General features: G+C 54.5%; 95 protein-coding genes, 6 tRNA genes and 2 pseudogenes (1 of these 103 running past the window's edge). 66 read left to right on the forward strand and 37 right to left on the reverse strand.

From position 1 onward, the window contains the following. From cdd to L1P05_RS05730, 7 genes and pseudogenes are all read right to left on the reverse strand, one after another. A protein-coding gene (gene cdd / locus L1P05_RS05700; protein WP_012848025.1) for a cytidine deaminase crosses the window boundary here: on the reverse strand, positions 1–465 show its 5' portion. Its footprint begins 423 nt before the window's first position; the window shows 465 of its 888 coding nt (coding positions 1–465); it begins with the start codon at positions 463–465; its stop codon lies off the left edge, out of view. Between the two features lie 194 nt (positions 466–659). After that, on the reverse strand, positions 660–1,349 hold the full coding sequence (locus tag L1P05_RS05705; protein WP_015461209.1) for a CidB/LrgB family autolysis modulator: 690 nt from the start codon (positions 1,347–1,349) through the stop codon (positions 660–662). An 8-nt stretch (positions 1,350–1,357) separates the two neighbouring features. Then, the gene (locus L1P05_RS05710; protein ID WP_034165001.1) at positions 1,358–1,774 is read right to left on the reverse strand and encodes a CidA/LrgA family protein; all 417 of its coding nucleotides are present in this window, start codon (positions 1,772–1,774) and stop codon (positions 1,358–1,360) included. A 173-nt stretch (positions 1,775–1,947) separates the two neighbouring features. Next, a complete protein-coding gene (gene rarD / locus L1P05_RS05715) occupies positions 1,948–2,892 on the reverse strand; it encodes an EamA family transporter RarD (RefSeq protein ID WP_012848028.1) in 945 nt (314 codons plus the stop codon). A gap of 138 nt (positions 2,893–3,030) precedes the next feature. Continuing rightward, entirely contained in the window at positions 3,031–4,458 is a 1,428-nt protein-coding gene (gene sbcB / locus L1P05_RS05720; protein WP_015683292.1) for an exodeoxyribonuclease I, read from the reverse strand. A gap of 875 nt (positions 4,459–5,333) precedes the next feature. Then, positions 5,334–6,482, reverse strand: coding sequence for an acyltransferase family protein (locus tag L1P05_RS05725; RefSeq protein ID WP_226079128.1), 1,149 nt, complete (start codon positions 6,480–6,482; stop codon positions 5,334–5,336). Between the two features lie 528 nt (positions 6,483–7,010). Next, positions 7,011–8,048, reverse strand: a pseudogene (locus L1P05_RS05730) (IS3 family transposase); the annotation flags it as partial. A gap of 98 nt (positions 8,049–8,146) precedes the next feature. On the opposite strand from L1P05_RS05730, the pseudogene L1P05_RS05735 reads away from it, so the two are divergent. From L1P05_RS05735 to L1P05_RS05755, 5 genes and pseudogenes are all read left to right on the forward strand, one after another. Beyond that, a pseudogene (locus tag L1P05_RS05735) lies at positions 8,147–9,162 on the forward strand (IS110 family RNA-guided transposase). A 513-nt stretch (positions 9,163–9,675) separates the two neighbouring features. Beyond that, the gene (locus L1P05_RS05740; RefSeq protein WP_012848035.1) at positions 9,676–10,734 is read left to right on the forward strand and encodes an FUSC family protein; all 1,059 of its coding nucleotides are present in this window, start codon (positions 9,676–9,678) and stop codon (positions 10,732–10,734) included. An 89-nt stretch (positions 10,735–10,823) separates the two neighbouring features. Beyond that, positions 10,824–12,989 (forward strand): ATP-dependent DNA helicase DinG, encoded by a 2,166-nt coding sequence (dinG, locus tag L1P05_RS05745; protein WP_012848036.1) that lies wholly within the window; start codon positions 10,824–10,826, stop codon positions 12,987–12,989. A 310-nt stretch (positions 12,990–13,299) separates the two neighbouring features. Next, positions 13,300–14,346: an LPS O-antigen length regulator Wzz(fepE) gene (gene wzz(fepE) / locus L1P05_RS05750; protein WP_012848037.1), complete on the forward strand. Its 1,047-nt coding sequence runs from the start codon at positions 13,300–13,302 to the stop codon at positions 14,344–14,346. A gap of 220 nt (positions 14,347–14,566) precedes the next feature. Further along, on the forward strand, positions 14,567–15,499 hold the full coding sequence (locus tag L1P05_RS05755) for a glycosyltransferase family 2 protein (RefSeq protein WP_012848038.1): 933 nt from the start codon (positions 14,567–14,569) through the stop codon (positions 15,497–15,499). Positions 15,500–16,157: 658 nt separating this feature from the next. Here the strand turns inward: L1P05_RS05755 and nfo are convergent. The 3 genes from nfo to L1P05_RS05770 form a co-directional block, all read right to left on the reverse strand. Further along, entirely contained in the window at positions 16,158–17,006 is an 849-nt protein-coding gene (gene nfo / locus L1P05_RS05760) for a deoxyribonuclease IV (protein ID WP_012848041.1), read from the reverse strand. A gap of 119 nt (positions 17,007–17,125) precedes the next feature. Continuing rightward, positions 17,126–18,190, reverse strand: a complete 1,065-nt coding sequence (locus L1P05_RS05765) for a YeiH family putative sulfate export transporter (RefSeq protein ID WP_012848042.1) — start codon at positions 18,188–18,190, stop codon at positions 17,126–17,128. Positions 18,191–18,325: 135 nt separating this feature from the next. Further along, complete coding sequence (locus L1P05_RS05770; RefSeq protein WP_012848043.1) at positions 18,326–18,583, reverse strand: DUF2545 family protein; 258 nt, start codon at positions 18,581–18,583, stop codon at positions 18,326–18,328. A 317-nt stretch (positions 18,584–18,900) separates the two neighbouring features. Between L1P05_RS05770 and L1P05_RS05775 the strand changes: the two genes are divergently transcribed. The 3 genes from L1P05_RS05775 to L1P05_RS05785 all read left to right on the forward strand — a co-directional run bounded on the left by L1P05_RS05775 (position 18,901) and on the right by L1P05_RS05785 (position 22,096). Then, positions 18,901–19,341: a universal stress protein gene (locus L1P05_RS05775; protein ID WP_012848044.1), complete on the forward strand. Its 441-nt coding sequence runs from the start codon at positions 18,901–18,903 to the stop codon at positions 19,339–19,341. Between the two features lie 196 nt (positions 19,342–19,537). Beyond that, the gene (gene yieE, locus L1P05_RS05780; RefSeq protein WP_012848045.1) at positions 19,538–20,404 is read left to right on the forward strand and encodes a DNA-binding transcriptional regulator YeiE; all 867 of its coding nucleotides are present in this window, start codon (positions 19,538–19,540) and stop codon (positions 20,402–20,404) included. 210 nt (positions 20,405–20,614) lie between these two features. Continuing rightward, entirely contained in the window at positions 20,615–22,096 is a 1,482-nt protein-coding gene (locus L1P05_RS05785) for an amino acid permease (protein ID WP_034168009.1), read from the forward strand. A 143-nt stretch (positions 22,097–22,239) separates the two neighbouring features. Here L1P05_RS05785 and metG read toward each other — a convergent pair whose 3' ends face one another. Continuing rightward, positions 22,240–24,288, reverse strand: a complete 2,049-nt coding sequence (metG, locus tag L1P05_RS05790; RefSeq protein ID WP_012848047.1) for a methionine--tRNA ligase — start codon at positions 24,286–24,288, stop codon at positions 22,240–22,242. A 217-nt stretch (positions 24,289–24,505) separates the two neighbouring features. Between metG and apbC the strand changes: the two genes are divergently transcribed. Both apbC and udk read left to right on the forward strand, forming a co-directional pair. Further along, positions 24,506–25,618: an iron-sulfur cluster carrier protein ApbC gene (gene apbC / locus L1P05_RS05795; RefSeq protein ID WP_012848048.1), complete on the forward strand. Its 1,113-nt coding sequence runs from the start codon at positions 24,506–24,508 to the stop codon at positions 25,616–25,618. A gap of 189 nt (positions 25,619–25,807) precedes the next feature. Next, entirely contained in the window at positions 25,808–26,449 is a 642-nt protein-coding gene (gene udk, locus L1P05_RS05800) for a uridine kinase (RefSeq protein ID WP_012848049.1), read from the forward strand. Between the two features lie 36 nt (positions 26,450–26,485). On the opposite strand, the gene L1P05_RS05805 is transcribed toward udk, so the two are convergent. Then, positions 26,486–27,418, reverse strand: a complete 933-nt coding sequence (locus L1P05_RS05805; RefSeq protein WP_012848050.1) for an EamA family transporter — start codon at positions 27,416–27,418, stop codon at positions 26,486–26,488. Between the two features lie 207 nt (positions 27,419–27,625). On the opposite strand from L1P05_RS05805, the gene dcd reads away from it, so the two are divergent. From dcd to L1P05_RS05925, 24 genes are all read left to right on the forward strand, one after another. Next, positions 27,626–28,207 (forward strand): dCTP deaminase, encoded by a 582-nt coding sequence (gene dcd, locus L1P05_RS05810; protein ID WP_012848051.1) that lies wholly within the window; start codon positions 27,626–27,628, stop codon positions 28,205–28,207. Between the two features lie 38 nt (positions 28,208–28,245). Continuing rightward, positions 28,246–30,054, forward strand: a complete 1,809-nt coding sequence (gene asmA / locus L1P05_RS05815) for an outer membrane assembly protein AsmA (protein WP_034168008.1) — start codon at positions 28,246–28,248, stop codon at positions 30,052–30,054. A 259-nt stretch (positions 30,055–30,313) separates the two neighbouring features. Next, a complete protein-coding gene (dcuC, locus tag L1P05_RS05820; protein ID WP_012848053.1) occupies positions 30,314–31,672 on the forward strand; it encodes an anaerobic C4-dicarboxylate transporter DcuC in 1,359 nt (452 codons plus the stop codon). A gap of 531 nt (positions 31,673–32,203) precedes the next feature. Continuing rightward, the gene (locus L1P05_RS05825) at positions 32,204–33,451 is read left to right on the forward strand and encodes an oligosaccharide flippase family protein (RefSeq protein ID WP_071818508.1); all 1,248 of its coding nucleotides are present in this window, start codon (positions 32,204–32,206) and stop codon (positions 33,449–33,451) included. Further along, positions 33,448–34,419, forward strand: coding sequence for a glycosyltransferase family 2 protein (locus L1P05_RS05830; protein WP_012848055.1), 972 nt, complete (start codon positions 33,448–33,450; stop codon positions 34,417–34,419). The genes L1P05_RS05825 and L1P05_RS05830 overlap by 4 nt, the downstream gene beginning before the upstream one ends. Positions 34,420–34,434: 15 nt before the next feature. Then, positions 34,435–35,796, forward strand: a complete 1,362-nt coding sequence (gene wzy, locus L1P05_RS05835) for an O-antigen polysaccharide polymerase Wzy (protein WP_012848056.1) — start codon at positions 34,435–34,437, stop codon at positions 35,794–35,796. After that, positions 35,780–36,625, forward strand: a complete 846-nt coding sequence (locus L1P05_RS05840) for a glycosyltransferase family A protein (RefSeq protein ID WP_226079130.1) — start codon at positions 35,780–35,782, stop codon at positions 36,623–36,625. The genes wzy and L1P05_RS05840 overlap by 17 nt, the downstream gene beginning before the upstream one ends. Beyond that, positions 36,622–37,704, forward strand: a complete 1,083-nt coding sequence (locus L1P05_RS05845) for a glycosyltransferase family 4 protein (RefSeq protein WP_071818509.1) — start codon at positions 36,622–36,624, stop codon at positions 37,702–37,704. The genes L1P05_RS05840 and L1P05_RS05845 overlap by 4 nt, the downstream gene beginning before the upstream one ends. Next, the gene (locus tag L1P05_RS05850; protein ID WP_012848059.1) at positions 37,697–38,818 is read left to right on the forward strand and encodes a glycosyltransferase; all 1,122 of its coding nucleotides are present in this window, start codon (positions 37,697–37,699) and stop codon (positions 38,816–38,818) included. The genes L1P05_RS05845 and L1P05_RS05850 overlap by 8 nt, the downstream gene beginning before the upstream one ends. Positions 38,819–38,861: 43 nt before the next feature. Beyond that, the gene (locus L1P05_RS05855) at positions 38,862–39,980 is read left to right on the forward strand and encodes a glycosyltransferase family 4 protein (RefSeq protein ID WP_012848060.1); all 1,119 of its coding nucleotides are present in this window, start codon (positions 38,862–38,864) and stop codon (positions 39,978–39,980) included. An 11-nt stretch (positions 39,981–39,991) separates the two neighbouring features. Continuing rightward, positions 39,992–40,894, forward strand: a complete 903-nt coding sequence (locus tag L1P05_RS05860) for a sugar phosphate nucleotidyltransferase (RefSeq protein ID WP_012848061.1) — start codon at positions 39,992–39,994, stop codon at positions 40,892–40,894. Between the two features lie 15 nt (positions 40,895–40,909). Then, positions 40,910–41,926 carry a UDP-glucose 4-epimerase GalE gene (galE, locus tag L1P05_RS05865; protein WP_012848062.1) on the forward strand — a complete coding sequence of 339 codons (1,017 nt, stop codon included), beginning with the start codon at positions 40,910–40,912 and terminating at the stop codon, positions 41,924–41,926. A 23-nt stretch (positions 41,927–41,949) separates the two neighbouring features. Continuing rightward, complete coding sequence (ugd, locus tag L1P05_RS05870) at positions 41,950–43,116, forward strand: UDP-glucose 6-dehydrogenase (protein WP_012848063.1); 1,167 nt, start codon at positions 41,950–41,952, stop codon at positions 43,114–43,116. Between the two features lie 147 nt (positions 43,117–43,263). Next, a complete protein-coding gene (locus tag L1P05_RS05875; RefSeq protein ID WP_012848064.1) occupies positions 43,264–44,271 on the forward strand; it encodes an NAD-dependent epimerase in 1,008 nt (335 codons plus the stop codon). 109 nt (positions 44,272–44,380) lie between these two features. Continuing rightward, complete coding sequence (locus tag L1P05_RS05880) at positions 44,381–45,316, forward strand: glycosyltransferase family 52 (protein ID WP_034168007.1); 936 nt, start codon at positions 44,381–44,383, stop codon at positions 45,314–45,316. A 21-nt stretch (positions 45,317–45,337) separates the two neighbouring features. After that, positions 45,338–45,964: an acetyltransferase gene (locus tag L1P05_RS05885; protein WP_012848067.1), complete on the forward strand. Its 627-nt coding sequence runs from the start codon at positions 45,338–45,340 to the stop codon at positions 45,962–45,964. Beyond that, positions 45,957–46,997 carry an N-acetylneuraminate synthase gene (neuB, locus tag L1P05_RS05890; RefSeq protein WP_015461234.1) on the forward strand — a complete coding sequence of 347 codons (1,041 nt, stop codon included), beginning with the start codon at positions 45,957–45,959 and terminating at the stop codon, positions 46,995–46,997. Before L1P05_RS05885 ends, neuB begins: the two co-directional genes overlap by 8 nt. Positions 46,998–47,002: 5 nt before the next feature. Continuing rightward, positions 47,003–48,253 (forward strand): cytidylyltransferase domain-containing protein, encoded by a 1,251-nt coding sequence (locus L1P05_RS05895; RefSeq protein ID WP_012848069.1) that lies wholly within the window; start codon positions 47,003–47,005, stop codon positions 48,251–48,253. Then, on the forward strand, positions 48,250–49,416 hold the full coding sequence (neuC, locus tag L1P05_RS05900; RefSeq protein WP_012848070.1) for a UDP-N-acetylglucosamine 2-epimerase: 1,167 nt from the start codon (positions 48,250–48,252) through the stop codon (positions 49,414–49,416). The genes L1P05_RS05895 and neuC overlap by 4 nt, the downstream gene beginning before the upstream one ends. A gap of 32 nt (positions 49,417–49,448) precedes the next feature. After that, positions 49,449–50,714: a lipopolysaccharide biosynthesis protein gene (locus L1P05_RS05905; RefSeq protein ID WP_012848071.1), complete on the forward strand. Its 1,266-nt coding sequence runs from the start codon at positions 49,449–49,451 to the stop codon at positions 50,712–50,714. Further along, positions 50,698–51,636, forward strand: a complete 939-nt coding sequence (locus L1P05_RS05910) for a hypothetical protein (protein ID WP_236888278.1) — start codon at positions 50,698–50,700, stop codon at positions 51,634–51,636. Before L1P05_RS05905 ends, L1P05_RS05910 begins: the two co-directional genes overlap by 17 nt. Positions 51,637–51,664: 28 nt before the next feature. Continuing rightward, positions 51,665–52,362, forward strand: a protein-coding gene (locus tag L1P05_RS05915; protein WP_095033700.1) for an IS1-like element IS1B family transposase whose coding sequence is annotated in 2 segments (ribosomal slippage) — positions 51,665–51,914 and positions 51,914–52,362 — 699 coding nt in all. Because the reading frame shifts where the segments join, the coding sequence is not laid out codon by codon here. A gap of 243 nt (positions 52,363–52,605) precedes the next feature. Beyond that, positions 52,606–54,021: an NADP-dependent phosphogluconate dehydrogenase gene (gene gndA, locus L1P05_RS05920; RefSeq protein WP_012848073.1), complete on the forward strand. Its 1,416-nt coding sequence runs from the start codon at positions 52,606–52,608 to the stop codon at positions 54,019–54,021. Positions 54,022–54,262: 241 nt separating this feature from the next. After that, positions 54,263–54,595: a DUF496 family protein gene (locus L1P05_RS05925; protein WP_015461239.1), complete on the forward strand. Its 333-nt coding sequence runs from the start codon at positions 54,263–54,265 to the stop codon at positions 54,593–54,595. A gap of 127 nt (positions 54,596–54,722) precedes the next feature. Here the strand turns inward: L1P05_RS05925 and L1P05_RS05930 are convergent. The 4 genes from L1P05_RS05930 to L1P05_RS05945 form a co-directional block, all read right to left on the reverse strand. Then, positions 54,723–54,798: transfer RNA gene (locus L1P05_RS05930), tRNA-Asn, on the reverse strand. Between the two features lie 190 nt (positions 54,799–54,988). After that, positions 54,989–55,064: transfer RNA gene (locus L1P05_RS05935), tRNA-Asn, on the reverse strand. A gap of 190 nt (positions 55,065–55,254) precedes the next feature. After that, positions 55,255–55,330 (reverse strand) — tRNA-Asn (locus tag L1P05_RS05940). Between the two features lie 190 nt (positions 55,331–55,520). After that, a tRNA-Asn gene (locus L1P05_RS05945) sits at positions 55,521–55,596 on the reverse strand. Positions 55,597–56,504: 908 nt separating this feature from the next. On the opposite strand from L1P05_RS05945, the gene L1P05_RS05950 reads away from it, so the two are divergent. Next, positions 56,505–57,701 (forward strand): DUF2235 domain-containing protein, encoded by a 1,197-nt coding sequence (locus L1P05_RS05950; protein ID WP_012848075.1) that lies wholly within the window; start codon positions 56,505–56,507, stop codon positions 57,699–57,701. A gap of 523 nt (positions 57,702–58,224) precedes the next feature. On the opposite strand, the gene istB is transcribed toward L1P05_RS05950, so the two are convergent. The 6 genes from istB to L1P05_RS05980 form a co-directional block, all read right to left on the reverse strand. Further along, positions 58,225–59,007: an IS21-like element ISSen3 family helper ATPase IstB gene (istB, locus tag L1P05_RS05955; RefSeq protein ID WP_012846920.1), complete on the reverse strand. Its 783-nt coding sequence runs from the start codon at positions 59,005–59,007 to the stop codon at positions 58,225–58,227. Beyond that, complete coding sequence (istA, locus tag L1P05_RS05960) at positions 59,004–60,026, reverse strand: IS21 family transposase (RefSeq protein ID WP_012846921.1); 1,023 nt, start codon at positions 60,024–60,026, stop codon at positions 59,004–59,006. Before istA ends, istB begins: the two co-directional genes overlap by 4 nt. A 296-nt stretch (positions 60,027–60,322) precedes the next feature. Then, positions 60,323–60,398: transfer RNA gene (locus L1P05_RS05965), tRNA-Asn, on the reverse strand. A gap of 167 nt (positions 60,399–60,565) precedes the next feature. Further along, a tRNA-Asn gene (locus L1P05_RS05970) sits at positions 60,566–60,641 on the reverse strand. 101 nt (positions 60,642–60,742) lie between these two features. Then, positions 60,743–61,519: a DgsA anti-repressor MtfA gene (mtfA, locus tag L1P05_RS05975; protein WP_012848076.1), complete on the reverse strand. Its 777-nt coding sequence runs from the start codon at positions 61,517–61,519 to the stop codon at positions 60,743–60,745. Between the two features lie 230 nt (positions 61,520–61,749). Continuing rightward, positions 61,750–63,375, reverse strand: coding sequence for a phosphoethanolamine transferase (locus L1P05_RS05980; RefSeq protein WP_012848077.1), 1,626 nt, complete (start codon positions 63,373–63,375; stop codon positions 61,750–61,752). Between the two features lie 245 nt (positions 63,376–63,620). On the opposite strand from L1P05_RS05980, the gene flhB reads away from it, so the two are divergent. The 3 genes from flhB to L1P05_RS05995 are packed head-to-tail and all read left to right on the forward strand — an operon-like array spanning position 63,621 to position 67,278. Then, a complete protein-coding gene (gene flhB, locus L1P05_RS05985) occupies positions 63,621–64,787 on the forward strand; it encodes a flagellar biosynthesis protein FlhB (protein WP_015461243.1) in 1,167 nt (388 codons plus the stop codon). Beyond that, complete coding sequence (flhA, locus tag L1P05_RS05990; protein ID WP_012848079.1) at positions 64,780–66,861, forward strand: flagellar biosynthesis protein FlhA; 2,082 nt, start codon at positions 64,780–64,782, stop codon at positions 66,859–66,861. The genes flhB and flhA overlap by 8 nt, the downstream gene beginning before the upstream one ends. Before the next feature lie 12 nt (positions 66,862–66,873). Beyond that, positions 66,874–67,278, forward strand: a complete 405-nt coding sequence (locus L1P05_RS05995) for a flagellar protein FlhE (protein ID WP_012848080.1) — start codon at positions 66,874–66,876, stop codon at positions 67,276–67,278. Positions 67,279–67,370: 92 nt separating this feature from the next. On the opposite strand, the gene L1P05_RS06000 is transcribed toward L1P05_RS05995, so the two are convergent. From L1P05_RS06000 to flgA, 3 genes are all read right to left on the reverse strand, one after another. After that, the gene (locus L1P05_RS06000) at positions 67,371–67,793 is read right to left on the reverse strand and encodes a flagella synthesis protein FlgN (protein ID WP_012848081.1); all 423 of its coding nucleotides are present in this window, start codon (positions 67,791–67,793) and stop codon (positions 67,371–67,373) included. A gap of 5 nt (positions 67,794–67,798) precedes the next feature. Continuing rightward, entirely contained in the window at positions 67,799–68,095 is a 297-nt protein-coding gene (gene flgM / locus L1P05_RS06005; protein WP_012848082.1) for a flagellar biosynthesis anti-sigma factor FlgM, read from the reverse strand. A gap of 166 nt (positions 68,096–68,261) precedes the next feature. Then, positions 68,262–68,936 carry a flagellar basal body P-ring formation chaperone FlgA gene (gene flgA / locus L1P05_RS06010; protein ID WP_015683295.1) on the reverse strand — a complete coding sequence of 225 codons (675 nt, stop codon included), beginning with the start codon at positions 68,934–68,936 and terminating at the stop codon, positions 68,262–68,264. Between the two features lie 287 nt (positions 68,937–69,223). Between flgA and flgB the strand changes: the two genes are divergently transcribed. The 13 genes from flgB (at position 69,224) to L1P05_RS06075 (ending at position 81,425) form a co-directional block, all read left to right on the forward strand. Further along, positions 69,224–69,637: a flagellar basal body rod protein FlgB gene (gene flgB, locus L1P05_RS06015; RefSeq protein WP_012848084.1), complete on the forward strand. Its 414-nt coding sequence runs from the start codon at positions 69,224–69,226 to the stop codon at positions 69,635–69,637. A gap of 3 nt (positions 69,638–69,640) precedes the next feature. Further along, positions 69,641–70,045, forward strand: coding sequence for a flagellar basal body rod protein FlgC (flgC, locus tag L1P05_RS06020; protein ID WP_012848085.1), 405 nt, complete (start codon positions 69,641–69,643; stop codon positions 70,043–70,045). A 14-nt stretch (positions 70,046–70,059) separates the two neighbouring features. Beyond that, complete coding sequence (gene flgD / locus L1P05_RS06025) at positions 70,060–70,758, forward strand: flagellar hook assembly protein FlgD (protein ID WP_012848086.1); 699 nt, start codon at positions 70,060–70,062, stop codon at positions 70,756–70,758. A 51-nt stretch (positions 70,759–70,809) separates the two neighbouring features. Continuing rightward, positions 70,810–72,042: a flagellar hook protein FlgE gene (gene flgE / locus L1P05_RS06030; RefSeq protein WP_012848087.1), complete on the forward strand. Its 1,233-nt coding sequence runs from the start codon at positions 70,810–70,812 to the stop codon at positions 72,040–72,042. A 50-nt stretch (positions 72,043–72,092) separates the two neighbouring features. After that, on the forward strand, positions 72,093–72,848 hold the full coding sequence (locus L1P05_RS06035; protein WP_012848088.1) for a flagellar basal body rod protein FlgF: 756 nt from the start codon (positions 72,093–72,095) through the stop codon (positions 72,846–72,848). A 16-nt stretch (positions 72,849–72,864) separates the two neighbouring features. Then, positions 72,865–73,647, forward strand: a complete 783-nt coding sequence (flgG, locus tag L1P05_RS06040) for a flagellar basal-body rod protein FlgG (RefSeq protein WP_012848089.1) — start codon at positions 72,865–72,867, stop codon at positions 73,645–73,647. A 100-nt stretch (positions 73,648–73,747) separates the two neighbouring features. Then, positions 73,748–74,434, forward strand: coding sequence for a flagellar basal body L-ring protein FlgH (gene flgH, locus L1P05_RS06045; protein ID WP_012848090.1), 687 nt, complete (start codon positions 73,748–73,750; stop codon positions 74,432–74,434). A 70-nt stretch (positions 74,435–74,504) separates the two neighbouring features. Next, entirely contained in the window at positions 74,505–75,587 is a 1,083-nt protein-coding gene (locus tag L1P05_RS06050; protein WP_034168043.1) for a flagellar basal body P-ring protein FlgI, read from the forward strand. Next, on the forward strand, positions 75,587–76,549 hold the full coding sequence (gene flgJ, locus L1P05_RS06055) for a flagellar assembly peptidoglycan hydrolase FlgJ (RefSeq protein ID WP_012848092.1): 963 nt from the start codon (positions 75,587–75,589) through the stop codon (positions 76,547–76,549). Before L1P05_RS06050 ends, flgJ begins: the two co-directional genes overlap by 1 nt. Before the next feature lie 127 nt (positions 76,550–76,676). Continuing rightward, positions 76,677–78,317 (forward strand): flagellar hook-associated protein FlgK, encoded by a 1,641-nt coding sequence (flgK, locus tag L1P05_RS06060; protein ID WP_012848093.1) that lies wholly within the window; start codon positions 76,677–76,679, stop codon positions 78,315–78,317. Positions 78,318–78,331: 14 nt separating this feature from the next. Next, positions 78,332–79,267, forward strand: a complete 936-nt coding sequence (gene flgL / locus L1P05_RS06065; RefSeq protein ID WP_012848094.1) for a flagellar hook-associated protein FlgL — start codon at positions 78,332–78,334, stop codon at positions 79,265–79,267. Between the two features lie 672 nt (positions 79,268–79,939). Next, positions 79,940–80,527: a reactive chlorine resistance membrane protein RclC gene (gene rclC, locus L1P05_RS06070; protein WP_012848095.1), complete on the forward strand. Its 588-nt coding sequence runs from the start codon at positions 79,940–79,942 to the stop codon at positions 80,525–80,527. 49 nt (positions 80,528–80,576) lie between these two features. Then, on the forward strand, positions 80,577–81,425 hold the full coding sequence (locus L1P05_RS06075; RefSeq protein WP_012848096.1) for a cysteine hydrolase family protein: 849 nt from the start codon (positions 80,577–80,579) through the stop codon (positions 81,423–81,425). A gap of 90 nt (positions 81,426–81,515) precedes the next feature. Here the strand turns inward: L1P05_RS06075 and L1P05_RS06080 are convergent, their stop codons facing one another. The 4 genes from L1P05_RS06080 to pncB all read right to left on the reverse strand — a co-directional run bounded on the left by L1P05_RS06080 (position 81,516) and on the right by pncB (position 87,217). Then, a complete protein-coding gene (locus tag L1P05_RS06080) occupies positions 81,516–82,709 on the reverse strand; it encodes an amino acid aminotransferase (RefSeq protein WP_012848097.1) in 1,194 nt (397 codons plus the stop codon). 247 nt (positions 82,710–82,956) lie between these two features. Further along, positions 82,957–84,063, reverse strand: coding sequence for a porin OmpC (gene ompC / locus L1P05_RS06085; protein ID WP_012848098.1), 1,107 nt, complete (start codon positions 84,061–84,063; stop codon positions 82,957–82,959). 323 nt (positions 84,064–84,386) lie between these two features. Then, a complete protein-coding gene (asnS, locus tag L1P05_RS06090; RefSeq protein WP_012848099.1) occupies positions 84,387–85,787 on the reverse strand; it encodes an asparagine--tRNA ligase in 1,401 nt (466 codons plus the stop codon). Positions 85,788–86,011: 224 nt separating this feature from the next. After that, positions 86,012–87,217, reverse strand: coding sequence for a nicotinate phosphoribosyltransferase (pncB, locus tag L1P05_RS06095; protein WP_012848100.1), 1,206 nt, complete (start codon positions 87,215–87,217; stop codon positions 86,012–86,014). 352 nt (positions 87,218–87,569) lie between these two features. On the opposite strand from pncB, the gene pepN reads away from it, so the two are divergent. From pepN to L1P05_RS06135, 8 genes are all read left to right on the forward strand, one after another. Further along, entirely contained in the window at positions 87,570–90,191 is a 2,622-nt protein-coding gene (gene pepN, locus L1P05_RS06100; RefSeq protein WP_012848101.1) for an aminopeptidase N, read from the forward strand. A 339-nt stretch (positions 90,192–90,530) separates the two neighbouring features. After that, positions 90,531–90,908, forward strand: a complete 378-nt coding sequence (locus L1P05_RS06105) for a VOC family protein (RefSeq protein WP_012848103.1) — start codon at positions 90,531–90,533, stop codon at positions 90,906–90,908. Positions 90,909–91,701: 793 nt separating this feature from the next. Then, entirely contained in the window at positions 91,702–93,828 is a 2,127-nt protein-coding gene (locus L1P05_RS06110; protein WP_226079131.1) for an exo-alpha-sialidase, read from the forward strand. A 370-nt stretch (positions 93,829–94,198) separates the two neighbouring features. Beyond that, entirely contained in the window at positions 94,199–94,498 is a 300-nt protein-coding gene (locus L1P05_RS06115) for a hypothetical protein (protein WP_109729014.1), read from the forward strand. A gap of 317 nt (positions 94,499–94,815) precedes the next feature. Beyond that, positions 94,816–95,826, forward strand: a complete 1,011-nt coding sequence (pyrD, locus tag L1P05_RS06120; protein ID WP_012848107.1) for a quinone-dependent dihydroorotate dehydrogenase — start codon at positions 94,816–94,818, stop codon at positions 95,824–95,826. Between the two features lie 173 nt (positions 95,827–95,999). Further along, on the forward strand, positions 96,000–96,554 hold the full coding sequence (locus L1P05_RS06125; protein ID WP_012848108.1) for a cell division protein ZapC: 555 nt from the start codon (positions 96,000–96,002) through the stop codon (positions 96,552–96,554). 237 nt (positions 96,555–96,791) lie between these two features. Next, positions 96,792–97,136 carry a glycine zipper family protein gene (locus tag L1P05_RS06130; protein ID WP_015461257.1) on the forward strand — a complete coding sequence of 115 codons (345 nt, stop codon included), beginning with the start codon at positions 96,792–96,794 and terminating at the stop codon, positions 97,134–97,136. Positions 97,137–97,153: 17 nt separating this feature from the next. Further along, entirely contained in the window at positions 97,154–97,480 is a 327-nt protein-coding gene (locus L1P05_RS06135) for a YmgD family protein (protein ID WP_012848110.1), read from the forward strand. 194 nt (positions 97,481–97,674) lie between these two features. Here the strand turns inward: L1P05_RS06135 and L1P05_RS06140 are convergent, their stop codons facing one another. From L1P05_RS06140 to L1P05_RS06165, 6 genes are all read right to left on the reverse strand, one after another. Further along, positions 97,675–98,229 carry a hypothetical protein gene (locus L1P05_RS06140; protein WP_012848111.1) on the reverse strand — a complete coding sequence of 185 codons (555 nt, stop codon included), beginning with the start codon at positions 98,227–98,229 and terminating at the stop codon, positions 97,675–97,677. Between the two features lie 100 nt (positions 98,230–98,329). Further along, a complete protein-coding gene (locus L1P05_RS06145; protein ID WP_012848112.1) occupies positions 98,330–100,786 on the reverse strand; it encodes a fimbria/pilus outer membrane usher protein in 2,457 nt (818 codons plus the stop codon). 66 nt (positions 100,787–100,852) lie between these two features. Then, on the reverse strand, positions 100,853–101,590 hold the full coding sequence (locus tag L1P05_RS06150; protein WP_012848113.1) for a fimbrial biogenesis chaperone: 738 nt from the start codon (positions 101,588–101,590) through the stop codon (positions 100,853–100,855). A 158-nt stretch (positions 101,591–101,748) separates the two neighbouring features. Continuing rightward, positions 101,749–102,048, reverse strand: coding sequence for a PapB/FocB family fimbrial expression transcriptional regulator (locus L1P05_RS06155; protein ID WP_012848114.1), 300 nt, complete (start codon positions 102,046–102,048; stop codon positions 101,749–101,751). Positions 102,049–102,692: 644 nt separating this feature from the next. After that, a complete protein-coding gene (locus tag L1P05_RS06160) occupies positions 102,693–103,502 on the reverse strand; it encodes a potassium channel family protein (RefSeq protein ID WP_012848115.1) in 810 nt (269 codons plus the stop codon). 57 nt (positions 103,503–103,559) lie between these two features. Beyond that, positions 103,560–103,844 carry a hypothetical protein gene (locus L1P05_RS06165; protein ID WP_015461260.1) on the reverse strand — a complete coding sequence of 95 codons (285 nt, stop codon included), beginning with the start codon at positions 103,842–103,844 and terminating at the stop codon, positions 103,560–103,562. Between the two features lie 26 nt (positions 103,845–103,870). Here L1P05_RS06165 and rlmKL point away from each other — a divergent pair, with 26 nt between their 5' ends. The 6 genes from rlmKL (at position 103,871) to rmf (ending at position 111,888) form a co-directional block, all read left to right on the forward strand. Next, complete coding sequence (gene rlmKL, locus L1P05_RS06170; protein ID WP_012848118.1) at positions 103,871–105,988, forward strand: bifunctional 23S rRNA (guanine(2069)-N(7))-methyltransferase RlmK/23S rRNA (guanine(2445)-N(2))-methyltransferase RlmL; 2,118 nt, start codon at positions 103,871–103,873, stop codon at positions 105,986–105,988. 4 nt (positions 105,989–105,992) lie between these two features. Next, on the forward strand, positions 105,993–107,906 hold the full coding sequence (locus tag L1P05_RS06175; protein WP_012848119.1) for an ABC transporter ATP-binding protein: 1,914 nt from the start codon (positions 105,993–105,995) through the stop codon (positions 107,904–107,906). Positions 107,907–107,991: 85 nt separating this feature from the next. Further along, entirely contained in the window at positions 107,992–109,245 is a 1,254-nt protein-coding gene (pqiA, locus tag L1P05_RS06180) for a membrane integrity-associated transporter subunit PqiA (protein ID WP_012848120.1), read from the forward strand. Between the two features lie 6 nt (positions 109,246–109,251). Continuing rightward, positions 109,252–110,895 (forward strand): intermembrane transport protein PqiB, encoded by a 1,644-nt coding sequence (pqiB, locus tag L1P05_RS06185; protein WP_012848121.1) that lies wholly within the window; start codon positions 109,252–109,254, stop codon positions 110,893–110,895. Further along, positions 110,892–111,458 (forward strand): membrane integrity-associated transporter subunit PqiC, encoded by a 567-nt coding sequence (gene pqiC, locus L1P05_RS06190; protein ID WP_012848122.1) that lies wholly within the window; start codon positions 110,892–110,894, stop codon positions 111,456–111,458. The genes pqiB and pqiC overlap by 4 nt, the downstream gene beginning before the upstream one ends. A gap of 256 nt (positions 111,459–111,714) precedes the next feature. Further along, positions 111,715–111,888, forward strand: coding sequence for a ribosome modulation factor (rmf, locus tag L1P05_RS06195; protein ID WP_015461265.1), 174 nt, complete (start codon positions 111,715–111,717; stop codon positions 111,886–111,888). 130 nt (positions 111,889–112,018) lie between these two features. On the opposite strand, the gene fabA is transcribed toward rmf, so the two are convergent. Then, complete coding sequence (gene fabA, locus L1P05_RS06200) at positions 112,019–112,537, reverse strand: bifunctional 3-hydroxydecanoyl-ACP dehydratase/trans-2-decenoyl-ACP isomerase (protein ID WP_012848123.1); 519 nt, start codon at positions 112,535–112,537, stop codon at positions 112,019–112,021. 68 nt (positions 112,538–112,605) lie between these two features. After that, entirely contained in the window at positions 112,606–114,354 is a 1,749-nt protein-coding gene (locus tag L1P05_RS06205; protein ID WP_172454880.1) for an AAA family ATPase, read from the reverse strand. A gap of 204 nt (positions 114,355–114,558) precedes the next feature. Here L1P05_RS06205 and matP point away from each other — a divergent pair, with 204 nt between their 5' ends. Next, positions 114,559–115,017: a macrodomain Ter protein MatP gene (gene matP / locus L1P05_RS06210; RefSeq protein ID WP_012848125.1), complete on the forward strand. Its 459-nt coding sequence runs from the start codon at positions 114,559–114,561 to the stop codon at positions 115,015–115,017. The last annotated feature ends 326 nt before the right edge of the window (positions 115,018–115,343 follow it).

Raw genomic sequence — 115,343 nt, forward strand, 5'->3', positions numbered from 1 at the left:
GGCGGCGCGGCGGCCCGGCAGATGGATCGGCAGCGCGGTACCGCTGTTCAGTTCATTCATAAACTGGCGGCAGTGACCGCAGGGCGTGCAGTTAACGGTGATCGACGCCAGCGCCGTTTCGCCCCGTAGCCAGGCGTGGGTGATCGCGCACTGCTCCGCATGGATGGTCTGCTGCAGCGGTGCGCCGGAAAACTCCATATTGGCGCCGAAGTAGAGGTTACCGCTGGCGCCGTGGACGATCGCGCCGACCTGAAAATGCGAGATCGGCGTCAGGGCGCAGGCGGCGGCCAGCGGCAGCAGGGCAAAACTCAGGGCCTGGCGATCCAGGTGACAGGCATGACCAATAGCATCCACCTGGGCTGCGGTGATCACGGCGTTGAAGGTGTCAGACGCCATCACTGGCGTAAGCGCCGCCTGGAGTTCGGCAGGCAGCTGGCTGAATGCAGCGGCAAAGCGTGCGTGCATGGGAAAGCCTCTTATGAGTTACGGGAGGCTATTGTAAGGAAGCGAATAGGTGACATTTGTGATAATAATCACTTTTTTGATGCAATAACTGTAATTTTGGTCTCGAATTAGAGATTTATTTCAACTTTTTTAACGTAAAAACGGTTGGCGAAGGCGGAGAGCGCCGATCGGCGCTCTCCGCTGTGACAATGTTATCAGAAGATATGCAGCAGTATCGGGAACAGAAACGGCGCCAGCAGGGAGGTAATGATCCCGCAGATAACCAGCGCCAGAGAGCTAAAGGCGCCCTCCTGGTAGTCGACCTCTGCGCAGCGGGCGGTCCCCAAGGCGTGGGATGCCGTCCCCATGGCCAGCCCTCGCGACGCCTTGGTGCGGATATTCATGGCGTTTAGCAGGGTGTGACCAAATACGGCGCCTAAGATCCCGACAAAGATCACGCAGACGGCGCTGATGGCCGGGATCCCGTGGATGGACTGGGCGACGGCCATCGCGATCGGCGTGGTGACCGATTTCGGCATCACCGAGGCGGCGATCTCCGGCGTCGCACCGAGCCACAGGGCGATGGCGGTACCGGTGATCATCGCGGTAGCGCTGCCGATAAAGCAGATGGTGATGATGGACTTCCAGCGGGCGCGGATCTGGTGCAACTGCTCATACAGCGGGAAGGCCAGCGCCACCACCGCCGGCTGCAGCAGGCTGTTGAGCGCCGAGCTGCCGGCAAAGTAGTTTTTGTAGGGGATATGCAGCAGCAGCAGCAGCGGAATGATCACCGCCATGGAGACCAGCAGCGGGTTGAGCAGCGGCATATTCAGGCGCTGGGCGAGACGCCGGGCGCCAAAGAAGACCACCAGCGTCAGCGGCAGTGACCACCAGATATTCAGCATGACGGTCATCATTGTTTACTCTCCTGTGGATGGCTCAGGGGCTGCTCGCCGTCGTCGGGCCGTTCGCGATGCACCAGGTGTGAGCAGTAGGCTACCACCACCATAATGATCAGGGTGCTGACCACGCAGGAGACCACGATGGGGCCAAACTGGCGGCACAGCACGTCGTAATACTGCATGACGCCCACGCCGATCGGCACGAACAGCAGCGCCATATAGCGAATAAACAGGCTGCATCCCGGCTTGACCCAGGTGGCCGGCATAATCTGCGAAGCCAGCAGGGCAAACAGGATCAGCATACCGATGATGCTGCCCGGGATCTTGATTGGTAACAGGGTGGCGAGCGCATTACCGGCAAACAGACACAGGTAAATCAGCACGAAGGCGCGTGCGTATTGCCAGCAAAGAGAAAGTGGATTTGACATCATAGTGTACCCAAAAACGAAAACACAATCATCATACAATTAATCGATAAAATGTGCTACTGATCACATCATGAATTCGCTCTATGGCAGCCATGCCAATTCGATGGGGTATTGACGCCGTCGTAGACGAGGATCGCGCCGGGTCGCCCGGCGCGAAGGAAGGCGCGAACGGGTTAGGGTTTCTCTGCGCTGCGCAGGGGGGGCGCTCCGGTCTCCGTCGCCGCGCCGTCCCGCGTTAGCGCGCTGTGCCGACGCGGGCGACGAAACAGCTCATAGATACACAGCGCTAGCCCCAGCCAGATTAGCGAGAAGCTGATCATCTTGGGCAGGTTGATCGGTTCGCCGAAGGCCAGCACCGCCAGCAGAAACTGCAGAGAGGGTTCGACATACTGCGCCAGCCCCACCACCGTCAGGGAGGTGCGCTTGATGGCGGCGGCAAACAGCAGCAGCGGCGCATAGGTCACCGGCGCCGTCAGAATATACAGCGAATACTCCGACAGGCTAAGGCCGCCCAGATCGCTGCCGCCGTTGATCTGCAGCCAGAGGGTGATCCCCAGCGCCAGCGGTAGCATCCAGACGGTCTCCAGCGTCAGGGAGGTCATAATGTCGTAGCGGATATACTTACGCACCAGGCCGTAGAAGGCAAAGGTGATGCCCATGACCAGCGCCAGCACCGGCACCCGCCCCAGCAGGATTATCTGGTAGGTCAGGCCGATAATGGCCAGCAGCACCGCAATGCGCTGAAAGCGCGTTAGCCGGTCGTGCAGAAAGATGACGCCCAGCGCGATGGCGAACAGCGGATTGGTGAAGTAACCCAGGCTGGCGTCCAGCACCAGGTGGTGAGTCAGGGCATAGATGAAGGTGGTCCAGGAGACGCTCATGATGGCGCCGCCCAGCAGGCAGCAGTACAGCGAGCGTTTATCCTGCCAGGCAGCGCGCCAGGAGGTGCGTTGCTTGAACAGCAGACGCAGCGCCAGCAGCAGGGGAACAGACCAGAACAGACGCTGGGCCAGCAGTTCGAAGGCGTTGGCATCGTTCAGCAGCTTGTAGTATAGCGGCGTGATCCCCCACAGAATAAACGACAGCACCGCCAGCAGCGGTCCATTGCGCAGCCACATAGTTCAGCCTTGATTGTCTGCTCCGTCGCGGAGCCGGGTTATCGGCCACTCCGCCATGGGCAGAGTGGAAAGAGTGCGCAGGATGCCACAGTAAACGCCATGCAGGTGACGACGGCCGCATCCTTTCGGCGCAGATTATTATCCTACTAATTCACGGGCATAATCAAACAGCGCCCGCAGCAGCGTCAGCTTCTGCGGCTGATCCTCATAGCGGTTGTACAGCATTTCCAGCGTCTGTAGATAATCCTGTACGCGCTGCGGCGTCAGCATGGCCTGGCGATGCTGCTGCCAGCGGCGCCTCTCGTTCTCATCCAGCGTCGCCGGGTAGTTACGGGCGCGGTAGCGAAACAGCAGCGGCGTGATGCGCGGATCGCTGAAGCGCAGATCCAGCGCCGGCAGGTTCTGCGGCTGGGTGGCGCGAATAATTTGCATCGCCTGGCGATCGGCGTCGCTGAAGAAGCCGTCGTACAGCTGGCTGTCCACGTCGTCCGACGGTGGGAAGGGCGGCGCATCGGCAAACAGGGATACCACCTTGTCACGGATCTCGCTGTGCTGCTGTAGCAGGGCTAAATTATCCCGGCAGCGCTGGCGATCGAGCCCCAGGCGGGCGGCGTTGTCCACGAGCAGGGTTTTCTCCGGCGCCAGCACCGGACATTTATTGATGTGGACCAGCTTGATAGGCACCGGCGCGGCGTCGCCCAGCTCGCTGCGCGGCGTGTAGAGCCGTTCGCGCAGGGCGGTGGCGTCCAGGGTCAGCAGCGGGGTGATATCGCTGTCCAGATCGCAGACGATCACCGCGTTTTTGTTCTCGGGATGCCAGGCCAGCGGTGCGATCAGGCTGGTGTTGCCGCGCAGGGCGCCGAACATGCCGGAGACATGCACCAGGGGAGTCATCGCAGCGATGTCGATAAGCTGCGCTACCCGGTTTTTGTTGCGCAGCTGGAACAGATAGTCGAATAGCCGCGGCTGGGCCTGTTTGACTCGCTTGGCCAGCGCGATGGTGGCGTAGACATCGGCCATGGCGTCGTGGGCGTTGCTGTGCTCAATGCCGTTGGCCTGGGACAGGTGCTCCAGCTTGAAGCTGGGTAGCCCCTGTTCGTTTTCTGGCCAGACGATCCCCTCGTGGCGCAGGGCGTAGCAGGTGCGCACCACATCCAGCAGATCCCAGCGCGAGTTGCCGTTTTGCCAGCTGTAGGCGTAGGGGTCAAAGAAGTTGCGATAGAACAGGTTGCGGCTTACCTCATCGTCGAAGCGGATGTTGTTATAGCCTACGACGCAGGTGCCCGGCACGCTGAACATCTGGTGGATACGCTCGGCGAATTCGGCTTCACAACCCCCCTGCGCCAGCGCCGTCTGCGGGGTGATCCCGGTGATCATCACCGCGTCGGGCTGGGGCAGGTAATCATCGGCCAGACGGCAGTAAAACACCTGGGGCTCTTCGATGATGTTGAAGTCGGCGTCGGTGCGCACGCCGGCGAACTGTGCGGGACGATCCCGCGCCGGATGCTGACCGAAGGTTTCATAGTCGTGAAAGAGGAATGTATTTTGTATGCTTCTGTTTTTCACTGTCACCTTCGTATGCGCCTTATATTGTATATGGTTGATTTATTGTGATAATTTATTATGCCAGTCTTTGCTATCTGTTGTACATTGCTTGATGCATATCTGTGATGCATTGTACATGCGGATAGGAAATACATATTGAGTGCATAAATCATAACTTCATTGAGTTTAGAAAACTAATATAGCGTTCGATGATGCAATGCTTCTCTTCACGGTCAATGTTTATGCTAAAGAACTGCCTGTTTTGTGAACTTTAGATGTACAACCCTAGGAACGTTAAGGCCGCTCACCGATAGTGGACATACAGATAAATGAGTTGACTCTTGCTAGGAATAATTTACATAACAGGTCCTATATATGGCCAATCGAGTTCCATAGCCTATCAAATTTTGCAGGGGTAGGATAACCTGTGAAGTTATATAAATCTAACAGGCTATTTTTATTATACTATCTATATAGAACTCATTTTTCACTCACTGAAGATGGAGAGCATCCTCAGAAAGTGCTTTGCCAGTTGAGGAATGATGTGGATAGTTATATTTAATTATAATGATGAGTTTGCCATACCACTGTATCCATGATGGGGTTAGGTTTGAAAATTTTGGAAAAAAATTAGCTTAAATCTATGTCATCATTTTTAATAAAGGGCCAATCTTTTTTGTCATAAAATGATGGCATCAGGCCCTTCCATCTTTCTGCTAAAACTCTCCAATTATATGCTATCTATCGTCTTCTTTGTTGAGTCTATCCATTATTCGCAATGTGATGATGATGTTTCATATCAGGTAAAACTATCTCACTTTAGTGAAATATACGTCGAAACTTCTATTCTATCATTGATAGTGAGCGATTTAAAATCCACTATGCTATATTTTATATTAATTTGTTTTTCTTGATTTTGCTCTTTTTGATAGATTATATATTGGATATTCTATGGTGTATGATATAAAAATAGAAGTTAGTATTATCGCAATAAATACGAATGGTGATAAGAGCATTATATTTTCTCCCGATAGGATGGTTTTAAATCCGATGTACCAAAAAATACCATGAATTAAGTACAAGCTGTAGCTTGTTACACCCAACCTCTTAAGTCCTTTTATATTTAATACTCCAAAAAATGTAGCCCCATGACAAGTCATTATAAATAATAAAGCTGCAAAAAGTGGAGAGATTGCAGTGGATAATTTACCAGTAAAAGGGATTATAAACAATAAAATAATAACTATGCTTTGGATTGCAATATTAGACTTTAGCCTGTTTAATAATTGCACATGAAAATGCTTGCAGAAAAAACCAACTGAAAAGAAAAAAATGGCAAGATATCCCCCCGAGTTTAGCTCTGGATGGGCTATTTTAGTATATATGAAAAATATAAAAGCTAGTATGGCAGAACTTATTCCTATAATTGCTCTTTTGTTTAATGGGATTAGTAATGAAATTAATGGCAGTGTGAAATATAAGCGCCACTCCCATGCTAATGACCATGTTACTCCAGCATTAATAATATTACTATTGGACATGCCAAATAAAGGATTTCTTTCATTGAATATTCCACCATCAAACCATGGCATTATATTTAGCAAATGTTCATTGCTTTGGGTTCCATATATGTATGATATTAAAATACATCCCAATGATGATAGTATGGTTACTGGAACTATTCTTAAAAAACGTTTCTTGTAAAATGAGAACCACCAAGAAATTCGATTTATAGAGATGTTTGAGAAAAGGTATCCTGACAGAATGAAAAAAATGCCAACAGCAAATTTTCCTATAAATGAAAAAAAATAGTTCCCATTAATTACCCACACTCCTGTTTTTGAGTAAAAATAATTAAAAAAGAAGTGATGAAATACTACCATTATAGCTAAAATAGCCCTCAATCCATCGAGGTGATTCAACGGTCGTTTATCCATTTTATCCATAAACGAAAAAAACGATAAATTCATCATTATAATCGCTGCAACAACAATGCCGCCTGCCCAGATGATCATTACTATATCATTGTACATGTATGCTTCCACATTTTATAACCTCTGTCGAATTTTATAATTGATTCATCATTTAGTCAATCTTATTAGATTGACTCGTTGTTTTTAATGGAAATGATTACCAAAACTCATTGTTTGAGAGACTAGCAAAAGAGAAATTTGATGAGTATGATTCTTGCCTTGAGGTCATTTCGTTCAGAATCACATGCGACCAGGATCTCTACAAGAAGAAAATTGTTTAGAAGAAACAGTATTTATAAATAATAGGACAAAATTGAATCCAAACATCATGCTATCGTTATTTTTACAGGTATATTCCAACTTATTATAATTTGTTGCAGTCATATGGATAATTACTGGTCGATAACGGTTATGCTGGTTCGGTGTCTACTAAGATGTCAAGGCGTTTGTTGCCAGCAACGTTAGGTGAAAACCATACAGGGAGAACGCAAGATAGGGCACATAGGCTACTGCAATATTGGTGGTGCGATCGAAACTCAGAATAGGGTCAGTCCAGTGTGGCTAGCGTGGATAGAGTAACGCGGCAGGTGTGCAGAACTGTTAGGACGGTTGACCTGTCACCTGGATTAGATACAACGCTAAGTTAGTGATGTCGGATCCTTTACTTTCAAAATTCCCCTTTCTCTAGGCGCCGCAAATTCAGGCAACGTCGGATAATTCAGCGTGGAGTGCGGGCGACACTCGCTATAATCCTGATGCTATTCGCTGATGATTTTCCTGGCATGACTGACGTCACTGAACCAGTGCTCATTCAGGCATTCGCCGCGCAAGCGCCCATAAAAACTTTCAATAAATCTGTTCTGTGTCGGCTTGCCGGACTGGATAAGCCGCAGGTCCATGCCATGCTCAAAGGCCCATTATTTGAGTGCGCTGCAGGTAAATTCCGGGCCCAGATCGTTCTTATCGCAGCCAGATAGCCACGAAATGGCGCAATGCTGTCCAGAATACGCATGACCTACACGCCACGCCTGAAATTCCTAAGGCAACAGTTACCGTCAAGCACGCCTTCGTGAAGTAATCCACGCAGATCAGGTACTTGATCCTACGACCGGTGGTCAGCGCGTCCATGACGAAATCCATTGTTCAGGCCAGATTGGGGGCCGCCGGGCGGAGCAGTGGCAGGCGTTTTGTTGCCCGCCCTTTACGACATTGTCTGTGTTTTACCCTTAGGCCACTGAGATGATAAAGCCAGTAAATGCGCTTGTGATTAACATGAAGCCCTTTGCGGTGCAGTAACTGCCAGATGCGGCTGTAGCCAAAACGCCTGTGCTCCAGTGCTAGTTCGATGATGCGTCCAGATAAATGCGCATCCGACATCGGATGCTGCGCTTCGTAGCTGCCGGTCGGGTCTGTCAGACTACGGGCACGACGTTGCGACAAACCAGTCGCATCACACATTAACACCACTGCTTCCTGTTTCTGGCTTCTGGTCTGTCGTCAATACTTTAGTCCAAGAGCCACCTGAAGAGCCTCCTTATCCAGCATGGTTTCTGCAAGGTACTTCTTGAGTCGGGCGTTCTATTCCTCAAGCGACTTTAGACGCTTAATCTCGGGCACCGCCATATCGCCATATCGCCATATCGCCATACCGCCATACTCTTGCTCCAGGTAATGGGATGGACTACCTCCTCCCGCTGCGGTTAACTGTACGAAATGTGCTCACCAGGAGAATCACCATGAATATCGTATTTCTGGGTATTGATCTGGCTAAAAATGTTTTTCAGCTCTGCGGGTTAAACCAGGCCGGCAAACCGGTTTATACGAAACGAACTGGCCGAAAAGAATTGCTCCAGACGCTGGCAAATATTCCTGCATGTCTGATTGGGATCGAAGCGTCCACCGGGGCATTTTACTGGCAGCGTGAGTTTGATAAACTGGGGCACAAAGTAAAGGTCATCAGTCCTCAGTATGTAAAACCCTTTGTCCGCGGGCAAAAAATGATGGTAATGATGCACAGGCCATCGCAGTGGCTCTGATGCAACCGACAATGCAGTTCGTGCCGCCAAAAAGCCCCGAACAGCAGGATATCCAGGCTTTACACCGGGCAAGGCAGCGTATTGTAAATCACCGCACTGCTACAGTCTGTCAAATAAGAGGGCTGTTACTTGACCGGGGGATCCCCATTGGCAGTGCTGTCTCCAGAGCTCGCCGGGCTATTCCTCTTATCCTTGAAGATGCAGAAAACAGTCTAGGTTCCCGTATGCGCAGAACAATTGCCGAGCTCTATGATCTCTTTAACGATCTCGAGCGTCGGATCCATTTTTTTGATAAGGAAATTGAAACAGTATTCAGACAATCAGAAGCCTGTCAGCGTATCGCCAGAGTTAAAGGCATCGGCCCTAAAACGGCCACGGCCGTTGTTGCTGCTATTGGCAAAGGAACTGAATTTAAGAATGGCCGCCACTTTGCTGCATGGCTGGGTCTGGTTCCACGCCAGCATTCGAGTGGCGACAGGCAGGAGCTGATGAATATGACGAAAAAAGGCGACAAGCATCTGCGGACACTTTTTATTCATGGTGCCCGCGCTGTCGTCAGGGTTGCCACGAATAACAATGATGGCCATATGAATCAGTGGGTTAACCAGTTAAAGGAGCGGCGCGGATTTAATAAAACGACCGTGGCGGTCGCTAACAAAAACGCGCGAATAATCTGGTCGATGCTGAAAAATGAGACCGAGTATCAGGTAGTGTGAAATTAATCCCCTGCCAGAAAAAGTTGCAGCGTACTGAGAAATGGTGACAGGTTGCACCTGCACAATCGGAACCTGATTTTTATACTGGCCTCAGAGGCCGTCCAGTTGTTGAGGCGATTGTGTGCGAATTACCCATTTGGGCACAGATTTTCCTGATGCCGGATAGATGTAAGCAACAGCCCAAAACCAGATTCAGTACTTGCAAAACGGAGGTAGTCCATAGATGTAGTAGGTGGCATCGGAAATAGCGTGTTTGCGGCAGCATGATCAGGCGAATACGCTGGCTTCAAGCTCGCGGAAAATACTGATGTTCTGTGCGTCGGAAAAACGCTTCTTTATGGTGATGTCCTCATGTGGCTTATGAAGACATTACTAGCATCGCGGTGTGTTAATCAACGGAGGGTAGGTCAGTTCCAGGGGTGATGATAAGGGTGCTGGGCATTTCTTTATGCCGCAGATTTCCGTTACACTAAAGGTTCATCTCTGTTGAGAGCCTGATCCAAGGTCGTTTCCGTGCGTTTAAATAAAAGTATCACCCCGTTTGACTCCTTCATCTATGGGCACTACCGCGCTGTGCACGGTGTGCGCATGGCGATCTCTTTCGTATTAACCTTCCTTCTGATCCGATTGCTGGCGGTGCCTGAGGGGGCCTGGGCGCTGATCACCATGGTGGTGGTGATCGGGCCGATCTCCTTCTGGGGCAACGTGACCGTCCGGGCGCTGCAGCGCTGTATGGGGACGGTGTTCGGCGCCGCATCGGGGCTGGTGGCGCTTTATCTTGAGCTCTATTCGATGAGCCTGATGCTGGCGTGGTGCGCCGTCGTGATGTTTGTCTGCGGCATTGCGGCCCTGGGCAAGCGCCCCTATATGGGGCTGCTGATCGGCATCACGCTGGGCGTGGTGTGCGCCGCCGGACCCGGCGATATCCAGACGGCGCTGCTGCGCAGCGTCAACGTGATCATCGGTTCGCTGCTGGCGCTGCTGTTTGCCAGCATTTATCCGCAGCGGGCCTTCACCCACTGGCGCTTAAAGATGAACCATGGCCTGACCTGCATGAGTAACATTTATAGCGCCTATGTTTCACCCAATATGGTTGAGCGCCCGCAGCTGACCGAACGCCAGCAGCGCATCCTCTCCGATCTGGGCACCGTACGCGGCCTGCTGGCGCCCAGCGCCCGGGAGACCAAGGTGGATAAGGCGGTGTTCGACGCCATTCAGGTGATCACCCGTAACCTGGTGGCCACGCTGGAGATGATGACCGATGCCTATTGGGCCAGCCGTGAAAGCCACTTTATTATGCTGAATGCCACCCGGCTGCGGACGTTTCAGAAGCTGACCATCAACGCCCTGCACGGGCTGTCGGAGATGCTGCTCAGCGGACGGGTGGAGGAGACGCTGGAGCGCCTGCCGGAGATGGAGCCGATGGTGGCGGAGCTGAAGACGCTGATCGCGCAGGCGCAGGCGCACAGCGACGAAGAGGCGCCGATCTATGGCTACCTGTGGCTGAATATGCAGCTGGCGATGCAGTTGGATGAGCTGCGCGATCTGCTGAGCAACGTACTGCGCCGCTGATCGGCGCAGAGGGCGCAGCGGCGCGGGCGGCTGATTTTGTCCGCCCGCTGTGCGACAATAGCGCGCCATGTTTCCCGCAGCGAGTATCAATGACCCTTTCCAGCGCACTCAAAACCCAGATCTCCCAGTGGTATAAGGCCCTGGCGCAGCAAATTCCCGATTTTGTCACCCGCCCGCAGCAGCGGCAGATGATCGCTGAGGTCGCGCGGGCGCTGAGCGGCGTCGACGCCCGTCATTTGGTGATCGAAGCGCCGACCGGCGTCGGTAAAACCCTCTCTTATCTGTTACCCGGCATCGCCATCAGTCGGGCGCAGCAGAAGCCGCTGGTGGTGAGCACCGCCAACGTGGCGCTGCAGGATCAGATTTATACCCAGGATCTGCCGCTGCTGCGGCGAATTATTCCCGATCTGACCTTTACCGCCGCCTTTGGCCGCGGCCGCTACGTGTGTCCGCGTAATTTGGCGGCGCTCTCCGATCATCAGGATGGGCAGGGGTCTCTACTGCTGTTTATCGATGATGCGCTGCAGCCGAGCAGCGAGGAGGAGCGGGCGCAGTGCCGGCGTCTGCAGGGAGAGCTGGAGAGCCGCCGCTGGGATGGGCTGCGCGATCATCTGCATGACAATCTGGAGGAGGGGCTATGGGCCAAGATGAGCACCGATCGGGCCAGCTGCCTGAACCGCAGCTGTTCCCACTTTCGCGACTGCCCGTTTTTTCTGGCGCGGCGTGAAATTGAAAGCGCCGATGTGGTGGTGGCCAACCATGCACTGGTGATGGCGGCGCTGGAGAGCGAATCGGTGCTACCGCCGCCGAAGGATCTGCTGCTGGTGCTGGATGAGGGGCACCATCTGCCCGATGTCGCCCGCGATGCGCTGGAGATGGAGGGTGAGATCACGGCCCTGTTTGTGCAGGGACAGATCGATATGATCGTACGTCATATCGAACAGTGCCAGGCGCAGTATCAGCCCAAGAATCCTCCGCGCTTGCTGAACAGCGAGCGTCTGCAGGCGCATACGGCGGAGCTGCGTCAGCTGCTGACGGATTTCGATCGCGCCGCCGCCGCGCTGCTGGCGGAGGAGGAACAGTACCGCTTTATTTTGGGCCAGCTGCCCGACGCGCTGAGCGAACTGGCCCAGCGCCTGTACAAGCTGTGCGATGGTCTGCGCGGCCTCAGCGAGTTCATGATGAACGATCTGCAGGAAAAAACCGGCAGTCACGATGTGCTGCGCCTGCAGCGCGCGCTGCTGCAGATGAGTCGGGCGTTCAGCTACTTAGAGGCGCTGAGCAAGCTGTGGCGCCTGGCGTCGCTGGCGCAGGCCTCCAATGCACCGATCTCCAAATGGCTGACGCAGGAGGTCAGCGACGGCGTGCACCACCGCTATCTGCACTGCGTCGGGATCCGGGTATGCGATCAGCTGGAGCGCTTACTGTGGCGGCGCATTCCCCACGCGGTGATCACCTCGGCGACCCTGCGCTCCCTGAACCGCTTTGACCGTATCAGCGAACTCTCCGGCCTGAATAGCCAGGCCGGCGATCGCTTTGTGGCGTTGGACTCGCCGTTTGACCATGTACACCAAGGGCGTCTGGTGATCCCGCAGATGACGCTGGAGCCTACGCTGGCGCAGGAGGGGGAGCATTTGCGTCAGATGGCTCACGTTTTCCGAACGGCCTGGCTGCGCGGTGAGCACACCGGCATGCTGGTGCTGTTTGCCAGTCAGCGGGCGATGCAGACTTTTTTAGGCTTTGTTTCGGATCTGCGCCTGGGGCTGCTGGTGCAGGGGGACCGCCCCCGCTATCGCCTGGTGGAGGAGCACTGTCGCCGGGTGCGCGCCGGGACACAGAGCGCGCTGGTCGGGCTGCAGTCGTTTGCCGAGGGGCTGGATCTGAAGGGCGAGCTGTTGACCCAGGTGCATATCCACAAGGTGGCCTTTCCTCCGGTAGACAGCCCGGTGATCCTGACGGAGGGGGAGTGGCTGAAGTCGCGTAACCGCTATCCCTTTGAGGTGCAGAGCCTGCCAGGCGCCTCTTTTACCCTGATCCAGCAGGTTGGGCGACTGATCCGCAGCCACGCCTGTCGCGGCGAGATCGTCATCTACGATCGTCGCCTGCTGAGCAAACCCTACGGTAGCCGTCTGCTGGCCGCGCTGCCAGTGTTTCCTATCCTGCAGCCGCCGCTGCCGGAGGGGGAACTGCCCGCCTGGCCGCAGCCCGCGCCGTCTAAGCGAGCCCCTCGCCGCACCGCGCGTCGGCGGCGTTAGCGTCTTGCTAAAGTGCAATCATCATACAACAGATTGCCTGATAGAAAATTCTTAGATAGAATCCATAGGAATAGGATTATTCCAATCCAATAAATAATGAAATTATATTTCATTTAGAAATAATACTTGCCAAACAGAGCATCGCCTCCTGTCGCTCGGGCCATTTCCCGGGGCGGAGCGGTGTATTCGCCGTTTCGAAAGGGAGGCTCCCCGCGCGGGAGAAATGCCGTTGTCCAACTTGTCTAATTTGTCTAACTTGTCTAATTCTGTATCTTCTTCTGGCGCTGCGCTTACGCCGCCGCGTGCACAGATGCAGAGTGAGATCGATCTGCTTTCCCTGCTGCTGGTGCTGTTCAAGGCCAAGTGGATGATTCTTGGCACCGTGCTGCTGTGCGCCCTGCTGGGATTTATTGTCAAGACACAGTTGCCGCAAAGGTGGACCAACTATGCCGAGCTGATCCCGGCCCAGGCGCGTGAGTTGTCCGCGATGAACAGCGAGCTAAACCAGCTGGCGCTGCTGGATATCAAGGTCGACGCTACGCCGGGCTGGCTAATGGCCCGCTTTGTGCAGCTATATGAATCGCAGATCGTGCGTCGCGAATATATTGCTCAGACGGATTACTATAAAACGCAGGCGGCCGCGCTGCCCGATCCGCTGGCGCGTGAGCGTTTGCTCAGTACGCTCACGCAGCAAGGCTTCACCCTGAAGAACAGCCAGCTGGATCAGGCGACCGAGAGTAAAGAGTACACCTACTACCGACTGGGGGTCAGCGCTCATAGCTCTCAGGAGGCCCATGCGCTGCTGCAGGGATACATTGACTTTGTCGCCGCGCGGGTGGTGGACGATCTGCACTATAATATTAAGAGCCAGTTGGATCAGACCCTGACGCGGGAGAAGGCGCAGTATCAGCTGACGCTGCAGCGGCTGAAGAATGCGCAGCAGGTGAAGATCCGTCGTCTGAACTATTCGCTGGCGGTGGCGCAGGCGGCGGGGATCAGCAAGCCGCTGTACGGCAACGGTGCTACGTTTAAGGATGACGATGATTTCCCGATTTCGCTGGGCACCAATGGCCTGCGTCAGAAGCTGGACATCGAGCGCAGCCAGACGGATCTGAGCGAGCTTAACGCCGGGCTGAAGAACAGCCAGATGTATATCGGGCGACTGAGTCAGGTGCACCTGAATGCGCTGACGGTGCAGCCGTTTAAGTATTTGATGCTGCCGAGTGTTCCGGTGCAGAAAGAGGCGCCGAAGGGGGCGTTGATCGTGGTGCTCTCCGCGTTGGCCGGTCTGCTGCTATCCTGCGGCGCGGCGCTGATGCGCCACGCCATCGTTAGTAGAGAAATGGAATCTCATTAATCAATAGGGCAGTATATATGGGGAGTGTGTCACCTCCCCATCTTATTAGGTCGCCTATAGATGTATTTATTTGAAATTCTTAGTTGCTAACGTTATTTTTGGTTTTTTATTTCTTATTATGGCATTTTTTTAGCTTTTTAAACTGTTATAATAAGCAAGTATTTTATATTGTAAGGATTGATGTTATCATCTGAAAAAAATATTTACATATGGTGATAATATGCCTCCTTTATCTAGGCTGAAAGGAAAAAGCTTTTCTTGGATTATTAATAAGGTAATATCAATAATTGTTGAGAATATAAAGATTTTCTATTTCCGCTGGAGACGGGTTATACATGAGAAAAATATCTATCGATGTCGAGATGAATATCACTTCGATCGCTCTTCATTAACGAAGGCGAGAGGTGCTGGAATATCGGGTATTATGCGTTTATATAATGAAGAGCGTTATTTAGAAAGCTCGATAGAAAGCTATATTGAACAATTGGATGAACTGATCATTGTGCATAACCGCTGTACAGATTCTACGCCGGAAATCTGTGAGAAAATGCGGCTAAAATACCCACATAAAATAAAGGTGTTTCATTACATCCCCTCTGTGGCTCCGCCAGGTAGTCTCGCGCATGTGGCATTAGATCCTAGGGATGAGCGAAGTTTAGTTAATTACTATAATTTTGCATTGTCAAAAACGACCAAAGAATATGTAATGAAAGTCGATGGTGATTGTATCTTGATTGCAGATGCATTTCTCAAAATAAGAGAATATATTTTATCAAAAAAACCTAGTGATGAGTATAATTATTTTTTTGGTATTAACTTAAAGTATAATGATATGGGTGAGTTGGCATTAAGGAAAAGTGCTCCTCTTACTGCGGGTTATGATCATGGTATTTTTAAAGTGTCAAAAAATACGTTTTTTAAGCATGCATATAACTATGAGGTTTTCTCTCATAAATTAAAGGAAAAAAACAATGGCATTGTTTTTTTTCATTTAAAATCTTTAAAGGAAGATCTTGCTGTTGATTCTCATGGGTTGGATACTGAATTTTATCGTGGATATTTTAACGATCGATTAAGCCAGGATGTTATTGAGTGGGATGATTTCCCTCAGATAAGGGGAATACATCGTCCAGATCATATTAAGAGTTTATAATGTATTGATTTTTCCATTCTGAAAATTGATATATTTTTTAACTATTGAAGATGTATTTATATTTGAATGGAAATGGTCAGTTTTGGCGATAATCATTCAATTATATATTTATCCCTGCAATTATCTGAGGTTGTTAGTGTGTCGTGATTGCCTTGGTTCTGCAGGGTATAGAGATAGCCGCGTGAATGAGTAGATCACTTTAGGCTAATGTAGTGTGGATTACGTGAGTTGTTCAATTGTTAAACATTTCAACTCTCCATTTAGACTGAACTATATAGACCACCGTATCTATTTTTACAGTGAACGATGTCTGGCGTAGAAGCTATCCATAAAACGTAAAAACGTAAAAACGTATGGCAAAAATCCTGTATCGTAGATGCATTGCCATGCTAATGGGATATTGGAGTACATACGTCAGCCGTCAGCGAAGTCACTAAAATGCGCTGTGATGCTCTCCGCGTTGGCCGGTCTGCTGCTCTCCTGTGGCGCGGCGCTGATGCGCCACGCCATCGCCAATCGCGCGATGACACTACCGGCGCCGGTTACGCTGCCATCTGCGTAAGGGCCGTTGCGCCATCATGTGAAAAACGCAGCCCAAGGGCTGCGTTTTTTGTCTCTGTTTCTGGCTCGCGGTGGGCCGGTGTCCGCCCGCGGGCGATTATGCTGCCGCCTGCTGCGCTTTGAGCCAGGCTATCTCATCCTGCCAGCGGTCGGGATCGGTGGTTTCTAGGATCAGCGGGATACCGTCAAAGCGCGGATCGCGCATGATCCAGCGGAACGCCGTATAGCCGATATTGCCTTCACCCAGGCTCTGGTGCCGGTCAACCCGGCTGTTGAAGGCGCTTTTCGCATCGTTGAGGTGCATGCCGCGCAGGTACGTAAAGCCAACGGTGCGGGAAAATTGGGCAAAGGTCTCCTCGCAGGCTGCCTCGTCGCGCAGATCATAGCCCGCGGCGAAGGCGTGGCAGGTATCGATGCAGACCCCGACGCGCGATTTGTCCTCGACCTGTTCAATGATGGCCGCCAGCTGCTCGAAGCGGAAGCCCAGGTTGCTGCCCTGACCGGCGGTGTTCTCGATCACCGCGCACACCCCCTGGGTCTGAGAGAGAGCGAGGTTGATCGACTCCGCGATACGGGACAGGCAGTCGCGCTCGTCGATCTGCAGTAGGTGGCTACCGGGGTGAAAGTTGAGCAGAGTCAGTCCCAGATCGGCGCAGCGCTGCATTTCATCGATAAAGGCGCCGCGCGACTTTTCCAGCGCCTCGGTGACCGGGTGGCCCAGGTTAATCAGGTAGCTGTCGTGTGGCAGGATCTGCTGCGGCTGATAGCCATAGCGCGCGCAGGCGGCCCTGAAGGCGTCAATGGCATCGTCAGTCAGCGGGGCCGCCTTCCACTGGCGCTGGTTCTTGGTGAACAGCGCAAATGCAGTGGCCTCCAGCGCATGGGCGCGGGCGGGGGCCTGATCTAGCCCTCCGGCGGCGCTGACGTGAGCTCCAATATATTTCATAGGGTTATCTCCTGTTGCGATGGCGCTATTATGGCACTGAACGCACGGGCAGCGTAGTTTTTTACCCAAAACAAAAACACCCTGCTAACCATGGGTTAACAGGGCGCGGAGGCTGTTGCTTACAGGCAGCGCTGGATCACGACGTTGATGGCGCCGCCGCCGATAATCAGCCAGGCGAACAGCAGACTGGCCAGGATGATGGGGCGGATGCCGGCCTGGCGGATGGCGCTGATGTGGGTGGTCAAGCCCAGGGCGGCCATGGCCATGGCCAGCAGGATGATATCCAGGGTAATCAGCGCGTGCACCAGCGCGCCGGGCAGCAGATTAAAGGAGTTAACGCCGGCGACCAGAATAAAGATAACCGCGAACCACGGAATGGTGATCGGGGCTTTTTTCCCGCTGGCGTTGCCAGCGCCGCGGCTGAGCGCGCTGGACAGAATCAGCAGGAACGGCGCCAGCATCATCACGCGGATCATTTTGGCGATCACCGCGGCGTTGCCGGTGTCGTCGCTGATGGCGCGTCCGGCGGCGACCACCTGGGCCACCTCATGTACCGTCGAGCCAATATAGATGCCGAAGCTTTCCTGGGTCATCGCGACCCACTGGTAGTGGGCGTTGAGCTGATAGAGCCAGGGGTACAGGAAGATGGCAATGGTGCCGAAGATAACGACGGTCGAGACGGCGACGGAAACCTTGCTGGCGTCGGCTTTGACCACCGGTTCGGTGGCCATGACCGCCGCCGCGCCGCAGATGCTGCTGCCGGCGCCGATCAGCATCACGGTCTGCTTGTCCATGCCAAAGACTTTACGCCCCAGCCACAGCGCCAGCAGGAAGGTGGAGCTGAGGGTCAGCGCATCGGTGACAATGCCGGTCAGACCGACGTCGGCTATTTGCTGAAACGTCAGGCGGAAACCATACAGGATGATCCCCAGGCGCAGGAATTTCTGTTTGGCCAGATGGACCCCGACGGAGCAGGGGATGCTCAGGGCCGGGTAGACGCTGTTGCCGATCAGAATGCCGAGAATGATGGCCAGGGTCAGGGCGCCAAAGCCGAGCTGCTCAACCCAGGGTAGGGCGCCGGCCCACATGGAGACGGCGGTGATGATGCCGGTCAGCAGCAGCCCGGGGAGCAGGCGCAGCAGGGCATGAGTCTGGTGTGAAGCGTGCGATCTGTTTTCTGTCATTGTTATGGTGAACTGTATTATTGTGAATTTAAGAGCCGTCAAGCTTAAAGAGACAATGGCTAAATTCTAAATCGATAATGGTATTATGTTTTATAGACATATTTGCTAAATGATCCCCCACCGAATGCGCGCGGCTCAGGCATCCGGCGGGGTGGCCGCATTGGTATTGATGATGATCAGCAGGACGCACAGGGGCGACAGCAGCGCCGCCAGCGCCGCAGTGACCGTGTTGCCCTGAGAGAGTAGCCAGGCGCCATAGTAAAAGCCGTAGGCCAGCGCCACCTGCAGGACAAAGGCCAGCGTACCGCCGCGCCACCCGCGCTTGGCCCAGGCAAAGGCGCAGATCGCCAGGGTAACCAGCGCACCGATCAGATAACCATACAGGGTTTCCATGGTAGCCTCCCGCCCGCCGCTGTCGTGTTCAGACTGCCTACGTTGAGTATAGTGTAATTGTGCCGAGTCAACGGGTGGCCGGGGGAGCTCAGGGCGGGGCGGCGGCGAATAAATTACCCGTTTGTGTTATAGTCAGACGGGATCCCGCGGCGGCCCGCGGGCGTGATGCCCTCCGCCGGCATTGTCCGGGGCGCCCCCTCCGACGCCGTGCGTGCCCGGACGGCGCACTGGCCACGCGCGTGACGGGTGCGCCGGAGTAACAGTAGCTGGGTTAACTATCAATCATTTACATCAATCATCAATAAAGGAGATCCATTATGGATGGCACCTATAACATGATTTTGGTACCGGTTGATTTGGAAGAACCTCAGTTGACGGAGGTCGCGCTGAAGCACGCCCTGTTTTTGGCCGAGCAGTCTCAGGCCGCGCTGCGCCTGCTGCACGTTCATCCCTCGGTTCCCACGATCTTTATGAGCGAGTATCCCCAGCAGATCGCCGAGCTGCGTGACACGGCGCTGCAGCAGGCCGAGAAACGGCTGGAGGCGCTGGCGGCATCGCTGCCGCTGTCGCCGGCGCGCACCAGCGTCAAGGTCTGCTGGGGCTCTATCTACGATGAGATCCTGAAAGAGGCCGAGGCGTGCGGTGCGGATTTGATCGTGATCGGCTCACGCCGTCCCAGCATGTCAACCTACCTACTCGGCTCTAACGCCGCCCGCGTGGTGCGCCACGCCAGCATCTCCGTGCTGGTGGTGCGCTGATCCTGCGTCGGCCTTCCTGCGCGGGGGAGGCCGGACACGCGATATTAATCGCTTTAAGTAGTAAATTCTTTCTAATTTATCTATAGTTGGCGCTGCGTAAGCGACATTTGACGCAGAGAGCGGCCCCGTCGTCGTCGGGTCACAGGGCTATCGGCGCCGGGGACGGCGCGTTGGTTGAAACGGTTTGGATCTGTCTATGCACATTACCTTGCGACAACTGGAAGTTTTTACAGAAGTACTGAAAAGCGGTTCGACCACGCAGGCATCCATGGTGCTGGCGCTTTCGCAGTCGGCGGTGAGCGCGGCGCTGTCGGATCTGGAGACCCAACTGTCGGTGCGTCTGTTCGATCGCGTAGGCAAACGGCTGGTCGTCAACGAGCATGGCCGCCTGCTGTATCCGAAGGCGATGGCGCTGCTGGAGCAGGCCAGCGAAATCGAACAGCTGTTTAAGGGCGAGAGCGGGGCGCTGCGCATTGCCGCCAGTAGCACCATCGGTAACTATATTCTGCCGCCGATGATGGCCGCCTACCGTCGCGATTTTCCCGTGACGCCGCTGGAGCTGCACGTGGGCAACAGCCATGATGTGATCAGCGCCGTGGCGGAGTTTAACGCCGATCTGGGGCTAATCGAGGGGCCGTGCCACATGCCGGAGCTGACCACCCAAAGCTGGCTAGAGGATGAGCTGGTGGTGTTTGCCGCGCCGGATCATCCGCTGCTGCGTGAGCCGGTCACCCTGGCCCGCCTGGCGGATGCACCGTGGATCCTGCGTGAGACCGGCTCCGGCACCCGCGAGGTGGTTGAACATCTGCTGCTTTCCCATTTACCCCACTTCGATCTGGTGATGGAGCTGGGAAACTCCGAGGCCATCAAGCATGCGGTGCGCTATGGCATTGGCATCAGCTGCCTGTCGCGTCGGGTGATCGAGGAGCAACTGAGCAACGGGACGCTGGTCGAGGTCGCGCTGCCGGAGATCAACCTGCATCGCTCACTGTATCTGATCCACCACCGCCAGAAGCATATCTCCAAGGCGCTGGCCCGTTTTCTGAGCTACTGTCAGGCGTAGCCTCTGCGACGGCGGCAGCAGAGGCTGCTGCCGTAGCTTATTGTGATCTTTGTGTATTTTTATTGCACACTCGATTAGCCACTCGCTAATAATCCGCCAACCATCATGAAGCTCTCTTATTATCGTTAGATTGTTACTTCCCGCCGCAGATGGATTTGTTACAATCCCGCCTGGTTTCATGATTCAACGCAAAACAACGATAGGGTTCTAATGGCTCAGACAAAAACTACCGTCCCCGACGCGGGACAAGGACCGGCGCTGCGCCGGGAGTTAAAAGCGCGGCACTTGTCGATGATCGCTATCGGCGGTTCTATTGGTACTGGGCTGTTTGTCGCATCGGGCGCTACGGTATCCCAGGCCGGCCCCGGCGGTGCGCTGTTGTCGTATATCATCATCGGGATGATGGTGTACTTCCTGATGACCAGCCTGGGTGAGCTGGCGGCGTTTATGCCGGTGTCAGGTTCGTTTTCTACCTACGGCTCACGCTACGTGGAAGAGGGCTTCGGCTTCGCGCTGGGCTGGAACTATTGGTATAACTGGGCGGTTACCATCGCCGTCGATCTGGTGGCCGCACAGCTGGTGATGGGCTACTGGTTTCCCGATATTCCCGGCTGGATCTGGAGCGCGCTGTTCCTGTGCCTGATTTTCCTGCTGAACTATATTTCGGTGAAGGGCTTTGGCGAGGCGGAGTACTGGTTCTCGCTGATCAAAGTCAGCACCGTGATCATCTTTATCGCCGTGGGGCTGATGATGATCGTCGGCATCATGAAGGGCGGCGACGGCGCCGGTTTCCATAACTGGACCGTCGGCGATGCGCCGTTTGCCGGGGGCTTTGCCTCGATGATCGGGGTGGCGATGATCGTCGGCTTCTCCTTCCAGGGCACCGAGCTTATCGGCATTGCCGCCGGGGAGTCGAAGGATCCGGGCAAAAATATTCCGATGGCGGTGCGTCAGGTCTTCTGGCGAATCCTGCTGTTCTATGTGTTTGCTATCCTGATCATCAGCCTGCTGATCCCCTATACCGACCCCAGCCTGCTGCGCAATGACGTGAAGGATATCTCCGTCAGCCCGTTCACCCTGGTGTTCAAGAATGCCGGCCTGCTGTCTGCGGCGGCGGTGATGAACGCGGTGATCCTGACGGCGGTGCTGTCGGCGGGTAACTCCGGGATGTATGCCTCGACGCGCATGCTGTACACCCTGGCGACAGAGGGTAAGGCGCCGCGCATTTTCGGTCGTCTGTCCAAGGGCGGCGTGCCGCGCAATGCGCTGTATGCCACCACGGTAGTCGCCGGCCTGTGCTTCCTGACCTCGATGTTCGGCAACCAGGAGGTCTACCTGTGGCTGCTGAACACCTCGGGGATGACCGGGTTTATCGCCTGGCTGGGGATCGCCATTAGCCACTACCGCTTCCGTCGCGGCTACGTGATGGCGGGACTCGACCTGAACGCGCTGCCGTATAAATCCGGCTTCTTCCCGCTGGGGCCGATCTTCGCCTTTGTGCTGTGCCTGATCATCACGCTGGGACAGAACTATGAGGCGTTCCTGGAGGATCGCATCGACTGGTACGGCGTGACCGCGACCTATATCGGCCTGCCGCTGTTCTTGATCATCTGGTTCGGCTATAAGCTGACGCAGGGAACCCGCTTTGTCCGCTATAGCGAGATGACCTTCCCGACGACCAAGATCGACTAAGCGACTTATCGCGAAAAAGCGCTCCGGGTGCCTGTGCCCCGGGGCGTTTTTTTTGCGGTTTTTCCCGGGGGGCGCACCGCCGACGCGGGGACAATAAAAAACCCGCCGCAGCGGGTTGGGGGCGTGGAACGGACAGCGCGGGGTTACTTCACCTGCTGGCCCGGCAGGGCGCCGCTGTCAGGGCTGAGCAGGAAGATATCCTTCCCGCCCGGGCCTGCGGCCATCACCATGCCTTCGGAGATGCCGAAGCGCATCTTACGCGGCGCCAGGTTGGCGACCATCACCGTCAGACGGCCGACCAGTGCCTGCGGATCAGGGTAGGCGCTGCGGATACCGGAGAAGACCTGGCGGGTTTCGCCGCCCAGATCCAGCTGCAGCTTCAGCAGCTTGTCGGAGCCTTCCACCCGATCGGCGCTGACGATTTGGGCGATGCGCATATCCACCTTGGCGAAGTCGTCGAAGGTGATGGTGTCCTGGATGGGATCGTCAGCCAGCGGGCCGCTGACGGCGGGTTTCGCCGCGGCAGCGGCGGCGAGTTTGCCTTCTTCAATCATGGCGTCAACTTTACTCATTTCAATGCGGTTAAACAGGGCCTTGAACGGGTTTACCCGGTGGCCGAGCAGCGGTTCGGCGATAGCGTCCCAGCGCAGCTCTGCGTTGAGGAAGGCCTCGGTGCGCGCGCTCAGCGCCGGCAGCACCGGCTTGAGGTAGGTCATCAGCACGCGGAACAGATTGAGGCCCATGGAGCAGATGGCCTGCAGATCGGCATCGCGCCCCTCTTGCTTGGCAACCACCCACGGCGCCTGCTCATCGACATAGCGGTTGGCCAGATCGGCCAGGGCCATGATCTCGCGGATCGCCTTACCCGACTCGCGCGCCTCGTAGGCTTTGGCGATCTCTGCCGCCGCATCGACAAAGGTCTGGTACAGCGCCGGATCGGCCAGGGTATCGGAGAGCTGGCCGTCGAAGCGCTTGGTAATAAAGCCAGCGTTGCGCGAGGCCAGGTTGACCACCTTGTTGACGATATCGGCGTTGACGCGCTGAACAAAGTCCTCCAGGTTCAGATCGATGTCGTCGATACGATCGGAGAGCTTGGCGGCATAGTAGTAGCGCAGGCAGTCCGGATCCAGATGATTCAGGTAGGTACGCGCCTGAATGAAGGTGCCACGCGATTTGGACATCTTGGCACCGTTGACGGTGACGTAGCCGTGTACAAAGACGTTGCTCGGCTTACGGAAGCCGCTGCCTTCCAGCATGGCCGGCCAGAACAGGCTGTGGAAGTAGACGATGTCCTTGCCGATAAAGTGGTACAGCTCGGCGTCGCTCTCTTTACCCCAGTAATCATCAAAGTTCAGGTCGCCGCGCTTGTCGCACAGATTCTTGAATGACCCCATATAGCCGATGGGCGCATCCAGCCAGACGTAAAAATATTTGCCCGGCGCATCGGGGATCTCAAAGCCAAAGTAAGGCGCATCGCGGGTGATGTCCCACTGCTGCAGGCCGGACTCAAACCACTCCTGCATTTTATTGGCCACCTGCTCCTGCAGGGCGCCGGAGCGGGTCCACGCCTGCAGCATCGCGCCGAAGGATGGCAGATCGAAGAAGAAGTGCTCCGATTCACGCAGGATAGGCGTCGCGCCGGAGACCACGGACTTCGGGTTGATAAGCTCGGTGGGGCTGTAGGTGGCGCCGCACACTTCGCAGTTGTCGCCGTACTGATCGGCGGACTGGCACTTGGGACAGGTGCCCTTAACGAAACGGTCCGGCAGGAACATCCCCTTTTCCGGATCGTAGAGCTGAGAGATGGTGCGGTTCTTAATGAAGCCGTTCTCTTTCAGACGGGTATAGATCAGGCTCGCCAGCTGACGGTTCTCTTCACTGTGGGTCGAGTGATAGTTGTCATAGCTTATCTGGAAGTCGGCAAAATCCTGCTGATGCTCTTTGCTGACCTCGGCGATCATCTGCTCCGGCGCGATCCCCATCTGCTGGGCTTTCAGCATGATCGGCGTCCCGTGCGCATCATCGGCGCAGATAAAGTGCACCTGATTGCCGCGCATTCGCTGGTAACGCACCCACACGTCCGCCTGAATATGCTCAAGCATGTGGCCGAGGTGAATGGAGCCGTTAGCGTAAGGGAGCGCACAGGTCACCAGAATTTTGCGTGATCCTGTTGTATCAGTGACTGAAGCCATAGTGGATTTTGTATCTCTCGGTTAAACAATGGAAGGTAACCTCTGATGTTACCCGATTGCGCCGTCGGTCGCTAGGCCGCACCCCGCGATTCTGGCGCCGCGGGCGGCGTTGGCGGGCGGACAGCGCCTAAAATTCGGTGGCGGATCCACTGCGCGCTCGGCCATCAGTTCTGGTAGACTGAACGGGCGGTTTATAATAACGAAAGAAGGAGTCGGGATGAGCGATAAATCCCATGAGCAGTCCATGCCTGAAACGCTGTGCGCGCAGGTCGGCGCAATCCTTGATGGTTTTACCCACCCTACGCTGAATCATCCGCTGAGCGCGCTGAAAGCGCTGCACCACTGCGCCCTGCTGGATGGCGTCCTGCATATTGAACTGATGATGCCCTTTGCCTGGCAGAGCGGCTTTGATGCTCTGCAGGCCGGCGTTACGCCTGCGCTGCTGCAGCTACCGGGGGTGCAGCGCGTCGCCTGGCGTCTGGCGCACAATATTGCCACCCTGAAGCGGGCCAATGACCAGCCGGGGGTGAAGGGCGTACGTAATATCATCGCCGTCAGCTCGGGTAAGGGCGGGGTCGGCAAGTCCAGCACCGCGGTTAACCTGGCGCTGGCGCTGGCCGCCGAGGGCGCCCGGGTCGGTATTCTGGACGCCGATGTGTATGGCCCGTCGATTCCGACCATGCTGGGCACCGCCCATGAGCGTCCGACGTCGCCGGACGGACAGCATATGGCGCCGATCATGGCCCATGGCCTGGCCAGTAACTCTATCGGCTATCTGGTTACGGATGACAACGCCATGGTGTGGCGCGGTCCGATGGCCAGCAAGGCGCTGCTGCAGCTGCTGCAGGATACCCTGTGGCCGGATCTGGACTACCTGGTGCTGGATATGCCGCCGGGGACCGGTGACATTCAGCTGACGCTGGCGCAGAGCATCCCGGTAACCGGGGCGGTGGTGGTGACAACGCCGCAGGATATCGCGCTGCTGGATGCGATGAAGGGCATCGTGATGTTCGAGAAGGTGCACGTGCCGGTGCTGGGCGTCGTGGAGAACATGAGCATGCACATCTGTAGCCAGTGCGGCTTCCATGAGCCGATCTTCGGCACCGGCGGCGCGCAGAAGCTGGCGGAGAAGTACCATACCCGCCTGCTGGGGCAGCTGCCGCTGCATATTTCGCTGCGTGAGGATCTGGATCGCGGCGAGCCGACGGTCAGCAGTCGTCCTGACAGCGAATTCAGCGCCATCTACCGCCGACTGGCCGCCGACGTGGCCGCTCAGCTGTACTGGGGCGGCGAATCGATTCCGACCGAAATCGCCTTCCGCGCCGTATAAGCGTCGGGATTCAGCGTGTCATAACGGGCGCCGCTGCGGACGCCCGTTTTTTTTTACCGCCGCTGCGGCGCCGATTGGACTGGCGTCCGCCGGGCAGACTCCCTATAATTGCCGCGTCTCAGGCACCGGTCATCCCGATCCTTTCGTGCCTTGCCCCGTCGAACACTTATACATACCAGGTCTTAACACATGACTGACAACACCCACCAGTGCGTCATTATTGGCATCACAGGCGCATCCGCCTCAGGCAAAAGCCTGATTGCCAGTACCCTCTACCGCGAACTGCGCGAGCAGGTCGGTGAGGCGCATATCGGTGTCATCCCGGAAGATAGCTACTATAAAGACCAGAGTCACCTGACCATGGAGGAGCGCGTCAAGACCAACTATGACCATCCGAGCGCCATGGATCACAACCTGCTGTTTCAGCACCTGCAGATGCTGAAACAGGGGAACGCCATCGAGCTGCCGCAGTACAGCTACGTTGAGCACACCCGTATTCAGGAGACCATTCACCTTGAGCCGAAGAAGGTGATCATCCTGGAAGGGATCCTGCTGCTGACCGATGCCCGTCTGCGCAACGAGCTGAACTTCTCCATCTTTGTCGATACGCCGCTGGATATCTGCCTGATGCGCCGCATGAAGCGTGACGTGAATGAGCGCGGGCGCTCCATGGAGTCGGTGATGGCCCAGTACCAGAAGACCGTACGCCCGATGTTCCTGCAGTTTATCGAGCCCTCCAAGCAGTACGCCGATATCATCGTGCCGCGCGGCGGTAAAAACCGCATCGCCATCGATATCCTCAAGGCGAAGATCAGCCAGTTCTTCGAATAAGCCCGCCGATGGCGCACTCGCCGCGGCTTTTGGCCGTCAGCGTGCGCCGTCCTGCGGCGCCAGCGATTCCAACGTTCCCTCCCGCGCGCGCGCATCGCGCGAGATCAGCACCACCGACGCGATGATCAGCAGCGTCCCCAGCCAGTCCAGCGCGCCAAAGGTGATCCCCAGCAGCAGCAGCGACAGCAGCGCGCTGCACAGCGGCTCGGCGCAGCTGAGAATACCGGCCTTGGCGCCGCCGATGATTTGTGTCCCCTTCAGATACAGGCTAAAGGTCAGCGCCGTACCGATGATGATCAGGTAGAAGGCGGCCAGCAGGGTGGCGTTGTCCATCCGTACCTGCGCGGTTTCGCCGGCGAAGAAGGGCATCAGCATCAGGCCGCCCAGCAGCATGCTCCAGCCGACGATCGGTAGGGTGCCAAAGCGGGCGATAAGCCCGGAGGGATAGGTGGTGTAGAAGGCGGAGGCAAAGGCGGAGGCGATCCCCCAGAACAGCGCGGCGCGTGAGATGGAGAGCGAGGTCGGATCGCCGTGGGTCACCAGTAAAAAGGTGCCTCCCAGCGAGGTGCCGATGGCCAGCATCACCAGCAGCCCCGGGCGCTGGCGTCTGACCGCGGCAAACCAGGCTACGATAATGGTCGGCGACAGAAACTGCAGAATGGTGGCGGTAGCGGCGTTGGCGCGCTCGATGGTCATCAGAAAGGTCAGCTGCACCATGATGGCGCCCAGCAGCGTGAACCAGAGCAGGCTGACAATGTCCTGACGCCGACGCAGCGGTGCGAACACCCGGTCACCGTTCAGCAAAGAGACCACCAGCAGGATCACCCCGGAAAAGGTCAGGCGAAACATGGTCAGCCATTGGGCGGAGAGCCCGGTTTTTTGCAAAATATACTGTGCGCAGACGCCGGAGCTGCCCCACAGCGCGGCGGCGACCAACACATATCCCATTCCCTGACGCAGACTTCCCATCGCACGCTCCCTGTACGCGTTGCCATATCCGCCATGATGTTAATGGTTTATCCCACGACGGCAAAGCCCATCGCCCGATTTTTTACGGTGCATCCCTGGGCGCCAAGGGGGCAATGTCTCTGAATCATTTCGGAAAAAGAGGGGGATCGGGTAAGATATTCTCATCTGCAGCCGTGCTGCGTGGCGATGAGACGGAGAAGAACTATCATGAGACTGTGTGACCGCGATATAGAGGCATGGCTGGATGACGGCAGGCTGAGCATTACCCCGCGTCCGCCTCAGGAACGCATTAGCGGCGCCACCGTGGACGTGCGTCTGGGGAACCGGTTTCGCGTCTTTCAGGGACATACGGCGGCCTATATCGATCTGAGCGGCCCCAAGCAAGAGGTCGCCGAGGCCCTGGAGCGGGTGATGAGCGATGAGATCCAGCTGGGGGAGGATGAGGCCTTTTTCCTGCACCCGGGTGAGCTGGCGCTGGCTGTCACCTATGAATCCGTCACGCTGCCGGACGATCTGGTCGGCTGGCTGGACGGACGCTCCTCGCTGGCGCGCCTGGGGCTGATGGTCCACGTTACGGCCCATCGCATCGATCCCGGCTGGCAGGGCTGCATCGTGCTGGAATTTTTTAACTCCGGTAAGCTGCCGCTGGCGCTGCGCCCGGGGATGCTGATCGGTGCGCTGAGCTTTGAACCGCTTTCCGCCCCGGCGGCGCGTCCCTATAATCGCCGAGAGGATGCCAAGTACAAAGGGCAGCAGGGCGCGGTAGCCAGCCGAATCGATAAAGACTGAGCCGCCGACCGTAACGGACGACCAAGACTGAGGATGGCATGAGACGACTTCTCACCACATTAATGATCCTGCTGGTGGTGGTGACGGCGGGCATCAGCGCGCTGCTGCTGTTGATCAATCCCAATGACTTCCGGGCCTACATGATCAAGCAGGTGCAGCAGCGTACCGGCTATGTACTGACGCTGGACGGCGATCTGCGCTGGCGCGTCTGGCCGCAGCTGAGCATCCTCTCCGATCGTATGTCGCTGCGTGCAGACGGCGCCGCCCAGCCGGTGATCGCGGCCGATAACATGCGCCTTGACGTGCGTCTGTGGCCGCTGCTCTCGCATCAGCTGGAGGTGCGCCGGGTGATGCTGAAGGGGGCGGTGATCCGCCTGACGCCGGACAGCGAGCCGACGCCGCTGCCGAATGCGCCGCGTTCGCCGGCGGTGCGCAGCGAACCCATCAGCGATATGGCATGGCGTTTGAACATTCATCAGGTGAAGGTTGAGGACAGCCTGGTGATCTGGCAGGCCCCCGACGGAGAGCCCATCAACCTGCGCGATATTGAGCTGAATATCCAGCAGGATGCGACCCGCCATGCCAGCGTCGACTTTTCCAGCCGTATCAACCGCGATCAGCGCGATCTGCAGCTTAGCCTACAGGCGGACGTCGATCTGAGCCGCTATCCCCAGCAGTACCGGGCGCGGGTCGATCACCTGGAGTACCGCTACAGCGGCGCCGGGCTGCCGTCGGCGGGAATTGCCGGGCAGGGCAGCATGACCCTGAGCTATAGCGCGGCGCCGGCCGCCGTGACGCTGAGCGATCTGACGCTGAGCGCCAATGACAGCCAGCTGCGCGGTGAGATCCAGGGGACGCTGGCCGCCATTCCTGAATATCGGGTAACGCTGCAGGCGGATAACCTGAACTGGGACGGCCTGAGCGGCTGGCAGGCGCAAAGCGCGGATACCGCCAACGCCGATGCCGGCAATACGCCGCCGCCGCCGCCGGTGGTGTCGCAGGTGGCGGCACCGGAGAGCAGCGACGAGATGGCGTTCCTGCGTGATTTTAGCGCCTGGCTGAATATTCAGGCTAAGCGAGCGACCTACCACGGCATGACCATAGAGGGATTCTCCCTGCAGGCCAACAACCGTCGGGGGACGGGAACGCTGGAGAGCCTGAGCGGTCGCCTGGGGGCGGGGGACTTCGCCATCAGCGGCACGCTGCAAAGTCGGCCGGGCCAGGCGGTACAGGTTACGCTTGACCCCCGACTGCGCCAGATCAGCCTGGCGCCGCTGCTCAAGGCGCTGGCGCTGCCGGCGTTTATCGACGGCTCACTGTCGCTCAGCGGCCATCTGCAGGGTGAGGGGCTTTCCATTGTCAGCCTGCAGCGGCGCTGGCAGGGCGCGCTCTCCCTGGCGATAGATAATGCCCGGCTGGAGGGAATGAACATCGCCCAGCTGATCCAGCAGGCCGTGGTGCGCGATCGGCGCGATATACAGGCAGGGGAGAGCGTGGACACCTTTACCACCTTCCAGAGCCTGAAGGCGGAGGCGGCGCTGCGCAGCGGTCTTCTCACCCTGAACTCGCTGAATGGGCGGTCACCGCTGCTGGATCTCGGCGGCAGCGGCAGCGTCGATCTGGCGGCCCAGCGCTGTGATATCAATCTGGGCGTCCGGGTCTTGCAGGGCTGGCGCGGTCACGGCACCCTGATCGATTCGCTGCAGAAGGCGTCAATTCCACTGCATATCTACGGCGACTGGCAGCAGCTTAACTATCAGATGGATGTCGATAAAGCGCTGCGCGGCTCGCTGGAGCAGCAGGCGCGCGATGCGCTGAAGCAGTGGCTGCAGAAGCGCCGCGAATAACGCTCTCCTCTCGCCGAACCTCCGCGTAGCCCGACGACGCGGAGGTTCGGCGGGATAAAAATATACCTGCATCACACTCTCCCCGTACGCCGCGTCGTCACATCGGAAAAACTTGACCAATATCAGTAAAATAATCTTATCATTTGGGCACAGTGCGGTAGTTTTGACCGTGTTAAAAGGAATTGACAATTAATAAAGGCAGAAACAATGCCTGTCTGGGGTGTGGCTAAGCCCGCCTGTCTATCTGTTGAGGAAGAATATGCTTGAGCTACTGATTGGGGTCGTGGTCGCCGTTGGCGTCGGGCGTTACATTATTAAAGGATACTCCCCCACCGGGGTACTGATGACCGGCGGCCTGCTGCTGCTGATCATCAGCGCGCTGATGGGGCACGATGTCCTGCCCGCCAGCGCAAAGTCGACCGGCTGGCGCGCGACCGATATCGTTGAGTATGTCAAAGTTCTGCTGATGAGCCGCGGCGGCGACCTCGGCATGATGATCATGATGCTGTGCGGCTTTGCCGCCTATATGACCCATATCGGCGCTAACGATATGGTGGTCAAGCTGGCCTCACGCCCGCTGCGCTACATCAACTCGCCTTATATTTTGATGATTGCGGCCTACTTTGTCGCCTGCCTGATGTCGCTGGCCGTTTCGTCAGCCACCGGGCTGGGGGTACTGCTGATGGCGACTCTGTTCCCGGTGATGGTCAACGTGGGGATCAGCCGCGGTGCGGCGGCCGCTATCTGTGCCTCGCCGGCGGCGATCATCCTGGCGCCGACCTCCGGCGACGTGGTGCTGGCCGCGAAGGCGTCTGAAATGCCGCTGATCGACTTTGCCTTTAAAACAACCCTGCCCATCTCTATCACCGCCATCGTCTGCATGGCGATTGCCCACTATTTCTGGCAGCGTTACCTGGATAACAAGGAGCAGGCGCAGCACGAGATGCTGGATGTCAGCGAGATCACCACTACGGCGCCGTCGTTTTACGCCATTCTGCCCTTTACGCCGATCATCGGCGTGCTGGTGTTCGACGGCAAGTGGGGGCCGCATCTGCATATCATCAGCGTCTTGGTTATCTGCATGCTGCTGGCATCGGTGATTGAGTTTCTGCGCAGCTTCGACGCTAAAAAGGTCTATAGCGGGCTGGAGGTGGCCTACCGCGGGATGGCGGATGCCTTTGCCAGCGTGGTGATGCTGTTGGTGGCGGCCGGGGTCTTTGCCCAGGGGCTGAGCACCGTCGGCTTTATCAGCAGCCTGATCGAGCTGGCGCAGTCCTTCGGCACCGGCGGCATCATCATGATGCTGGTGCTGGTGGTGATCACCATGCTGGCGGCGATGACCACTGGCTCCGGCAACGCGCCGTTCTACGCCTTTGTCGAACTGATCCCCAAGCTGTCTGGCCAGATGGGCATCAACCCAGCCTACCTGACCATTCCGATGCTGCAGGCTTCCAACCTGGGCCGCACCCTGTCACCGGTCTCCGGCGTGGTGGTCGCCGTCTCCGGGATGGCCAAGATCTCCCCCTTTGAGGTGGTGAAACGCACCTCTGTACCGGTACTGGTCGGCCTGGTGGTGGTGATCGTCGCCACCGAGTTTATGGTGCCGCTACACCGCTAAGGGCATACCAGACGTGAGAGGGCAGGCCGAGTGGCCTGCCTTTTTTGTCTCTAGAACTCCTTGATAGTGTAGGAGATCGTGCTTGGTACACATCAAGGATGTGAAGGGTGGGCGGTTCAAAAGTCATGCCGATACAATCCCGCGGTACAGCGGTGGTGTGCGATTGGTATCGTAGAAATAATTGTGTGATAAAACATCAAACGGCCTTAAAAATAGAAATACGATATGTTTTGACTTGTCTCGGTTGCTGTTACGTATAAAAATTGGTACGGCACTTCACCGTTGGTGAGGTGCCATGGCAGAGAAGAGAGACTGCACAGATGTTGTAAATGAGTGTTTTCTTGTAACTTGTTGTTTTGTAATTAATTGCTGCAGTAAGGTATGAGTGTAAACGCAACAGGAACGTCGTTACAGAGTAGTCAGTGCATTGGTAGCTGTAGAGCCAAGGGCGGTAGCGTAGATATGTGTTTATTTCTTTAGTAATTAAAATTACTTTTCTATAACAAAACATCCAGTTTAAGCGATTAAATTATGTCCCTTTTAAGGAAAAATATAATATATCTACTTATTTTACAAGGAAGTAGTTATGTAGTCCCGTTGCTCACAATTCCATACTTGACGAGAACGTTAGGGCTATATGAGTTCGGTATATATGGCCTAGTATTGAATATTTCACAGTACTGTGTTTTGTTTGTCGATTTTGGTTTTAACTTTACATCAACAAAAAAAATAGCGCAAAACCAAGGTGATGCTAATTATATTTCTCATGTTTTTTGGACTACAATATATACAAAATTGATGCTTTGTGTATTGATTAGTTCGGTCATACTATTTCTCGTTTACTTTCAGTCTAATGGAATATTTAAGCCTCAGTTGGTTTATATTTTAATCATGCTTGTTGGCACCGTTATCATGCCAGTGTGGTACTTTCAAGGAATTGAGGAGTTATCCTCAGTGACGAAGGTAACTTTGTTCGCGAGATTAATTACGTTACCCTTGTTTTTTATATTCGTTCAGGGGGCAGAGGATGTCTCTGCAGCCGTTATTATTCAATCGGCAACCGGTTTTATCGGTGGAGCTATAGCATGCCTGATTATCTATAAATCAAAAAAAATAAAGTTCGTCTCTGTAAGTCTTAATGATATTATTCTAACCATAAAAGATAGCTATAGTGTTTTTGTAGCTATGATATCAATAAATCTTTATACAATAAGCAGTGGTATTATCATCGCCGCAGTTAGTACTATCGATCAAGTGAGTATATATACTGCAGCAGATAGAATTAAAGGGGCTGTATTAGGTGTTTTCCTTATATTGGGGAATGCATTCTATCCTAGATTGAGTAATTTATTTATTACGAGCAGACGTGATGCTTTCTTGTTAGTCAAGAGGATCTTAGTTTTTCAGGGAGGATCCGCATTATTTATTGGTGTTGTAATGGCTATTTTTTCTGGGCCACTCTCAACATTAATTTATGGCGATAAATATGAAATGGTGTCAACATTATTTGTAATATATTCTCCGATATATTTGTTGGTTTTAACAGCAACGGTTTTTGGTAATTATATTTTATTACCCTGTGGGTATAAAAAAGAATATACGATCATGCCAATTGTTTGTGTGATTATCCATTTGCCATTATGTTATTTCCTGGCTAAAACATATGGAGCAATAGGTGCCTCGCTATCGGTTGTTTTTGTTGAAATCATTGCTTTGTTTTTACTCTCTTTTGTTTTGTATAAAAAGGGATTGATGAGAGAGATAATCGGTAAAGTATGAAATTACTGTCTATAATTATTCCTGTGTATAATACAAGTATGTATTTGCATGCTTGCCTTGATTCAGTATTCAATCAATATGATGAGTCTCTTGAGGTGATTATTGTTAATGATGGCTCTACAGATAAATCTATTGATATTATAAATGAGTATGAAGAAAAATATCGGTTTGTAAATATCAATAAGGCTAATGGAGGGTTGTCTAGTGCAAGAAATAGTGGTTTATCAGTCGCTAGCGGTAAATATATTGCATTTTTAGATTCAGATGATATGTGGACTGATGGTATTTACGATGTCATCAAAGGGAAGCTATTAAGGCATAATCCAGATTGCTTATCATTTTCGTATATATCGGTTGATGCCGATGGCGATCCTATTTCAGCTCAGGAGGGAATAGGTAACATCTCAGCACAAGAAGACGATTTTATTTTAAATAATCCTATTAGTGTTTTTAAAAAGTCAGACTGGTTCGCCTGGCGTTTTATTTATAAAAAAACATTATTTTCCCATGTTTGCTTTGATGAAGGCCGTCGGTTTGAAGATCAACTGATTATCCCAATATTAATAGCGCGGTCAAAAAAAATAATTGATACTCGGGTGCCGATAATTAAATATAGGAAAAATAGTTCAGGGATAACCTCTAATTTAAGGTTGAGTGATCTAAATGATAGCGAGTTTGGTATCCTAAGATATATTCGGATATATTATCTTGCTAAGAGTAAGAAACAATGGGCAATATTATTATCGAACTTATATATTTCACATGTATCTAAATGTGCAAGGCTATATCATGAAGATGCTATTTTAGCTAAAGAGTCTTGCTTTTATATTAGTAGGATCATTCCATCGAGAGTTTTTGCTGCTGGAGAAATAAAACCTCTCTTATATTATGCTTTCAGGAAAACTCTCTTTGCCAGATTAACTAAGGCTGTAGAAAAAGAAGTTTTCAAAATAAATAAAACCAGTTAATGGGATAACTTGCTAATGGTCAACAACAACAATAAGAGATTTGTTTTTTTTCAGCTTATTATTTATGTATTAATGATTCCAGTTTTGTTTTTTCTGTTTTTTCAACACGATGGTAGTGAATTAAGGCTATTGGAGCTTGCTTTACCATTATTTATTATTTGTATATTTATATCGAACTTTGTTTGTAAGATATATATCAACTCAACTTATTGTTTGTTTTTGATTGCATTCTCATTGTTTATCTGTGGCAGGTTTTTTATTGCTTTCATTGGCGGCGATGTCAATGTATTTAGCATGAACTTCTTTGTTAATTATACGCTAAATGATTATGATGCAGTAACATTAACTTTATATATTTTTGTTTTTTTATGCTCTATGGATTTTGGCTACAAAATAGCGTTTTTTAGTAATTTATCGTTTAAACCTATCGCATTAGATGATCAATGGATGCGGCGCCTTTGCAATGTTGCACTCTTATTAAGCCCGTTATTTCTCATCGAACTCATGTCGACAGTTTTAGATGCTATTAGAGGTGGGTATTTAGCATCTAAACTCTGGCAGGATAAGGCATATAGTCTTCCATTAAGTAGTCTGGCCCAAACTATTTTTGCTATTGGATTTTCCTATGCGATAGTTGTTGGATATAGGAAAAAATGGTTTGTTGGGATATATATAACAACTATTATTTGCTCTACCGTTATTGGTGCCCGAGGGCCATTGTTAGTTAGCCTTCTTCTTTTGGTCTGGTTGATTGGGCGAAATGGTGCTAAAAATTTAGGCGTGCTTAGGTTTTTAACCATTTCATTAATCAGTGTAATTTTACTATCTGCCTTTATACAAATAATGTCATATCGAGGCAGTGGAAGTTTCTCTGATTTTTCATTAGTGAAATTTTTATCTACCTTCCTTTTTAATCAGGGTGTATCACTAATGGTGTTTGACCTATCAACTAAGGTTAGTAATTACCCAATATTAAGCTATTTTCAGACTATTTTCCCAGGGGCTAGTGCTATAACTTCTATCTTTATACCTGTTGAATATTATATGACAGGTTTTCAACACTATATGGCTAAGACGCTAGATGAAAGTCTGTTTGCTAGAGGGTTTGGATTAGATTGGACATTGATGAGTGATTTCTATGTTTTTGGTGGTAGAAATATTTTAGGTTTTTCACTCTTGGCTTTTAGCTTTGGACTTTTGCTTTCTACTTTACAAAATGCTTCTAAGAATCTATTTTGGCTTGTTTTATTGACTGCGATCTTTACGCGCCTAGTATTTTTACCAAGATCCTCGCTGGTTATAATATCGCCGTTCTGTTTTTATTTTTTATTTTTTGTTTTTTTAATGCCAAAGATTAAGCTTGGCATTAAAAAATAATCAGATGGAACTTTTTACTCTTATGCTTACAGTATTCACTCCAACATTTAATCGAGCAAAAACCCTACGTCGTTGCTATGAAAGTATTCTTCATCAAGGATATGATGATATAGAATGGATTATTGTTGATGATGGTTCAACTGATAATACAAAAGATATTGTGAGTGATTTCATTAAGGATGGGAAAATTCACATTAACTATATTTATCAAAATAACGCTGGGAAACAGTCAGCATGGAATAGAGCAATAAAAGAGGCGCGAGGGGAGTTTTTTATCGGTCTGGATTCTGATGATGAGTTAGTACCTTCTGCGCTGCTAAAGATAAAACCATATGTTAAATTGCTAGATGAAAGACAAGATTTAATAGGACTGCGTTGTCTGGCTATTCGAAAGTCAACGGGCAAGCCTGATAGTTTATTTCAGGTTGGCGGAGATGGTATTGCCAGTTGGTATGATGAATTCGCCAGTGGTATTTCTGGTGAAAGAATTGATGTGTTTAAAACCAAAATTATTTCGGAATTTCCATATCCAGTTGTTGATGGGGTAAAGTTTATTCCTGAAATTTGGTTCTATTCGGTTGTGTCAAAGGAATATAAATTCATATATTTAGATGAGCCTTTTAGTATTTTTCATGATCAGACGGTGGTAGGCCGTCTTAGCAAAAGCTCTTTTTCTATGAATGCTCGAGGCCATTTTATTTCAAGATCTGCGATGTTAAAATATATCCCTATAAGATGCTTTATAAAAAATCCGATAGGTTTTATAAAAACGGTTGTCCGATATTTTCAGGCTATTTTATACTGTATCTTAAAGAGATGTAAAATATGAGGAATATATGCTTTTTTGTTGGGGATATTAGTCGATCAGGTGGCACTGAACGGGTGACTAGCGTCCTGGCAAATTTTTTGGCAGTAAATGGATACCAGGTATCTATCCTTAGTTTGCAGTGTGGTCAGAAGAGCTTTTTTCCTTTAAATAGTAATGTATCTGTTTGTAATATATTCGATAATGCCGGTCGAGGAATTACTCGCTTGCCTTTGGTTATTTTATTTTTGCGTTCTTTTGTAAAGAAAAAAAATATAGATGTATTTATAAATGTTGAGTCTATGCTTTCCATTTATTCTATTCCTGCTTTTATATATTTACGTGTTAGAAATATTTGCTGGGAGCATTTTAATTATAAGATTGATCTTGGGAAGAAGGTTAGACGAGTTGCTAGGATATTAGCCGCCTGTTTTGCCGATGACATAATAACGTTGACGGAGAGAGATAAAAAATTCTGGCTTGATAAATGCTTCTGCAAAGCAAAAGTGAACAGAATCTATAACCCAGTACCATTCAGTCTTGCAAGCGATGTTGACATAAGAAAAAAGAAAATCATGTTGGCCGTTGGTCGACTAACTTATCAAAAAGGTTTTGATTTATTACTCAAGTCTTGGTCTATATTCTGTTTGAAACGACAAGATTGGATGTTGCGTATCGTCGGTAGCGGTGAGGATGAGGAAGAATTAAAAAAAACATGTGATTCATTAGGGGTTTCTAAATTTGTTGAGTTTTATTCAAACACAAATAATGTGATTGAACATTATTCAATTAGTGCATTTTATGTAATGACTTCTAGATTTGAAGGCTTCCCTATGGTCTTGTTAGAGGCGCAAGAAATGGGCTTGCCAATTATTGCATTTGACTGCGATACAGGACCTAGTGAAATTATTATTGAAAATAAAACCGGCTGGTTAATCGATAATAATGATGTTTCAGGATTTTCCGATAAAGTTGAATATGCTGCAAGTATCTATGATGATGATAAATTATATAATGAAATGGTAACTTGCTCCATTGATAATGCAAGGAAGTATCATTTGGATAATATTGGTAAAAAATGGATGAGACTGTTAAATGATTGAGCTCAATCAGAATAATGTTCATAGAATTTGTTTTGTTATCACAGGACTTGGTATGGGAGGGGCTGAAAAACAAGTTTGTGATTTGGCTGATAAACTCTCTTTGCGTGGAGTGAACGTTATTGTTATTAGTCTCGCCGATAGGGTGGTGGTGCAACCTTTATTGAAAGATGTAAGAGTCTATTCAATAAATATGAAAAAAAATATATTTGGTTTTATTCGTGCGCTATGGTGTGCTAGGAGGATAATTAAAGACTTTAACCCTCAGATTGTTCATAGTCATATGTACCATGCTAATTTATTCTCTCGTTTTCTTCGTATGCTTGACCCATCCTTTAAATTGATTTGTACCGCTCATAATACGAATGAGGGGGGGCGGTGGCGAATGTTGTCCTATCGTTTAACAGATTGGCTTGCTTCAATATCTACTAATGTCAGCCAAGAGGCTGTAACATCTTTTGAGCAGGCTAATGCAGTAAAAAAAGGGAGGATGATACTTATGTATAATGGAGTTAACACTGATAAATATAAATATTCGGAAAGTGAAAGAGTAAATAAAAGACGTGAGTTGTTTCTGTCTAATGATGACGTGTTAATACTTGCCGTAGGCCGACTGACTGAAGCTAAAAATTATAAAAACTTGCTGTCGGCTTTTTCAAAAATCAAATGTGAAGGCCGTTCCTTAGTGTTAGCTATTGCAGGTATTGGGGAGGATAAGGCGTCATTAGCACAATTAGCCATCGAATTAGGCATTGAGAGTAGTGTCCGTTGGCTCGGGTTAAGATATGATGTGGCAGAGTTGATGTCTGCAATGGACATATATGTAATGTCGTCTTCATGGGAGGGGATGCCTTTGGTTTTGTGTGAAGCGATGAGTTGCGGTGGTATCGTAGTCTCTACGGATTGTGGTGGGACAAAAGAAATTGTTGGTGATGCTGGGTTTCTTGTTCCAAAAGCTGATTCTACGCTTTTAGCTAATGCATTAAAATCAGCAATAGAGTTGACGCCAGAGCAGAGAGCAATAATTTCAGATAAGGCCAGAGATCGTATTTTAACACGGTATTCATTATGTGCAGTGTCCGATGAGTGGATGCAGTTATATAATAAGGTAGTATGATTGCACTCATAATGTTATGTTATTTTGATTCGGTGACCTATTCGTGAATATACTATTAATAACAAACACTGCTGCATCAATATTTAACTTTAGGCTGAGGTTGATTGAGCGGCTGATTCATGATGGGCATATTGTTTACTTATTGCTGCCAAAAACAGATGCATCTAGAATATCAGAACTTAATCAGTTGGGTATTCATGTTGTTTTTTATGAATTGAATCGTAGTAGCGTCAATCCATTTCAAGCAGTGGTGACCATATGCTCTATGATTAAAAAAATAAAAGAGATCAACCCTGATATTACGTTTTCTTTTTTTCCAAAACCTGTCATTTTTGGTACATTGGCTGCGCATTATGCCGGGGTAAAATGTAATTACTCGATGTTAGAAGGCTTAGGGTATTGTTTTACTCGACGGTTAGAAGCCGACTCGCTAAAGAAGAAAATATTAAGACACTCTCAGGTTTTATTGTATAAATTAGCATTGCCTCATTCTCGTTGTGTTATTTTCTTAAATGATGATGATAGGCGAGAAATTATTATTGATAATAATGTTAGAGTTAAATGTACCTATGTTATAGGCGGGATTGGTGTTGATTTGAATAAGTTTTCGTATCAACCTCTCCCTCGTGAAATTCGCTTTACAATGGTCTCTAGATTGTTAATCGATAAAGGTGTTAGAGAGTATATTAAGGCGGCAAATTATGTGCGTGAAATATACTCTAACGTAAAGTTCGATTTTGTGGGTGGAATCGATGATAATCTTGGTGGTGTAAGTAAAACAGAATTAAAAAGCTGGATTGATGAAGGCCATGTTAACTTTAGAGGTGTGTCAAATAATATACATGAGGTTTTGACAGAAACGAGTGTTTTTGTATTGCCGTCATATAGGGAAGGAGTTCCACGAAGTACTCAGGAGGCTATGGCTATTGGCCGTCCAATTATTACTACGAATGTGCCAGGCTGTAAAGAGACGGTAATAGATGGCGTTAATGGTTTCCTCGTTCCTCCATGGAATGCTCAGGCTTTGGCTGAAAAGATGATCTATTTTATAGAGAATCAGAGTGAAATTGAACGAATGGGAAAAGAAAGTCGTATTCTAGCAGAAAGAAAATTTGATGAAGATGTTTTCTGCGATAAGCTTATTAAGATACTTCTTGGTTAGGATTAATTCTAATGACTTCACTTAAAGCCGTTATCCCTGTCGCCGGACTGGGGATGAAGATGTTGCCAGCGACTAAGGCCATCCCGAAAGAGATGCTGCCCATCGTCGATAAGCCGTTGATTCAAAAAGTAGTACACGAATGTGTTCAGGCGGGGGTGAAAGAGATCATCCTGGTGACCCACTCCTCTAAGAATGCCATCGAGAACCACTTCGACACCTCCTTCGAGTTGGAGGCGCTGCTTGAGGCGCGCGTCAAGCGTCAGCTGTTGGATGAGGTGCGTTCCATCTGTCCGCCGGGGGTGACTATTAACAGCGTGCGTCAGCATAAGCCGCTGGGGCTGGGGCATGCCATCCTCTGCGCCCGTCCTCTGGTCGGGGAGCATCCCTTTATTGTCGCGCTGCCGGATATCTGGCTAGACACCAGCACCTTCGATCCCGCTAGCCAGAACCTGGCGGCGATGGTCAAGCGCTTCGAAGAGAGTGGCCGCAGTCAGGTCTTGGTGCAGCCGATGCCGCTAGAAGTGCTGCCGGAGTACTCGGTGATCAACTGTGCCGATGCGGTGTTGGAGCCGGGGCAGAGCGCCCGTATGACCTCGATTGTAGAAAAACCCGAGGACGCCGAGAAATACCAGTCTGACCTGTCCGCGGTCGGGCGCTATGTTTTGTCTGCTGCTATCTGGCCGATCTTGGCCGCCACCGGCTTTGGCGCCTGGGAGCGCATCCAGCTCTCCGATGCTATCGCAACCCTGCTGCAGCACCGTCCGGTTGAGGCCTATCGCCAGGTCGGGCGGTCCTATGACTGCGGTGAGAAATTGGGGTATGCTGAAGCCTTTGTCGCCGGTGGGTTGAGTCACTCTCAGCAGGGAGAGGCCTTTACCACCTGGCTGCGGGATTTGCAGACGCGAATTGATTGATTCAGGGTATTTAGCATGGCAATTTTAGTGACCGGCGGCGCCGGTTATATCGGTTCTCATACGGTGCTGGCGCTGCTGTCCCGCGGGGATGAAGTGGTGGTACTGGATAACTTTGTTAACGCCTCTGCGCAGGCGTTGACGCGAGTGGCGCAGATTTGCGATCGGCAGCCTCACGTGTACCGCGGCGATGTGCGCGATCGGACGATTTTGCAGCAAATTTTTGCCCAGCACGTTATTAGCGATGTGATCCACTTCGCCGGTCTCAAGGCCGTGGGGGAATCGGTAGAAAAACCGCTGGAGTACTACGATAATAATGTTAGCGGTACGCTGGTACTGCTAGAGGAGATGCGTCGAGCCGGCGTGCAGGGCTTTATTTTTAGCTCTTCTGCGACGGTGTATGGCGATCCCGAGTCAGTGCCGTTGACGGAGAACAGCCGTACCGGCGGGACGACCAATCCCTATGGCACCTCCAAGCTGATGGTTGAGCAGATCCTACAGGACGTATCCCGCGCTAGACCTGAGATGCGTATTACCGCGTTGCGCTACTTCAACCCGGTAGGGGCTCATCCGTCGGGGCTTATCGGCGAAGATCCTAACGGCATCCCTAATAACCTGATCCCCTATGTTGCGCAGGTGGCAGTAGGGAAACTGGCCTGCCTGTCCATCTTTGGTAATGATTATCCTACCCACGACGGCACCGGAGTGCGTGACTATATTCACGTGATGGATCTGGCCACGGGTCACCTGGCCGCGCTCGATCGTCGCGATGAGGGGGCCAGCTACAAAGTGTATAACCTGGGAACCGGGGTAGGATATTCCGTTTTGGATATCGTTGCCGCATTTGAGAGGTGCTCTGGGGTTACTATACCTTATCGCTTTGCGCCGCGTCGCGCCGGTGATATTGCCGAATGCTGGTCCGATCCAGCGCTGGCGGCGCGGGAGCTCGGCTGGCGCGCGCAGTACGATCTGGATCTGATGATGCGTGACACCTGGCGCTGGCAGCAGAGCAACCCGAATGGGTATCAAGATTAATTTTATTAACACAAAGGCATGTGATGAAGATTGCGATTAGCGGTACGGGCTACGTCGGCCTGTCCAACGGAATTTTGCTGGCTCAGCATCATGAGGTCGTCGCCCTGGATATCGTGGCGGAAAAGGTCGAGATGCTTAACCGGCGTCAGTCACCGATCGTGGATAAGGAGATCCAAGAGTACCTCACTCACCGGTCCCTGAACTTCCGTGCGACGCTGGACAAGGAAGAGGCGTACCGCGGCGCAGATTTTGTCATCATTGCGACGCCGACCGACTATGATCCCAAGAGCAACTACTTTAACACCGCCAGCGTAGAGGCGGTGATCTGTGATGTGCTGGCGATCAATCCGGCGGCGGTGATGATCATCAAGTCGACCATTCCCGTCGGATTCACTCAGCAGCTGCGTGAGCGCCTGGGGATCGATAACCTGATCTTTTCGCCGGAGTTTCTGCGCGAGGGGCGGGCTCTGTATGACAACCTGCACCCGTCGCGTATCGTGGTCGGTGAGCGCTCCGCGCGCGCGGAGCGCTTTGCTGCGCTGCTGCAGGAGGGGGCGATTAAGCAGAATATCCCGACCCTGCTGACTGATTCGACGGAGGCAGAGGCGATCAAGCTGTTTGCCAACACTTACCTGGCGATGCGGGTCGCCTATTTTAACGAGCTGGATAGCTATGCTGAGGCGCTGGGGCTCAACAGCCGTCAGATTATTGAGGGGGTTAGCCTCGATCCGCGTATCGGCAACCACTATAACAATCCTTCGTTTGGCTACGGCGGCTACTGTCTGCCGAAGGATACCAAGCAGCTCTTGGCCAACTACTCCTCGGTGCCCAATAATCTGATCCAGGCGATTGTTGAGGCCAACCGTACGCGTAAAGACTTTATCGCCGACTCGATTATTGCGCGTAATCCGCAGGTGGTGGGCGTGTACCGGCTGATCATGAAGAGCGGTTCGGATAACTTCCGCGCCTCCTCGATTCAGGGGATCATGAAGCGTATCAAGGCCAAGGGGATTAAAGTGGTGATCTTTGAGCCAGTGATGAAAGAGGATAGCTTCTTCCACTCCGAGGTGATCCGTGACCTGGAGCAGTTCAAGGCGATGTCGGATGTGATCATCTCGAACCGCATGGCGCCGGAGCTGGATGATGTGGCGGACAAGGTCTACACCCGCGATATCTTTGGCAATGACTAACCATTACCGGCAAATTTTGTAAGACAATATTGGCTGGCGAGGTTAGCATAATGTCCATTGGATCGTACTGACTAACACCTGCCTCCAACGCGCGCCCTAGGGCGTGCGTGTCGTTTCAGCCGGGGGGAGATTTTTACAGGATAATTTATGCGTGTTTTAGTAACTGGCTGCGCCGGCTTTATCGGTGCCAATCTCTGTGGCCGTCTGCTGGCGGCAGGGCATCAGGTCGAGGGCATCGACAACCTGAACGACTATTACGATGTGTCGCTCAAGCAGGCGCGTTTAGCGCCGCTTCAGGCCGATGCTAACTTCACCTACCATCCGATCGATATCGCCGACAGCGCGGCCATGGCGGCGCTGTTTAGTGCCGCTCACTTTGATCGTGTGGTTCACCTGGCAGCGCAGGCGGGGGTTCGTTACTCGCTGACTAACCCGCTGAGCTATGCCCAGAGTAACCTGCTGGGACACGTCAACGTGCTGGAGGGCTGCCGTCATGGTAAGGTGGGTCACCTGGTCTACGCCTCTTCCAGCTCCGTGTATGGGCTGAACAACAAGGTCCCGTTTTCGACCGCCGATCGCGTCGACCACCCGATTTCCCTGTATGCCGCCACCAAGAAGTCCAATGAACTGATGGCGCACTCCTACTCTCATCTGTACGGACTGCCGACCACCGGTCTGCGCTTCTTCACGGTCTATGGGCCGTGGGGGCGCCCGGATATGGCGCTGTTCAAGTTCACCAAGAATATGCTGGAAGGCAAGCCTATCGACATCTACAACCATGGCGATATGCAGCGTGACTTTACCTATATCGACGATATCGTCGAAGGGGTGCTGCGTATTATGGAGGTTGTGCCGCAGCCGAACGCCGACTGGCGGGTCGAGCAGGGGGCACCAGCCGCCAGCTCCGCGCCATACCGTATCTATAATATCGGTCACGGTAGCCCGGTACGCCTGATGGACTACATCACGGCGCTGGAGGAGGCTCTGGGGATCGAGGCGTTGAAGCACTTTATGCCGATGCAGCCGGGGGATGTTTACCAGACCTATGCTGATACCGAGGATCTGTTCGCGGTGACCGGCTATCGCCCGCAGATGGGGGTGAAGGCGGGGGTACAGGCTTTCGTAAATTGGTATCGTGACTATTATAACGCTTAAAACAGTTCACTTTTACAACAAAGTTTGTTACGTTTTAACCGTAGCTATGATAAATAGCTACGGTTTTTTTATATTTTCTTGTTTTAACATTAATATGTGAGATTTCTCTGTGGATCTGTATATTTGTTTGACACCACTCCAAACGCTGATTGCGGAAAAAATAAAGCAAAAAAAAGATGCTGATGCACAGCTATTTTATTTTTTCGCTAAAGATAATGAGGTGAATCGAAAATATTATGCTGACTTAGGTAAGCATATGGTAGAATCCCGGGCTTTCTTTGCACCGTTGAAAGTGAAAACCTTTATCGATATTTATCGATTTGTGAAAAACAAATCATTTGATACTATTTATTTTGCCAATATCGATCATCCATTTATACATTATGTTCTCTCCTATGGTAACTTTAAAAGAATAGAGACGTTTGATGATGGGACAGTCAATATAAGCTATAACGGAAGATATTATAATGATGTGGCGCAGAAACGATGGAAGTTAGTCGTTCATACGCTATTAAGACGGAAGTTTGATAAGCATAGGATCTTGAATGAATCATGCTTGCATCATACGATCTATAAAGATCGCAAGAATATTATTCAAAATACCCAGTTGGTAAATTTGTTTAATATAGATGATAGTAATCATATTGTTAGCAATGGCGAAGTATCACTCTTTCTTGGTGGAATATATAGCGAGATGCTTAGCGGAAAAAATTATGTCGCTAAGCTAGAAAAAAGCATTCTTGAATTTTTAGAAAAAAATAATAACACTTATTATATCCCACACCCTAGAGAGCGTGTGATGTTATTTAATGGTTTTTTTCTGCCGAGTGAATATGACAATATCATCGCAGAGCATGTCATTATTTTGTTATGTAAAAAATACGCAAAGATCAATGTGTATGGAATGGCGAGTAGTGTACAGTTTAATATGTTCGATATGCCAAAGGTGAATTGTATTGCCGTGAAAGCAAAACATATCGATGCCGTTACCTCTGAAAATATAGCAAAGTTGATGGCAATGGGATCTCCATGCATCGAGATTTAGTGCAATAAAAAGGATTATGGCATGCGAAAATTGATAATTATAGGTGCCGGCGGGTTTTCTAAATCTATTATTAGTAGTATCGATGTTAATCAGCTTGAATTGATTGGGTTTATCGATACGTATAAGCAAGGCGTTCATCAAGGATATCCAATTCTGGCTAATGCAATCGAAAAAATAGATAATTTTAACGATTATGTTTATTTTATCGGTATCGGAGAGCCAAAGCATCGTTGGTGGTTTTACCAACGATTAATGTCCAAGGGATTATCGTTGGTCAATATAATTGACTCATCAGCATTGATTGATCCCAATGTTACATTAGGCAATGGAATATATATTGGTAAAATGTGTATAGTCAATAGTGACACGATAATACATGATGCCGTTGTGATCAATACTAGAGCTTTAGTTGAGCATGGAAACACTCTTGGGTGTTGCTCTAATATATCAACCAATGCTGTTCTTAATGGTGACGTTCAGGTTGGCCAGAGAACATTTGTCGGGAGTTGTAGCGTGATTAATGGACAGCTAACTATTGGCAATGGCTCAATCATTGGTTCAGGCTCCGTAGTGATTAGAGATATTCCAGATAATGTTGTAGTTGCGGGCTCCCCGACGCGTTTAATCAGAGAGAATTATGATGAATAAAGTGTATATCGTTGCTGAAATTGGCTGTAACCATAATGGCGATCCTCTACTAGCTAAAAAAATGGTTGAGCAGGCAAAAGCCGCTGGGGTGGATGCAGTTAAGTTTCAAACGTTTAAAGCGGATTTGCTGATTTCAAAGTATGCACCAAAGGCGGAGTATCAGATAAAGCAAACTGGCTGCGAAGAGTCTCAGCTTGAGATGACGCGTAAATTGGAGCTTGCCTATGATGATTTTATTGAACTGTCACAATATGCAAAAAATCTTGGTCTGGATGTTTTCTCTACGCCGTTTGATTTTGATTCAATCGATTTTCTTGCTTCATTAAAACAACGCGTATGGAAAATCCCATCTGGAGAGTTATTAAATCTTCCTTATCTTGAAAAAATAGCAAGACTAGATATTTCTGATAAGAAAATTATCATATCGACTGGAATGGCAACGCTAGATGAAATTAACATGGCACTGCATGTATTGCATAATAATGGTATTAAAGCAAGTGATATTACCATTCTACACTGTAATACAGAATATCCGACACCCTATTCTGATGTGAATCTTAATACATTATCTAGTTTTAAGAGTATTTTCAAAGAATATCAGATTGGATTCTCTGATCACTCTCCTGGATATTTTTCAGGGATTGCGGCTGTGCCTTATGGCATTTGTTTCATAGAGAAGCATTTTACTTTAAATAAAGACTTTCCCGGTCCAGATCATAAAGCATCGGTGACGCCAGATGAATTGCGACTCTTATGTCAGGGGATTCGGGCTATTGAATTAGCATTAGGCAGCTATGATAAAATTGTGACTAATTCTGAACGCAAGAATAAAATAGTTGCTCGAAAATCGATCGTTGCCAAACGGAATATAAAGCAAGGTGAGATTTTTACTTTAGAGAATATTACAACTAAGCGTCCAGGTAATGGAATTAGTCCTATGCATTGGTATCAGGTTTTAGGCAGCATTGCAGAGCGAGATTTTTGTGAAGATGAACTGATCTGTTGTTCTAACTTGAGCATGCAGGAGCTATAATATATATGAAAGTCGCCATTATTCCAGCTCGCTCAGGCTCAAAGGGATTGCACAATAAAAATATTCTAATGTTAATGGATAAGCCATTAATTGCGTATACTATTGAGGCTGCTATAAACTCTGGTGTGTTTGATAGAGTTATTGTTTCTACTGACTCAGATGAGTATAAAAGCATTGCAGAGTCATTTGGCGCAGAGGTTTTTATTAGAGATGCGGCGCTAGCCTCTGACTCAGCAACATCCTATATGGTGGTTGAGGATGTTTTGAGTAAAGTTAGTGATATACAGTATTTTGCGTTGCTGCAGCCAACATCTCCTTTTCGTACTGCGGAGCATATTAAGTCTGCTGCTGCTTTATTTTATTCATCGGAATATGGTTTTTTAGTCTCAATGGTACAAAGTGATAAACCATCTTCTCTTATTAAACCATTGGCGGAAGATCTGACTTTAAAACATTTTGATATTGATTTTAGCTTATATCGTCGGCAGGATAATAAAGAATACTTTCCAAATGGTGCTATATTTATGGCTAAGTCGGATGCTTATCTGAAGAGGCGGCATTTTTTTGGTAGTGATAGTATAGCTTTTATAATGAATAAAGAAGACTCTCTTGATATTGATGACCGATATGACTTTGAAGTCGCTATAAATATACAGATGCGGCGACGTAAAAAAGAAATTTTGCGAGAGAGTATCATAAAGAGAATCGCAGAAAAAAAAGATCTAATGTGTTTAAATAATTCGATAACATTGCTTGGACATTCCATTTTTGATTATTGGCTGGTTGATCATATTAATGGTGAGAAAGTAAATAACTTGGGTATTGCTGGAATTAATACTCGGGAGTATATTGATCTTATTTTAGATAGGTCTTTAATAAAAAACATTGGTGATATTGCTATTATCATGTTGGGTACGAATGATATGGTGCTCAATGACTGGAATATTACATTTTCTGCTGAATGGGTCAGGGAGTTTATTGATAAAATTAGAATAATAAAAAGTGATGTGGCTATTTATTTTATTGCAGTACCACCAGTGAGGGGGCGAGTTGATCGAAATAATGACATTATAACTCAATTGAATATGGTCTTAAGGAGGGTTTGCGTGGATAAATCTATTCATTGGATCGAGCTTTCAAGCGACTTTTATGATGAATATGGGAACTTACCTGCATCATATACCCATGATGGATTACATTTTTCACCATTGGCCTATTCTAAACTGAAAGAAAACATTGAGGCTGTATTGTCATGAAGCATTTACTATGTGTTACCGGTTCACGCGCTGAATATGGAATTTTACGCCGATTATTAATATTGCTATCTCGTACGGAGGGGGTCAAATTAAGCATCATCGCGACAGGCATGCATTGCGACCCTAAATATGGGAGCACATATCAAAATATCGCGAGTGATGGACTTGATTTAAGTAAAGTTATAGATATTAATTTAGACTCATCAAGCAATGAAAAAATAATAAATTCAATGTCGCTTTGTCAAAATGCGTTTGCCTCAATTTTCGCTAATCAAGATTATGATGCAGTCATGATCTTAGGTGATCGTTATGAGATTTTTTCTGTTGCCACTGCGGCAGCTATGAATAATATTCCCCTAATTCATCTTCACGGTGGCGAGAAAACGTTAGGGAATTATGATGAATTTATTCGACATGCAATCACTAAAATGAGTAGTCTTCATCTTGTTTCGACAGAAGAATACCGCAAGCGAGTCATTCAATTAGGAGAGCATCCTAGCTCAGTTATTAATATCGGTGCATTAGGGGCTGAAAATTGTCTTAGCCTCACATTGCCTGATAAACAGGAATTGGAGTCTCGTTTCGGTTCTTTGGTTAAGCCGTATTTTGTGGTGGTGTTCCACCCGGAAACGCTGACTAAAGTCTCATTGACGGAGCAAACATTAGCCTTGATTGCGGCGTTAACAGTATTTTCTGAAGAGTATGATTTTATATTTATTGGCTCTAATGCCGATACCGGATCGGAAAAGATTATTGATATTATTAAGTCATTCTGTTTACGTAGTGCATCTCGCTATATGATCTCAGTGAGTTCTGAAGAGTATTTGGCCTTATTGAAATATTCTTGTGGCTTGATAGGAAATTCCTCTTCAGGAATTATCGAGGCACCTTCGTTAAATATTTCAACAATTAATATTGGGGATCGGCAAAAGGGGCGGGTTCATGGTGAGAGCGTGATTGATGCTGCCTGTACAAAAGCTGCAATCATCGCGGCGATTGAGCTAAGTCAATCGGTTAGTTTTCATCAAAAAATAACCGGAATCAATAATCCTTATTATAAAAAAGATTCGTTAAAAAATGCAAGAGATGCTATTGTCCGTTTTTTATACTCAGAAAAAGATGCGGATTATAAGGATTTTTATGATGTCGATTTTAATATATAATTATTTGTTTTTCTCTTTTCTTAGGAGGGGGTGTGAATTTACTTAAAGGAATTGGTGTGTATCTTACATCGAATATATTAAATGCACTGATCCCGTTTTTACTCTTGCCAATATTAACCCGCAATCTATCGGTTGCAGACTATGGGCAGGTTGTGATGTTTCAGACATTTCTATCAGCAATTTCAGCAATCGTTGGATTAAATACAATAGGTGCAGCAAATCGTAAGTACTATGATGGGAATGTCGATCAGTTAGTCCTGATGAGGTTTAATGGAAGCTGCTTTCAGATCCTGTTGGTTAGCTTTTTGCTTCTTTCTCTTGTTGGAATATTGTTTAAAGCACAGTTGGCGAAATTATTATCAATACCCGATGGGTGGGTATTGTATGCGGTACTGGGCGCTTCATTTTTATTTATAACAAATATGAGGTTAGGCCAGTGGCAGATTAGAAATAAAGCGAAGCTATTTGGTTTGTTACAAGTCGGTAGTGGCATTATAAATATGCTGCTGTCAGTTATTTTTGTGGTTTTTCTTCAGCAAAGCGGAGAAGGGCGCATAGATGCTATTGTAATCAGTTCGGCCTTAAGTGCTGTATTAAGCATGGCTCTTCTCTATCGTGATAAATTAATTGATGCCTTCTCCTTTCGATTGAAGTATCTAAAGGAAGCATTGCTTTTTGGGGTGCCTCTCCTGCCTCATGCATTGGGCATGTTGCTGCTAACTATGAGTGATAGGTTTATTATTAATCATAAGCTTGGTGTTGCTGATGTCGGAATCTATATGGTTGCTCTTCAGCTAAGTTCCGCATTAGCCGTCATATTCGATGCAATCAACAAAGCGTTTGTTCCATGGTTATTTGATAGATTGAAAAATGAGTGTTTTTTCGAAAAACTAAAGATCGTGAAAGTTACATATTGTTATATGCTGTCTTTGCTTTTCATTGCGTTATTGGCGTTCTTTATTGCTCCATATATTGTTGTAATGATTGCTGGTGATAAGTATATTGAGGCAGGTAGGATTATTGGATGGGTCTGCCTTGGACAGATTTTTTCTGGTATGTATCTTATGGTTACTAACTATATTTTTTATGCCAAAAAAACGCAGTATCTGTCACTGACGACAATTATCTCTGGTATGCTGGGCGTGGCTCTATTATTTATCGGTGTGACATATTTCTCTTTGCTTGGGGCTGCGGTGGCTTTTGCACTCGCGAAATGTATCCATTTCGTATTTACATTCTATATCTCTAATAAGGTCTATCCTATGCCTTGGGGGTTAAGAAATGATTCTGAAAGTTGAGCAACCAGTTGTTGATTTCTCTTTGATGGATGGTAATCAGCGGGAGAAAGGGTTAAGTGGATTTATTCGGGCTAGGAATGAGGGAGAGTATATTTATGCTGTTATTGAGTCATGGTTAGATTTGGTTGATGAAATAGTTATTGTTTTTAATGACTGTACTGATAATACTGCGTCTGAAATATCCCGAGCAATTTTAGCCTTTGGCGATAGAGTTCGCGCTTATCATTATATTCCGAAAGTATACCCCCAAGGCTCTAAAGAGCATATATCCTTACCGCCGGACAGTGTTAATAGCTTAGTCAATTATTATAATTATGCATTATCAATGACGACGAGAAAATATGCTGTAAAGATTGATGGTGATATTATATTTGATCCATCGGCTAGTTTCTCAATAAAAAAATATCTAGATGATGAATGTGATAATAAGTATTTTAGTTTGCATGGTGTTAACTTAATTGATAATAAAGGAGGGGTGTTCTTGCCTTCTAATAGTACTTTCTGTGGCATGAATAATGACTTGTGTATTTTTCCCGTCTCGCCAAAAAATATATTTTTGCATAGTCCTGCCTTTGAAGTTATGGATTTAAGTAATATGAAGAAGTATGGTGGATGTTTTGCTTTTTACCATATGAAGTTTATGAAGCAGGATATGGGGATAGGCAATTATTTGCTAATAGATAATCCTAATAGTCGATATGTTAAAATAAGCAAGGATTTTATTATTGGTTTAAAATTTCTAAAATTGCGGGATGTGTTCTCTCGATATAATATCAAACTTAGAGAACCTGCTGAGTTAAGTATTGTGGTTATGAGTTGTCGAGATTATAAAGTAGAATATATCAACAAATTAAGTGAGTTAGGCATAACTATATCATTATATGATTTGATATCAGGTGATGCTGCCAACTTACTGATTTAGTGTATGATGGTGTTTTTGAGGTGCTCCAGTGGCTTCTGTTTCTATCAGCTGTCCCTCCTGTTCAGCTACTGACGGGGTGGTGCGTAACGGCAAAAGCACCGCCGGACATCAGCGCTATCTCTGCTCTCACTGCCGTAAAACATGGCAACTGCAGTTCACTTACACCGCTTCTCAACCCGGTACGCACCAGAAAATCATTGATATGGCCATGAATGGCGTTGGATGCCGGGCAACCGCCCGCATTATGGGCGTTGGCCTCAACACGATTTTCCGCCATTTAAAAAACTCAGGCCGCAGTCGGTAACCTCGCGCATACAGCCGGGCAGTGACGTCATCGTCTGCGCGGAAATGGACGAACAGTGGGGATACGTCGGGGCTAAATCGCGCCAGCGCTGGCTGTTTTACGCGTATGACAGGCTCCGGAAGACGGTTGTTGCGCACGTATTCGGTGAACGCACTATGGCGACGCTGGGGCGTCTTATGAGCCTGCTGTCACCCTTTGACGTGGTGATATGGATGACGGATGGCTGGCCGCTGTATGAATCCCGCCTGAAGGGAAAGCTGCACGTAATCAGCAAGCGATATACGCAGCGAATTGAGCGGCATAACCTGAATCTGAGGCAGCACCTGGCACGGCTGGGACGGAAGTCGCTGTCGTTCTCAAAATCGGTGGAGCTGCATGACAAAGTCATCGGGCATTATCTGAACATAAAACACTATCAATAAGTTGGAGTCATTACCTGATATCATGCCGTTTTACTCGTATTAAGATGAAAATACTCCAACCAATAAGGTTTTTATTGAAACCTATTGTTAGGTTTATTAAAAAATAAAAGGCTACACAATCCGTGCCATTCATCGGCCGATGGCAGCAATCGATACCCCTGACGTGCAAAGATGAGTTAACATATTACCTACAATTATGCTGCGCAGGTGGCGCAGCCGGTATGTGTTACACAGGAGTTTGTCATGTCCAAACAACAGATCGGTGTAGTGGGAATGGCGGTGATGGGGCGTAACCTGGCGCTGAACATCGAAAGCCGCGGTTATACGGTGTCGATTTTTAACCGTTCACCCGAGAAAACCGATGAGGTGATGGCTCAGAATCCGGGGCGGAAGCTGGTGCCATACCATTCCGTGCAGGCGTTTGTGGCCTCGCTGGAGACGCCGCGCCGTATTCTGCTGATGGTGAAGGCGGGTGAGGGGACAGACAAGACCATCGCCTCTCTGACGCCCTATCTGGAGCCGGGGGATATTCTGATCGACGGTGGGAATACCTTCTTCCAGGATACCATTCGCCGCAACCGTGAGCTATCGGCGCAGGGCTTTAACTTTATCGGTACCGGGGTCTCCGGCGGTGAAGAGGGGGCGCTGAAGGGGCCCTCTATTATGCCCGGCGGACAGAAGGCGGCCTATGAGCTGGTCGCGCCGATCTTGACGAAGATCGCTGCCGTTGCCGAAGACGGTGAGGTCTGCGTGACCTATATCGGGCCGGACGGTGCCGGGCACTATGTGAAGATGGTGCACAACGGCATTGAATACGGCGACATGCAGCTGATCGCTGAGGCCTACTCCCTGCTGAAGCACGCCGTCGGGATGCGCAACGACGAGCTGGCCGCCACCTTTGCCGAATGGAATCAGGGTGAGCTGAGCAGCTATCTGATCGAGATCACCGCCGATATCTTCGCCAAGAAAGATGACGAAGGGAATGACCTGGTCGACGTGATCCTGGACGAGGCGGCGAATAAAGGCACCGGCAAGTGGACCAGCCAGAGCGCGCTGGATCTGGGGATCCCGCTGACGCTGATCACTGAATCCGTCTTTGCCCGCTACCTCTCCTCGCTAAAGGCGCAGCGCGTGGCGGCCTCTCGCGTGCTGAGTGGCCCGCAGGCGCAGGCGCTGCCGGCGGCTGAGCGTGCGGTCTTTGCCGAGAAGGTGCGTCGCGCCCTCTATCTGGGTAAGATTGTCTCCTATGCCCAGGGCTTCCAGCAGTTGAAGGCCGCCTCTGACGAATATGACTGGGCGCTGAACTTTGGCGAGATCGCGCGTATCTTCCGCGCCGGGTGCATTATCCGCGCCCAGTTCCTGCAGAAAATCACCGATGCCTATGCCGAAAATCCGGCGCTGGCCAACCTGTTGCTGGCACCGTACTTCAAGGCGATTGCGGATGAGTACCAACAGGCGCTGCGCGACGTCGTCTCCTACGCCGTACAGCAGGGGATCCCGGTACCGACCCTCTCCGCGGCGATCACCTATTACGATAGCTACCGCGCCGCGGTGCTGCCGGCCAACCTGATTCAGGCCCAGCGCGACTACTTTGGCGCCCACACCTACCAGCGCACCGATCGGGATGGGGTGTTCCATACCGAATGGCTGGCGGAGTAAGTCAGCGGTCATTCGTGACGCAATGATGCCAGTCCGGGCCTGTGCCCGGATTTTTTTATTTTGTGGAGAGATTGCGAAGTAACGCCGCATCTTGTTGCATAAAAACTCGGCAGTCATTCCATTTTCTTGTGATAATGGGCTGTTTTTGTGCGCCCGTCGATGGTACAAACAGCAGTAGAGCGATTAACGCCAGTCCATGGGCTGCCGGGTTTGGTTTTTTAACTTAAGCAAAGGTGTTGATATGGAAAATGCAAACAAGCCGACGTTCCAGAACGTACTGGAATTCGTGCGTACCTTCCGCCGCAAGAACAAGCTGCAGCGCGAAATCGCGGATGTTGAGAAGAAAATCCGCGATAACCAGAAGCGCGTTCTGCTGCTGGACAACCTGAGCGACTACATCAAGCCGGGCATGAGCGTTGAAGCGATTCAGGCAATCATTGCCGATATGCGCGGTAACTACGAGGATCGCGTGGATGAGTACATCATCAAGAACGCCGATCTGTCCAAAGAGCGCCGCGAGCTCTCCAAGCGGCTGAAGGCGCTGGGCGAAGGCGAGCATAAAGAAGAGAAGTAATCTGCCGTACGTAAGACAACGGCAACGGGCGGGATCCTGGGATCCCGCTTTTTTATGCCTTGCGGCCGGGGAATCCCACGGTAGCAAAAAGCCCGCGTAAGTTTCCTTACGCGGGCTTTTCTGAATTTGGCTCCTCTGACTGGACTCGAACCAGTGACATACGGATTAACAGTCCGCCGTTCTACCGACTGAACTACAGAGGAATTGTGACAACGGGGCGCATCATAGCGAAGGGGGCCGCCGCTGTAAAGGGGGAAACCGCCTTATCGATCTGTTCGGATGGAATTAAGGCAATATGTTGATTTTTTTGTCAATTTGTCGTGACAGGACGACTGCGGGAGGCTACACGACAAAAAGCCCGCGTAAGTTTCCTTACGCGGGCTTTTCTAAATTTGGCTCCTCTGACTGGACTCGAACCAGTGACATACGGATTAACAGTCCGCCGTTCTACCGACTGAACTACAGAGGAATTGTGACAACGAGGCGCATCATAGCGAAGGGGACCGCCGCTGTAAAGGGGGGATATCGCTACCCGCGTGCGTTTGACTACAATAAGAGCAATGCGCTGATTTATTTAGCGATTTATAGCAAAACTGCGTTAGAGGACGGTAGATGACGAAAAGCCCGCGTAAGTTTCCTTAAGCGGGCTTTTCTGAATTTGGCTCCTCTGACTGGACTCGAACCAGTGACATACGGATTAACAGTCCGCCGTTCTACCGACTGAACTACAGAGGAATCGTTACAACGAGACGCATCATAGCGAAGGGGGCGATGCCTGTAAAGTGGCAAATGCGGTTTAGCGATCGTTCGGATGGATTGACAGCAATATGCTGATTTTTTTGGCGAACTGTAGAGCGTGTGTGTTTAAAAAGGGCTAAATAGCAAAAATCCTGCTTAAGTTTCCTTAAGCAGGATTTTCTGAATTTGGCTCCTCTGACTGGACTCGAACCAGTGACATACGGATTAACAGTCCGCCGTTCTACCGACTGAACTACAGAGGAATTGCGACAACGGGGCGCATCATAGCGAAGGGATGCGCGGCTGTAAAGGCTGAAGATGTCGTCTACGGCTCGTTTGCCGATAATCACAGCAGTGCGTCGGCGTTGGAACAGCAGGCACGCTTGTCTGCCCGGGGCTACGCGGCCGTTAATGCAAAAGATCAGTTACCTTGACGTTGCTGAGTTTAACGTCTCTCTCCTCGCGTATATGGTAAAGCAACTTATTGATTAAAAATCGTAAATTACACTTCAGTCTATCAATATCTCTAGCGTGAGAATTAACCTCTCTAGTTTTTCCCACCAGAAGACAACGCTAGGGGCCGTGGTTGGTATATCAACGCGGCTTCCTTTCCCTATATTGATTTGGCCGTACTTTCTTTCGAATCAGGTCGTGTACAGCGATGGCTGCGAAGTTATTGCGTTAGGGATGCTGCATGGCATCAGAGAGGTGGTTATCGATGGAGAGTAAGCGGTTTTTTGTTCAGATTCGATACTACGTCTTTCCATTGATTATCAGGAAACGATAGCGCTACGATGACTATCATTTTAGAAAGCTATTTTAGATAACGATTCTGCTTGCTTCTGAGATGGTTTCGTTATCCGGTGATACCTAAATAAGGTGATTCGCTGATGAATAACTTTACCATTGAACCCCATCCGCTGTGAGCTCGGACAGATAAATAACTATAGGCATAACTAGTTATCGTTAATTAAGTATATTTTGATTTGATTATAAATTCATTAAGCAATGTTGTTGGGGTATTTTAAGTGAAATTAAACGTGTTTTGATTTTATTGAGTTGGTTTTACACAAAAGCACTAATAACAATCTTGAGCTAAACTCTGTACGTGGCGTAATGTACTCATCTGCATTCTATGCTATTTTTGTAAATCACGTTACGGGAGATAAGCATGGATAAGCGTATTGTTATTTGCTGCGATGGGACCGGTAATGAGCTAAACCGGACAATGTCAAACGTACTTAAATTTTATCGAATTCTAGAAAAAAACACGCAGCAACAGGTTCTCTATACGCCGGGAGTCGGTACGCTGGGGCTGGATAATCCTTGGCAACGGTTTAAACAGCAGTGTCGTCTATTATTAGGGCTGGGGACAGGGTATGGCCTGGATAACGATGTACTCAAGGCATATGATTTTTTGTGCCAGAACTGGCATGAGGGCGATAAAATATATCTGCTTGGGTTCAGCCGTGGTGCTTATACGGTACGTGTTCTGGCCGCGTTGATTGAAACTATTGGCATCATCGCGCCGGAGCAGAGTAATCTGGCCGAATACGGCCTGACGGCGTACAAAAAGGCCAGTGGCGACGGGGTTGCCACCGCTCCAGATGATGGGCTGGAGGATGCGTGGCTCTTTGGCCGTATTGCGGGCGGGCGGCCGGCGAGAATCGAATTTATCGGCGTGTGGGATACCGTATCTTCAGTGATAGTGCCTCACCGTGATTGTCTGCTACCGAAGATACAAACGCTTCGCTTCACTCGAACAAACAAGGCGGTGAAGTGTTTTCGGCAGGCTATTTCTATTGATGAGCGACGGCGTATGTTTCGTCTCAACCGATGGATAGACCCGCAACCCTACCGTCCTATTCCTTATCGGAAAGAGAGCGAAATAGCCCAGGATATTCAGCAGGTCTGGTTTGCAGGCGTTCACGCTGATGTTGGCGGAGGATATCCTGAAAGTGAAAGTGGACTCTCCAAATATCCTCTCATCTGGATGTTGGAAGAGGCGCAAAAGGCTGGCCTAACCTACGATGAAGAGACGCGTCGCACGATCAGCATGGGAGGAAAAATGCGTCTCGGCGGTGAAATATTTGTCCCCCCGGATGCGACCGGAATACTTCACCGTTCCTTGAAGGGGCTGTGGTGGATCCTTGAGTTCATCCCCAAAAATAAACGCTGGCGCGAGTGGCGTACTTCACGGCCCGCGTTTCTGGGGCGTTATTTGCCGCTGGGCGAACCACGTGCTATTCCCGCGGGTTCGTTGATACACGCTTCGGTGCGGGAGCGCATGGCGAAGGATCCGCTCTACCGCCCGATAAACCTTCACGACGCTTACCCGTTTACCGATGACATTGGCTCAGAACCGTAATGTGAGGAGAATACCTACGCGGTGAATTGACGGACGACATGCTCCGTCTTTTAAGCAAGCTGGGGAAGGTGGGGGTGGCCCTGATGGTAAGAGATGCCCAGGGGAAACGGCCCGCGTATCGCCCTGACTCAAAATTCTTCTCTATGTAGAAACAGGCTTACAGCATGATAAACGACTCTCTGAGCGGCAGCCGTATCGATGAAAGCGTCACGCTTCTGCACCGAGATAGGTTGTCTTTACTCTGTCGTCACCGCGTGGAGGACTGCTGTGCTGAAAGTCTGTCGTAAGCGAGGCGCCCCCCTTGTATCGCTTTCTATGCGTGGCGCTAGAGATAGGGCGGAATTTTCTCCTTAGCGCTGAAACAGTTGTATCAGCGAGAAAAGAAGGCGTTTCACCCTGACGAGCCGGGCAGCCGATCTTGGCCTTAACGAGCATTTCTTCAAATAAGCGCGCTCTGTGTCAACGACGGGTAAAAAGTGATCCACTTACATCTCCACCGACGGTCTAATATTGATCCACCGTTTTACTCAGGATTAGCTTCAGCGATAACCCCGGCCTTTCGTTTCTGTTTCAGTCGATAACTCTCTCCTTTTATTTGAACAACGTGTGAGTGGTGTAAGATCCGGTCCAGCATCGCGGATGTTAGCGCCGCATCACCGGCGAACGTCTGATCCCACTGCCCGAACGGCAGGTTGGAGGTCAGGATCATCGCGCTCTTTTCATAACGTTTGGCGATGACCTGGAAGAACAGCTTGGCTTCTTCCTGGCTGAACGGCAGGTAGCCTATTTCATCGATGATGAGCAGCTTTGGTGCCATCACGCCACGGTGAAGCGTTGTTTTATAGCGCCCCTGGCGTTGTGCCGTGGACAGCTGAAGCAAGAGATCCGCCGCCGTAGTGAAGCGAACCTTGATACCCGCCCGTACCGCTTCGTAGCCCATTGCTATTGCCAGATGCGTTTTCCCCACGCCGGATGGCCCCAGCAACACGATGTTTTCGTTGCGCTCTATGAAGCTCAGTGAACGCAGCGACTGGATCTGCTTCTGCGGCGCACCGGTGGCGAAGGTAAAGTCGTATTCTTCGAACGTTTTCACTGCCGGGAAGGCCGCCATCCGGGTATACATTGCCTGTTTACGCTGATGTCGGGCCAGTTTCTCTTCGTGAAGCAGATGCTCCAGGAAGTCCATGTAACTCCATTCCTGCTCCACTGCCTGCTGTGACAGGGCTGGCGCTGCGCTGATCAGACTGTCCAGTTGCAGCTGTTCGGCAAGCACCATCAGCCGTTGATGTTGCAGTTCCACCATCATGCGGCTCCTCTGCAGAACGTGTCATAGATGGATAGCGGGTGGTGCAGTGGCTGCCTGTCGAAGGTCACCAGGCTTTCGTCTACCTGCACGTCATACTGTTTTTTCTCCGTCGGTAGAGCCAGCATGGACTGCTGCTCTTCGATCCAGCGATCGCAGGGACGGGTCTGTATTGTTTCGTGCCTGCGCTGGTTAGCGACATCGTGCAACCAGCGCAGGCCGTAGCGGTTGGCTGTTTCAACATCGACGGTGATCCCCAACGGACGCAGGCGAGTCATTAGCGGGATGTAGAAGCTGTTGCGGGTGTACTGCACCATCCGCTCCACCTTGCCTTTAGTCTGTGCTCTGAAGGGGCGGCACAGCCGTGGAGAGAAGCCCATCTCTTTGCCGAACTGCCACAGTGAAGGGTTGAACCGGTGTTGCCCGGCCCGATAAGCATCGCGCTGTAGCACTACCGTTTTCATGTTGTCGTAGAGCACTTCACGCGGTACGCCACCGAAGAAGCTGAACGCATTACGGTGGCATTCTTCCAGGGTGTCGTAGCGCATATTGTCAGTGAACTCGATATACAGCATTCTGCTGAACCCCAGAACGGCAACGAACACATGAAGTGGTGATTTGCCATTACGCATGGTGCCCCAGTCAACCTGCATCTGTCGTCCTGGCTCTGTTTCGAAGCGCACGACAGGCTCCTGTTCCTGAGGAATGGCAAGTGAACGTATGAACTCTCTCAGGATGGTCATGCCACCACGATAACCCTGCTCCGTGATCTCGCGGGCGATGACCGTTGCAGGGATTTTATAAGGATGAGCATCGGCGATGCGTTGCCGAATATAGTCCCGGTATTCATCCAGGAGTGAAGCGGTTGCGGGACGCGGCGTATATTTTGGCGGCTCAGACTGCGCACGCAGATAACGCTTTACGGTGTTACGGGAGATACCCAGTTCCCTGGCGATCGCCCGACTGCTCATACCCTGCTTATGCAGGATTTTAATTTCCATAACTGTCTCAAAAGTGACCATAAGCTCTCCCGAATCAGGAGAGCAGATTAACCCCTGGATCTAATTTCAGGCGTCGGATATGGATCACTTTCGCACCGTTGGTAACACTCTGTACCAAGAGTCCTACGTAGCTTTACTTTCGGTACCACTATCTCGCCAAAATGCTTATTTCCCTCTGCGGAAAGCTGCGTTGGAAATAGCAGGTGCATTTGCTGCCAGAGTCGCGTGCGAGCGGAGGCCGAGAGTGGCTTGAAACAATCGAGTCATTGATATGCAAAAAGCCCGCATAAGTTTCCTTACGCGGGCTTTTCTAAATTTGGCTCCTCTGACTGGACTCGAACCAGTGACATACGGATTAACAGTCCGCCGTTCTACCGACTGAACTACAGAGGAATTGTGACAACGGGGCGCATCATAGCGAAGGGGGCCGCCGCTGTAAAGGGAATATCCCGGGGCGAGCGATCGTTTGGCGAATATAGCAGCGCCGCGCGGCGTAAGGGGCGCTTCTGGCGGGAAGCTCAAAAACGAAAAGCCCGCGCAAGGCGGGCTTTTCAGGAATCTGGCTCCTCTGACTGGACTCGAACCAGTGACATACGGATTAACAGTCCGCCGTTCTACCGACTGAACTACAGAGGAATCGTGACAACGGGGCGCATCATAGCGATCCCGTCGGAGCCTGTCAACAGCTAACCCCGGGCACGTGTTTCAAGCGGCGATTTTATCGCCGAACGCGGGGGTCAGGGGAGCAGAAGGCCGCTTTGGCGCAGGCGCTGCAGCGGATCCTGGCGGTAAAAGCCGACAAAGTGGCGGTAGACCGCAGGGAAGCGTTCGGCCAGCAGCTCCGGCGCGCTGAAGAAGTATTCGGAGAGGACGGCAAAGCACTCCGCCGGCTCGCTGGCGGCGTAGGCGTCCAGGCTGGCCCCCGCCTCGCCGAGTAGGTCGGCCTCTTCCTGAATCGCCTCCATGGCGGCGTGCAGCGCCTGCTCCCAGGCGGCGATCTCGCGCAGCGGGATCGGGGGGATCCCGTTAGCGATCCCGGCGCTGCGCATATCCAGCTTGTGCGCGGTTTCATGGATCACCAGGTTATAGCCGGAGCGATCGAAGGAGTCGCGGACGTCCAGCCAGTTGAGCACGATCGGCCCTTGGGCGCTGCACTGACCGGCCTGTACCGAGGGGCCACAGTGCACCAGGCCGATATCGTCCTCCCACTCTTCGTGCAGAACGTAGGGTTCGGGATACAGCAGGATTTCATGGAAGCCATCGAGCCATTCAATGCCCAGCGCCAGCACCGGCAGGGCAAACAGCAGGGCGATGCGCGCCTCCATCAGCGGGGTGACTCGGAGCTCCTGCAGCGGGACCAGGCGCTTCTGGCGGATCACCTGTCGCGCCAGGGCGATGAGCTGCCGCTGCTCGTCGTCGCTCAGCGCCGCCAGCAGCGGGATCGCGCAGGCCTCCGACCAGGGATAACTGTCCTGCTGGGCAGGGAGCTGTGTGCGCCAAGGCCACTTAATCATGACGGGTTCCGTTCCTCTCTTTACGGGCTGTAGGGGCCGTTCCAGTGTACCGGGATAGCCGCCGGTTGCCGGGGCGCGAATGGCCCGGTGCTCAGAGGCTGGCGGTGAGTGATACGCGTTGGGATATTATGCGTGACCTGTTGATATTAAAAAGGTTGTTCTGAGAGGATTGTGATATGTATCGCGCTGTTCAGCATAATGCCGCCCCGATGGACGGGGCGGCGTGGCGATCAGTTACGGCAGCGTTGCAGAATATCCAACTGTGGATTTGCCGCGCTGGTAGTGACATGCATCATAGAAAGCAGGGTAGGGAAGAGATTGTCATGGGAGAAGCTGCCGTCACGGGCGGCCTCCTGCAGACACTGCAGATTGATGCGATTGGCCTTGGCATAGCCGTCCGACAGCCACAGCGACATCGGGACATGGGTCTGCTCTGCCGGGGCGAACTGATAAGGGGTGCCGTGCAGATACAGCCCTTTCTCGCCCAGTGACTCACCGTGGTCGGAGACATAGTACAGCGCCACGTTGTACTGCTTCTCGTAGGTTTTCAGCCGCGCAATAAACTGATTCACTACGTAGTCGGTATACACCAGGGTATTGTCATAGGTGTTGACCAGCTGCTGCTGGGTGCAGTTTTCAATATCGCTGCGCTCGCAGTCGGGCATAAAGACGCGGAAGCGCGCGGGATAGCGCAGATAGTAGGTCGGGCCGTGGCTGCCGATCAGATGGAACACCAGCAGCTTGCTTTTGCCGTCGTCCGGGATCTTTTGCTGCAGGTTATTCAACATGACCTCGTCATAGCAGGTCTTGCCGTTGCACAGCGGATTATCGGCCTTGGTCGGCACCAGCTCGTTCGGCGTGCGATCGCATGCGCCTTTGCAGCCCTCGTCGTTATCACGCCAGAAGGTGGTGACGCCGGCCCGGTGCAGCACATCGATCACGCTGTCGCTGTTGCGCGCGATGTTGCCATCATAGTGCTCACGCGTCAGGTTGGAGAACATGCAGGGGACCGAAATCGCGGTCGCCGTGCCGCAAGAGGTGACATTGCGGAAGTAGATGAGCCCAGGCTGTTTGGCGCTGTAGGGGTTGGTTTCGCGCGCGTAGCCGCCCAGAGACTGGTTTTGGGCTCGGGCGGTTTCGCCCAGGATCACGAACACCAGCGTCGGCTTCTCGCCCGCCGGCTCAACCAGCTTCGCGTCTTCGCCCACCTTACGGAACGGCATTGGCGTCGTGAGGTAGCGGCGGTTGATATATTGTCCGGTGCTGTACAGGTAGCTGGCGGGCTGGATCTCCAGGTTCAGGCTGCGGTTGTTGCGCCCGACGGAGGCGTAATCCTGGTAGTACAGGCAGGCAACCAGCGCGATGACCAGCAGTGAGATCAGCATGGCCAACAGCCGGATCCCCAGTCGCAGCAGGACGTTATGGCCATAGATGATGCGAGTGCGCAGCAGCAGCTGGGCGGGCAGCACCCCGGCGAGCAGCACCCAGGCGATAACATAGATATTTAGGTAAGAGCCCGCCTCGGCGCTGTTGGTTTCAAAGATGTTTTCGATCATCGAGCGGTCGAAAATCACCTGATACTTGTACTGGGCGTAGCTGGCCAGCGCGGTGATCACCAGCAGCAGAATAAAAAAGGGCTTCAGGATCGGCCGGAAGCTGAACGGCATAAACACGCAGGTTAACGCCGCGAACAGCACCACCGGGATCGACAGGGCGAAGCCGAGGCGATACTCCCCCAGAGCGTGCAGGATGCGGTAAAAATGGAGCAGGATGGGAATATTGAGTATCAGCGTAAAATAACCGGCCAATAGCAGTATGACCGTCAGAAAGCTGGCGGAAAGACCTTTATGCGACAAAGAGGACTCCTGGCGTCTGGCAATGGCCCCGTGGGGCAAATTCAAAAATGGCCTAAGGCTAAGCAGAGAAACTTAAAATAGCCTTAAGCGTGGCGGCTTTTGCGCGGCCCGCCGCCTGGGGGCGCGGACTGCCGGGGCGATCGGCTAATAAAACCCGCTTCACGGCGTCTATTCTCGCCATCGCTTCATTTTTACTCTGGCATGCTATGCACTGCGTAATTTTAGGTATTGCAGTCGGGGACGCCGTGTCAGAAGAGAGCGATCTGGAAAAAACCGAAGACCCCACACCCCACCGAATAGAAAAGGCCCGGGAGAAGGGGCAGATCCCGCGTTCGCGTGAGCTGACCTCGATACTGATGCTGGCGACGGGGCTGGCTATCCTGCTGCTGGGCGGCGAGTATCTGGCGCGAGCGCTGGCGGTGATGATAGCCCAGGGGCTGCACTTCGACCACCTGCTGTTGAGTAACGATCGTCAGATGCTGATCCAGCTGGGCATGCTGCTACAGCAGGCGGTAGCGGCGCTGATGCCGGTGCTGCTCGGTCTGATGCTGGTCGGTTGGTGCGCGCCGATGCTGATCGGCGGATTTTTGTTCAGTCCCAGCTCCATCAAATGCGATTTGAATCGTTTAAACCCGCTCAGCGGGTTTAAACGCATGTTCTCCAGCCAGGTGTTGGCCGAGCTGTTGAAAGGGATCCTGAAGGCCACGCTGGTCGGCTGGGTGTGCGGATGGTTTCTGCTGCACTACTGGCCGCGGATGCTGCGCCTGATCACCGAGCCCACGCTGGATGCGATGGGCGATGCCCTGCATCTGGTGGGAATGTGCGGTCTGCTGGTGGTGCTGGGCCTGCTGCCGATGGTGGGGTTTGACGTGTTTTATCAGGTGTGGAGCAACCTGAGCAAGCTGCGTATGACTAAGCAGGAGATTAAGGATGAGTTCAAAGAACAAGAGGGGGACCCGCACGTTAAGGGGCGGATCCGCCAGCAGCAGCGCGCCGCGGCGCGCCGCCGCATGATGAGCGATGTCCCCAAGGCCGATGTGATCGTGACTAACCCGACCCACTACGCCGTGGCGCTGCAGTACCAGGAAAACAAGATGAGTGCGCCTAAGGTACTGGCCAAGGGCGCGGGGGAGATAGCCCAGCGTATTAAGGCGCTGGGGGCGGAGCATCGCATTCCCCAGCTAGAGGCGCCGCCGCTGGCGCGTGCGCTTTACCGTCACAGCGAAATTGGCCAGGCCATTCCCGCCACCCTGTACGCCGCCGTGGCCGAGGTGCTGGCCTGGGTATACCAACTCAAGCGTTGGCGGCTCGAAGGGGGGCAGGCCCCGAAAAAACCCGCAAACTTACCGGTGCCGCCCGCACTGGATTTTGGCGTTACTGACTCCGAAGAAGGAACACCGATAGATGGCTAATCTGGCCGCGCTACTGCGCCTACCCGGCAATATGAAAGACTCTCAATGGCAGGTTTTGGCCGGGCCTATCCTTATTTTGATGATCCTCTCCATGATGGTGCTGCCGCTGCCGCCCTTCGTGCTGGATTTACTGTTCACCTTTAACATCGCCCTGTCGATCATGGTGCTGTTGGTGGCCATGTTCACCCAGAAAACGCTGGAGTTTGCGGCTTTCCCGACCATCCTGCTGTTTTCGACGCTGCTGCGTCTGTCGCTCAACGTCGCTTCGACCCGCGTGATCCTGATGAACGGCTATACCGGCGGCGCGGCGGCGGGGCAGGTGATCGAAGCGTTCGGCCACTTTCTGGTGGGCGGCAACTTCGCCATCGGTATCGTCGTGTTTATTATCCTGGTGCTGATCAACTTTATGGTTATCACCAAGGGGGCCGGGCGTATCGCCGAGGTTGGCGCGCGCTTTGTGCTGGACGGGATGCCGGGTAAGCAGATGGCCATCGACGCCGATCTCAACGCCGGGCTTATCGGTGAAGAAGAGGCCAAGAAGCGCCGCTCTGAGGTCACCCAAGAGGCCGACTTCTATGGTTCGATGGACGGTGCCAGTAAGTTTGTGCGCGGCGATGCCATCGCCGGTCTGATGATCATGGCGCTGAACGTCATCGGCGGTCTGCTGATCGGCGTTATCCAGCACGGTATGCCGGTTAGCCAGGCGGCGGAAACCTATACCCTGCTGACCATCGGTGACGGTCTGGTCGCCCAGATCCCGGCGCTGGTGATCTCTACCGCGGCGGGCGTGATCGTGACCCGCGTCAGCACCGATCAGGACGTGGGCGAACAGATGGTGACCCAGCTGTTCAATAACCCGCGGGTGCTGATCTTAAGCGGCGCGGTGCTCGGACTGTTAGGGCTGGTGCCCGGCATGCCGAACCTGGTATTCCTGCTGTTTACCGCCGCGCTGCTGGGGACCGCCTGGTGGATGAGCAAGCGGGCGGCGAAGGCCGAGGTTCAGCAGGAGCAGATGCCGCTGCAGGAGAGCCAGCCGGTGATGGAGGCCAGTTGGGAGGACGTGCAGCTGGAGGACCCGCTCGGTCTGGAGGTGGGCTACCGCCTGATCCCGCTGGTGGATTTCCAGCAAAATGGCGAGCTGCTCGGACGTATCCGCAGTATTCGTAAGAAATTTGCCCAGACCATGGGCTTTCTGCCGCCGGTGGTTCATATCCGCGATAACCTGGAGCTGCAGCCCTCCGGCTACCGTATCCTGCTGAAGGGGATCGAGGCCGGGCGCGGTGAGGCGCACCCGGGGCGCTGGCTGGCGATCAACCCCGGCAGCGCCGCCGGAACCCTGGAAGGGCAGGTCACCACCGATCCGGCCTTCGGTCTGCCGGCGATCTGGATCGACAGCGCGCTGCGTGAGCAGGCACAGATCCAGGGCTACACCGTCGTCGAGGCCAGTACCGTGGTGGCGACCCACCTGAACCATATCATCAGCCAGCACGCCAGCGACCTGTTTGGTCGTCAGGAGGCGCAGCAACTGATGGATCGGGTCTCTCAGGAGATGCCGAAGCTGACGGAAGACTTTATCCCCGGCGTCGTGTCGCTGACGATCCTGCACAAGGTGCTGCAGAATCTGCTGGCCGAGAAGGTCTCGATCCGCGATATGCGTACCATTATTGAAACCCTGGCCGAACACGCGCCGATACAGAAAGATCCCTATGAGCTGACCGCGCTGGTGCGCGTGGCGCTGGGGCGTGCCATCAGCCAGCAGTGGTTCCCGGGCGAGGGTGAGATTCAGGTGATTGGGCTGGATACGCCGCTGGAGCGTCTGCTGCTGCAGGCTCTGCAGGGCGGCGGCGGACTGGAGCCGGGGCTGGCGGATCGCCTGCTGGATCAGGCCCGTCAGGCGCTGCAGCGCCAAGAGCTGCTCGGTGCACCGCCGGTGCTGCTGGTGAATCATGCCCTGCGGCCGCTGCTGGCGCGCTTCCTGCACCGCTCGCTGCCGCAGCTGGTAGTGTTGTCCAACCTGGAGATCAGCGACAACCGCCAGATCCGCATGACCTCGACGATCGGCGGCGTGGAGTAAGGAGCGTAATAAATGAAGCGACTACTCTGTCTGGCTATTTTGCTGGCGCCATGGGCGGTACAGGCCGGCGGCGGCAGTTGGTCTGCGGACGGTAATGGTCGGATCCTGAGTCAGAAGGGGATGGCCAGTAACCAGCCCCCGCTGGCGCCGCCGGCGGGGAGCGTACCGCCGGCGGCCGCGATTGATGACGTGGTGTGGCAGATAACCCTATTGAGCCCGGCGCCGAACGGGCTGACGCTACAGCTGTGCAGCGCGCGACGCTGCATGGCGCTGGATGGTCTGTCCGGTCGTTCTGCCGGATTAAACGGGGAAAGCGCCGCCGTGCCGCTGCGACTGGTGATGTGGGTGGCGGGAAAGGGGACGATTTACCCGCCGATCAACGTCGTCAGTCAGCAGGTTATCGTTAATTATCATTAATTTTATTATCGAACGAGCGCCGATAGGGGCGCCCGATACTCTGTCTGTGCCCTGTTCAGGGCACAGCCTGGCGTTGGCCAAAAGGGCCAGCGTTAAACACGCAGTTTACGGGCGTTGAACAGGCCGCTCTGGGTCTGTCCGTCGGGACCATACAGGGTTTGGCCGTGGCGGCTTTTCAGCGTACCCAGCGCCTGTTGATTATGGGATAAATGGCGGTTAAGCAGGTCACCGTTGTGCTGATTCATGTCATGCAGTTGGCGGGTCAGCGTCAGGATCGTTTGCCATAGAGCGGCCTGCTGCGGCTCGGCGTAGGGCGGCTGGGCTGCATCGTCGCGGCGGCGTTGATCGAGGTGGCGCAGATCGGCCAGCAGATTCTCTTTTTCCAGCGTCACCGTCTGTAGGCGCACCGCGTCTACCTGTCCGGCACACAGCAGCTGCTGCTCCTGGGCCAGGGTGGCGTTGAGGGCCTGCAGGTTTTCAACCATCTGCTGCAGGTGAACGAGTGTGTCTGCCATGGAGATTACTTATCCTTTAAATAGGCGAACGTATCCTGCAGTAAGGCATCGGCGATTTTGCCGGTATCCATCTTCAGTTCACCGCTGCGGATAGCCTGTTTCAGCGCCTCAACACGGGTGGTGTTGATGTCGCGGCTGTTGGGCTGCATCAGGCGTGCCTGTGCGTCGCTCAGCTTGACCTGGGTACCGACAACGCTCTCTTGGCTGGTCGCTATCTTGCGGGTCTGCTGCGCCGCATCCTGCGGCTCCCGGGCCTGAAGGTGGCTGATGGCACTCAGTGCGGAGGTACGATCTATGCTCATCGTTATGGTCTCTCTGGTTGACCTGTCCACCTGGCGTTGCGGGTGGTTATACGGTCTGTCTCTTCTTTAGCTATACCATCGGCAAATTAATCAATAACTTTAGAAAAATGTACCGATAATTTCGCCAATCGCTGAATCTGGCCGGCTCCCGCGCGCGTGCGGCGGGCTAGAGAACCAGCGTCAGGGTGCCAGGGCCGCTGGCCTTGCCGCTGATCACCTGACCGGAGGCGGTACGCGCTCGCACCACATCGGCCAGCGCGGCGTTGTTCATCGCGCGTCCCTCGCTGCTGACATTGAAGCCATCGCCCTGGGCCAGGATCTGCACCTGCTGTCCGGCGCGGATCACCCAGGTGCGCCGCAGCATGGTGGCGGCGATCGGCTGCCCGGCGCCGATGCTGCGTAGCATGGTGGCGCCGGACAGCCGCGCAATATCCAGAATTGTACCGGGAGGTAGGCTGTCGAGTCGACCCCGGGTCAGACGCAGCTGCGCCGGCGTCAGGTTTTGCCCGCGCGACAGCGCGTGGATGGCGACGGGATAGCTGCCCGTTACCTGTACCTCGGTTTGCAGGTAGCGTTTCTCCTGCGGACACTGTACCAGCACGCTAAGGCGACCCCAGCGGCGGGGCGATGAAAGCTGGCTGACCCGCGGCTGCAGGCAGTTGGGCCACTGATCGGGCGCCGATAGAATATTGACCTTCACCTGGTAGTCGCTGCCGGGAAACTGCTGCTGAAAATAGCCCTGCACCGCCTCTTGGAGCGGCGTCGCCGCCAGGCAGGCTGGCGGCGCCAGCCACAGCGCGGCGGTAAGGGGGGCCATCAGGCCAAACGTGGATCGCAGCATGGTGTTCTCCCGGTCAATAAACGGGCGTCGACAGGCGATGGCCTGCGTCCGCCGAATGCGGCTGTACTCTGGCACTGGGCAGCGCATCGGCGCCGCGGATAGTGTCGAGACGCGCCCTAGTTTACCCGCGCAGCGCAAAAGTAAAGGCGATAAATAGCGCGCCATTTACGCCTTATTCCCTCCATCGGCTTTACCGCACCGGTCCTATCCTATGCACTCCAAATTGTCATTGACACAGGGTGGGGGGAGCTTTTCCGCCATCCCAGCTAACCGATAGCGGAGACGGTATGCTCGATAAACTGGATGCCGCGTTTCGTTTCCAACAGGAGGCCCTGAACCTGCGTGCGCAGCGTCAGGAAATCCTTGCGGCGAACATCGCCAACGCGGATACCCCCGGCTACCAGGCCCGGGACATTGACTTTGCCTCGCAGCTGTCGCGGGTCCTTGAACAGGGGCGCCCTGACGGCAGCGGCATTGCGCTTTCACTCACCTCATCGCGCCATATTCCGGCGCAGACGCTGCAGCCGCCGTCGCTGGATCTGCTGTTCCGCGTACCGGATCAGCCGTCGCTGGATGGCAACACCGTCGATATGGATCGCGAACGTACGCAGTTTGCCGACAACAGCCTGCGTTATCAGACCGACCTCACCGTACTCAGCGGCCAGATCAAAAGCATGATGTCCGTGCTGCAACAGGGGTAATCCATGTCTCTTTTATCCATTTTTGATATTTCCGGTTCGGCGCTGACCGCGCAGTCCAAGCGTATGAACGTGGCGGCCAGTAACCTGGCCAACGCCGATAGCGTCACCGGTCCCGACGGCGAACCCTACCGCGCCAAGCAGGTGGTGTTTCAGGTTAAGCCGGGCGCCGGCGAAGAGATCGGCGGCGTACAGGTTTCTCAGGTGGTCGACGATCCGGCGCCGGATCGTCTGGTGTACCAGCCGGGCAACCCGCTGGCGGATGCCAAAGGCTATGTGCGCATGCCCAACGTGGATGTGGTGGGTGAGATGGTGAACTCGATCGCCGCATCACGTAGCTATCAGGCCAACGTTGAGGTGCTGAACACCACCAAGTCACTGATGATGAAAACCTTAACCCTTGGACAATAATCGCGGGAGGCGTGATGGCCATTTCGGTATCGCTTAACGATCCGGTAGATACCAGCTCACCGGTCAATGCCAGCAGTAAAAGCGGGCTGGTGGCGGATAACGGTCAGGACCTACAGAACAGCTTCCTGACTCTGCTGGTGGCGCAGCTGCGCAATCAGGATCCGACCAACCCGCTGCAGAACAACGAGCTGACCACTCAGCTGGCGCAGATCAGCACCGTCAGCGGTATTGAAAAACTGAATACCACCCTGGGCAGCATCTCCGGGCAGATCAACAGCAATCAGTCGATTCAGGCCTCTAGCCTGATCGGTCACGGCGTGATGATCCCGGGGAAAACCATCTTGACCGGCAAAGGGGAGGGCGATGAGAAAGTCAGCACCACCCCCTTTGGCTTTGAGCTGGAGAGCGGCGCCCAGAGCGTAGTGGTGACCATCAGCGACAATACCGGGAAAGTGGTCAAGCAGATTGATATGGGTAGCCATAACGCCGGGGTGTTTAGCTACACCTGGGACGGTAAGGGCGATGACGGCGTAGAGGTGCCCGACGGCGCGTATAACTTTAGCGTCAGCGCCACGAACCAGGGCCAGCAGGCGGTGGTACAGCCGCTGCATTTCGCCATGGTAAATGGGGTAACCCAAAGCAACAAAGGTGCGTTGCTGGAGCTGGGACTGGCCGGAACAGCCACACTGGCCGACGTACGCCAGATCTTATAATGGCGGCCGGGGTGCCGGCCTTTATCCGAACTCTAGATACAGGATTTTAAAATGGGATTTTCTCAGGCAATCAGCGGCATGAACGCCGCTTCCAGCCAGCTGGACGTCATCGGCAACAACATTGCCAACTCGCAGACCGTGGGCTTTAAATCAGGCTCCGTCACCTTTGCCGACATGTTTGCCGGCTCTAAGGTGGGTCTGGGGGTCACGGTCGCCAGCGTTAACCAAGACTTTAAAGACGGGACCACCACCACCACCAACCGTGGTCTGGACGTGGCCATCAGCGGTCAGGGCTTCTTCCGCATGCAGGATCCCAACGGCAGCGTCTATTACACCCGTAACGGTCAGTTCTCCAAGGATGCCAAAGGCTTCCTGACCAACGCCCAGGGCATGTACCTGACCGGCTATCCGGCCGCGGGGACGCCGCCGACCATTCAGCAGGGCGCCGATCCGGTACCGATCCAGATCCCGACCGGGCTGATGCCGGCCAAGGCCAGTACCCAGGGCACCATGGTGCTGAACCTGAACTCGGCGAACAAGGCCGTCGATAAGACCGTCGCCTTCGACCCTAGCAAGGTTGACAGCTATACCTACGCCACCTCGATGACCACCTACGATTCGCTGGGCAACGTCCACAATATGAATCTGTACTTTGTCAAAGGGGAATCAACGACGACGGCGCCGATCACCACCACCTGGAAGGTCTACTCCATCGACAGCGCCGATCCGGCTGGGAAGCCGCAGGACGCCGGGGATCTGACCTTTGACAGCAACGGTGAGCTGGCGAAGGGAACCGCGCCGCTGACCCTGAATATGGCCGCCAGCAACGGCGCCCCGGCGCAGACCTTCAAGCTGGACTTTACCGGTACTCGCCAGCAGAACACCGGCAAGGACGGCGTGACCTCTAAAACGCAGGATGGCTACAAGGCCGGCGAGCTGACCGGTTACCAGATCAACGACGATGGCACCATCACCGGCAGCTATACCAACCAGCAGAAACAGCTGCTGGGGCAGATTGTGATGGCCAACTTCGCCGCGCCGGAAGGGCTGGTCTCTGAAGGTAACAACGTGTGGAGCGAGAGCGCCAAGTCTGGCCAGCCGATCGTCGGCACCTCCGGCACCAGCGGCCTCGGCTCGCTGACCAGCGGGGCGGTAGAGGCCTCCAACGTCGACCTGAGCAAGCAGCTGGTCGATATGATCGTCGCCCAGCGTAACTACCAGTCCAACGCCCAGACCATCAAGACGCAGGATCAGATCCTGCAGACCCTGGTCAACCTGCGTTAATTTTGGATGACAGCCGCCCGCTTAGCGGGCGGCATAGCGAGGCGAGTTAAATGGATCATGCGATTTATACCGCGATGGGGGCTGCCAGTCAGACCCTGAACCAGCAGGCCATCGCGGCCAACAATATGGCCAACTCCACCACGCCGGGGTTTCGTGCCCAGCTGGCGGCGCTGCGCGCCGTGCCGGTCGACGGTGAGTCGGTGGAGACCCGTACGCTGGTAACCGCATCGACGCCGATGCACGACCTGAGCATGGGCAAGCTGGACTACACCGAGCGCCCGCTGGACGTGGCGCTGCAGCAGGATGGCTGGCTGGCGGTGCAGATGCCCGACGGTGCCGAGGCCTATACCCGTAACGGCAACCTGCAGATTAACCCGCAGGGGATGCTGACCTCGCAGGGGCACCTGGTGATGGGCGACAACGGCCCGATCGCCATTCCCGATCGCGCGCAGCTGACCATCGCCGCCGACGGTACCATCACCGCGCTGGGGGCGGGCGATCAGCCCAATGCCACCACCCAGATCGGCCGTCTGAAGCTGGTCAAGGCCAGCGCCCAAGAGGTGGTACACGGCGATGACGGGATGTTTCACCTGACGCCGGAGGCCGAGCAGAAGCGCGGTGCCCAGCTGCCGCTGGACCCGACGGTGAAGGTGATGCCGGGGGTGCTGGAGGGCAGCAACGTACAGCCGGTCGAGGCGATGGTGAACATGATCACCAACGCCCGCCGCTTTGAGATGCAGATGAAGGTCATCCGCAGCGTGGATGACAACGAACAGAAAGCTAATCAGCTGTTATCGCTGAGCTAACAGCGCAGGAGTAATCATGATCCGATCACTATACATCGCCAAAACCGGGCTGGAAGCCCAGCAGACCAACATGGACGTGATCGCCAACAACCTGGCCAACGTCAGCACCAATGGGTTTAAGCGTCAGCGTGCGGTGTTTGAGGACCTGCTGTACCAAACCCTGCGTCAGCCGGGCGCCCAGTCGTCAGAGCAGACCACCCTGCCGTCCGGCCTGCAGCTGGGGACCGGCGTTCGCCCGGTCGCCACCGAGCGCCTGCACAGCCAGGGCAACCTGTCGCAGACCAACAACAGCAAGGACGTGGCGATCAAAGGGCAGGGTTTCTTTCAGGTGACCCTGCCGGACGGCAGCCAGGCCTACACCCGCGACGGCTCGTTCCAGGTAGATCAGAACGGCCAGCTGGTGACCGCCAGCGGTTTTCAGGTCACGCCGGCCATCACTATTCCGGCCAACGCGACCAGCATGACCATCGGCCGTGACGGTATCGTCAGCGTCACCCTGCAGGGACAGGCGGCGGCGCAGCAGGTCGGCCAGCTGACCCTGAGCACCTTTATCAACGACGCCGGTCTGGAGAGCGTGGGGGAGAACCTGTACCAGGAGACCGAAAGCTCCGGTGCGCCGACGGAGAGCACCCCGGGCCTGAACGGCGCCGGTCTGCTGTACCAGGGGTATGTGGAGACCTCCAACGTGAACGTGGCCGAAGAGCTGGTCAACATGATCCAGACTCAGCGCGCCTATGAAATCAACAGCAAGGCGATCAGTACCTCTGATCAGATGCTGCAGCGTCTGACGCAGCTGTAATCAGGTGACAGGCCCGGACGCAGGTATGCGCCGGGCCTGTCGCACCGGTACCCGAGGGGTACCGTACATCGACGGTAATGGCAGAAAAGGCAGAAAAACGATGCAAAAACATTCGGGAGTGGCGCTGTTATGCGCGCTGGCGCTGTCGGGATGTGCCTACATTCCCCACGATCGGGTGGTGACCGGGCCGACGACTGCCACGCCGGCGCCGGCGACTCCGCCGCGTCCCAACGGCTCTATTTTCCAGGGCGTCCAGCCGATGAACTATGGCTATCAGCCGCTGTTTGAGGATCGCCGCCCGCGTAATATCGGCGATATCCTGACCATCGTGCTGCAGGAAAACGTCAGCGCCAGCAAGAGTTCGTCGGCCAACGCCAGCCGTAACGGGACGTCGAAGTTCGACTTCGCCACCGTGCCCCGCTACCTGGAAGGGCTGTTCGGCAACGCGCGGGCCAACATGGAGGCCAACGGTGATAACCAGTTCAACGGTAAAGGGGGCGCCAACGCCAACAACACCTTTAGCGGCACCATTACCGTCACCGTGGACGATGTGCTGTCCAACGGGAACCTGAAGGTGGTCGGTGAGAAACAGATCGCCATCAACCAGGGCACCGAATATATCCGCTTCTCCGGCGTCGTCAATCCGCGCACCATCAGCGGCAATAATTCCGTGCCCTCCACGCAGGTGGCGGACGCACGCATCGAATATGTGGGCAGCGGCTATATCAATGAAGCGCAGAATATGGGCTGGATGCAGCGCTTCTTCCTCAATCTCTCCCCCTATTGATAGGTATTTGGCTATGGGTAATTTTGGACTAGACACCCGCTGGCGTCGCGCCGGCGCCTGGCTGACCGGCATGCTGCTGGCGCTGGGGCTGCTGAGCCAGGGGGCGCAGGCCGAGCGTATCCGCGATCTCACCTCCATCCAGGGCGTACGTAACAACGCCCTGATCGGCTATGGCCTGGTGGTGGGACTGGACGGCACCGGCGATCAGACCATGCAGACGCCGTTTACCACGCAGAGTCTGAACAACATGCTGTCCCAGCTGGGGATCACCGTTCCCCCCGGAACCAACATGCAGCTGAAAAACGTGGCGGCGGTGATGGTGACGGCCAACCTGCCGCCGTTCTCCCGTCCGGGCCAGACCATCGACGTGGTGGTCTCCTCGATGGGTAACGCCAAGAGCCTGCGCGGCGGCACCCTGCTGATGACGCCGCTGAAGGGCGTGGATAATCAGGTCTATGCGCTGGCGCAGGGCAACGTGCTGGTCGGCGGCGCCGGCGCGTCGGCGGGCGGCAGCAGCGTACAGGTAAACCAGCTGTCCGGCGGCCGTATCAGCGGCGGTGCCACCATTGAGCGCGCAGTGCCGACCACCTTCGGCAACAGCAACGTGATTAATCTGGAGCTGAATAACGAAGACTTCACCCTGGCGCAGCACATCAGCGATGCCATCAACCGCGCCAACGGCCTGGGTGCCGCGACGCCGCTGGACGCCCGTACCGTGCAGGTGCTGGTGCCGCAGGGGGGCAGCAATCAGGTACGTGCGCTGGCCAATATTCAGAATATCGAGGTGAACGTCGGTACCTTCGACGCCAAGGTGATCATCAACTCGCGCACCGGGTCGGTGGTGATGAACCGCAACGTCGAACTGGATTCGTGCGCGGTGGCGCAGGGCAACCTGTCGGTGGTCGTCGATCGCCAGCTGAACGTCAGCCAGCCGAACACGCCGTTTGGCGGCGGGCAGACGGTGGTGACGCCGAATACCCAGATCTCGGTCAATCAGAGCGGCGGAGCCCTGCATCAGGTGCGGGCCGGTGCCAACCTGAACAGCGTAGTACGCGCGCTGAACGCGCTGGGCGCGACGCCGAACGATCTGATGTCGATCCTGCAGGCGATGCAAAGCGCAGGCTGCCTGCGCGCCAAGCTGGAGATCATCTAATGGCCGACGATAGCCTGGCGTTTAGCAGCGCGGCCTATGATGCGCAGGCGCTCAACTCGCTGAAGTACAGCGCGGCCGGCGGCTCTGATAAGGCGCTGCGGGAAACCGCGCGCCAGATGGAGGGGATGTTCGTCCAGATGATGCTGAAAAGCATGCGTCAGGCGACGCCGCAGGAGGGGATCCTCGACAGCGAACAGAGCCGCCTGTACACCTCGCTCTACGATCAGCAGGTAGCGCAGGAGATGTCGGCCGGCAAGGGAATGGGGATCGCGGATATGCTGTATAAGCAGATGCGCGGCGCCCATCAGGCCCAGGCGCATATCCCCGATAGCGTCGGGGTGGCGCCGATGGCGCTGGATGGCGAAACCATTAACAGCATGCCGATTCATGCCCTGGAGCAGGTGATGCGTCGCGCGATGCCGCGCATCCCCCACGGTGGGGCGGCGCTGCCGCTGCCGAACAGCAACGGTGAGTTTGTCTCCCAGCTGAGCCTGCCGGCCCAGCTGGCCAGCCGCCAGAGCGGGATCCCCCATCAGCTGATTATGGCGCAGGCCGCGCTGGAGTCGGGCTGGGGGCAGCGGGAGATCCCGGGGGCCCACGGCGGGCGCAGCTATAACCTGTTCGGTATTAAGGCCGGGAAAAACTGGGACGGTCCGACGACCGAGGTCACCACCACCGAGTATGAGAACGGCGTGGCGGTGAAAACCCGCGCCCGCTTCCGGGTCTACGGCTCCTACTTTGAGGCGATCAATGACTATATCGGCATGCTGACCAACAACCCGCGCTACGCGGCGGTGGTCAATGCCGATACCCCGGAGCAGGCGGCGCATGCCTTGCAGCGCGCCGGCTACGCCACGGATCCGAACTACGCCAGCAAGCTGGTGCAGCTGATCGGCCAGATCAAGCAGGCTGGCCACCGGGTGGTGCAGGCCTATACCCACGATTTGGCGAATCTGTTTTAGTCCCCCGCAGCGCAGCGACGGGCGGCGAAAAATATTTAAGTTTTGAGCCGCCCGGCCGATAAACAGAGTAACAGTAAGAGCCCGTAGATCTCCCGGCAGCGGGCTTTTTTAGTGCAAAGGAAACCGCATGGCTAACTTAATCAACAACGCAATGAGCGGTCTGAGCGCCGCGCAGACGGCGCTTGCTGTCACCAGCAATAACATCAATAACGTGTATACCGCAGGTTATAACCGCCAAACCGTCAGCTTTGCCGAAAACAACGGCACCAGCACGCCGGCCGGTTTTATCGGTAACGGGGTGGTGGTCAGCGGGATCAACCGCGAATACAACCAGTTCATCGTTAATCAGCTGCGCCAGGGACAGAGCGATTTAGCGACGACGTCGACCTATCACAAGCAGATTTCCCAGATTGACAACCTGCTGGCCGACAGCACCAACAGCCTGGCCGCCAATATGCAGAACTTCTTTAAGAACCTGCAAAACCTGGTGAGCTACCCGAGCGACTCCGCCGCGCGTCAGACGGTGATTTCCAATGCCAATGGCCTGACGGCCCAGTTTAAAACCACCGATGCGTATCTGCGTAATTTGGAAAGCAGCACCAACGTGACGGTGAGCAATAACGCCGAACAGATTAACGACTATGCCAAGCAGATCGCCAATCTGAACAACCGCATCTCCGAGCTGACCGGCGCTAGCGGCGGCACCGCGCCCAACGATCTGCTGGATCTGCGCGACAAAATGGCCAGCGAGCTGAATCAGATCGTCAATGTCGATATCAGCATGCAGGACGGGGCGATGAATGTTTCGTTTGCCGGCGGCCTGTCGCTGGTGCAGGGGGGCGATGCCTACAGCGTGAAGGCGGTGCCCTCCAGCAGCGATCCGTCGCGGACCACGCTGGCCTACGATCGCGGCAACGGCCTGAGCGAAGTGCCCGAAGCGCGCATCAGCGGCGGCAGCATGGCCGGTATCTTCCGCTTCCGCAATGAGGCGCTGGATAATACCCGTAATCAGCTGGGGCAGATTGCGCTGAGCATGGCTAACGCGTTTAACCAGGTTCAGTCGGAAGGGGTTGACCTCAACGGCGACAAGGGCGGCGATCTGTTTGGATTTGGTCAGCCGGAGAGCCTGGCTAATACTAATAACACCTCGAAGACGTCGCTGTCGGCCAGCTATGACGATATCTCCAAGGTGCAGGCCACCGACTATCGCATCGATTTTAAAGACGGTAAGTGGAACGTCACCCGTCTGGCGGATGGAACCCATCAGACGATAACGCCGGAGGCCGACGGTGGTGATACGGTGCTGAAGTTTGACGGGCTGAAGGTGAAGATTAACGATACGCCGGCGGAGAACGATAGCTTTAAGCTGCGCACCACCTCCACCGCCATCAGCGGTTTTGACGTCAAGATCAGCGATCCGGCGAAGATTGCCGCCGGGAGCGCCAAAGGCGAGGTGGGCGACAACACCAACGCACAGAAGATGCTGGATCTGCAGAATCAGAAGATCGTCGGCGGCAAGGCTACCCTGAGCGGCGCCTACGCCGGGCTGGTGGGCACCATCGGTAACCAGACCAACGGCGCCAAGGTGGACAGCACGGCCCAGGGCAACGTGGTGAAGCAGCTGACCAAAGAGCAGCAGTCCGTTTCCGGGGTAAACCTGGACGAAGAGTACGGCGACCTGGTGCGTTTTCAACAGTATTACATGGCGAATGCGCAGGTGATCCAGACTGCCACGTCGATGTTTAATGCTCTGCTTGACATTCGATAAGGGGATACACCGCCATGCGCTTAAGCACTAGCATGATATATCAGCAGAATATGAACGGCGTTCTCGATGCCCAGTCGGAGTGGCAGCGCATCGGGGCGCAGCTGGACAGCGGTAAGAAAGTGATCAATCCCTCGGACGATCCGCTGGGCTCCTCCCAGCTGGTGGGGCTGAACCAGGCCAAGTCCATGAACGAACAGTACGGCATGGCCCGTGGCTATGCGCGTCAGAGCACCTCCATGGAGGAGAGCGTGCTGCAGCAGGTAACTAACGTGTTGCAGAACGCCACGCCGGTGTTGGTCGACGGGATGTCCTCCGGGACCAAGAGCGACGACGATCGCGCGGCGATCGCCACCCAGTTGGAGAGTATGCGCGATCAGCTGCTTAACCTGGCCAACAGCACCGACGGCAACGGACGCTATATCTTTGCCGGCTATAAGAGCGATGCGGCGCCGTTCACCAAGGGGGCGGCCAGCGAGGTCACCTATGGTGGGGGCAACAAGGCGCTGACCCAGCAGGTGGATGCGGCGCGTACCATGACCGTGAGCCATACGGGCAACCAGGTGTTCCAACCCGGCACGGGCGAGCAGGATATCTTTGCCTCGCTGCAGCAGGCGATCGATGCGCTGAAGATGCCGCTGGAGGGTAAAGATGACGCCGCGAAGAAAGCGGTTGCAGACAAGCTCGACTCGGCCAACCGTGGGCTGCGTAATTCGCTGAATAACGTCTCCCGGGTACGCGCCGAACTGGGGACCCAACTGAACGAGCTGGACTCGCTGGACGCCATCGGCGATGAAAATGCGATCACCTATAAGACGCGTATCAGCAGCGTACAGGATGTGGACTGGAATCAGGCCATCACCGACTACACGTTCCGCCAGGTTTCGCTGCAGGCCTCCTATAAGGTCTTCTCGGATATGCAGGGGATGTCGCTGTTTCAGATGATGCGTTAAACGCCTTCTGCGTCGGATCAGAATAGGGACGCGGCCTTCGGGCCGCGTTTTTTTTGCTCTGCCTTCTGCGCCAGGCCTGGGGGAATTGCCCGCCATGCGTCAGTGTGCAAGCCCCCTGACCATGCTGTTAACGCGCCTTACGCCAAGGGGCGAGCAAGCCATCGCCATGCGGCTAGGGCGTCCCCCGAAGAGGGGGCGGGCTTTATGGGGGATCGGCAGGTCAGGCGTAGCCTGACGTTTGGCGGTTTGGCGCAGAGGTCCGGAGAGCGAGGAATGGGGCGGAGGGCTCTACGCTGAGACGATGGATACGCCGCGCCGCGGAGGAGCACATCCCGCCCGAGGGAAGCGATGCGCTGAGGGCGCCGTTATCGCCCGCGTATTCCGCTAGCCCGTTGACGGACAGGCGCGAACCCATCAGCGGCGAACGTCCGGTGGCGCGGCGCCGGATGCGCCGGCAAGAACATGCGCTCGGCGCAGGTAGCCTCTTCGGCCGGGGCGGCGGAGAGGGATGGCCTGCCTGTCGTTCTGGGCGAAGGTGAAAGCGCAGGAGGGATCACAGGGAATCTGCACTGAGACGGGAGCACAATAGGCTGAGACGTTGCCACATGTTGTTACATCGGCGCCTTGGGTATAACGGGTGAGGTTTATTTATCCCCTAAAGGAGCTCCTCTCATGTCGACACTTTACCAGCGCCTCGCGCAGCAGCAGGCGCTCGCCGCCACGCTCTGTCGCTTGGCCATCGCCTTGGTCTTTCTCTGGATCGGCCTGCTGAAGTTTATCCCCTATGAGGCCGACAGCATCGTGCCCTTTGTCGCCAATAGTCCGTTCATGTCCTTCTTCTATAACGATCCGGCTAACTATGCCTCGTTTATAAATCACGAAGGGGAATTGATCGAGGCGCACCGAGCCTGGCATCAGGCCAACAATACCTACGGCTACTCCACGGGCCTCGGCGTGATCGAGGTGGTGTTCAGCCTGTTGATCCTGGCGCACTACGTTTCGCCGCGCATCGGCTTCTGGGGGGCGACGCTCGCCTTCCTGACCCCTTTCGTCACCCTGACATTCTTGATCTTTACCCCGGAGACCTGGGTGCATGGCGCTGACGCCCATACCGGATTTCCCTACCTCTCCGGAGCCGGGCGACTGGTATTGAAGGATGTGATTATGCTGGCGGCGGCCTTTGTGGCCATGGTGCACTCGGCCAACTGCATCGTCGCCTCATCCCGCACCTGCCAGGCGCGGCTGCGTGCGCCGGCCTGAGTGACGGGGCACGTTAGCAGCGCGTGACTTATCACAGCGAGGAAATCATATGAAGCAGAAAGCAGAGCCGCAGTTGGAACAGCCGATGGTTCGGCGTGAAGCGATCGGTAAAGGGGTCAGGCTGGCCGTCGCCGGCGTCGGGTTGGCCGCCATGGGATCGACGCTGGCGCACGCCGCCAGCGGTGATAAGGCTAATGACGATCCCTACGCGGAGCCGAAGGCGTATGGCTTGCCGCGCCTCGGCGTCAATTTACAGAAGCCACGGGTGGCGCTGGTGGTGGTCGATCCGCAGATCGACTTCCTCAGCCCGAAGGGGGCCGGCTGGTCGGTGCTCGGGGAGAGCGTGACGGAGAATAACACCGTCGCGCACCTGGAGGCGCTGTTTCGCCAGGCTAAGCGCCAGGGGATGCTGGTGGCGGTCTCCCCCCACTACTATTATCCCTACGATCATCAATGGCTATTCGGCGGGCCGGGTGAGCACTTTATGCATAATACCCCTATGTTCGACCGGAAGGGGCCGTTGACGCTGGAGGGGTTCAACGATTCGGGTGCGGATTTCATGCCGCAGTTTAAGCCCTATATCCTGGACGGTGAAACCATCATCGCCTCACCGCATAAGATCTTCGGCCCGGAGAGTAACGATCTGGCGCTTCAGCTGCGCAAGCGGGGGATCTCGCAGATCCTGCTGGCTGGCATGGCGGCCAACCTGTGCATCGAATCGCATCTGCGTGAGCTGGTGGAGCAGGGCTTCGAGGTGGTGGTGGTGAAAGATGCCACCGCCGGGCCACGCGCGCCGGAGGGGGACGGTTATCAGGCGGCGCTGATCAACTACCGCTTCATTGCCAACGATCTGTGGACGACGGCGGAAACCCTCAAGCGCATGGCCGCCCTGAGCTAATGACGCACGGCGCGTACAGGCAACCCTCAGGGATATAAAAAACGGCGGGCCCCCGGAGAAGGGTGGCCCGCCGTATGCGCTATCCCACGGTTATTTCAGTACGGCGGCGATGGCTTCGCACAGCGGCGCCATATTGTCCGGCGTCATCCCCGCCACGTTGATGCGCCCAGAGCTGACGGCGTAGACGCCGAACTCGTCGCGCAGACGGCCTACCTGCTCTTTGGTCAGCCCGCTGAAGGAGAACATGCCGTTTTGGTGGATGATAAAGCTGAAGTCACGATCGGCGCCTTTCTCCTGCAGGGTATTCACGAACAGCTGGCGCATCCGTTGGATGCGCTGGCGCATATCGGTCAGCTCCTGCTCCCAGATGGCGCGCAGCGCATCGTTGCCCAGAATGGTGGCGACGATCGCGCCGCCGTGGGCCGGCGGGTTGGAGTAGTTGGCACGGATCACCGCCTTGATCTGGCTGAAGGCGTTGGCGGCGCTGCCGCTATCGGCGGCGATCAGGGTACAGGCGCCGACGCGCTCGTTGTACAGGCCAAAGTTCTTGGAGTAGGAGCTGCAGACGATCAGCTCGTCGTGGCGGGCCGCAAAGAGGCGCAGCCCCTGCGCGTCCTCTTCCAGCCCGTGGGCAAAGCCCTGATAGGCGAAGTCGAACAGCGGCAGCCAGCCATTGCTGCGGGACATCTCCGCTAGGGCCTCCCACTGCGCCGCGGTTGGGTCAATCCCCGTCGGGTTATGGCAACAGCCGTGGAACAGCACCACGTCGCCGGGCTGTGCCTGGGAGAGGCTCTCCTGCAGGGCGGCAAAGTCCAGGCAGTGGTTATCGGCGTCATAGTAGGCGTATTCGCACACCTCCAGTCCGGCGGCGCTGAAGACGCTGCGGTGGTTCGGCCAGCTGGGGTTGCTCACCCAGATACGTTTGGCACAGGTTTTACTGGCCAGGAAGTCGGCGGCGACGCGCAGCGCCCCGGTGCCGCCGGGCGTCTGCGCCGCGAGCGCTCGCCCGGCGCCGATAATCGGGCTGTCGCTGCCCAGCAGCAGCTCCAGGGTTCGCTGGCCGAAGGCGGCGATCCCGTCGATGCTCAGGTAGTTCTTGCTGGTCTCATGCTCCAGCAGGTACTGCTCGGCCTTTTTAACGCTGGTCAGCACCGGCGTATTACCGCTTTCGTCTTTATAGACGCCGATGCCCAGGTTGATTTTATGCGGGCGCGCATCGGCGCGAAACAGGTCGGCCAGCCCCAGGATTGGATCGGCGGGTGCAGCAGGGATGTTTTCAAACATGCGAGAGCTTCCATGTGTCCAGTTAAGCCAGTGGAGAGACAGATTACCGCTATGGAAAACCCTTGCCAACCGTTTGGCTGAAAAAGACGATAAAGTGGTGCGCAGGGCGGGGAATACGGAATTAATGCTGTAAAAACAAACGCAAGCAGCATGGCGTTGAGCGTCGGCGTCGCGCAAAAAAACAAAAAAAAGCAGGGCCTAAGCCCTGCCTGATCGGATATCCATGGCGACCGGTGGCCGCGCGGGATTAGAACTGGTAAACCAGACCTACGCCAACCACGTTATCAGTGGTGATGCCGTTGGTTTTGTAGAAGTCGTCGTTACCGTCCAGCAGGTTGATTTTGTAATCAACGTAGGTGGACATGTTTTTGTTGAAGTAGTAGGTCGCGCCCAGGTCAACGTATTTAACCAGATCTTTGTCCTGGTTAGCGTCTGCACCCAGCTGCTTGCCTTTAGACTGCAGGTAGGCGATAGACGGACGCAGACCGAAGTCGAACTGGTACTGAGCCACGGCTTCGAAGTTCTGGGTCTTGTTGGCGATACCGTCGTCACCGTACGGGGTCATGTTCAGGGTTTCGGCGTACATGGCGGCAACGTAGACGTTGTTGGCGTCGTACTTCAGACCGGTGGTCCATACCTGAGCCTTGTCACCGCTGGCAATCAGGCCACCGGCATTTTTCTGAGACAGGGTACGGTTAGAGGTAGAGTAAGCCGCCGCAGCGCTCACGCCCCAGCCCAGATCGTAGGAGGCAGACATACCGAAGCCGTCGCCGTTCTGCTCGGACAGGGCGTCACGACCGTTGTTGCTTTCGCCTTTGGCGCCGTTTTTACCCTGGTACTGCAGAGCCATGTTCAGGCCGTCAACCAGACCGAAGAAGCCGTTGTTGCGGTAGGTTGCAACGCCGTTGGTACGGCCGGTCATGAAGTTGTCGGTGTAGGTGTAGGAGTCACCGCCGAAGACCGGCAGCACGTCGGTCCAGGCTTCTACGTCGTATACGACGCCGTAGTTACGGCCGTAGTCCAGAGAGCCGTAGTCGGCGAATTTCAGACCGGCAAAGCCCAGACGGGTTTTGAAGTTACCGGAATCGCTTTCCGGTTTTTTGGCTTTCGCTTCAGCTTCCCACTGGCCGTAACCGGTCAGTTCGCTGTTGATCTGGGTTTCGCCTTTGAAGCCAAAGCGGGCATAGGTGTGATCGCCGTCGTCAGACTTGTCGCTGGTGAACTTATGACGGGCGTCAACTTTACCATACAGGCTCAGCTTGTTGCCGTCTTTGTTGTACAGCTCGGCCGCGTTGGCCGCGCCGGCAACCAGCAGAGCCGGGATTACCACTGCAAGAATATTGCGTTTCATCATTGTTACCCTCATTGGTTTTATTTTTTTGACACCTGCCACTGCCTAATTTGATCCCATCGGGAACTTTTTTAACCCCCTACGGAACTAAGCTAGAGAGTATGGTGTCTTCCTGTGTCTGGTTGGCAGTGTTCCATTCGTACCGCGGATAATCCACCGGCAAAATGATACAAATATCTTATAGCGGTAACAGAATGAAATAATGTGTTTCCAATTGTAAGAATTAGGGAACTTTGTGACACAGGTCTAAGTTTAAAAAACAGGGGGTCAGCTGTGCTGACCCCCTGTTTTGTTGCTAATTTGTACTTTTTACGCTACGGACTTGATTAGAATGTTGCGTTGCGCGGGGTGCGCGGGAACGGAATAACGTCGCGCACATTCTGAACGCCGGTAACATAGGCCACCAGGCGTTCGAAGCCGAGACCGAAGCCGGCGTGCGGCACGGTGCCGTAGCGGCGCAGATCGCGATACCACCAGTAGTCCTCTTTCTTCAGGCCCATCTCATCCAGACGCTTATCCAGCATGTCGAGACGCTCTTCACGCTGCGAACCGCCGATGATTTCACCGATCCCCGGCGCCAGCACGTCCATGGCGGCGACGGTCTTGCCGTCTTCGTTGAGGCGCATATAGAACGCCTTAATGTCTTTCGGGTAGTTCTTCACCACCACCGGTGCTTTAAAGTGCTGCTCGGCCAGATAGCGCTCGTGCTCAGAGGAGAGATCGACGCCCCAGAATACCGGGTTCTCAAACTGCTTTCCGCAGGTCTCCAGGATGGTGATGGCATCGGTGTAGTCCACCTGGGCGAAATCGGAGGAGACAAAGCGCTGCAGGCGATCGATGGCGTCTTTATCCACGCGCTGGGCAAAGAAGGCCATATCGTCAGCGCGCTCTTCCAGCACCGCGTTAAAGACATACTTCAGCATGCCCTCGGCGACGCCGGCGATGTCGTTCAGGTCGGCAAAGGCGACCTCCGGCTCAACCATCCAGAACTCGGCCAGATGGCGGCTGGTGTTGGAGTTTTCGGCGCGGAAGGTCGGACCAAAGGTGTACACCTTGGACAGCGCACAGGCATAGGTTTCACCGTTCAGCTGACCGGACACCGTCAGGAACGCTTCGCGGCCGAAGAAGTCTTCGCTGTAGTCCACCTTGCCCGCGTCGGTGCGCGGCAGGTTTTCCATGTCCAGCGTGGAGACGCGGAACATTTCACCGGCGCCTTCGGTATCCGACGCGGTGATCAGCGGCGTCGAGACCCAGAAGTAGCCATTTTCGTTGAAATAGCGGTGAATAGCCTGTGCCAGGGTGTGACGCACGCGGGCGACGGCGCCGATCAGGTTGGTGCGCGGACGCAGGTGGGCGACCTCGCGCAGGTATTCGATGCTGTGGCGCTTGGCGGCCATCGGATAGGTATCCGGATCGTCGACCCAGCCGACCACCTTAATGGCGGTGGCCTGCAGCTCGAAGCTCTGGCCTTCGCCCGGCGACGCAACGACCCGGCCGCTGACTTCCACGGAGCAGCCGGTGGTCAGGCGCAGCACTTCATCTTCATAATTCGGCAGAGAATTATTCACGACGGCCTGTAACGGATTAAAGCAGGAGCCGTCATAAACGGCGAGGAAGGAGATACCGGCTTTAGAATCTCTCCGGGTACGTACCCAGCCACGAACGGTGACCTCAGTGTCTACCGCCACGCGGCCTTGCAGTACGTCGACTACAGGCACTACGCTCATAGATTTCTCTCTTTTATATTAATCTTGATTGACAAATAACCTTACCCCCTCACGGGTGGAGGGCATGATGCTATGTTACTTGTCATGCAAACAGACACAAGCGGAATTAAGCGCCCGCGGGGCAACTTTTTCGTGGATTTGGCGTCCTTGCGCCGGGAACGGCGTTATGGCAGGGGCGAGATGCCGGGCGCGCAGCGCCAGCGGCGCTGCGCCGGGGGAGGGACTCAGCTGGCGCGTTTGACCAGCGGCAGATCGAACGCCTTACGCAGCGCCTTAACGAAGGCGGCATCCTGACAGATGGTTTTTCCCGGGCTGTCGGAAAGCTTGGCCACCGGTTTACCGTTACACTCCACCAGTTTGATGACGATGTTCAGCGGACGTACGCCGGGCAGATCGCAGGTTAAGCGGGTGCCGATGCCGAAGCTGAGATTGATGCGGTGATGGAAGTGGCGGTACAGCACCAGCGCCTTGGGGAGATCCAGATTATCGGAGAAGACCAGCACCTTATCCTGCGGGTCGAGCCCCAGCTGCTCATAGTGGGCGATGGCTTTTTCGCCCCAGGCGATGGGATCGCCGGAGTCGTGGCGCAGCCCCTGATAGTGACCGGCGAACTGGCTGCCAAAGTCGCGTAAAAACGCATCCATGGTGATGCAGTCGGTCAGGGCGATCCCCAGCTGATCGGGGTACTCATCCAGCCAGGACTGCAGCGCCGCCCGCTGGCTGTTGGCCAGCACCGGACAGATCTGCTGGTGGGCCTGGAACCATTCATGGGCCTGGGTGCCCAGCGGCGTCAGCCCCATCTGTTTGGCAAACAGATAGTTGCTGGTGCCGCTCAGGTAGGGGAACTCACTCTTCAGGGTCGTCAGGATGGCCTGGTGCACCGCCCGCGAGAAGCGACGACGGGTGCCGAAGTCCATCAGGCGGAACCCGCGCAGATCGACGTCCGCGCTCAGATGGCGGAACTCACTCAGGCGTCGCTGCAGCTGCGCCACGGCGATCTCCGGGGTGATATGGGGCGAGCGGTGACGGTGCACCACCTCGCTGATCACCGCCAGCAGAGGAACCTCCCACAGGATCACCTCACGCCACGGACCGCTGATGCGAATGTTCAGGCGTCCGCGATCGTTGCTGATGGCCACCCGGCGCGGATCGAGGCGCAGAGTACGCAGCCAGTCAAGATAGTCGCGCTGGAAGAAGGGAAGGGCGGCCAGATAGTCATACTCATCCTGCGTCAGGGCCAGCTGCCCCATCAGATTGACCTGGCTGGCTATCTCGTCGGCGTATTCCCCCAGCAGCTCATCGCCACGGCAGCGAAACTCCGCCGCAACGCTGACATTGCGGTAACGATGGTACACCGCCTGTTGCATATGCAGTTTGTAGGCGTCGGTGTCCAGCAGCGAAGTGATAATCGGGGAGACATCTTGAGTCATGGCGCGTTACTGCATCCTCGTCAGGGATTATTGACAAAAGTCGAAGGAGTATACCTAGTTTATACGCAGAATGAACCGATAATCTGCGCAAATGGCGCCTGACAGGTTGCGGATTGGGCGCCCCTGTTCGCGCGGCGCGGCCGGATGGCGCCGCGGCCGATCGCACTCTGCGCGGTGTGTTAACGCTGTCGATTGGGTAGTATGGCACTATCCCATCGCACGCTATATGCTGCGACGATGCGGGGCGTGTGCGGCGCCGGACTGATACGGCGCCGTATGGATTGCACAGGTAAACCGGCCGACTGGGTCGGGCGACCTGGCCCCCTCCAAAGACAGCCAATTAAGGGTAGCTATGACGCAACAACAACCACAGGCGAAATATCGCCGCGACTATAAAACGCCGGATTACACCATCACCGATCTGGACCTGGATTTTGTACTCGATGCGGACTGCACCACGGTGACGGCCGTTAGTCAGGTGACGCGGTTGGGGAGCCCGGGGGCGGCACTGGTACTCGACGGCGAGGCGCTGACCCTGCGCAGCCTCTCCGTGGACGGCATCGCCTGGACGGAGTACCGCATTGAGGGCAATCAGCTGATCGTCGACGGGCTGCCGGCGCAGTTTGCCCTGACCATCGTCAACGAGATTCATCCGGCGCAAAACAGCGCTCTGGAGGGGCTATACCAGTCGGGCGAGGCGCTGTGCACCCAGTGCGAGGCCGAAGGGTTCCGCCATATTACCTACTATCTGGATCGCCCCGACGTGCTGGCCCGGTTCCGTACCCGTATCGTGGCGGATAAAGCGCGCTATCCCTACCTGCTGTCCAACGGTAACCGCGTAGGCCAGGGCGAGCTGGAGGACGGGCGCCACTGGGTGCAGTGGGAAGATCCGTTCCCGAAGCCCTGCTATCTGTTCGCCCTGGTGGCCGGCGACTTCGATCGGCTGAGCGATACCTTTATTACTCGCAGCGGGCGCCGGGTGGCGCTGGAGCTGTACGTCGACCGCGGTAACCTCGATCGCGCCGACTGGGCGATGACCTCGCTGAAAAACGCCATGCGCTGGGACGAGCAGCGCTTTGGCCTGGAGTACGACCTGGATATCTATATGGTCGTGGCGGTGGACTTCTTTAATATGGGGGCGATGGAGAACAAGGGGCTGAACATCTTCAACGCCAAGTTTGTGCTGGCCAAGGCGCAGACGGCCACCGACAAGGATTACCTGAATATCGAGTCGGTGATCGGCCACGAATATTTCCATAACTGGACCGGCAACCGGGTAACCTGTCGCGACTGGTTCCAGCTGAGCCTGAAAGAGGGGCTGACCGTCTTCCGCGATCAGGAGTTCAGCTCCGACCTGGGGTCGCGGGCGGTGAACCGCATCGACAACGTGCGGGTGCTGCGCGGCGCGCAGTTCGCCGAGGATGCCGGCCCGATGGCGCACCCGATCCGTCCCGACAAAGTGATCGAGATGAATAACTTCTATACCCTGACGGTGTATGAGAAGGGCGCCGAAGTGATCCGTATGATGCACACCCTGCTGGGAGAGGCGAAGTTCCAGGCGGGGATGCAGCTTTACTTTACGCGTCACGACGGCAGCGCCGCGACCTGCGACGACTTTGTCCAGGCGATGGAGGACGCCTCCGGCATCGATCTGACGCTGTTCCGCCGCTGGTACAGCCAGTCTGGTACCCCGCTGCTGACGGTGCGCGACGAATATGACGCCGAGCGGCAGCAGTACCGGCTGTATGTGACCCAGACGACCCCCGCTACGGCGGATCAGACGGAAAAGCGGCCGCTGCATATTCCGCTGGATATTGAGCTGTATAACGACCAGGGCGAGGTGATCCCGCTGGTGATGGACGGCGCGCCGGTCGGCAACGTACTGAGCGTGACCGAGGCGGAGCAGAGCTTCGCCTTCGACAACGTGCCGCAGGCGCCGACGCCGTCGCTGCTGCGGGAGTTTTCCGCGCCGGTGCGTCTGGAGTACCCCTACAGCGATCGCCAGCTGACCTTCCTGATGCAGCACGCGCGCAACGACTTTGCTCGCTGGGACGCGGCGCAGATGCTGCTGGCCAAGTATGTGCGCCTGAACGTCTCGCGCAGCCAGCAGGGGCAGCCGCTGTCGCTGCCGGAGCACGTGGTGGCGGCGTTTGGCAGCGTGCTGGCGGATGAGCGCCAGGATCCGGCGCTGCGTGCGCAGATCCTGACCCTGCCGTCAGAGGTGGAGATGGCCGAGCTGTTCAGCCAGATCGATCCCGAGGCCATCGCCCAGGTGCACCAGGCGTTGACCCGCCTGCTGGCCCAGCAGCTGGCGACGGGGTGGCTGCGAGCGTATCAGCGCAACGCCACGCCGGAGTACCGTATCGAGCATGGCGATATCGCCAAGCGGGCGCTGCGTAACGTCTGCCTGCGCTACCTGGCGTTTGGCGACGACGTGGCCCAGGCGGATGCCCTGGTCAGCGCCCAGTATCACGAGGCGGATAATATGACCGATGCACTCGGCGCCCTGTCGGCGGCGGTTGCCGCACAGCTGCCCTGCCGCGATACGCTGATGGCGCAGTTCGACCAACGCTGGCATCAGGATGGCCTGGTCATGGATAAGTGGTTTACCCTGCAGGCGACCGCGCCGGACGACGGGGTGCTGGCACAGGTGCGCGCGCTGCTGCAGCACCGTTCATTTACCCTGAGCAATCCCAACCGCACCCGGGCGCTGGTGGGGGCCTTTGCCCAGCTTAACCCGCGCGCGTTTCACGCGGCGGACGGTTCTGGCTATGCTTTCCTGGCGGAGATCCTGGCGGATCTGAACACCCGCAATCCGCAGGTCGCCGCTCGCATGGTGGATCCGCTGATCCGCCTGAAGCGCTATGACGCCGGGCGCCAGGCGTTGATGCGTCAGCAGCTGGAGTCCCTGCTGGCGCTGGAGAATCTCTCCGGCGATCTGTATGAGAAGATCACCCGTGCGCTGGAGGCCTGATCGCCTGCCGCGGGGCGCCCTACGGCGCACCTGTCCATGACGCTACCGGCCTACGGGCCGGTATTTTTTTTGTCGCCGCTCAGGCAGGCGGCAGGCCGTGCGCTGGCGCAGCGTGGAGGCTGTACGCGCTATCTGCTGAAATGGTCGAGCCACCCCCAGGGCGGGGATATCCGCCGGCGACGCGCGGTGGTTTCCACAGTGGGATCGGCGATGGCGTAAAATTCCGTTGCCTGCGTCCGGCGCGCCGATTAGTGTAAGCCTATTCATTCGTTGCTGCCGCCGTGGATGAAACACCAGGGAACATTATATTTATTACGCTGATTTATCATGAGGTGTTTTATGTTAATTACAGGCATAGATCATGTAGTGATTACGGTGCAGGATGTGGAGAAAACGCTGGCGTTTTATGTCGCCGGTCTGGGGATGTCGCTGGACAGCCGCCATGGTCGCCTAGCACTGACGTTTGGTCATCAAAAAATAAATATTCACCGCCAGAAGGCCGAATTTACCCCGGCGGCGCAACACGTGACCTATGGCAGCATGGATATCTGCTTGGTCGCCGAAGGCGATATCGAGCAAATCAAGGCCGAGCTGGAAAGCCGCGGGCTGGAGATTGTGCTAGGGGTGGTGCCGCGCACCGGCGCACAGGGGCCGATTGATAGCCTCTACCTGCGCGATCCCGACGGCAATCTGGTCGAGATTAGCGTATATAAATAATAGATGGGCTTATCGAGAGCATCACCATCTAACGCGACTGTTACCGCGGTTGGCCATGGACGGTATTCGCGGTTTCCTTTCCCCCGAGGCGCGGGGGAATAATAATGAATCAATCATCCCCCGATGACGCCCTCCGCTGTCTGGACGCAGCCGCGTGCTCGGTGCCGACAACGATAAGCGCGATCATACGCGGCGTCATCTGATGGTGCCGTCGGCGCTGATTGACACTCCCCGCGTTGCCCCCAATCCGCGGTGCATTCGCCACCGCGCGGCGCTGAAGGCGAGCGTCTACGCGTGGCTGGCCGATCGCCTCTGGAATCGCGCGCCTGCCGGCGGCGGGGATCCCGGCGGGCCCCATCCGCGTTTCCGCGCGAGCGGGGCGGCGCCGTTGCAACGGATCTTACCGCCGCTCGCCGCGGGCGCGTAGCCGATGCCGACCGCTCCCACGGCGAGCCCCATATAGCGCCGGGGCGTGACGCTCTGCGCCGGCGTTTCATCACGCCCCACGCGCCGCCGTGAGCGTAACTCTGCGACTTCGCTAATATTGGACAGCGTAGGGATAACTTGGTGATATCAAATAAATCCTCTGTTTAAAAAAGCACTCTGTCATATAGATTCAAAACGGGATAACTATAGAACAATAATTATAATAGTAGATTGCCCCAGTCTATTAAATTGGATCCGGCGCGGCGCCTATTGCATCAGATATACGGCGCTGTACGGATAAGGATATGTCTGTTTTGAAGACGCCTTTTTTATTATTAAAACCATTTATTGATATGGGTATCATGCTATGAATAATAATTTATTATTACTAACGGCGGGCTGCCTATTAAGCCTTTCGTCCGGTGTACGTGCGGTGAGCGTGATGGAGAGCGGGGTGCCACATGATGGCTGGCATGCACCCATGCTGATTTTTGCCGAACACGATCGAACGGCAAATAATGGCTGGCGTATTCCGGCGATTACGGTCACGCAGGGTGGGGCGCTTATTGCCGTCAGCGATGCCCGGGCGGTCGGTACCAGCGATATAGGTCAGAATCAGGATGTGCATTTTGGCTATAGAATATCCTACGATCGGGGGGACACCTGGGGTGAGATCCACGATATCGCCCCCAGTTTTAATGGTAAGCGACAAATCTCCGATCCGGCCATCGTGTACAACCCAGACTCGGGGAGTACGTTTCTGTTCGGCTATTACAACGATCGCTTTATCACCAGTAAACCGCTCAGCCGCGTTTCTGATTTCTTTATGTTTACCTCTGACGATGGCGGAAAAACATGGGATCGGGGCACCAGTCTGTACGATCTGGCGCCGACGGGCTACAAATATATACTGCAGGGCCCGGGCTCCGGGATGTATCACGACGGCACGCTCTATCTCGCCGCTCAGGCGTGGCATCACGATAGGGACAGTAGCCTGGTGGGAAGCGGTGCGACGGTAACCTCAGGATATCTCTACTCATCGGATAATGGCGTAACGTGGAATTCAGCCTGGCTACGCCCCGATGATAAAATTGTGGGTGCCCCGGGGACGGGAGTGGACGATCTCCCCGACATCACCTCCGAGAGCAGCGTATTCCACCACGATGGTCATATCTATTTGGCCGCCAAGTCCGAGACATCGCGGGAGAGCAAGTCGCGGGTCGTCTATCGGACAAAGGACAACGGCCAGCGCTGGGAGCGGGTAGAGGAAGCATTCCTGCCGGAGAATATTTCCCGCGCCGAGACGAGCTCGCTCTCTCTGGATGACAGCGTTTATCTGGTTGGCTACAGCACGGCGACGGAGCGGGCTAACCGTGATGGTATCTATATTACCACCAATACCGGGCGCACCATCCAGGTGTATGACTCACCCTCCTATGGCTATACCTCAATGACAAAGGATGAGGATAACCTGTATATCCTGTTTGAAGGCGAAGGGGATATCTATCTTCAGCGCTATGACATCGCCGCGCGAGACTATGCCAATATCAGCGCCACGATCTTAAATCGCAGCAACGATTTATTCGATATCGCCACGAAGCTCAGGACGGCGTCGTCTTATATTAAGGGGGGCTATGGTAGCCATGCGTCGTCAGATGCCGAATTTGTGTATGCCGACGACTGGGGGAAGCTGGGGGTGTTTTTCGCGAGGCAATCCGAGAATAGTCAGCGTGTGCCCGGGACTATCCAATATACCAATAGCGATGTGTCGCTGACCTTGGCCAAAGATGATATTTTATTCTCTGGCGATAATGTCTTTGTCGGCTATCAGCATAGTGATATTCAATACGACAATGACGCTGCTAATAAAGTTAAGTCGGTGCTGGCTGGCTATTCATATCAACATGACTTTGGCGTCTTATCCTATCACCTGATGGTCAATACGATTTATGGTGAAAACAGATTCTCACGCAATCGTCGAGAGGGGTTAGGGCGTAAGGCCGATTTTAACGCCTATAGCGTGGCTATAAAAAATATGCTGGCCAAAGACATTTACCTTGCCGATGGTTTTTACGCCGGCGTCGCGTCGGGGCTTCACTCCACGTTTTTCAGTCATAGCGCGATTCAGGAGAGGGGAGGCAACGGTTGGAATAATGCGAGCGTGGACTCCGCCGATCACGCCTCGAACCAGCTTTTGCTCGATGGACAGCTCAGCAAGCGGCTTCATATCATGCAATCGAACGAGCTGACGCTGACGGCCAAAGCCAGCTACCAGTATGAGCTGATGGACACGGCAAAGTGGGCCGAGGCGTACCGAGTGCTCGATGCCCGGCGTCTGATGCCAGCGCCGGTAAAGCGCTATCCGCATGGCTTGGCAACTGGCTATCTGGAGGCGGCCCTGAGCCTTCATCCGCAGGCCGTTATCGCCGCGGGGGCATCGCTCAATACCGATGGTGACGGGCTGGTTGCCGGCAGCTTCACCTACACCTTTTAGTGAACAGCGCGGCGGGGAAAGCGCGCGGAGTCGCGCGATAGAGGGACTTGGCCGCGCACGTTTACGCGTCGTGCTCCCCATGCCGTAGCCGCCGCAGTCAATCTGGCGCTGCGTCTGCCATACTCGTGGCCGTGATCGTCGCGGAGCAAAACGTGCGAAATAGCGGCGAGAGGCCCGCGCCGCATGGGCCAATGTCATAAAGCCGCCTAAGCTAGAGTTAACGGGCGCGTCGTTGGCGCGTTTCTGCCGCGCCCCGGCGAGCGCTGTTGAACGGGGCTTTATTTTTTGCGTCAGCGGATTCAGCGGGGGAGTGAATATGTACGAATCTCGTGATATGCCATTAATATCATTGAGAGCGTTTATTAAGCGGATGCTATTGCATTTTGCCGGCGCGCTGCTGTTAATTATTATTACCCTGGCGATCGGCGTGGCGGGGCATCTTCTGTTCGATGACGCTATCGCGTGGCATGACGCGACGCTCAACAGCGCCTTTATCGCCAACGGCATCGGTCCGTATATTGTGCCGCAGAGCCTGGCGGGGAAGATCTTCTTTGCCTTTTATGGCATGTTCACCAGCCTGGTGTTTATGACGACGCTGGGGCTGATCTTGGCGCCGCTGGCTCACCGTATTCTGCATCAGTTTCATCTGGATGATGAGCGGCAGGATTAACCCCGGCCTCGCACAGCGGGGCCGTTTCACGCCGGCTCCGGTAAGTGGTTCGCGTACGTACGTGCGCTGGGGAAACGACGCCGCAGGGCGTCGGGCCGCCGCGGTCCTGCGGCGTTTTACGCGCTCTCCGGCGTGGCCTTTATAATGTTATTTACAAACAATATGATAGCTAATCAATGCGCGGGGAATCATCGCCGTTGACGCGGTTGAGTAAAACGTTTGCTTTTATAGGGCTCTTTTTGTCTTTAATCAATTCCAATTGATGACGACTTCCCTGATAATAGCGCCCCGTTTGGCAACGGGAATCAGGAGATCTCATGTTCTACCCTTTTATCAGGAAGGCCCTCTTTCAACTCGATCCGGAACGCGCGCACGAGTTTACGTTCAAGCAGCTGCATCGCATCAGCGGCACGCCGCTCATCGGACTGATCCGCCAGTCGGTGCCGAGCAAACCGGTCAGCTGCATGGGGTTGTCATTTAAAAATCCGGTCGGTCTGGCCGCAGGGTTGGACAAGGATGGTGAGTGCATTGATGCGCTAGGCGCCATGGGATTCGGATCGATCGAAGTGGGCACGGTTACGCCGCGCCCCCAGCCGGGTAATGAAAAGCCGCGTCTGTTCCGCATTGTTGAGGCGGAAGGGTTAATTAACCGCATGGGCTTTAACAATCTGGGCGTGGATAACCTGGTGGAGAATGTCAAAAAATCTCACTTCGGCGGCATTCTCGGGATTAATATCGGCAAAAATAAGGACACACCGGTAGAGCAGGGTAAAGACGACTACCTGATCTGCATGGATAAGGTGTATTCCTATGCCGGCTATATTGCCGTGAATATCTCCTCTCCCAATACGCCGGGGCTGCGTACGCTGCAATATGGCGAGGCGCTGGATGATTTACTGGCTGCGATTAAAGCCAAGCAGGCCGAGCTGCAGCAAAAGCATGCTAAGTATGTGCCGGTTGCCGTAAAAATTGCGCCGGATCTTAGCCATGAAGAGCTGGTACAGATTGCCGATAGCCTGGTGCGTCATCAAATTGATGGGGTGATCGCCACCAATACAACGCTGGATCGTTCGTTGGTCAATGGGCTCAATCACTGCGCCCAAAGCGGTGGCCTGAGCGGACGCCCGCTGCAGTTAAAAAGCACCGAGATTATTCGCCAGCTTTCTGCCGAGCTGCAGGGACGACTGCCGATTATTGGCGTCGGCGGCATTGATTCAGTGATTGCCGCCCGCGAAAAAATGCAGGCGGGGGCATCCTTAGTACAGATTTATTCCGGCTTTATCTTTAAAGGACCGGGCCTGGTTAAAGAAATCGTTAACCATATCTAATTTTTAATCCTGCCTATTTAGCCCGGGACTTTATTTTCGTCGCGGGCTAGTCTATATTTTCAACAGTGCGCTGCTTATTTATTCAAATGCTGAGTTAACCACGTAGCGTCGCGTGACATTGCTTGGCAGTACCGTTATGTTGCCATGGATTTTTTTGGCGTGGGGGTCAATGCATGAATATAAAGCCCGGAGATCGCTGGCGCTGGTTCTTTGACCGGCAGCACGATCGTCTGATGTTGGATCTGGCGAATGGCATGGTCTTTCGCTCCCGCTTTCCCTCTAAAATGCTGACGCCGGATGCCTTTGATGTCAGTACCTTTTGTGTTGATGATGCCGCGAGCTACTACCACTTTGCCGAGCGCTGTCAGGCGTGCGGGCTGGATACGGCGCAGCGTGCCGAGCTGGTGCTGAATGCCCTGGTCGCACAGCGCTTCCTGAAGCCGATGATGCCTAAAAGCTGGTACTTTGCGCCGCAGCCCGGCCGCTATGTGCCTGCCCCGGGAGAGCTGGTCGGCGTGCAGCTGCTCGATACGCCGGCCTGGGGCCGCCTGCTGGTGATTGCGCCGGGCGCCAGCGCCAGCCTGTGTCTGCTGGCGCAGCCCTCGCTGGCGCTGTCCGGTAAGACGCTGATGCTGGGGGAGGCCATTAAGGTGATGCATGACCGCTTGCTGCCGCTGTGCGCTCAGGATACGTCGTCTGACGATACCGCGCTGGCCTACGCAGGGTAAATATTTTACTGTCGCTCCTCTCCGATGCACCTCACGTGCGCCGCGTGCTATGACGATGTTTAGGTAATAATCTGAAAATCGCTCAATTCTGTGCTGTTTTGTTCTTTATTTGGACGAATATCCGGTAATAGGCGGGCAATCCCGTTTTTCTTCATGTTATGATGCGCCGCATGCCAAACGTCACGATCATCAAGGGAGGTTGATATGTTTGACGCGTCAGGGAGATTCCCGTCGGCGGTGAGAAATACGCTGATCGCAGTGACAACCGTGTCGCTGCTGGCTTTTTCAACGGCGTCGCTGGCCGGTCCGAGCCGCACTACCAAGGGTGCGCTGCTGGGGGCTACGGCTGGACTGCTGTCCGGTAACGGCGTCAACGGCGTACTGAAAGGTGCGGCGCTGGGTGCCGGGGTCGGGGCTATCAGTGAGAAAGGCCATAAAGGCAAGAAAGCCCGTAAAGGCGCTACCATTGGTGCGACCGTCGGCGCTGTCGCCGGCGTTCTGTCCGGCAACGGTATCGAAGGGGCTATCAAGGGCGCGGTCGTCGGCGGCGCCGGCGGCGCGATCATCGGCCGGATCCAATAAAACAGAAGGAATTGAATGTGAAAAAGGTATTATTCTTGGTCTCTGCGCTGGCGGCGGCGCCGGCCGTATGGGCACAGTCTTACGATATTAAATCGGGTCTGCCGGCGGAAGTGTATATGACCTGCGCCGATGCGGGTGAAATGGCGAAGACCGATAGCGCGGGGGTTGCGGAAATCGTGGCCATTATGGGCAACGCCAGCGTTGAAAGTCGTGGTCTGAAAATTGCCAAGACCGCGGATACAGATAAAGCCGTTGTCGACAAGCTGAATCAGGCGTGCGCCGCGGATCCGCAGATGCTGCTGATCACGGCGATCGATAACGCCATGCGCGCTATTGCTAAATAAGCAGGCGTAGGCCGCGACGACGCGGCCTTATTTTATCTTGTCCCAAAAGCCAGTGCCTAGGCACTGGCTTTTTGCTGTCCGATGGCGGCAGATTACAGGCGTTAATTTACCCATTGTTTGCGCTATGCGGCGAGAAAAATAAAAAGCCCCCAATACGGGGGCTTGAGATCACAGGATAATGCAGGAATAAAGTATTAGAAGGAGTTGATCGTGGCAATAACCGGCATGGAGTAGCTGCCTGGGGCGATATTACCATCCTCCTGTACCGTAACGAACTGGACTTCACTATTGAGGTCAGTCAAGCCGGTCGTGTGTGCCGCAATATTCCGTCCGCCGTTGCTCGACCAAGTACCACTATCGCCCTGGGGGCGTACTTTGATGGTATCGCCGTTCTCGTTTTTAAAAAGCCAGTTTTGGCTAGCGTCATCATAGTAGTCGTCGTGAATGTCGACCCTCACGTCTGACTTACCTGAGTCACCGCCAATGATATCCATCGCGTTGATAGATAAAGTGGCCAGCGCCGTGCCCGGCCGAGAGGCATCGGTTGTGCTGACGGTAAAGGGGGACGGTGTGGCAACAATGCGGGCGGTGGTGCTATCGAGCACGTTGGTGGTCAGCGTTGCTTCCATATAGCTTTTGACAAATGGGTTACTCTCCCCGAAATCAGCGTAGCGGGCCATCGCCGCGCCGCTGGCGGCCAGGCAGGAAGCGGCAACAAATGCAGAGACTAATGTTTTGGTCATATTCATAGTAAACCTCATTTCTATAGTAAGCTTGATTGTGAGTTGATCCCTGTCCAACTATTTACCCATTACTCAGCCCAGGAATAAAACCGAGTAAAACTAAAGACTATGAGCAGGTGAGCGCCGATATATATAAGCCAACGGAGTTTTTCTCTTTCAGTGCATAGGAAATACGACACTGCTGTCCGCTATGGTTTCCCCAGCGAATATGGAGTACGCCGCTGTCCGATAATCCGCTTAAGACGACTTCGCCAACGTCACCTACGATACCTGCGCTATGTTGGTTTTCTGTGGCGACCACCGCGCCAAAGGGGAGTGGCTTGCCATCGCTGCCGCTGAGGTGGAATAGCGCCTTTTTACCGCTGACCGCCTTATAGCTGGCGAGTACCAGGGCGTTATCGGTAGGAATAACCGAGGAGACCGTCTGTTTAATCTCCGTTTGACTGTTTAAGTCAGCCTGCTTGATATAAATGTCATTTTTTCGATAGGTGTTGAGCGCGGTAACAAGGGCAAAACCGTTATCGTCGGTTTTCACCCCGCTGCGGTTGGTGACCGCAATGTCGGCGGCGTTGTCTACATCCAGGAGCGCAGCTGCACCGTAGATCCGCTGCCCCAGCGTGATTCCGCCGCGGTGTAAGACCATGCTGCCGTTAATTCCACCGCCAAACTGCGTCACCGATGGGCTATAGTTATACATGCCATTAATAGCGCCAAAGGGATGGGTTAATGCAGCGCTGAGCGAGGTTCTCTTATTGTCGTCGTTTTTACTATTAATCCCCTGGCTGATATTCCATGACAGGCGATTGTCATAGGCTATGCCGTTCAGCGAGAGAGAGTTACTGATACTGCGATCCCTTTCGGAGAGGATCTGGTATCTCAGGCTGGAGTTGGTTCCGGCGCCGATGAGACTTCCCAGAGAGACATAGATAGCAGCGGAGAATATATCTTCCTGATGGCGATAGTCAGCGTTGAGAACCCGGTTCCAGCCCAGCGATAGGCTGGCGCGTCCAAAGAGGGAGGTGCTGTAGTTTACGTTGGCATACGACTCGGATTTTTTATCCCAGTAGTCGGTGGCTCGCAAGGATAAATCCAGAGAACCAAAGCGGGACAGATCCTGCTTCAGGCTGATGCTGCTATCGTGTTTCTTTCTCCATGGGTCTGGGGAGCGAGTGCGCCGGGGCGCCATGGCGTCGGTGAATGTGCTGTAGCCGTTTGAGGCGTACCGATAGCTGGCCAGATTGAACGAAGTATTGGTTTCGTTGATAAGCTTGCTGTATCGAATACGCAGGGCGCTGCCGGTTTCATTATCATGATAGCCGTTGCGAGAAGACACGCCATCGATGGACAGAGCCCCAAAACGATACAGATTAAACCCCAGCCCAAGCGCCCCAGACCAGAATTTATTACTGGCCTGGAGACCCGTATACCCGGTAAGAAAATCGTTGAAGCCATAAATCAGCGTGGCGTTACTAAAAAAGTCGTCGTTTTCTGTATCTGAATAAGGGCGGTATTTCCCCAGGGTTATCTCATACTTTAACCTACCGGCCTTGAGCGAAATGGCCGGGGTGTTATAGGGAACCGTAAAATGCTGGACGGTGCCGTTACTTTCGGTGACCGTGACCTCCATATCTTCGCCCCGTAGCGCGGGAATATCCGTGAGCTCAAAGGCGCCGGCCGGCACTTCGGTGCTGTAGATAAGGTAATTATTCTGGCGTACCTCTACCTGCGCGACGCCGCTGGCAATGCCCCGTACGGCCGGGACAAACGTTCTGTCATAGAAGGGGATCATGCTGTCAGAGGTCGCCAGCTTGATGCCTCTGAAGGGGATGCTGTTAAAAATATCAGAGCCGGAGCTGCTTTCACCGATCAACAGCTTGCTTTTTAACGATCGTATATCGCTTTCCGCATAGGTATAGGCGTTCTGGTAGGTACTCTCGCCATTGTAGCTGCGTTGCCATAGACCCGAGTTGCGTAAACGCCAGCTGCCCACGTTAAGACCCGGGGCCAGTGAGAGCGAATAAGATTCGCTGGACGGGGCGTTAAACTTAACCTCACGGTGCCAGGCTTTGGCATCATAGTTTAAAATGAATGCGGTAATGCCATCGTCCCATTGAGACTCATGCGCTAGCTCACTGGGCTTATTCATGATTGCTTTAGCCGGCGCATACAGCACCAGGCTCATGCCGTAAAATGCGAAGCTAAACTGTAGATCGCCCTGACGGAAGTCGATGTACTTCTCCCCCGGTCGATAGCGTAGTTTCAGCGCATCAGGGTTAATATTGAATAAAACTAAATCCTCTTTTTTCAGATTGGGCGTTAGCGTGCTATCCACGTAGCCGAACTCGATCTGATAGCTTGTTATTTTCTTTCTGGAATCGTTCACCGCAACAGAGACCAGATAGGTCCCCGGCAGCTGTTGACCGTCGTTGAAACGGCTGACGTCATGACCATTCACCAGCGCGGAATCAAAAAAGAATGTTTCTGACTGCGCGAGTGAACTTGCGCTGTAGGGTAATCCAGCCAATATCATTGACCCGATAAGCGGTTTGATCTTTGTTTTCATTGTTGACGCTTCCTTGTCTGTATGGGCTGGGCTAACTTAGCGCTAATTTATATTCGTCCGCAGTATTCAGTTGAGCAGGGTTTGGTAGTCACGGGTCGTACCGCCGTAGTCATTAATCAGGTTCCAGGTAATCTTTTCCCCTTTATTGGCAATATTTTTTTGTGGAAATTGATAGACTCCCTGTGGCTTTATGGCGATCGGTGGCGTTATGTTTCGACCATTAACTTTTATACCTCTGAAGTTAATAAAATAGGGGGTTGGGTTTGTAACGGTAAGCGCACCCTGGTTCTGTTGCCAGGTTAGCGCCGACGCATAGCTCGCATCCTTGATATTCAAAGAGGATGGGCGGGTAATTAATTTAATACAGCTATTCACCATGACGTTGACGTTTAAGGTTCCTTTGCCGCTGTTTTTATCGTTATCGCTCCAGGCGCTTCCCTCGGTTGGTGGAATACTCTTAACACAGATCCAGTGCATGGACTCAATGTCGTGAGGGAAATGGGGGCTGACTTTAATGATCGATATGGTGTTCTTTTGCCCACTGTCCAAGCGGAACAGCGGTGGTGTCACAATATAGTCTGGGGATTTCTTCTCGGACTTTTCATCCATAACCCGAGACTCGACCAGAATAGGATAGGATTGCTGATTCTCAATGGGGAGATTATAGCTATCGCTGTCAGCATCAAAAATGATCCGAGATGCGCCTAGGGTTATGCTATAGCTTCTCGTTTGTGTATCAAGCGCGACGGCGTTGCCGATAAGGGGGAATACCAGCGCCGCGAATACGAAGTATTTAGTTGACATGTAATAAGTCCTGTTATCTCTCAGGTGAGAGAGCTTATAAATCAATTAACTATATAATGTACTGCTGCGGCGCTATTCCAATAGTTCTGCAGCGGAGGCTCACGGCGCATTCGATGATGCGTTAGTAACAGTGAGGCTATCGTTAAAGCACTGTACACCTATGTCTTGTAGTAGCAGGCAAGACACGAAACAATGTGATGAATATGCGACAGGCGTCCTAGGCTGGTGCTAAGATATCCATTGCTGACGCCAATCCGTTCGCAGATCTCTTTTCTGGTACGGCCAAGTATTAAATACTCCCACATCGCATCAATAATTTTCTCGCTGCTGATGGGGGATATTTCAACCAATAGCCAGAATTGATTTTCGGAGAGCTCACCCGAACATAGCCGGTTCTGTTTTCTCGTCGCAGTAGCAAAGCATCTTATTTCTGAACGTAATGGCGTTCCCTTATTCATAAAACATCCTGATAATTCATTATTTATATTTGTTTTGTTGTATTAATTCTTTTGCTCTATGTGTAATGAATTGAACTTAATTTCCTGTGAAAGCAATCGTAGTATATTCAAAATATTTTTCTTGTGAAGATGGTGAGTGCGCTCATCTCCCTGTCGCCAAGATGGTTTAAATGAGCGTGATATTGTCAATTAACGATAAAAAATACCAAAAATAAGCGGCATGACGGGATATTGATTGGATAAAGAGGGCGTTTTATGGCAAAGGCCATGATTGGCGTGCGATTGTAATCTAAAGTAAATCTATCAATATATATCCTTAAGGAGGGAATAGAGGAAATATTTAATTAATTAAGCTTTGGAATGGATTTTTAAAATATAAAAAATGAGAGTGATTAATATAAATTGATTACTCTTAGCATGATAGATCGTGGCGATGTGCAGCGCGTGATGGCGTCGCTGGGGCGCAACGCGATATAGAATGCGCGTGCGACGGGGCTCGATGGGTATGCCATAGGGGGGCGGCCTCGCCATCCTATGGCGGCGGGCCGTTTTCTTTGCTGCGCCATTTTTATCGGACGGCGGGGCGGGGTTATCTTCTCCGCCTTGCTATCTGCATCGCCGGCTGCGCCGCCGCGCTGGGCGGCTCACCGCCGTCGGCGGGGTGGGGTTATCTTCTCCGTCTTGCTATCCGCATCGCCGGCTGCGCCGTCGCGTGGGGCGCTGGGCGGCTCTACGCCGTCGGTGGTGCGCGGTTTCTCCTCAGTCTTGTTATCATCATCGCCGCACAGCGGCCCCAGCTTAGGGAAGTCGCTGACGATCCTGGCAATAAAGACCAGCGAATAAATATAGCCCATCAATACGACTAAAATCGTGGCGTTGCGGGCGGGCCAAGAGACGGCGACGATGTCGCCGTAGCCGACGGTCAATATGCTGATAAACGAGTAATAGAACAGGTCGTTAAACATCTGCTGCGGATTGTCGCTGATGCCTTTGAACGAGCCCGGCTGTAGTACCTCGATGCTGGAAAAGATAAAGAGGCCGATATAGCCGATCAGCAGAAATCCGCTGAGGGCAGCAAATACCATTTCGCCGTCGGCGGAGGCGGCGCGGATAACCTTGCGGACGACGACGACGGTGACCAGCGTAAAGAAATACAGGTACAGCATCTTCCCTAATAAGATGAAGGGAAGAGAGTGGGGAAAGAACAGAAAGATGATGATATTGAGTACGATCGGAACCGTGACGAAAGCCCGATTGCGGCGCAGAACTACATTAAACCCGGCGATCCCCTGCAGCGTCAGGCAGATGAGGGATTTGGACTGCAGATCGCCAAGGTTCGGGATCAGGTTAATAAAGAATACGCCGATCAGTGAGATAAACAGCCAGCAAAACTGATGCTGTTCAGCCCTAACCTTCCATGAGGCGTGTTGAGTGGGGTGTTTCAGCCTACGCATAATCGTCGAGCCTTGCCTAGAAGCCTGAGAGGCGTTGCCTCACCAAAGTGGAGTAGCCTACTCCATCAGGCGATTTTTGTCTGCTGCGCCGGCGTTGGCCGTGTCCGGGCTCGCGGTGAGGGGGCCGTTGCAGAGGGCGCAGACCTGCGGATAGCGACGGGCGCGGGCGCCAATGTCGACGCCGTCGTCGAGGGGCGGAGGAGAAAATACGTAAAAAAACGCTGTGGGGATGGCGTGGCGGCGGGGAAAAGTGGAAAATATCGGGTTTATTCCCCCCAACCGGCGCGCTTTCGCGTCGTTCGCCAGGTGTTTCCTGAGCCAATGTGGGCGAATATCATCCATAACTGACTGATAGCGATAGTGAAAACATGAAATCTCTTTTTGCCAGCACCGCGCGCGGTCTCGAAGAACTACTGAAAAATGAACTGGAAGGGCTCGGTGCGCATGACTGCCAGATTGTCCAGGGTGGCGTGCATTTCAGGGGAGATGGGCGTTTGCTCTATCAGAGTCTGATGTGGAGCCGTCTGGCGTCGCGCATCATGCTGCCGCTGGGTGAGTTTAAGGTTTACAGCGATCTGGATCTGTACCTGGGCGTACAGGCGATCGATTGGCCGACGCTGTTTGGCATCGATAAGACCTTTGCGGTGCACTTCAGCGGCACCAATGAGGAGATCCGCAATACCCAGTATGGCGCCCTCAAGGTGAAGGATGCCATCGTTGACCGCTTTACGCGGAGCATCGATGCGCGTCCCAGCGTGGCCAAGCAGGATCCCGATATTCGCATCAGCGTCTATCTGCAGCGCGAAACGGCGATCGTATCGCTGGATCTCAGCGGCGATGGGCTGCATCAGCGCGGCTATCGCGATTTGACTGGCCAGGCGCCGCTGAAGGAGACGCTGGCGGCGGCCGTGGTGCTGCGCTCCGGCTGGCAGCCGGGTACGCCGATGGTCGACCCGATGTGCGGTTCTGGCACGCTGCTGATCGAGGCGGCGATGATGGCATCCGATCGGGCGCCGGGGCTGCAGCGTGAGCGCTGGGGCTTTATGGGCTGGCTCGGTCACAACGCCGATCTGTGGCAGGAGGTACGCGTAGAGGCGCAGCGCCGCGCCCGTTTGGGGCTGGAGCAGACGACCTCGCGCTTCTTTGGCTACGATCTCGATCGCCGCGTGCTGGAGATGGCGCGCGCTAACGCCCGTCGCGCCGGGGTGGCCGCCCTGATCACCTTTAACGGTGGCGATGTGGCTCAGCTGCACAATCCGCTGCCGGAAGGGCCGCAGGGGACGGTGCTGAGCAACCCGCCCTATGGGGAGCGACTGGAGAGCGAACCGGCGCTGATCGCGCTGCACAACACGCTGGGGCGCATCATGAAGCGGGAGTTCGGTGGTTGGCAGCTGTCGCTGTTCAGCGCCTCGCCGGAGCTGTTGAGCTGTCTGCAGCTGCGCGCCGAGCGCCAGTTTAAGGCGAAGAATGGCCCGCTGGAGTGTGTCCAGAAGAACTACCGCCTGAGCGCGGCACCGCAGGCCGGCGGCGGCGAGGTGGCGCAGGACTATGCCAACCGTCTGCGTAAGAACCTGAAAAAGTTTGATAAGTGGGCGCGGCAAGAGGGGCTGACGTGCTACCGAGTCTACGATGCCGATCTGCCAGAGTACAACGTGGCGGTTGACCGCTACGGGGAAAAGATCGTGGTCCAGGAGTATGCGCCGCCGAAGAGCGTCGATGCGCAGAAGGCGCGCCAGCGTCTATTTGACGTGGTCAGCGTGACCCAGTCGGTGATGGGTGTTTCAGGCAATAATCTGATCCTGAAAACCCGTGAGCGGCAGAAGGGAAAAAGCCAGTATGAGAAGCTGGCGCAGAAGGGCGAATTCATGGAGGTCCATGAGTACGGTGCCCGTTTCTGGGTCAACCTGACCGACTATCTGGACAGCGGGCTGTTTATCGACCACCGCATTGCGCGTCGGATGCTGGGTGAGATGAGCCGCGGTAAGGACTTCCTGAACCTCTTCGCCTATACCGGCAGCGCCAGCGTGTACGCCGGGCTGGGCGGCGCGCGTTCGACCACCACGGTCGATATGTCCCGAACCTATCTGGAGTGGGCGGAGCGCAACCTGCGCCTGAATGGGCTGACCGGGCGTCAGCATCGCCTGGTTCAGGCGGACTGCCTGAGCTATCTGCACCACTGCGAGGATAAGTTCGATCTGATCTTTATCGATCCGCCGACCTTTTCCAACTCGAAGCGAATGGAGGGGACCTTTGATGTGCAGCGCGATCACCTGGATCTGATGCGCGATCTGGCTCGGATACTGCGTCCGGGCGGCACTATCATGTTCTCCAACAACAAACGCGGTTTCAAAATGGATCTGGCCGGGCTGGCGCAGCTGGGCCTGCAGGCGCAGGAGATCACCGAGCGCACGCTCTCTGCCGACTTTGCCCGTAACCGCCAGATCCACAATTGCTGGCTGGTGACCCACGCCGGCGAGGAGCAGTAATTCCATGTCTTTGATTAGTCTTTCCGGCGCCGGGCTCTCTTTTAGCGATGCGCCGCTGCTGGATAATGCCGAGCTGCATATCGAGCCCAATGAGCGCGTCTGCCTGGTCGGACGCAACGGCGCGGGGAAATCGACCCTGCTGAAGATCCTGGGACGCGAGCTGGCGCTGGATGATGGGCGCGTCGTGTATGCGCAGGATTTGGTGGTGTCGCGTCTGCAGCAGGATCCACCGCGCGACGTCGCCGGTTCGGTATTCGACTTTGTGGCCGGCGGCGTGGCCGAACAGGCGCAGCATCTGCGCAATTACCATGAGCTGCTGCGCAAGGTCGAGCGCGATCCCAGCGAGCAGCTCCTGCGTCAGCTGGCGGAGCTGCAGGAGCGGCTGGAGCACCAGGGTATCTGGCGTATGGATGCCCGCATTCGTGATGTGCTGACCAAGCTGGGTCTGGAGGCCGACAGTCCGCTCTCGGCGCTTTCCGGCGGCTGGCTGCGCAAGGCGGCGCTGGCGCGCGCGCTGGTGTGCGAGCCGGACGTCCTGCTGCTTGATGAGCCGACCAACCACCTGGATATCGATACCATTACCTGGCTGGAGGGGTTCCTTAATGAGTTTAACGGCAGCATCATCTTTATCTCCCATGACCGCGCCTTTATTCGCGCCATGGCGACGCGCATCGTCGACCTCGATCGCGGTAAGCTGGTCTCCTGGCCGGGAGACTATGACGCCTACCTGACCGGGAAGGAAGAGGCGCTGCGGGTGGAAGAGCTGCAAAACGCCGAGTTCGATCGCCGACTGGCGCAGGAGGAGGCGTGGATCCGTCAGGGGATCAAGGCGCGCCGTACCCGTAACGAGGGACGCGTGCGTGCGCTGAAGTCGATGCGTCAGGAGCATGCCCAGCGCCGGGCGCAGCAGGGGAACGCCAGGATGCAGGCCGAAGAGGCGCTGCGCTCTGGGAAAATCGTCTTCGAGCTGGAGAACGTCAGCTACCGCTGCGGCGATAAGACGCTGGTGCGTGACTTTTCCGGTCAGGTGCTGCGCGGCGATAAGATCGCCCTGGTCGGGGCCAACGGCTGCGGTAAAACCACGCTGCTGAAACTGATGCTCGGTCAGCTTAATCCGGACAGCGGCAGCGTGCGCTGCGGCACCAAGCTGGAGATCGCCTATTTCGACCAGCACCGCGCCGAGCTGGATCCGGACAAGACGGTGATGGATAACCTGGCCGAGGGCAAGCAGGAGGTGATGGTCAACGGGCGCGCTCGACACGTGCTGGGCTATCTGCAGGACTTCTTGTTCCATCCCAAGCGGGCGATGGCGCCGGTGCGCGCGCTCTCCGGCGGGGAGCGTAACCGATTGTTGTTGGCGAGACTGTTCCTAAAACCGAGCAATTTGCTGGTGCTCGATGAACCTACCAACGATTTGGATATCGAAACGCTAGAGCTGCTGGAAGAGCTGGTCGCCAACTACCCGGGAACCGTGCTGCTGGTGAGCCACGATCGTCAGTTTGTCGATAACTGTGTGACCGACTGCTGGATCTTTGAGGGCGATGGCGTGATTGCCCGCTATACCGGCGGCTATGCCGATGCCCATCAGCAGCAGGCGGCTTCGCAGGCGCTGCGTCAGCCGGCGGCGTCGGGTGCCGCACCGCAGGCGCTGAAGGCCGAGGCGAAAACAGAGCGGCGTCGCAGCAGCAATAAGCTGAGCTACAATCAGTTAAGGGAGCTGGAGCAGCTGCCGCAGCAGATTGAGGCGCAGGAGGAGCTGCTCGCGGCCCTGCAGGCGCAGGTCGCCTCACCGGACTTCTTCTCTCTGCCGCACGGCGAGACGCAGCCGGTGCTGCAGGCGCTGGCGGAGTGCGAGCAGACGCTGGAACAGGCGTATGCGCGCTGGGAATCCCTTGAAACGCAAAAAAATGCCAGCTGATTGAGGCTATAGTCGCAGGGATAATCATCAGCCTGATGGCTGCCAGCGTGCAGCGTATCAGGCTTTTTTATAACCGGATAATCTAATGTGCAGTCAACAGGATTCGGAAAACGCCCATATGCTGTGCCCGCAGTGCGACATGCTGGTTGCGCTGCCTCGGTTGACCTGGGGCACCAAGAGCGTATGTCCGCGCTGCGGTACGACGCTGGCAATGCGCTGGCGTCATCCGCATCTACAGCCGGCGCTGTATGCGGCCAGCGCGCTGTTTCTTTTAGCGGTGGCTAACCTGTTTTCATTCGTCACGATGTCGGTGGCCGGGATCAGCAATGCCATTACGTTGATCCAGATCCCCGGCATGCTGATGTCTGAAAACTACGTCAGTATCGCCACGCTGTTTATGATCTTTGTACAGGTGATCCCCGCATTTTGTATGGTGGTGATCATCCTACTGTGTCTACGGGTGCCGCTGCCGGCGATGCTCAGGGTGGGGCTGGCGCGGGTCCTGCTGCAGTGCCGCGCCTGGTGTATGGTGGAGATTTTTCTCGCCGGCGTGCTGGTCAGCTTTGTTAAGCTGATGGCGTATGGCGACGTGGGGGTCGGCAGCAGTTTTTGGGCCTACTGCCTGTTTTGCCTGCTTCAGGTCCGCGCATTCCAGATGGTGGATCGCCGGCTGCTGTGGGATGACATCGCTGCGGCGCCGCCCTGTGATCTGCCGCAGCGCTGCGGCGAAACCGGGCTACGACAGGGGCTGCGCTCCTGTGCCTGCTGTACGGCGATCCTGCCAGCGGATCAGCATCAGTGTCCGCGCTGCCTGACGACGGGCTATGCCCGGCGGCGCAATAGTCTGCAGTGGACGCTGTCGCTGCTGGTGACGGCGCTGCTGCTGTATATCCCGGCCAATCTGCTGCCGATCATGGTCACCCAGGCGCTGGGCAGTAAGCTGACCTCGACCATTATGGCCGGGGTGATCCTGCTGTGGGGCGAGGGCTCATACCCGGTAGCGATGGTGATCTTCATCGCCAGCATCATGGTGCCGTCGCTGAAGATCCTGTCCATCGCCTGGCTGTGCTGGGCATCGCGCCACGGCGCCGGGCGGGACAGTGAGCGCATGCACGTTATTTATGAGATTGTCGAGTTTGTCGGCCGCTGGTCGATGATCGATGTATTTGTGATCGCGGTGCTCTCGTCGCTGGTAAGCATGGGGCGCTTAATGAGCATTTATCCGGATATCGGCGCCATTCTGTTTGCCGCCGTGGTCATTATTACCATGATTTCCGCCATGGTGTTTGATCCCCGGTTGCTGTGGGATCGCGAGAGCAGAGTACCAACAGGGGAGTAGGGGTAATTGAAGGTGGATGAACAAACAACGGCTAAAATCGAGCGTATCAAGCGCTGGTCACCGGTCTGGATTATTCCCATCCTGACCGCGCTGATCGGCGCCTGGATTATTTTTTACCACTTCAGCCATCAGGGGCCGGAGGTCACGCTGATCACCCAAAACGCTGAGGGCATCATCGCTGGGAAAACGGCGATCAAGAGCCGCAGCGTGGACGTCGGTACGGTGGAGAGCGTGACGCTGAGCGATAACCTGAATCAGGTGATCGTCAAGGCGCGGCTGCAAACCGGCATGGAGAAGCTGCTGCGCAAGGATAGCGTATTCTGGGTGGTGAAGCCGCAGGTTGGCCGTGAAGGGATCTCAGGCCTGGGGACGCTGCTGTCCGGCGCCTATATCGGCCTGCAGCCGGGATCGAGCGATAGCGAGCAGCATGAGTTCAACCTGCTGGATCAGCCGCCGCTGGCGCCGCCGGATGCCAAGGGCATCCGCATCATGCTGGTCAGCGATAAGGCCGGTCAGCTGAATCCTGGCGACCCGGTGCTGTTCCGCGGTTTGCGCGTGGGGTCGGTGGAGACCAGTGGGTTTGATACCAAGGCGCGGAAGATTACCTATCAGCTGTTTATCGCGGCGCCGTATGACACGCTGGTGACCGAAAACGTCCGCTTCTGGGTGGACAGCGGGATTTCCTTCGATGTGTCGGCGCAGGGAATGCGGGTGCAGATGGGGTCGCTGGCGACGCTGCTGAGCGGCGGCGTCAGCTTCGACGTGCCGCAGGGCCTGACGCCAGGCAAGGAGGTGACTAACCTGAGCGACTATATTCTGTACGATAACCAGAATAGCATTCAGGATTCGCTCTACACCGAGCACTTTGATGTGCTGATGTTCTTTGCCGATTCGATTCGCGGCCTGCAGGCCGGGGCGCCGGTGGAGTTCCGCGGTATCCGGCTGGGAACCGTGGCGCAGGTGCCTTACTATGTGAAAGGGCTGGATCAGCGTCTGGATGCCAACTACCGCATTCCGGTGCTGGTGCATATTGAGCCTGAGCGCATTGAAGAGAACATGGGTGACAACTTTGACCTGCGCCAGCATTTGCTGGGGATCCGCCACAGCGGTCTGCGCGCGGCGCTGAAGTCGAGCAACCTGATCACCGGTGCGCTGTATATCGATCTGGACTTCTACCCCAATGCCAAGCCGTGGAAAGGCCCTGACGTCATCAACGGGATCCCGATTATGCCGACGGTGAGCGGCGGGCTGGCACAGCTGCAGCAGAAGGTCACGGCGGTGCTGGATAAGCTGAATGCGCTGCCGCTGGAGCCGATGATCTCGGCGGCGACCGGGGCGCTGAAGACCAGCCAGGGGACGATGCTGAAGACGCAGGAGACGCTGCGGCAGCTGAATAATATTCTGTCCAGCAAGGCGATGCAGTCGCTGCCGAGCGATCTGCAGCGCTCGCTGATCGAGCTGAATCGGACCATCAAGGGGATTCAGCCGGGCTCTCCGGCCTATAACCAGATGGTGAGCGACATGCAGCATTTGGACCAGGTGCTGCGCGAGCTGCAGCCGGTGCTGCGCACCCTGAATCAGAAGAGCAACGCGCTGGTGTTTGAGGCACCGGCGGGTAAAGATCCGCATCCCAAGGGAGCCAAACCATGAAGAGAGGGATGATGCTGTTGGCGGTACTGGCGCTGAGCGCCTGTAGCGCGAGCGATCAGAAGTCTTACTATCAGCTGCCGACGACGTCGGCGGCCAAAGCCAGCGTAGTCCAGACGGCGCCACAGGCGCGCCAGCTATGGGTGCAGCCGGTGAACGTCACCGATCTGCTCGGGGGAATGGGGGTGGTCTACCAGCAGAACGATGTGCAGTTCGTGACGGCCAGCAATAACCTGTGGGCCAGTCCGTTGGCCCAGCAGCTGACCCAGTCGCTGGTGGCCGGCCTCAGCGCCGGGATGCCCGGGTGGCTGGTGTCAGCTCAGCCGCTGGAGATGGGACAGGATACCCTGACCGTTAACGTCAACGCGTTCTATGGACGCTATGACGGTAAGGTGGTGGTGGCCGGGGAGTGGCTGCTGAGCCACCAGGGGACGCTGATGCAGAAGGCGTTCCACATCGTGCTCCCGCAGCAGGGGAATGGCTATGATGCGCTGGTGCGTACCCTGGCGCAGGGGTGGCAGCAGGAGATCGCCAGCATGGCCGGCCAGATAGCCCACGCCAACTAAAATGCGTTACCGCGTGTAAAAGCCGCGCCCCTTGCCGACAAAGGCGAGGGGCGTTTTTTTTTGAGATCCCTCAGTGAATTACGCTATCACCCCGGCCTGGAGTCGAAAATATGATCGCGACTTTAGCGCGGAATTGTGACGGGTGGATAATTTTTCACCATTGACCCAACGGGTAAAAGTGGCTATTGGTTAAGGGTGGCAGCGTACGCTGACCACTGTTTTCTTTCCACCAGCGTAATTATGAGGGAAAAAAGGCATGAAGAGACAGAAACGCGATCGTCTGGAAAGGGCGCAGGCCCGTGGCTATCAAGCGGGTATTGCTGGTCGTTCCAAGGAGCTTTGTCCTTATCATTCTCTGGACGCTCGTTCCTACTGGCTGGGAGGCTGGCGGCAGGCCATGGAAGACAGGTCTCTGGTCGCGGTAGCGTAGTACTCCCCACACAATTCGAGCGTAAAAACCCCCCGCGTCGGGGGTTTTTACATGAGGCCCTACGGCGTAGACATAAAAAAACGCAGCGAGGCTGCGTTTTTTTATGTCTACCCGGCGATGACGCGCGGATTTAGAAGGCGCTGGTGTCTTTGAACAGGCCGACCTTCAGATCGCTGGCGGTGTAGATAAGCTTGCCGTCGACCAGAACTTCGCCGTCGGCCATCCCCATGATCAGCTTGCGGTTGATAACGCGTTTAAAGTGAATGCGGTAGGTCACTTTCTTGGCCGTCGGCAGTACCTGACCGGTGAATTTGACCTCGCCGACGCCCAGCGCACGGCCTTTGCCTTCGCCGCCCAGCCAGCCGAGATAGAAACCGACCAGCTGCCACATGGCATCCAGGCCGAGGCAGCCCGGCATCACCGGATCGCCAACGAAGTGGCAGGCGAAAAACCACAGGTCCGGATTGATATCCAGCTCGGCTTCGACATAGCCTTTGTTGTGATTACCGCCGTCCTCGGTCATTTTGATGACGCGATCCATCATCAGCATGTTGCCTGACGGCAGCGGCGGCCCGCCGGCGCCAAACAGTTCTCCACGACCGGATGCTTCCAGATCCGCTTTGGTATAGGACTCGCGTTTATCTACCATAATTCTCGTCAGCCTTTATTCAGTGAGATGACCATCTTAGCTAACAGGTGTACGCTGAACAAGTCCGATCAGCCACGGTTAAACCAGTTTAACCAGCGTATCGGCCAGGGCAGCATGCGCCGATCCAGCAGTGGGCTGGCGGCGGCGATACGCGCCTGGATAGTCCCCAGCAGGCTGGGGCCGTTTTCGCTGATATAGGCGACGCCGGTCAGCAGCGGCAGCGCGTCCTCGGCGTTCTCTACCGCCCAGAGATGGAATGTTCCGGCCTTGACGGCCTCAACGACGTCATCGCGCAGGCACAGGTGGCGTACGTTGGTGGTGGGGATGATAACCCCTTGTTTACCGGTCAGCCCCCGACGCTGGCAGGCCTCAAAGAAACCTTCGATCTTCTCGTTAACGCCGCCGATGGGCTGGACGTGACCGAACTGATCGACGGAGCCGGTGACGGCGATCTGCTGGTTGATCGGCGCCATGGCCAGGGCGCTGATCAGGGCACAGAGCTCGGCCAGCGAGGCGCTGTCGCCGTCGACTTCGCCATAGGACTGTTCGAACACCAGCGATGCGGAGAAGGGCAGCTGCTGATCCAGCTCCAGCTCGGAGATCAGGAAGGCCTGCATGATCATCATGCCCTTGGCGTGCAGATTACCGCCCAGCTCGGCCTTGCGCTCGACGTCGGTAAACTCACCGTCGCCCTGATAGACCACGCAGCTGATGCGCGAGGGTTCACCGAAGAGCAGGGGATGTCCCGGGTATTCCAGCACGGACAGGCCGTTGATTTGGCCGATCGCGGCCCCTTCGGTATCGATCAGCAACTGGCCGACTTCGATTTCGTCGTGCATGCGCTCCGACAGATAGCTTTCACGCCAGAGACGGGCCTCCTGCGCCTGCCGCAGCGCATCGGCGTTGATATGCGGATCGGCATACAGCGCGGCTTCGCGCAGCAGGCGTCCCAGCATCACCGGATTGAGCGGTAGCAGATTCTGATCGCCGCTGTAGCGCACGGCGCTGCGGACCAGCGACGGCCAGGCATCCGGCGTGATGGACGGCAGCCGCTGCTGAGCCGCCAGCGTCGATACCAGCGCGCACCAGCGCTGCATATCGTCGCTGTCCACCAGCGGCATGTCGACCTCAAACTCGCCGTACAGGGCGCTCTCATACAGCTCCGGCTCCATCTCCTGAAAGTCGGCCAGCCCTTCCCGGTCGCTGACCAGCAGGACCTTCAGCTGTAGCGGCATATCGGGGATCGGCTGCGGCAGCGGACGGCTTTCATCCGGTGCAAACCACTGGAAACGCCCGGTGGTGACGAACTGCTTCAGGCGCACCCACAGCAGCGGCTGCGTCAGCAGTGTACGCAGCGACAGGATCAGCACCCCGCCGTTGGCCTGGTGCACGAGGCCCGGCTGCAGCAGGAGCCCGCTGTTGCCCTGGCGCACGGTCCCCAGCAGCTGTTCACCCTCAAACCATTCGGCGCACGCCACCCGCTGCGTCGCCGCCAGGTTATCCTCTGGCTTCTCTGCGGGGGTGACGCTGATCTGCTCAGGCGTGATGTGATACCGGCTGCCGTGGAGGCCGCCCGCGGGGAGCAGGGTCTCTACGGCACGCTGCAGGATCGTTAGGTGTTCAAAGTCGGTCTCTGCCTTGACCAGCATAAACGGGCTGGGGGCATGGGCATGGCAAAAGTGTGCCAGGCTGTTCTCCAGACGCGGCTGATATTCGGCAAAGGTGATCGCCGACAGCGCGGCAGCACTGCTGAACACAGAGGTATAGGGAGTTGTATCGGGCAGTAGCGATTGCCACTCAAGTCGGTAGTTGCTCAACGTTGTCAAATCATCGTTAGTCGGAAAAAAACAATTATACAAGAATCCGCCTGACTGCACAGGAAACTCGGTCCGATGAGCGGATGGATTGTGGCCTGCGTCGTTAAGTGACGTTTTTTTGCGCTTTACGCGGATTTTTAGACGGCAAAAGTGCTAAAAATTGTTATCCTTAGAGATAAGTTACCGTGTCACTGGCAGACAGATATGAAATATCAACAGCTTGAAAATCTGGAGTGTGGCTGGAAGTGGAAATACCTGGTGAAAAAACACCGGGAAGGGGAGCCGATCACCCGCTATCAGGAGCTCAGTCAGGCCCAGCAGGCGGTGGAGCTGCTGCTGCGTCTGGAGCATGAGCCGGTAAAGGTGCTGCCCTGGATCCGCGAACATATGGATCCGGCGCTGGGTAACCGCATGAAGCAGACTATTCGCGCCCGACGTAAACGCCATTTTAACGCTGAAAATCAGCATACCCGTAAGAAGTCCATCGATCTTGAGTTTTTGGTCTGGCAGCGTTTGGCTGCGCTAGCGCAGCGGCGGGGCGCGACCCTGTCCGATACCATCGTTCAGCTTATCGAGGATGCGGAGCGTAAAGAGCTGTATGCCAGTCAGATGAGTTCGCTAAAGCAGGATCTGCAGGCATTTTTACACAGTGAACGGGATTAATACCTATTTATACCGAATAGCCCGCGCTGCGCTTACCCTGAACATTATATAAAGTAATGTTTTTCTGATATTGGTGTTTTATTTTTTCTTCATATATTCCTAAAAAGTAGAAATAGCACGTCCGATCAAACTAAAAAGAATAATCCACGTTTATCAAAGGCTCTTGCTCGCTGAATTTCTTTTTCTGTTAAGCGGCGTGGTTCAGTGATACCGCGCCGTCGTTCAGCGCTGAGCGGGCGAAATGAGAAAATACCAAAAGCACCGTGGCGCTATTTAGGGTGAGACGACCCTCGGCTATTTCTATCGATGCGAACTTTCCCCATCGG

The sequence above is a fragment of the Edwardsiella piscicida genome (genome assembly GCF_021733145.1).
GTDB lineage: Bacteria > Pseudomonadota > Gammaproteobacteria > Enterobacterales > Enterobacteriaceae > Edwardsiella > Edwardsiella piscicida.

Excerpts from the sequence above, each read along its gene's own strand:
- dinG (WP_012848036.1), top strand. The coding sequence starts at position 10,824 with ATGACCCTTTCCAGCGCACTCAAAACCCAGATCTCCCAGTGGTATAAG.
- L1P05_RS06000 (WP_012848081.1), bottom strand. The coding sequence starts at position 67,793 with ATGGCAGACACACTCGTTCACCTGCAGCAGATGGTTGAAAACCTGCAG.
- flgJ (WP_012848092.1), top strand. The coding sequence starts at position 75,587 with ATGGCCGACGATAGCCTGGCGTTTAGCAGCGCGGCCTATGATGCGCAG.
- L1P05_RS05950 (WP_012848075.1), top strand. The coding sequence starts at position 56,505 with ATGGATAAGCGTATTGTTATTTGCTGCGATGGGACCGGTAATGAGCTA.
- metG (WP_012848047.1), bottom strand. The coding sequence starts at position 24,288 with ATGGCTTCAGTCACTGATACAACAGGATCACGCAAAATTCTGGTGACC.
- galE (WP_012848062.1), top strand. The coding sequence starts at position 40,910 with ATGGCAATTTTAGTGACCGGCGGCGCCGGTTATATCGGTTCTCATACG.
- L1P05_RS05850 (WP_012848059.1), top strand. The coding sequence starts at position 37,697 with ATGATTGAGCTCAATCAGAATAATGTTCATAGAATTTGTTTTGTTATC.
- L1P05_RS06160 (WP_012848115.1), bottom strand. The coding sequence starts at position 103,502 with ATGCGTAGGCTGAAACACCCCACTCAACACGCCTCATGGAAGGTTAGG.
- flgH (WP_012848090.1), top strand. The coding sequence starts at position 73,748 with ATGCAAAAACATTCGGGAGTGGCGCTGTTATGCGCGCTGGCGCTGTCG.
- fabA (WP_012848123.1), bottom strand. The coding sequence starts at position 112,537 with ATGGTAGATAAACGCGAGTCCTATACCAAAGCGGATCTGGAAGCATCC.
- nfo (WP_012848041.1), bottom strand. The coding sequence starts at position 17,006 with ATGAAATATATTGGAGCTCACGTCAGCGCCGCCGGAGGGCTAGATCAG.
- ugd (WP_012848063.1), top strand. The coding sequence starts at position 41,950 with ATGAAGATTGCGATTAGCGGTACGGGCTACGTCGGCCTGTCCAACGGA.
- neuC (WP_012848070.1), top strand. The coding sequence starts at position 48,250 with ATGAAGCATTTACTATGTGTTACCGGTTCACGCGCTGAATATGGAATT.
- flgE (WP_012848087.1), top strand. The coding sequence starts at position 70,810 with ATGGGATTTTCTCAGGCAATCAGCGGCATGAACGCCGCTTCCAGCCAG.
- mtfA (WP_012848076.1), bottom strand. The coding sequence starts at position 61,519 with ATGATTAAGTGGCCTTGGCGCACACAGCTCCCTGCCCAGCAGGACAGT.
- L1P05_RS05910 (WP_236888278.1), top strand. The coding sequence starts at position 50,698 with ATGATTCTGAAAGTTGAGCAACCAGTTGTTGATTTCTCTTTGATGGAT.
- L1P05_RS05845 (WP_071818509.1), top strand. The coding sequence starts at position 36,622 with ATGAGGAATATATGCTTTTTTGTTGGGGATATTAGTCGATCAGGTGGC.
- rarD (WP_012848028.1), bottom strand. The coding sequence starts at position 2,892 with ATGTGGCTGCGCAATGGACCGCTGCTGGCGGTGCTGTCGTTTATTCTG.
- L1P05_RS05825 (WP_071818508.1), top strand. The coding sequence starts at position 32,204 with ATGTCCCTTTTAAGGAAAAATATAATATATCTACTTATTTTACAAGGA.
- asnS (WP_012848099.1), bottom strand. The coding sequence starts at position 85,787 with ATGAGCGTAGTGCCTGTAGTCGACGTACTGCAAGGCCGCGTGGCGGTA.
- L1P05_RS06155 (WP_012848114.1), bottom strand. The coding sequence starts at position 102,048 with ATGAATAAGGGAACGCCATTACGTTCAGAAATAAGATGCTTTGCTACT.
- L1P05_RS06075 (WP_012848096.1), top strand. The coding sequence starts at position 80,577 with ATGAAGCAGAAAGCAGAGCCGCAGTTGGAACAGCCGATGGTTCGGCGT.
- rmf (WP_015461265.1), top strand. The coding sequence starts at position 111,715 with ATGAAGAGACAGAAACGCGATCGTCTGGAAAGGGCGCAGGCCCGTGGC.
- pqiA (WP_012848120.1), top strand. The coding sequence starts at position 107,992 with ATGTGCAGTCAACAGGATTCGGAAAACGCCCATATGCTGTGCCCGCAG.
- L1P05_RS06165 (WP_015461260.1), bottom strand. The coding sequence starts at position 103,844 with ATGGATGATATTCGCCCACATTGGCTCAGGAAACACCTGGCGAACGAC.
- L1P05_RS05995 (WP_012848080.1), top strand. The coding sequence starts at position 66,874 with ATGAAGCGACTACTCTGTCTGGCTATTTTGCTGGCGCCATGGGCGGTA.
- ompC (WP_012848098.1), bottom strand. The coding sequence starts at position 84,063 with ATGATGAAACGCAATATTCTTGCAGTGGTAATCCCGGCTCTGCTGGTT.
- flgK (WP_012848093.1), top strand. The coding sequence starts at position 76,677 with ATGGCTAACTTAATCAACAACGCAATGAGCGGTCTGAGCGCCGCGCAG.
- flgC (WP_012848085.1), top strand. The coding sequence starts at position 69,641 with ATGTCTCTTTTATCCATTTTTGATATTTCCGGTTCGGCGCTGACCGCG.
- flgL (WP_012848094.1), top strand. The coding sequence starts at position 78,332 with ATGCGCTTAAGCACTAGCATGATATATCAGCAGAATATGAACGGCGTT.
- L1P05_RS05885 (WP_012848067.1), top strand. The coding sequence starts at position 45,338 with ATGCGAAAATTGATAATTATAGGTGCCGGCGGGTTTTCTAAATCTATT.
- L1P05_RS06110 (WP_226079131.1), top strand. The coding sequence starts at position 91,702 with ATGAATAATAATTTATTATTACTAACGGCGGGCTGCCTATTAAGCCTT.
- flgB (WP_012848084.1), top strand. The coding sequence starts at position 69,224 with ATGCTCGATAAACTGGATGCCGCGTTTCGTTTCCAACAGGAGGCCCTG.
- asmA (WP_034168008.1), top strand. The coding sequence starts at position 28,246 with ATGAGACGACTTCTCACCACATTAATGATCCTGCTGGTGGTGGTGACG.
- pyrD (WP_012848107.1), top strand. The coding sequence starts at position 94,816 with ATGTTCTACCCTTTTATCAGGAAGGCCCTCTTTCAACTCGATCCGGAA.
- apbC (WP_012848048.1), top strand. The coding sequence starts at position 24,506 with ATGAGCGATAAATCCCATGAGCAGTCCATGCCTGAAACGCTGTGCGCG.
- rclC (WP_012848095.1), top strand. The coding sequence starts at position 79,940 with ATGTCGACACTTTACCAGCGCCTCGCGCAGCAGCAGGCGCTCGCCGCC.
- L1P05_RS05805 (WP_012848050.1), bottom strand. The coding sequence starts at position 27,418 with ATGGGAAGTCTGCGTCAGGGAATGGGATATGTGTTGGTCGCCGCCGCG.
- L1P05_RS06140 (WP_012848111.1), bottom strand. The coding sequence starts at position 98,229 with ATGAATATGACCAAAACATTAGTCTCTGCATTTGTTGCCGCTTCCTGC.
- L1P05_RS06150 (WP_012848113.1), bottom strand. The coding sequence starts at position 101,590 with ATGTCAACTAAATACTTCGTATTCGCGGCGCTGGTATTCCCCCTTATC.
- L1P05_RS05770 (WP_012848043.1), bottom strand. The coding sequence starts at position 18,583 with ATGGAAACCCTGTATGGTTATCTGATCGGTGCGCTGGTTACCCTGGCG.
- L1P05_RS06080 (WP_012848097.1), bottom strand. The coding sequence starts at position 82,709 with ATGTTTGAAAACATCCCTGCTGCACCCGCCGATCCAATCCTGGGGCTG.
- pncB (WP_012848100.1), bottom strand. The coding sequence starts at position 87,217 with ATGACTCAAGATGTCTCCCCGATTATCACTTCGCTGCTGGACACCGAC.
- L1P05_RS05775 (WP_012848044.1), top strand. The coding sequence starts at position 18,901 with ATGGATGGCACCTATAACATGATTTTGGTACCGGTTGATTTGGAAGAA.
- L1P05_RS06050 (WP_034168043.1), top strand. The coding sequence starts at position 74,505 with ATGCTGCTGGCGCTGGGGCTGCTGAGCCAGGGGGCGCAGGCCGAGCGT.
- dcuC (WP_012848053.1), top strand. The coding sequence starts at position 30,314 with ATGCTTGAGCTACTGATTGGGGTCGTGGTCGCCGTTGGCGTCGGGCGT.
- istB (WP_012846920.1), bottom strand. The coding sequence starts at position 59,007 with ATGATGGTGGAACTGCAACATCAACGGCTGATGGTGCTTGCCGAACAG.
- L1P05_RS05765 (WP_012848042.1), bottom strand. The coding sequence starts at position 18,190 with ATGACAGAAAACAGATCGCACGCTTCACACCAGACTCATGCCCTGCTG.
- L1P05_RS05895 (WP_012848069.1), top strand. The coding sequence starts at position 47,003 with ATGAAAGTCGCCATTATTCCAGCTCGCTCAGGCTCAAAGGGATTGCAC.
- flgG (WP_012848089.1), top strand. The coding sequence starts at position 72,865 with ATGATCCGATCACTATACATCGCCAAAACCGGGCTGGAAGCCCAGCAG.
- matP (WP_012848125.1), top strand. The coding sequence starts at position 114,559 with ATGAAATATCAACAGCTTGAAAATCTGGAGTGTGGCTGGAAGTGGAAA.
- L1P05_RS06035 (WP_012848088.1), top strand. The coding sequence starts at position 72,093 with ATGGATCATGCGATTTATACCGCGATGGGGGCTGCCAGTCAGACCCTG.
- neuB (WP_015461234.1), top strand. The coding sequence starts at position 45,957 with ATGAATAAAGTGTATATCGTTGCTGAAATTGGCTGTAACCATAATGGC.
- L1P05_RS05705 (WP_015461209.1), bottom strand. The coding sequence starts at position 1,349 with ATGCTGAATATCTGGTGGTCACTGCCGCTGACGCTGGTGGTCTTCTTT.
- udk (WP_012848049.1), top strand. The coding sequence starts at position 25,808 with ATGACTGACAACACCCACCAGTGCGTCATTATTGGCATCACAGGCGCA.
- L1P05_RS05830 (WP_012848055.1), top strand. The coding sequence starts at position 33,448 with ATGAAATTACTGTCTATAATTATTCCTGTGTATAATACAAGTATGTAT.
- L1P05_RS06145 (WP_012848112.1), bottom strand. The coding sequence starts at position 100,786 with ATGAAAACAAAGATCAAACCGCTTATCGGGTCAATGATATTGGCTGGA.
- flgD (WP_012848086.1), top strand. The coding sequence starts at position 70,060 with ATGGCCATTTCGGTATCGCTTAACGATCCGGTAGATACCAGCTCACCG.
- L1P05_RS06175 (WP_012848119.1), top strand. The coding sequence starts at position 105,993 with ATGTCTTTGATTAGTCTTTCCGGCGCCGGGCTCTCTTTTAGCGATGCG.
- pqiC (WP_012848122.1), top strand. The coding sequence starts at position 110,892 with ATGAAGAGAGGGATGATGCTGTTGGCGGTACTGGCGCTGAGCGCCTGT.
- L1P05_RS06115 (WP_109729014.1), top strand. The coding sequence starts at position 94,199 with ATGCTATTGCATTTTGCCGGCGCGCTGCTGTTAATTATTATTACCCTG.
- gndA (WP_012848073.1), top strand. The coding sequence starts at position 52,606 with ATGTCCAAACAACAGATCGGTGTAGTGGGAATGGCGGTGATGGGGCGT.
- flhA (WP_012848079.1), top strand. The coding sequence starts at position 64,780 with ATGGCTAATCTGGCCGCGCTACTGCGCCTACCCGGCAATATGAAAGAC.
- istA (WP_012846921.1), bottom strand. The coding sequence starts at position 60,026 with ATGGTCACTTTTGAGACAGTTATGGAAATTAAAATCCTGCATAAGCAG.
- flgA (WP_015683295.1), bottom strand. The coding sequence starts at position 68,936 with ATGCTGCGATCCACGTTTGGCCTGATGGCCCCCCTTACCGCCGCGCTG.
- L1P05_RS05860 (WP_012848061.1), top strand. The coding sequence starts at position 39,992 with ATGACTTCACTTAAAGCCGTTATCCCTGTCGCCGGACTGGGGATGAAG.
- L1P05_RS05710 (WP_034165001.1), bottom strand. The coding sequence starts at position 1,774 with ATGTCAAATCCACTTTCTCTTTGCTGGCAATACGCACGCGCCTTCGTG.
- dcd (WP_012848051.1), top strand. The coding sequence starts at position 27,626 with ATGAGACTGTGTGACCGCGATATAGAGGCATGGCTGGATGACGGCAGG.
- L1P05_RS05925 (WP_015461239.1), top strand. The coding sequence starts at position 54,263 with ATGGAAAATGCAAACAAGCCGACGTTCCAGAACGTACTGGAATTCGTG.
- pepN (WP_012848101.1), top strand. The coding sequence starts at position 87,570 with ATGACGCAACAACAACCACAGGCGAAATATCGCCGCGACTATAAAACG.
- L1P05_RS06105 (WP_012848103.1), top strand. The coding sequence starts at position 90,531 with ATGTTAATTACAGGCATAGATCATGTAGTGATTACGGTGCAGGATGTG.
- L1P05_RS05785 (WP_034168009.1), top strand. The coding sequence starts at position 20,615 with ATGGCTCAGACAAAAACTACCGTCCCCGACGCGGGACAAGGACCGGCG.
- L1P05_RS05875 (WP_012848064.1), top strand. The coding sequence starts at position 43,264 with ATGCGTGTTTTAGTAACTGGCTGCGCCGGCTTTATCGGTGCCAATCTC.
- wzy (WP_012848056.1), top strand. The coding sequence starts at position 34,435 with ATGGTCAACAACAACAATAAGAGATTTGTTTTTTTTCAGCTTATTATT.
- L1P05_RS06125 (WP_012848108.1), top strand. The coding sequence starts at position 96,000 with ATGAATATAAAGCCCGGAGATCGCTGGCGCTGGTTCTTTGACCGGCAG.
- L1P05_RS05755 (WP_012848038.1), top strand. The coding sequence starts at position 14,567 with ATGCCTCCTTTATCTAGGCTGAAAGGAAAAAGCTTTTCTTGGATTATT.
- flgM (WP_012848082.1), bottom strand. The coding sequence starts at position 68,095 with ATGAGCATAGATCGTACCTCCGCACTGAGTGCCATCAGCCACCTTCAG.
- rlmKL (WP_012848118.1), top strand. The coding sequence starts at position 103,871 with ATGAAATCTCTTTTTGCCAGCACCGCGCGCGGTCTCGAAGAACTACTG.
- yieE (WP_012848045.1), top strand. The coding sequence starts at position 19,538 with ATGCACATTACCTTGCGACAACTGGAAGTTTTTACAGAAGTACTGAAA.